The following is a 115,343-nucleotide window of genomic DNA, read 5'->3' on the forward strand; positions in this document are numbered from 1 at the left end:
GGCAGATCATCATCGCGCCGCAATTCGGACTCCTGCCCCCACGGACTTGGCTCAACCTTAGAGGGTGCTTTCGGTTCCCCGGCCGCAATGGTTCGTGATCGCATGGTGTCGGCGTTATCGCATTTGCCCCCCGGCAACAGCATGTCAAAGGCCATGATTTGAGGCGGCCGGTATTTCACGAAATTGCGGTTCCGCCGGGAAAAAGTTCCCTCGCGAAAAGTTTAGAAGCCGCTGATGCGGTCTGGTTGTCGTGGGGTAACATTTGATCGTCGCGAGGTAACGAGGCCAACCTCCGACGCGATGCAGTTCCATACAGAGATTCGCGCAACGCGGCGAGCACGCCTATGTCGTTTTCTGCGAAGCCGCTGCTAACCTCGACGACTTGCCCATGCCCCGTTGCATCGCATTACGGATGTAACGCGATTTCGCGAAGGTGAAATCGTTCTGCAGCGCCACAACGTCATCGTGGTCATCGCTTCACAAAAGGAGGTTTCAATGACGAAGCGACACCTAATGACGATGGCGGCGATCCTGACCGTGTTGGGCTCGGTCACGACGATCAGGTCATTCATCCCGGCGACCTCCGCCACGCCGGCGCAAGCCGCCGCGAGTCCCGCTCGCCCTGCCACGCAGCCGGCGACAATGGAGATCGTTCCCGCCCCGGTCATCGATCCGAAGTCGGAGGTCTTCATCGGTACCGGTGATGAAAGTGCCGGTTCCTGGGTCAAGCCGTAATCCCGGCGGCGGCGACTAAAGCGCGTCGCGATCTTTCAGATTCGCTCCGTGCGCTTTAGGTTTTTGATTTTGCGCATGTCTTTGTCCCGAAACCGGTTCCCACTTTCGGGAGACATGCTTTAGGGCAAGGCCCGCTTGGCTCCGATACTCCTACCGCCCCCTGGCCAGGCTGCCCAGGATGCCGCGCACGATGGCGCGGCCGACGGACGAGCCGACCGAGCGCACCACCGACTTGATCGCGGCCTCGGCCACCGTCTGGCGATTGGAAGACCGCCTGCCGCTCGTCCCCAAAACATCGTCGAAGCCCGGAATGGTCCAGCGCGAGCCGCCGCTGTTCTGCTGCTGCGCCTGCGCCTCGGCCTCCTGCGCCTCCTTGGTCTTCTTCTGCAGCATCTCGAAGGCCGATTCGCGATCGACCGCCTGGTCGTATTGGCCGGCGACGGGGCTCTCGGCGATGATCTTGCGGCGCTCGTCCGGGGTGATCGGGCCGAGCCGCGAGGATGGCGGCCGGATCAAGGTGCGCTGGACCATGGCCGGCACGCCCTTGTCCTCAAGCATCGAGACCAGCGCCTCGCCGGTGGCAAGCTGGGTGATCGCGGTGGCGCAGTCGAAATCGGGATTGGGCCGGAAGGTCTCGGCAGCCGTGCGCACCGCCTGCTGCTCGCGCGGCGTATAGGCGCGCAGCGCGTGCTGGACGCGGTTGCCGAGCTGGGCCAGAACCTTTTCAGGGATATCCAGCGGGTTCTGGGTGACGAAATAGACGCCGACGCCCTTGGAACGGATCAGCCGCACCACCTGCTCGACGCGGTCGATCAGCACCTTCGGCGCGTCCTCAAACAACAGATGCGCCTCGTCGAAGAAGAAGACCAGCTTCGGCCGTTCGAGATCGCCGACCTCGGGCAATTCCTCGAACAGCTCCGACATCAGCCAGAGCAGGAAAGTGGCGTAGAGCCTGGGGTTCATCATCAGCTTGTCGGCGGCAAGCACGCTGACAGCGCCGCGGCCGTCGCGGGTGGTGCGCATGATGTCGGCGATGCGCAGCGCCGGCTCGCCGAAGAAGTTCGCGGCGCCTTGGCTCTCCAGCACCAGGAGCGTGCGCTGGATGGCGCCGACGGACGGTTTGGTGACATTGCCATAGCGCGCGCTGAGCTGGTCGGCGCGATCGGCCATGTTGGCGAGCAGCGCCTGCAGATCCTTGAGATCGAGCAGCAGCAGGCCCTCTTCGTCGGCGATGCGGAAGGCGATGTTCATCACACCTTCCTGCGCTTCCGTGAGGTTCATCAGCCGCGACATGAGCAGCGGCCCCATTTCCGAGATGGTGGCGCGGATCGGGTGGCCCTGCTCGCCGAACAGGTCCCAGAAGATGACCGGGAATTCCTGGAACTGGTAAGGATCGAGCTTCACCTGCCCGGCGCGCTTGACCAGGAAATCCTTGGCCTCGCCCATCATGGCGATACCGGAGAGATCACCCTTGATATCGGCGCAGAAGACCGGCACGCCGGCGTTGGAAAAGCCTTCGGCCAGGACCTGCAGGCTGACCGTCTTGCCGGTGCCGGTGGCGCCGGTGATCAATCCGTGGCGATTGCCGTAGCGCAGCAGCAGCTCCTCGGCGCGCTGATAGGAATCGTCGGGCTTGCGGCTGGCGCCGATAAAGATGCTGGTGTCGTCAGCCATATGTCCGGTCTCCGCAATCTGTTCCGCCGAAAAAGCCGAGCCTCATTCGAGGTATAGTAACGCTATCGTCGAGCGACAATGCCATGATCGAATTTGGGCCACCATCGAAATCGAGCTTTCGAAGCTTGCGGATTTTGAGCATGTTTGGCAATCGGTTAGCGGCCGCCGAGGCGACCGCGGCGGATGTCGCATTGTGATATCCGTCCGAGGACCTTAAAGCGCGTCGCGATCTTTCAGATTCGCTCGTGCGCTTTAGGTTTTTGATTTTACGCATGTCTTTTTCCCGAAACCGGTTCCCACTTTCGGGAGACATGCTTTAGACTGGCGGCCGATGCGGCAAGAGACGAGGAGTGCGATGGGCGCCGGCGCCTTGACCAGGGATGTCGACCTTCCGAAACCGGACGCCAAGCGCTGGCTGGCGCTGGCGGAAAAAGCGCTTGCCGGCGGCTCCTTCGAGGAGAAGCTCGTTTCGCACACCGATGACGGCATCCGCATCGAGCCGCTCAGCGAACGCTCGACGACCGCCGAGCCGCTGGTGCGTACCAATCCGAAGTCGCCATGGATCGTCAGCCAGCGCGTCGACGATCCCGACATCGCCCGCGCCAGCGCCCAGGCGCTGGAGGATATAGCGCAGGGGGCGACCGGCCTGTCGCTGGTTTTCGAGGGCGCGCCGAACGCCTTCGGCTACGGTCTTCCGCGCACCGCGGAGGCGCTGGAAACGGTGCTCGACGGCGTGCCGCTCAACCGCGTGCAGGTGCGCATCGACGCGCATCCCTGGAGCCGCGCCGTGGCCGACTGGCTGCTCGCTTTCTTGAGCAAACGCCGCTCTGATCCGACGAAGCTCAACCTTTCCTTCGGCATCGACCCGGCGGCGATCTTCGCCGGAACCGGGCGGCTGCGCACCTCGATCGAGGCGCTGCAGGAATCGATGCCGCAGTCGCTGGCGCATTTCTTCTCGATGGGTGTGCCGGGCGCGCTGCTCGAAGCCGATGGCCGCGTCTTCCACAATGCCGGCGCCACCGAGGCGCAGGAGCTCGGCACGATGATGGCGTCCGCCGTCTCCTATCTCAGGATGTTCGAGAAGGCGCGACAGCCGCTGGTCTATGCCGCGCCCTATATCGGCTTCGCGCTCAGCGTCGACCAGGACCAGTTCCTGTCGATCGCCAAGGTGCGGGCGTTACGCAAACTCTGGGCGCGGATCCAGGAAACCTGCTCGATCCCCGGCTCGACGGCAAACGTCCACGCCGAGACCTCCTATCGCATGATGACGATCGCCGACCCGGAAACCAACATCCTGCGCACCGCGATCGCCGCCTTCGCCGCGGCGACTGGCGGCGCCGATTCCATCTCCATCCTGCCGCACACCATCCCACACGGGCTGCCGGCCGGCTTCGCTCGGCGGGTCGCCCGCAATGCGCAGTTGGTCATGGCGCATGAAAGCCATCTCCATCATGTCGCCGATCCGGCCAGCGGTTCCGGCGCGGTCGAGGCGCTGACCGACGAGCTTTGCGCGGCGGCCTGGGAAGAGTTCCGGCGCATCGAGGCCGAAGGCGGGGTGCTCAACAGCCTGCAGCAGGGCTACATCCAGAACCGGGTGCAGACCGCCGCCGCGAAGCGCAATGCAGCCTACAGGGCAGGCGAACGCGGCATCATCGGCACGACCCTTTACCGCACCACTGGCGAACGCCCGGTCGAGACATTGACGGCCGAGCGCCGGCCGGCGCTGACGGAAGGCGTTGCCGTGTGCGAGCCGCTGTTTCCGGTGCGCATCGACCAGTCGATCGGAGCCGGATCGTGATCCCGGATTTCAGCCAGATCGGCTGGTCGGCGCCGCGCCGCGCGACGGTCGAGCTCAAGGGCCAGCGGATGACGCCGGAAGGCATCGCCGTCAGGCACCTCTACGGCCAAGGCGACCTCAAGGGCCTCGCCAGCCTCGACACCTATCCCGGCCTGCCGCCTTTCGTGCGCGGCCCCTACCTGACCATGTATGTCCAGCAGCCCTGGACGATCCGGCAATATGCCGGCTTCTCGACGGCCGAGGAATCCAACGCCTTCTACCGGCGCAACCTCGCCGCCGGGCAGAAGGGCCTCTCGGTCGCCTTCGACCTCGCCACCCATCGCGGCTATGACAGCGACCATCCGCGCGTCGCCGGCGATGTCGGCATGGCCGGCGTGGCGATCGATTCCATCCTCGATATGCGGCAGCTCTTCGACGGCATTCCGCTCAACGAGATGACCGTGTCGATGACGATGAACGGCGCGGTGCTGCCGATCATGGCGTTGTACATCGTGGCGGCGGAGGAACAGGGCGTCGCCGAGAAGGATCTGGCCGGAACCATTCAGAACGACATTCTGAAGGAGTTCATGGTCCGCAACACCTACATCTATCCGCCGAAGCCATCGATGCGGATCGTGTCGGACATCTTCGCCTACACCTCGCAGCATATGCCGAAGTTCAACTCGATCTCGATCTCCGGCTATCACATGCAGGAAGCCGGCGCGACGGCCGACCTCGAACTCGCCTACACGATCGCCGACGGCATCGAATATGCGCGCGCCGGGGTTGCCGCCGGCCTCGACATCGACCGCTTCGCGCCGCGGCTTTCCTTCTTCTGGGCGATCGGCATGAACTTCTTCATGGAGGTCGCCAAGCTCAGGGCCGCGCGGCTTTTGTGGTCGAGCCTGATGAAGAAGAATTTTGCGCCGAAGGACGAGCGCTCGCTGTCGCTGCGCACCCATTGCCAGACGTCCGGCTGGTCGCTGACTGCGCAGGACCCCTACAACAACATCACCCGCACGATGATCGAGGCGATGGCGGCGACGCAGGGGCATACACAGTCGCTGCACACCAATTCCTTCGACGAGGCGATGGCGCTGCCGACCGACCATTCGGCGCGGATCGCCCGCAACACGCAGCTCATCCTGCAGAAGGAATCCGGCACCACGCGCATGATCGACCCGTGGGGCGGCTCGGCCTATGTCGAGCGCCTGACGCACGATCTGGCGGCCCGCGCGCTCGCCCATATCGAGGAGGTCGAAAACCTCGGCGGCATGGCGGCGGCGATCGAGAAAGGCATTCCGAAGCTGCGCATCGAGGAGGCTGCCGCGCGCACGCAGGCGCGCATCGATTCCGGCGAGCAGGTGCTGGTCGGCGTCAATGCGCATCGCCCGGAAGCCGATATCGAGGTCGATGTGCTGAAGATCGACAATGCCGAGGTGAAGGCCAGGCAGTTGGCGAAGCTGCAGCGGCTGAAGGGCACGCGCGACGTCGCGGCACTCGAGGATGCGCTGGCGGCGCTTACCCGCGCGGCCGAAGGCGACGAGAACCTGCTCGAATTTGCGATCCGCGCCGCGCGCGCCAATGCCACCGTCGGCGAGATCTCGCTGGCGCTGGAGAAGGTGTTCGGCCGCCACGCGGCCACGGTGCAGACCATCTCCGGCGTCTATCGCGACGCGCTTGGCGACAATCCGGCGGTCGACCGGCTCAAGGAAAAGATCGAAGCGTTCGAGAAGAAGTCCGGCGCCAGGCCACGCATCCTGGTCGCCAAGATGGGACAGGACGGCCACGACCGCGGCCAGAAGGTGATCGCCAGCGCCTTTGCCGATCTCGGCTTCGACGTCACCGTAGGGCCGATGTTCCAGACGCCGGACGAGATCGCGAAGCTGGCAGTGCAGCACGATGTCGATATCATCGGCGCGTCGTCGCTGGCGGCCGGGCACCTGACGCTGATCCCCGAGCTCAAGGAAGCGCTGAAGAAGCTCGGCCATGGCGACATGCTGATCGTCGCCGGCGGCGTCATCCCGCCGCAGGACTATGACGCGGTGCTGAAGGCGGGGGCGGCGGAAATCTTCCCGCCGGGGACCGTCATCCCGCAGGCGGCGGACCGGCTGATGGATCGGTTGCTGGCCGATCAGTGAGGGCTTGCTGATTTGGCAGAAAGGTTGTTCTATGGAAATAGATACAACCACAGCGAGATAATGTTCAAGACAACCATCCACAGGCTTGAGGACGGATCGGGGGCCTTGCTGCTGCCACGCGAAATGCTTGACAGCTTGGACCTTCAAGTTGGCGATGAGCTGCAGATCATCGAGACCGACGACGGCCTCATTCTAAGGCCAGTCCGCCACGACAACTACAAGCGGCAAATGAACGCCGCTCGCGATGTCATGGACAAATACGAAGCTGCACTGCGGAAGCTTTCAACGTTGGATAACAGCTAGTTCCTCAACACAGTGATTTTGAAAGATTGCAGGCTTGTCGGGCAAGGCTATCAACCTCCGTTCGGGATAAGTCAGCGCAAACGCTGGCGATGAGCTGAAGGCTCCCGAAACTCGTCATTCTAGGGCGGAGCAAGGAGCGTAGCGACGCGCGCAGACCCTAGAATCCATGCCGTTACCTGGACCGAAGTGTGCAACGGTGCAGAATTCTGGACCGCCGCGGCGCTTCCAAGTCACGGCATGGATCCTCGGGTCTGCGCGCGTCGCTTCGCTCCTTGCTCCGCCCGTGGATGACGATCGCGATAGGCGTCTCGGCCAATCGCCAAGGCATGGGATCTGCCAACGCACACCAGCCAACCGGTCAAAACTTCTGTATTGAGGAACTAATTCTCGACCTTGTCCGAGAGCTTGACGATCTCCCATTCCTTGCCGTTGACGGCAACGACCTCGCCGACCTTCTTGCCGAACAAGGCCACGGCCATCGGCGAGACATGGGAGATACTGCCTTTTGACGGATTCGCCTCGTCCTCGCCGACGATGCGCCAATGCACTTTCTTGCCGTCGTCGCCTTCCAGCGTGACGCCCATGCCAAAGCGGACAACGTCGCTGCCCGGCTCCGGCACGGAAAGCTCGGCGCTCTCGCGCCGCGCGGTCCAGTAGCGCAGGTCGCGCGACACGACCGCAAGGCGCTCGCGATCGCCGCGCCTTTCGGCTTTGGCCATCAGGTCGCGCAGCTCGGCGAGGTTCTCCTCGATGATCGCCAGGCCCCGCTCCGTCACCAGATTGCGGTGCGAACTGATCGGCCGTTCGCCGACTCCGGCGATGGCGTTTTCGCTGTCTTCTTCGCGCGTGAAAGCTCTGCTCATTCAACGACCTTAGGCTTGGTGAGGCTGCTGCACAAGCGATTTGCCTGCGAGCATGCCTTGGCACGATTCCTGCGACGAACCGGGCGAAACGCCAGGACCTGTGCCGATGTTGAACAGACGAACGCTGCTTGCCCAGACCGCAGGCCTCGCCGTTGCCGGGCTCTTTGCCGGCAAGGCATCGGCGAAAATGCTGCCCGGCATCGAGAAGGCCGCGATGCGCGGCTCAATCAACGCCATCGAAATCGGCGTGCAACCCGGCTCGCTGGACGATCAGAGCAAGGCCTTCGCCAAGATGCTCGCTGAAGCCAGCGACCGCGACGCGCCGGTGTTCCTGCCGCCCGGCACCTATCTCGTCTCCAACCTGAAGCTGCCGGCGCGGGTGCGCCTGTCGGGCGTGCCCGGAGCAACCCGCATCGTCTATGGCGGCAACGGCCATCTTATGATGGCCGAGCAGGCCGAACATATCGAGCTCAGCGGACTGGTGCTCGACGGCAGCAACCGCTGGCTGGCCGACTATACGCAAGGATTGCTCGATCTGCGCCGCGTCGCCCATCTCGCCATCGACAATTGCCAGGTCACCGGCAGCGGCAAGAACGGGATGGCGCTGGAGCATGTCGCCGGCCGCGTCGGCCGCTCCGATATTTCGGGCGCGGCGGACGCCGGCATCTATTCGGTCGAGGCCGGCGGACTGGAGATTTCGGGCAACACGGTATCCGACTGCGCCAATGGCGGCATTCTGGTGCATCGCTGGCAGGCTGCGGAGGACGGCACCATCGTCAGCGGCAACCGCGTGCAACGCATCGGCGCGAGGAGCGGCGGCACCGGCCAGAACGGCAACGGCATCAACGCCTTTCGCGCCGGCAATGTCATCATTTCGGGCAACGTCGTCTCGGATTGCGCCTTCACGGCGATCCGCGCCAACAGCTCCAGCAACCTGCAGATCACCGGCAACACCTGCGCGCGCTCCGGCGAGACGGGGATTTACTCGGAATTCTCCTTCGAAGGCGCGATCCTCAGCAACAATCTGGTCGACGGCGCCGCCAACGGCATTTCGATCGTCAATTTCAACGAAGGCGGCCGCATGGCCGTGTGCTCGAACAACATCGTGCGCAACCTGTCGACGGTCGGCCCTTATACCGCCGACCCGCCAGGCTTCGGCGTCGGCATCAGCGCCGAGGCCGACACCACGGTTTCGGGCAATGTGGTCGAGAACGCGCCGCTCTACGGCATGCAGCTCGGCTGGGGACCTTATCTGCGCAATGTCGTGGCGACGGGAAACGTCATCCGCAAGGCAGGCACCGGCATCGTCGTCAGCGTCGTCGAAGGCTCCGGCAGTGCCGTCATCTCTGACAATGTCATCGACGGCGCACAGAACGGCGCCATCATCGGCCAGCGCTGGGCCGACCCGGTGACCGGCGACCTCGCCCGATCTGCCGATACGGGCTACGCGCATCTCACTGTCGAGCGCAACAAGGTCAGCTAGACCACAGCCTCGAAAATGCCTGCCTGGACTTTTGGCGGCGGCCTCGTCTGTCAACAATCACGGATTCGGCGTAGTCGATTGCAATCCTTCCTGCCTCCCTAGCCGCAAATTGGCATCTTAGATTTAGATACACATTGTGTATGCAAATATGCTATGTCGATAGCGGAAGGATTCACCGCATGGCCACGAAAAACCAGGATACCCACGCCAAGCCCGTCAATCTGCGCATCCGCGAGGATGTCCGCATCCTGATCGACCGCGCCGCGAAGATACGCGGCAAGACCCGCTCCGACTTCATGATCGACGCCGCTTATCGTGCAGCCGAAGACACGCTGCTCGACCAAACGCTCGTCAAGGTCGATGCCGAAAGCTATCAGCATTATCTCGATATCCTCGATCGGCCACCGAGCGGCGAGGGATTTGCCCGCCTGATGAATGCGCCTAAGCCTTGGCGGGACTGATGCTATCGGCACCAGCCCTTCTTGCCGATCGTCACGAACTCGACCTTTTTCAAAGCGGGACCGACAGCCTGAATCAATGGCTTCGACGGCGGGCGCGCGCCAATCAAGTCAGCGGGGCGTCCAGAACCTATGTGATTGCAGAAAGCGCGCGCGTTGTCGGTTACTATTGCCTTTCATCGGGCGGACTTGACCTGGCGGATGCGCCCGGTTCGATCCGGCGTAATATGCCCGATCCCGTGCCCATGGCCGTACTTGGCCGCTTGGCTGTCGATGCAAGCTGGCAGGGAAAGGGCCTGGGCGTCGCTTTGTTGCAGGACGCGGTGCTGCGGACCGGTCAAGCGGCAGCCATTCTCGGCATTCGTGGTCTCTTGGTTCACGCCATATCGGACGAAGCCAAAGCGTTTTATGAGCGGTATGGCTTCCAGGCTTCTCCAAAAAATCCGATGACTTTGGTGCTGTCGCTGAAGATGGCTCAGAAGGGGTAACTGTCCTGGCTCGCCCGGGAAGCAGCATATGCGTGTCGCATTGTCCGCGCTAGCTGAGCGCCGCCGTCGGCCGCAGTGTGCCGACCTTGGCGCCGATACGGCTTTCGACCGGCGGATGGGCGAGTTGGGTAAGCTTCGCCGCGAGCGCTTCGTCGCTGCGCAGCAGTTTTGCCAGCACCGCCGCGATCATCGTCTCGGCTCCTCTGCCGGCGCCGTCATCGCATTTCAGCGCGATGCCGAGGGCGAGCTCGGGCAATGCCGCGCAATAGACGCCTTCGGCACCCGTCTTGACGAAGATGCGACCGGGAGCGGCATGCATGAGCGCGAGATCCGCCTTACCGGTGCCGGCCACCAGGAACGGCTCGGCCATGCAGGCCGAGAGCAGCCGCTTCGCGGACTTGGCGCGTTCGGGCGAAAAGCCCCTGCCCGTCGCCATCCGGGCAAAGCCGAGCGCGAAGTTCTTCAGCGGCACGGCATAGGTGGGGATCGAGCAACCATCCGTGCCGCAATGGTCGACATCGTGCGCGGCGCCGGTGACGGATTGCATGACGTCGCGCACCATGTCCTGCAGCGCATGGCCAGCCTTGACGTAGCCGCGATGCTCGATGCCCGAGTGAACGCAGGTGCAGAGGAATCCAGAATGCTTGCCGGAACAATTGTTGTGCAGTGCGTTCGGCGTGCCGCCGCCACGCGCCAGCGCAATAGTCGCATCGTGGCTGGATGGCCAGTGCGCGCCGCATTCGAGCGCGGACTTGTCCAAGCCGGCTTTCGCCAGCATCGCTGCCGCCAGTTCGACATGCGCCGGCTCGCCCGAATGCGAGGCGCAGGCGAGCGCCAGTTCACGGTCACCGAGGCCATAGGCATCGGCAGCACCCGATTCGACCAGCGGCAGCGCCTGGATCGCCTTCACCGCCGAGCGTGGAAACACCGGTCGGGTCGTGTCGCCGATCTCCCAGACGGGCTTGCCGTCGGCATCGAAGACAGAAACCGCGCCGCGATGGGCGCTTTCAACCACCGCGCCACGCAGAACTTCTACCAAAACCGGATTGGACATGCTGCCTCCCGCATGCACGCGCCCAAGGGGGCGCGGCGCTTTAATGCGGGCCGCTTCTACCTGATCCGGTCGAGGATGGAAACGTAGTTCGCGACCGCGGCGCCGCCCATGTTGAAGATGCCGCCGAGTTTTGCGCCCGGTACCTGGATGCCGCCGGCTTCGCCGGTCAGCTGCATGGCGGTCAGCACATGCATCGAGACACCGGTGGCGCCGATCGGATGGCCCTTGGCCTTCAATCCGCCGGAAGGGTTGACCGGCAGGCGGCCGTCCTTCGCGGTCGTGCCATCAAGCGCAAGCTTCGCACCCTCGCCGGGCTTGGCCAGGCCCATCGCCTCATATTCGATGAGCTCGGCAATGGTGAAGCAGTCATGCGTCTCGACGAAGGAGAGGTCGTCGAGGGTGACGCCGGCCTTCTTCAGCGCCTGCTCCCAGGCCCGCTCGCAGCCCTCGAAGGCAAGGATGTCGCGCTTCGACATCGGCAGGAAATCCTGGACGTGCTCGTTGGCGCGGAAGGTGACCGCACGGCGCATCCTCAGCGCCGTCGCCGTGTCGGTGAGCACGAGCGCCGCCGCGCCATCCGAAACAAGCGAGCAGTCAGTGCGCTTCAGCGGACCGGCGACGAAGGGGTTCTTCTCGCTCTCCTGGCGGCAGAACTCGTAGCCGAAATCCTTACGCATCTGGGCATAAGGATTGTCGACGCCGTTTTTGTGGTTCTTGGCGGCGATCATGGCGAGCGCATCGGACTGGTCGCCATAACGCTGGAAATAGGCCTGCGCGATCTTGCCGAAGACGCCGGCAAAGCCGGCCGGCGTATCGCCCTCCTCAGGCAGGTAGGAGGCCTTGAGCAGGTTCTTGCCGATCTCTGGACCGGGCGTGGTCGTCATCTGCTCGGCGCCGACTACCAGCACGATGCGGGCGGCGTTGGCATCGATGGCGCGGATGCCTTGCCTCACCGCGGCCGAACCGGTGGCGCAGGCGTTCTCGACGCGCGTCGCCGGCTTGAAGCGCAGCCGGTCATCGGCCTGCAGAACAAGGCTTGCGGTGAAATCCTGTGGCGAGAAGCCGGCGTTGAAATGGCCAAGCACGATCTCGTCGACATCGTCCGGACCGATGCCGGCGTGGTCGAGCGCCTCGGCGGCGACCTTGGTGATCAGGCCCTCCAGCGTCTCGCCTTCGAGCTTGCCGAAGCGCGAATGCGCCCAGCCGACGATGCATGCGGTCATAACAGCCTCCATTTGCCGCCGAGCCTAGCGTATGTTGATCTTCAGGTGATGCCGGCCTGCGAATGGCGATTTCCTGCGCTTCCAGTGCTCACGTACTTAAGTACGCTCCGCTCCGGTTCTCGAAAACCGCCATTCTCGGCGCGGCCTGACCTGAACCTCAACACACGCTAGCACGTCTTCGTCGCGGCATGAGATTCAATATTGTTCAACAATGAACCGTTTTCCAGTCCGACGGATGGGCCAGAGCGACACGATCGGTTGATCCCGACGCCGATTTTTTGTTGATTGATCCGTCAATAAAAAATAATCTCACATCGAACCGGATCTCCCAAATGCCGAAGATCGGAATGGAACCGCTGCGCCGCAGGGCGCTCATCGACGCGACGATCTCGGCGATCGGCGAGCGCGGCTCGCTGGATGTCACCATGTCGGAGATCGCCGGGCGCGCCGGCGTGTCGTCGGCGCTCGCGCACCACTATTTCGGCGCCAAGGACGAATTGCTGTTCGCGACGATGCGGCACATCCTTGCCGAGCTCAACGCCGACACGCGGCGAGCGCTGCGCCTCGCCGCCACGCCGCGCCAGCGCGTCTCGGCCGTCGTCGCGGTCAGTTTCTCCGACGACCAGTTCCAGCCCGAAACAATAGCCTCATGGCTCGCCTTCTATGTCGAGGCGCAGCAGTCTTCCGCCTTGCGGCGGCTGCTGCGCGTCTATGCGCGACGGCTCAATTCTAACCTGATGAGCGGGCTGACCGGCATCCTGCCGAGGGCGGAGGCCGACCGCATCGCCGAAGCGACCGCGGCGCTGATCGACGGGCTCTACATCCGGCGCGCGCTGAAGGACGGCGTGCCCAATGCTCAGAGCGCGATCGCGCTCGTCGAAGACTATCTCGAAACCAAGCTCAGCGGACGGAGCCTGCCTTGACGACCCGACGGCCCAATTTCCTGATCGTCATGGTCGATCAGCTCAACGGCACGCTCTTCCCCGACGGCCCTGCGGATTTCCTGCACGTGCCGCATCTGAAGGCGCTCGCCGCTCGCTCGGCGCGCTTTGCCAACAACTACACCGCCTCGCCGCTGTGCGCGCCCGGGCGCGCGTCGTTCATGAGCGGCCAATTGCCGTCACGCACCGGGGTCTATGACAACGCCGCCGAGTTCGCCTCGTCGATCCCGACCTTCGCCCATCATCTGCGCGGCGCCGGCTACTACACCTGCCTGTCCGGCAAGATGCATTTCGTCGGTCCGGACCAGTTGCACGGCTTCGAGGAGCGGCTGACCACCGACATCTACCCCGCAGATTTCGGCTGGACGCCGGATTACCGCAAGCCCGGCGAGCGCATCGACTGGTGGTACCACAATCTGGGTTCGGTCACCGGCGCCGGCGCCGCCGAGACCACCAACCAGATGGAGTATGACGACGAGGTCGTGTTCCTGGCGGCGCAGAAACTCTACCAGCTTTCGCGGGAGCAGGACGACGCGGACCGCCGGCCGTGGTGCCTTACCGTCTCGCTTTCGCACCCTCACGATCCCTATGTCGCGCGCAAGCAGTACTGGGATCTCTACGAAAACTGCCAGGCACTCGATCCTGAGACGCCGTTCATTCCGTATGACGAGCAGGATACGCATTCGCAGCGGCTCTACCACGCCAGCGACTATGCCTCCTTCGAGATCACACCCGAGCAGGTGCGCCGCTCGCGTCGCGGCTACTTCGCCAACATTTCCTATGTCGACGACAAGCTCGGAGAGCTTCTGGACGTCCTCAAGCGCACCCGCATGCTCGACGACACCACCATCCTGTTCTGCTCGGATCACGGCGACATGCTGGGCGAGCGCGGCCTGTGGTTCAAGATGAGCTTCTTCGAGGGTTCGGCGCGCGTGCCGCTGATGATCGCCGGCAAGGGCGTGCCGGCCGGCCTCGTCGAGGCGCCGGTCACCAATCTCGACGTGACGCCGACGCTCTGCGACCTCGCCGGCATCGACATCGCTGCAATCGCGCCGTGGACCGACGGCCAGTCGCTGCTGCCGCTGCTCGGCGGCAAGGCGCGCAACGCGCCGGTGCTGATGGAATATGCCGCCGAAGGCTCCTATGCGCCGCTGGTCGCCATCCGCGACGGCAAATACAAGTTCGTCCATTGCGAGCTCGATGCGCCGCAACTGTTCGATCTAGAGGCCGATCTGCTCGAGCGCGACAACCTCGCCGGCGATCCGGCGAATGCTACGTTGGTTGCCGCGTTCATGGAGAAGGTCCGGGCCCGCTGGGACATGGCCGGTTTCGACGCCGCGGTCCGCGAAAGCCAGGCGCGCCGCTGGGTCGTCTACCCGGCTTTGCGCAACGGGGCCTATTACCCCTGGGATTTCCAGCCGCTGCAGAAGGCCTCGGAGCGCTACATGCGCAATCACATGAACCTCGACAATCTCGAAGAGAGCAAAAGGTATCCGCGAGGCGAATAATGGCAGACGTTCTCGTTCCCACCCTCGACCATCTGAAACAGGCCTATGCCGTGACGTCTGCGGCCACGCAGGTGACGCCGCTGCTGGAGTCGGCGGCACTCGCCAAAGAGACGGGCGCGACGCGCGTCTTCGTCAAGCCGGAATCGCTGCAATGGGCGGGCTCCTTCAAGGTGCGCGGTGCCTATTGGCGGCTGAAGCGGCTGTCGCCCGACGAAGCGAGGACGGGCGTTGTCGCTTATTCCTCCGGCAATTTCGCGCAGGGGCTGGCAGCCGCCGGACAGGCGCTCGGCATTCCAGTCACCATCGTCATGCCGATCGATGCGCCGGCCGCCAAGCGCGATGCCACCGCCGGCTATGGCGCGCGCGTCGTGCTCACCGACCACGGCGACCGCGCCCGTGAGGAAGTGGCCGCCGCCAAGGCGCGCGAGATCGCCGAGACCGAGCATCTCACTTTGCTCCATCCCTTCGACGACCCCGAGATCGTCGCCGGCCAGGCCGGTGCAGGGTTGGAAGCGCTCGACCAGTTGGCGGCGAAGAAGACGCATGCCGACCTCGTGTTCTGCTCTGTCGGCGGCGGCGGGCTGATCGGCGGCGTCGCGCTCGCGTTCCACTATCTGTCGCCGAATACGGAAATCATTGCCGTCGAACCTGAAGGCTTCAACGGCATGGGCTCGTCGCTGGCGCATGGCGCGATCGAAACCATGCCGATCGGACCGAAATCGATCTGCGACGGGTTGATGGCGCGCAAGCCCGGCGATGCGCCCTTCGCGGCTGTGAGCACGGCGGGTGTGCGTGGCATCACCGTCGACGACGCCGCGGTGCGGCGGGCAATGAAGATCGCCTTCGAGCGGATGAAGCTGGTGCTCGAACCGTCCGGCGCGGCGTCGCTGGCGGCACTGCTGGGCGGCAAGGTGGATGTGGCGGGCAAAACCGTCCTCGTGGTGGCAACCGGCGGCAATGTCTCGCTCGCCGATTTCATCTCGCATATGAACGATGGGCGCATATGAACAATGCTTGAAGCGGATTTCGTCATCATCGGCTCCGGCTCGGCCGGCTCGGCCATGGCCTACCGGCTGTCGGAAGACGGCAAGCATTCGGTGATCGTCATCGAGTTCGGCGGCACGGATATCGGACCGCTGATCCAGATGCCGTCGGCGCTGTCGATCCCGCTCAACATGAGCCTTTACGACTGGGGTTTTGCCAGCGAGCCGGAGCCGCATCTCGGCGGACGGGTGCTCGCCACGCCGCGCGGCAAGGTGATCGGCGGCTCGTCCTCGATCAACGGCATGGTCTATGTGCGCGGCCATGCGCGCGACTTCGACCATTGGGCTGAACAGGGCGCTGTCGGCTGGGGTTTTGCAGACGTGCTTCCCTATTTCAAGCGCATGGAGGATTCCGACGGCGGCGAGGACGGCTGGCGGGGCAAGAGCGGCCCTCTGCATGTGCAGCGCGGTACGCGCAAGAACCCGCTCTACGGCGCCTTCATGGAGGCCGGCCGCCAGGCCGGTTTCGAGCTGACCGACGACTATAACGGATCGAAGCAGGAAGGCTTCGGCCCGATGGAGCAGACCATTTTGGGCGGCCGCCGCTGGTCGGCGGCCAACGCCTATCTGAAGCCAGCGCTCAGGCGAAAGAATGTGAGTCTGGTCAAGGGCTTCGCCCGACGTGTGGTGATCGAGAATCAACGCGCCATCGGCGTCGAAATCGAAGCTAACAAACAGATTCAGGTCGTTAAGGCGCGACGTGAGGTGATCGTTGCGGCATCGTCGATCAATTCGCCGAAGATCCTGATGCTGTCCGGCATCGGCCCGGGCGCGCATCTCCAGGAGAACGGCATAAAGGTGATTGCCGACCGGCCGGGCGTGGGCGGCAATCTGCAGGACCATCTGGAGCTCTACATCCAGCAGGAAGCGACCAAGCCGATCACGTTGAATTCGGTGCTCAACCCGTTCTCCAAGGCGATGATCGGTGCGCAATGGCTGTTCTTCAAGACCGGCCTCGGCGCGACCAACCATTTCGAGGCGGCCGCCTTCGTGCGTTCGCAGGCCGGCGTCGACTATCCCGATATCCAGTACCACTTCATCCCGGCTGCGGTGCGCTATGACGGCAAAAAGGCGGCGAAGTCGCATGGCTTCCAGGCGCATGTCGGGCCGATGCGCTCCAAGTCGCGCGGCTCGGTCAGCCTGCGCTCGCCCGACCCGAAGGCCAAGCCGGTGATCCGCTTCAACTACATGTCGCATCCGGACGATTGGAACGAGTTCCGCCACTGCATCCGGCTGACGCGCGAGATTTTTGGCCAGCAGGCTTTCGACGGTTTCCGCGGCAAGGAGATTTCGCCGGGCAGCCACGTACAGACCGACGACGAGCTCGACGCCTTCATCCGCGAGCACGCCGAGAGCGCCTACCATCCCTGCGGCACCTGCAGGATGGGCCGCGCCGACGATCTGACCAGCGTCGTCGATCCGGAATGCCGGGTCATCGGCATCGAGGGCCTGCGCGTCGCCGACTCCTCGATTTTCCCGCGGGTGACCAACGGCAATCTCAACGCGCCGTCGATCATGACCGGCGAGAAGGCGTCCGACCACATTCTTGGCCGCACGCCGCTTGCGCCGTCCAACCAGGAACCCTGGATCAATCCGCGCTGGCAGGTGGCCGACAGATAGCGCATGATCCGGGCGGATCGCTCCGCCCTCGAAGAGAACTGGAGAACCGCCATGCGCGCCCAGCCAACGGCATCGCATTATGTCAACGGCCGCTACATCGAGGACGAAGGCGGCGCGCCCTTGCCGGTGATCTATCCTGCGACCGGTGAGACCATCGCCACGCTGCATTCGGCGACGCCGAATGTGCTGGAGCTCGCGATCGAAGCCGCTCGCGCGGCGCAGCCGGCCTGGGCACGGCTGAAGCCGGTCGAGCGCGGCCGCATCCTGCGCCGCGCCGCCGATATTCTTCGCGCGCGCAATGCCGACCTCGCCCGCATCGAGACGCTCGATACCGGCAAGGCGATCCAGGAGACGCTGGTGGCGGATGCCCCATCGGCCGCCGATTGCCTGGAATATTTCGCCGGCGCGGTGGCAGCCTTCAATGGCGAGATGATCGATCTCGGCGGGTCCTTCGCCTATACGCGGCGCGAACCGCTTGGTGTGTGCGTCGGCATCGGCGCCTGGAACTATCCGATCCAGATCGCCGGCTGGAAATCGGCGCCGGCTTTAGCCATGGGCAACGCCATGGTGTTCAAGCCTTCGGAGAACACGCCGCTTTCGGCGCTGGCGCTGGCGGAGATCTACAGCGAGGCGGGCCTGCCCGACGGGCTGTTCAACGTGGTGCAGGGTTACGGCGACGTCGGCGCCGGCCTTGTCGGCCATGATGTCGTGGCCAAGGTCTCGGTCACCGGTTCGGTGCCGACCGGCCGCAAGGTGCTGTCGCTTGCCGGCTCCAAGATGAAGCACGCGACGATGGAGCTCGGCGGCAAGTCGCCGCTGATCGTGTTCGACGACGCAGACCTCGAAAACGCCATCGGCGGCGCCATGCTCGGCAATTTCTACTCGACCGGCCAGATCTGCTCCAACGGCACGCGCGTCTTCGTTCAAGAAGGCCTGCATGACCGTTTCGTCGAGCGGCTGGTCGAGCGGACGAAGAAAATCCGCATCGGCGATCCGCTCGATCCGGAAACGCAGATGGGGCCGCTGGTCAACAAGGCGCAGCAGGACAAGGTCGTTTCCTATATCGCGGCCGGCAAGCAGGAAGGGGCGACGCTCGCCAGCGGCGGCAACGTGCCCTCGCTGCAAGGCTTCGAGGGCGGCTTCTTCATCGAGCCGACGGTGTTCACCGGCGTGACCGACGGTATGCGCATCGCACGCGAGGAGATTTTCGGGCCGGTGATGAGCGTCTTGAAATTCGACAGCGAAGACGAGGTGATCGAGCGCGCCAACGATACAGAATTCGGCCTGGCCGCAGGCGTGTTCACACGCGACCTGCCGCGCGCGCATCGGGTCATCGCCGAGCTGCAGGCCGGCACCTGCTGGGTCAACGCCTACAATCTAACGCCGGTGGAAATGCCCTTCGGCGGCGTCAAGCAGTCCGGCATCGGCCGCGAGAATTCGCTGGCGGCGTTGGGGCACTATTCGCAGCTGAAGGCGGTCTATGTCGAGACGGGGGACGTGGCGAGCCCGTATTGAGGGCGCAAAGCTGGAGGGTGAAAAGATGACCCAACTGGAAGAACGCAAGGAACCGCGACGGGCAAAAGTTGGCGCGCTGCGCGAGGAAATCCGCAAGGGCGTGGAGAGCGGCGCCAGCATTCCAGCGTCGGAAGTCCTTGACCGACTCGAAGCCAAATATCGCCGGCCGATGCGACAGCTGATCTCCCCCCTTGCGGGGGAGATCGGCGGTATCAACGACCTCACCCCTCCCCCACCGTCCCGTCCAGATACTGCGTCAGCGCATAGACCAGATGGTAGAAGATGCTGGCGGGCACGTCGGTTGCCAGCGAGCGGCCGCGCTCGTCAATGCGGTCAATCCAGAGGCCAAGCGGCGCCGGGTCGATGTGCCAGCGGAACAGCCGGCCGACGCGCGCCTCGATCTCGGGCTTGAGGTCGGGCCCGCCCGAACCGTCGAGCGCGATCGCCGCCTTCACCGCTTCAGCCTGCGGCCAGCTGCGCGAGACCAGGTCGAGCGGCAGGCCCTGGCGCGAGACGGCGCCGTAGGAAAGGCCCGTGGCGCGGTTGAGGCCATTGGCGACGGCGGAGGCATATAGTTTGCGGGCAAAGCCATTGAGGTCGGTCTGGCCGCTGCGGGCGGCAAAATCGATGAGCAGGGAGGCCCATTCGAAATGATGGCCGGGCTCGGTCCAGGTGCCCTTCTCACCCGCCACCGGCTTCCAGCTATCGTCGAAATATTCGCCCAGCGTCCAGCTGTCGGCGTCGAAGAAGTGGCTGCGGAAGAGATCGATGATGCGCGAAGCGCGGCGCAGATAGGCGCGCTCGCCGGTCGCCTGATGCCAGGCGAGGAACGCCTCGAGCAGGTGCATGTGCGGGTTGGAGCGCCGCTCGCCCGCGCCGTCGGACGTTTCGAGGAAGCCGGTCATGCGGCTGTCCTCGAGATGGGCATCGAGGAACGCAAAGGTTTCCTCCCCTAGCCGCAAAGCATCGGGATGGCCGGATATATGGGCGTGCGCCAGCGCCAGCAGCACGCAGGAATGATCGTAGGCGTCCTCCACAGAATCGGCGACGGAGCCATCGACATTGAGCGTGCGCACCCAGCCGCCTCTGTCGGTGCGGCCCCGGCCCGCCATGAAGTCGATGCCATGCGCGATCAGCCGGTCGGCCGGGCCGGTCCAGCCACGCTCCTTGGCGACCGCGAAGGCATAGACCTGGCGGGCCTGCGTGCGCATGCGCTTGGGCTTCATCAGCGGTGAGGCGTCGAAGCCCAGCGCCTCGTGAAAGCCGCCATAATGCTCGTCAACGCCTGATGTCGACCACAGCGGCAGCGTCTCGTCGAACAGCCAATGATGCACCCGCCGCCGCCAGGCGCCGCTCTCGATCACCCGGTCAGGCGCCGGCGTGAACCTGGTCTCCAGGCGGCCGGATTTCTCCAGCTGCTCGACGATCTTCTTGACGTGCTGGCTGTGGCTGACTGGCGCGACGAAAGTGGCGTCGGCGGTGGAGACGATCGCCACATCCTTCATGCCGATCGCCGAAAGCAGACGGCCGTCACCGCGGATATAAGAGTTCTCGCAATCGATGGCGACGACATCGCCGAGGATGACGTTGCCCTGCCTGTCGGAGGGGCCGACATCGAGCAGCGATTGCCAAGAGCCGAGATCGTTCCAGCGGAAGCCGGCCGGCACCATGGCGATGTCGTTGGCGCGCTCCATGATGGCGTAGTCGATCGAGGTCGAGGGGATGGCCGAATAGAGCTCCAGCGGCATATAGAGGCCGGAGAGATCGCTGGTCGCCGCGTGATAGGCGGCTTCCGTCGCTTGCCAGATCTTCGGCTCGAAGGCGGCGAAGGCGTCGCGCATGGCGCCGGCGCGAAACAGGAAGATGCCGGTGTTCCAGTAGAAACTGCCGGCGTCGAAATAGGTCTGTGCAGTGGCGGGATCGGGCTTCTCGACAAAGCGCGAGACGTCGAACACACCGTCCCGCTCGGCCGCGACCTCGATATAGCCATAGCCGGTCTCGGGCTGTGTCGGCTTGATGCCAAACACCACCAGGCGTCCGGCGCTGGCCGCGGCAGCGCCCGCCTCGATGCTCTGCCAGAACTGGCGCGCGGTGGCGATCTCGTGATCGGAGGGCACCACGAGCACCAGCTCGTCGCCATATTCGGAGAGCGTGCACAGGCTGGCCAGAGCGACCGCGGCCGCCGTGTTGCGCCCGGTCGGCTCGAACAGCGGGCCGCCGCCAGCGAGATCGAGGCCGGCAAGATCGGCATGAACGCGTTCGGCATGGCGCTCGGAAGCGATCAGGAAGATCGGTGTCTCACCCTCCGGCCTGGATGCCAGCCGGCGCAACGTCTTGGCCAGCATCGAGCCGTCGCCGGAAAAATCGTGGAACTGTTTGGGATTGTCCTCGCGCGATAGCGGCCAGAGCCGCGAGCCGACGCCGCCGCTCATGACGAAACTGACGATGCGCTGGCTCATTCGGGCCTCGCTCAAGGGTTGGAACTCAATTGGGTAGCACACATGCCTTAAGCGGTGTTTGCCCGGTTCGAAATCTGCCCTGCCGCCAAATCGATGAAGGCCTTGACCAGGGGCGAAAGATGCCGGCTGCTCGGATAGAGGACATGGAGGCCGCCGGCAGGCGTCGTGTAGCCCTGAAGAACGCGTCGCAGCCGCCCCTCATCGATGAACGCCTCGGCCATGCCGTGAGGCAATTGGGCGATGCCGAATCCAGCGAGCGTGGCCGCAACGACAGACTGCATTTCATTGGCGGCAAAACGCCCGGCAACCGTGACCGTTTCATGGCCGTTTGGACCATCAAGCACCCAGTTGATGCCGGCAGCCGACGAGCCTGCGATGACGCAATCGTGCCCGGCGAGATCGGCCGGCCGCTCCGGCGCTCCTCGGCGCGCTATATACTCCGGGCTGGCGCAGAACAGCCTGTGGGTTGAGCCGAGCTTGCGGGCGATCAGTGTCGAATCCTGAAGCACCCCGGTGCGGAAGGCGAGATCGATTCCGTCCTCGACCAGATTGAGCCTGTCATCGGTCAGCCGAAGCTCGACCTTGGTTTTCGGGTACATCGCCAGAAAATCGACAACGGCCCCATTGAGGAAGTAGGCCCCGAAGCCAACGGGCGCTGAAATGCGGATCGTGCCCGAGGGTTCCGCGCGTGCTTCCGAGAGGCGCGAATTTGCTTCTTCAAGCGCGCGCAGAGCCAGGCTGCTTTGCTCGTAATATTGACGGCCGGCGTCCGTCAGGCTGAGGCTGCGTGTCGTTCGCTGCAGCAGGCGAACCCCGACCTCGCGCTCGAGCGCGGCAATGCGGCGGCTGACAGTTGTCTTGGGCATGGCGAGGAGCCGCGCTGCGGCAGTGAAACTGCCGGCTTCCACGACGCGTGCGAACACAGCGATGTCGTTAAGATCAAGCATTATATCTCAAATTGGGACAAAGTTTTCCAATTATAGGTCATTATGCATCAATCGAGGAGTCCCTAACTTTGCTCCACCAAACCAAAGGAGCAGAAGCAATGACCAGCAAGTTGAACGTTCTGGTGACGGGCGCCACCGGCCAGCAAGGCGGTGCCGTCGTGCGCGCACTGCTTTCGAAGGGGCATCGGGTCAAGGCGCTGACGCGTCGGCCCGACAGTGATGGCGCGCGGCAATTGGCGTCGACGGGCGCCGAGGTCGTGGCCGGCGATCTCTCCGACGCGGCCGCAATCGCGAAGGCCTCAAGCGGTATCGACACCATGTTCCTGATGGGCAACAGCTACGAAGCCGGCTTCGAGGAGGAAACGCGCCAGGGAATCATTGCGGCCGATGCGGCGAAGGCTGCCGGCGTCGGGCACCTCATCTATTCGTCGGTTGCCGATGCCGACAAGAGGACCGGCATCCCGCATTTCGACAGCAAATATCGCGTCGAGCAACATATCGAGCGGCTTGGCATCCCCTACACGATCAGCGCCCCGGTCGCCTTCATGGAGAATATCGTCGCGCCCTGGTCGATCGGCGCGCTCAGCCAAGGCACGCAGGCCTTCGCGATGCCCCCGAAGCGCGTGCTTCAGTTGATTGCGCTTTCGGACATCGGCGCTTTCGTCGCCGCGCTCGTCGAGCGGCGCGAGCGCGTGTTCGGCAAGCGCCTCGATTTCGCCGGCGACGAATTGACCGGCGAAGAGCAAGCGAAAATCCTGTCGAAGGCCATCGGCCGCCCGATCAGCTATCAGGAAATCCCGATCGCCGTGGCCCGCCAGCAGAGCGAGGATGCGGCGCTCATGTTCGAGTGGTTCGACCGTGTCGGCTACGATGTCGACATAGCCGCCTTGCACAGGGAATTCCCGGAGGTACGCTGGCACAGCTTTGCCGACTGGGCGAGCGAATTCGATTGGAGCACCCTCGGCCGGACCTCCCACTGAGGGTTGCGGCTCGAACTCGATCCGGCGCCTTCCGAGGCGCCCTGGCTAAAGCCGAAAAAATGCGACACTAGTGCAGCCATTGGCGCTTGCAGGATCGGAAAGTGGCGGCTATAAGCCCGCCGTCTGGTCACGGAGTGTAGCGCAGTCTGGTAGCGCACATCGTTCGGGACGATGGGGTCGCAGGTTCAAATCCTGCCACTCCGACCAGAAAAAACAATGGGTTAGCAACACCGTACTTCGCTACCCCACAGATATCCCCACAGAAATAGACAAGCAGTCAGGCGCCCGGTCTGCGGACAGGACCCAAACGGTATGAGTGGGACAACCACTGCCGCCGGGGAAACTTAAGACCAAAGCCGGCCCCCGACATTTCCCGATTGAGGCCCTGCAGCCCAACCAGTTCGACGGCCAGACCTATCTTGCGGTTCGCAAGCTCCTGGATTTCGAAGGTCAGATGGAAAAAACAGCCAAGCCGATCAGCACGATCGATCCGGCGTTCGCGACAAGGCCCGCCGATTTTGGCGGGCGTTTTTCTGCTCCTGCCTTCTTCGGCCACGCAACAATCGGGGGAATCGTCCGATGGCATCACACACGCGGTCACCGCGACCAACTGCCCCGCCGGCCCCTAAACCAGCTGCTGAAACAAAACGGCAGCCACGACGTTTTTTCGCCTGGCGTAGGCGCGTAAGTGGCCAGCGCCTTTGCGGCGGTTGCCTACCCGCCAGCCCCTAAGCCTGAGGCAGAACCGGATCGGAAGGGTGCTAGTGGTGCGCGACCTCTTCTTCAGCGTCGCGGCGTGGAAGTGGCGCAGGCGCGATTTTTCTCGCAAAATATGTCGAACCCTCTTTATGGCTCTATCGCCTTGAGGCGCTGGACGAAGAATACGGCGGCCGCGTGAAAGCTTGTTGCTGATGTCCTTCTCCTCGGCCCCGATTGCGGCCAGCTATCAGCCAGATCGGCATAGCTCAGGTTCTGCAGCTTCAGCTTGGTCTTGAGAAGCCGCTGGCCAGCCGTTCCCCCCGTCCTCCCTCTTCCGAATATTTTCCGCCAAAAATCTCGTTCGACCCACTGTGTTATTCGACTTCGTATTCAACTCAAAAAGTATATCTTTTCCAAATAAAATCCAGCTCTACCTATTGAGTTATTCTGGTAAGTATCTATGTTATTAGGTATATTTCTACTGAACAAGGCACCTATTCGCTTTCACTAAAATCCTAATTGGAACTCACGGCAAGAGGAAACGATGTCGAGGACGTCGAAAGGGGCACGCCTTGTCTGGCGCGATGAAAGTAGAAAGCAGGACGGAGCCTTGCGAAGCCGGGCGGGCTGGTTCATCCGCGATGGCGCAACCTTCATCAGCGCTTGCGGTAGCACTGGCGACCGCGAACGCGCTGACAAACGGCTCGCTCAATACATCATCGAAAAGTACCGGCCGGTCCGCGGGCGCGGCCGTGATCCGGCCACCGTCCCGATAGCTGACGCCGTCAGCGTCTACCTGGCAGACGTCGCGTGCGGCCACGCCAAGCCGAAAGAAACCGCTTCTCGTATGGCCGCGGTGCTGAACTGGTTCGGCGACATGATGATTGGCGACGTCGACGGTAAGATCTGCCGTGACTATGGCAAAGCGCACGGCGATGGTGCCGCCGCCAGGCGGCAGCTGGAGGACTTGCGAGCAGCGCTGAACCACTATCATCGAGAAGGCTATGTGACCTTGTCGCCGCCGATCTTGCTGCCACCGAAGTCCGCGCCTAGGGACCGCTGGCTTACACGTGATGAGGCCGCAGCATTGCTTCGCGCTGCTTGGCGCATGCGCCAGTCCTGGAAAGGGCAGCCCAGCGACCGTCGCACGGGACGCCACGTCGCGCGCTTCATCCTGGTTGCTCTATATACCGGCACTCGTTCGGCCGCGATCTGCGGCGCCGCCATCCGACCGACCGACGGAGCGGGCCATGTCGATCTCGAACGCGGCATTTTCTATCGTCGTGCAGTTGGTCGCCTCGAGACGAAGAAACGCCAGCCGCCGATGCGCCTGCCCGATCGCTTGCTTGCCCATCTGCGGCGATGGGCGCTCACGCCGCTGGAGATCAAGACCAGGAGACGCGGCAAAAGCGCAAGCATCGGCCGCATGATCGCCCACGACTACGTCGTGGAGTGGAACGGCAAGCCCGTCCAATCGATCAAGAAGGCTTTCCGCTCGGTGGTCGAGGCGGCCGGGCTCGGCTGGTATGACGATTTGGCAACACCTGAAGGTGGCAATCGGCGCGTGTTCCGCACCGACATCACGCCGCATGTCTTCCGCCACACAGCTGCGACCTGGCTGATGCAACAGGGTTCCGATCCCTGGGCGGCCGCCGGCTTTCTCGGGATGACGGTCGAGATGCTGATTGAGACCTATGGCCACCATCACCCCGATTTTCAGGCAGATGCCATCCGGGCGATCGTCTCCAAGTCTCGCTCGCGAAACCTGCCTAAAAACGTCGTGAGAATGGCGGCATGGACAGAAGGCGAACGCTCCCGCCACTCGCCACAGAAACCTCCACGGTCAAGTTGGAAACAAAGCTGAACAGAAGCCGCCAGGCATGACAAGAAATGCCGGGCTTTGCCGGCTGCCCCCATCGGGACGATGGGGGTCGCAGGTTGAAGTCCTGCTTCTGTGTTCTCGCCGGGGACACATCGCTTATTGCGCGTCGGCGGCCTCGCGGATCTCCAAGTTGAACGGCTCATAGGAGCCGCCGGTTAGTTCCCTGCCGTCCTTGCTCTCAATCATGAAATTGCCATCGCTCTTGGTCGGGCCGACGAAGGAGCTGCTGCCATGAGCGGAACCTTCACGAAGCAAACTTGAGGCTCCGACGGAGCTGAGTCGATGGAACGGAAGCCTCTCGTGCGAATTCTCGATTCAAAACCTTCCGATCCACGCAAAAAGATACCGGCCAACGCGAGATCGGAATGAGCATCAATGCCTGGCACTGATAGCCACTATAGACTAAGCAGCTTGGCTCGATCACTACACTGACTTCGCGTCAATGCGAGAAAGCCTATCGTGCAGCTCCACTTCTGGCCGATTGCCCAGTGCTTCGTCCTGCTGACCCTCACCGCCTTGCCTGATCCATCGTCCTGCGACAATCGCCTTAGATTAGACAATGTTCCAAGTGCGGCTGGGCTCGTTGGCGAAAAGCTTCAGAGGGTGCATGAAACTGTTTCTTACGGCCTCCTCTGGAGGAGATGCGATCTGCGGCGACTCACACATTCGGCGCAATCAGTTTCAATGACGGAAAGTACGTCCGGTAGCGCCTCACATCGCGCGTCAGCAGCGGCAGCTGGGCGACAGCCGCATGCGCACCAATGAAGAAGTCAGGTAGCACGCCGGTCCTTGATCCACCGGCCCGCCGATAGTGTGTAAAGACCTTTCCCGCCAGAAACAGGGCGGCCCGCGGCATGGAAGTCATTTCGAGCCCAGCCCCATCGACAAACGCCTCGAGATGCTCGATGCGTTCATAGCGAACAGCAAGCTCAGCATAAACCGCGTCATTGATGAGCAAGGGGCCATCAAGGCTCGCTGCTTCAAGCTGATAAAGTGACCAATCCGCCCACTTCGGATCATCGGTGACAAGATCGAGGAGGACGTTGGTATCGACAAGCGTCACGATTCGCCACGAGTGAGCGCCATGATCGCGTCGGTATCGAGCCCCTTGCCGGCATGGCCACGCAATCTGGCGAAGCGGCTCGCGGGCTGCTTCTTGTCGGCGCGCGCAAGCACCACGCTGCCATCGGCAGCGCGACGGAAATCGACCTTGCTCCCGGGAACGATGCCGAGAAGATCACGAACCGGCTTCGGGATGGTCACCTGTCCCTTGGCTGTGACGGTGGTGGTCATGTCTGCTCCTTGGTAATACCGTACTCCAAATAGGTATTACATGAAAGGTCAATTTTCAACCCCGTTAGTCCAGCGGATCGGCTATGCACGCGTTCTACTGACGAACGGGCGACCGCAACACAGGAGACGGAACTGCGTTCGGCCGGCTGCGAGACAATTATCCAGAAGCACGGCTCCGACTTGCCCTCTCCAAGCTGCTCCGCAAGATAGGCGCCGCCGACACGCTCGTCGTCGCGCAACTTGATCGTCTGGCGCGATCCGTCAGCCATATAGTCGAGGTCATCGAGAATTTGGGGGCCAAGAATGCGCATTTCCGCTCGTTGCGGGATCCGACGTCGAATGGCAGGTTGCCGTGTACCTGGCCGATCCGGCCCTGCTCGGAAAATCCCAGCCGCGGAAGTGATCGGGACATGGCTACCTAACAGCTTGCGCTTTGTGAGTGTGCTGGACCCGGAATCGTATTCGCCATCTTTCTGGCAAGGCCAATCAGCCGCAAAACGGCACGTTTCGGATTCGTTTCAAGCCAGAAAGCTTTGATTGAACAGAGACCGTTACGGCCATCAATAGGTTTCCATACCGTTGCATCAAAGGCGACATTTCGCGCGAAGCTCTCACCGGCTAGCGTAACGCCTTGACCTAGTTGCACATTGAAGATGACACTCGCTTGGCCACCTTGGCACATGTTGACAGTTGGGCGGCACCCGTCGGTAACGATGCCTTCCAGGGTAGGCAAATCCAGCAGCGGTCCGCTGGTTCCGACCGGCGCGAGCAGTTGCATCCCAGCAAGATCTGCCCACGTGACCACTCGCTTTTCGGCAAGGGAATGACCAGCGGGTACGAGAACAAAGATACGCTCCTGCCAGAACATCTCGGCGCGGCAAGAGGTGACTTCGCCGAACCCAGGCGCAAAGATGATGTCGAAGCGCCGACGGCATACGGCTGTCAGGCATTGTTCACGCAAAATATCCTCAATGGCCAAACTGACATTTGGATATGATTTGCGGAAGCGATCGATGAGGCGCTTCAGGAATTGTCCACCGCCCACAGCGCACAGGCCAATCCTGAGTGTCTTTGCGTCCCGACTGTTGCGGGCGTCCCGAAAAACTGCCTGCAAACCTTCGTAATGTATCCGAGCGACGTCGGTCCAGGCTCGGCCTGCCTCGGTCAAACGGACGCCGCGAACGTCGCGCTCGAACAGTTGCATCTCCAAAAGCTGTTCGAGTTTAACGACGCTGCGACTTACGCTGGATTCACGGACTCTCAGCGCCGTTGCAGCCTGCCGCAGACTGCCGCAATCCGCTGCCGCCAAGGCGCAGGCCAGCAACCGAAGGGCGTTGCCGTTTTTGTCATGAGGGCGCTCTGCGGATGTCGTCACGATCATATCTGTCTCGGCGAAACGTGTTCGGGGTGCTCCGCACGCATCGCGACAATGAGTGTGCATTTGCCGCATTGCTCAGTCGGTCTGGAGGGGCACCGCTTGAGCATCACTTTTGTTGCAAGGTGGGAGCATAATCTGTGTTGGCCTGATATAAGCTGGCCTCGTAAACATACTCATTTGGAATGGCAGGGGCTGCCATCTGCGAAATGTACAGGTTGAGATTTTCTCTATTATTGCTCGCAGCAAGACTGCAGAAATTTCCGCTATTCCACGTCATCACGCAGTGGTTGAAGTGCGTGCCCGTTGCGTGGAACATCTCTTCCAGCGTCACCTCGTTGTTGAACATCGTCTTGAGAACATCGGTCTTCTTTTTCTCGATCTCCTCTCGTGGAAAATATCGAGCCTTGAAACCGAAATCCTTCTGCCATTCCCGGCGCGCGTAGTCGTTTTCGTCAACGGCCCGGAATTTTTCGACGAAAACGAAGATGCCTCCTTCCTTAAGGTGCTGCGTGACAAACTCAATCTGCTTTGCTCTGTTCGGCGAGTACATAAGCACATCCTCGCCATTTCGGGTCAAACCGTCTGTCGGAACAATCTCAACGTTTCAGTCGATGGCACTGAAGTCGGCACAGCACTTGTGCGCGATCGAAGCGGGCGTGACCTGCCGAGCTGGCAGGGCTGCCAACGCATCCCGCCAGGCGCTGTCTTCCTGATGAACCGTCAGGTCCGAGACAGCCTCGACGGTCGCTACTTCGGCTTCGTGACCACCGATCACATCATTGGCCGCGCGGTTCCGCTGTGGACCGACGAGCAAAGCGACGGTCGCTTTCAATGGCGTTCGCCAAGGCGGTGAGCGCCCCCGGGCAGCCTCTTGGTGCCGCCTTTCTTCACCACGGACCATCAGCCACAGGAGATTGGGCGTGCCACAGATTGGAGAATTCACGCGCAATGAAGCCGGGTATTCGGGGCACACGCGCACGCTCAGCCTTGACCTCGACGTTACGATCGTCGCGGCCGAAGTGCGCGATGCGGGAAACGCGCCCGACTATCTGGTACATGCTGGCGTCGTGGACGGCCCGACGATTGGCGCCGGCTGGAAACGCTCCGGCGAAAAGGCGGGCGAGTTCGTGTCGCTGCAAATAAACGACCCGACCTTCGCGCAACCGATCCGCTGCAATCTGTTCCAGAACGGTGAAGACAAGACGTCCTGGTCCTTGCAGTGGTCGCGTCCGCGCGACCACGCCGAGAAGGACTGACCGATGTCGGCGCGCCGTCGGTCGAAGAACCAATCGGGGTCGCCAGCCACGCCTCGCCCCGCTCCATGGTCGGCTCTGGCATTGGTCTGCGGCCTTTCAATCACATGCTTTGTGCCTGCGGTCGTACTGGCGCAGAGCCCGACAGTCGTGACGCCGTCGGCGCGCAATCATTACGAAGCCCACATCGCGGAAGCGGCGAGGCGCTTCCGGCTTCCGCCCGCCTGGATCCGCGCCGTCCTTGGCGCCGAGAGTGCCGGCGACCTGCGTGCCACGTCGCGCAAGGGCGCCATGGGCCTTATGCAGATCATGCCCGAGACCTGGTCCGATCTGCGCGCCCGCTATCGCCTTGGCGGCGATCCTTACGATCCGCGCGACAACATCATTGCCGGCTCGGCCTATATTCGCGAGCTGCTTGATCGCTACGGATCGCCCGCCTGGATTGCCGCCTACAATGCGGGCCCTGGACGCTACGAAGCATCGTTGCAAGGGCGGCGGCTGCCAGCGGAGACGCGCGCCTATGTCGCCACCGTTGCGGCGGCCATTGGCAACGACGGCACAACGAAAGCCATCAGCCCGGCAACTTTGTCGCCGTTTGGCTGGAAGCACACGGCGCTCTTTGCCGCGTGGCCGAACGGCAGCCCGGCCTACCATATGATGCAACCGGGGCGTTCACCAGGTGACGTCTCAATGTCTAAGACAAAGGACGGACCGCTTAGGGCAGCACCGCCGCCAACTGGCCTGTTCGTGCCCAAAGCGAGTGCGAGGTCCACCCCATGAGACGTCCGGGCACCGTTTGCATCATTTCGTACTCAAGCGTGCCGTGGCGAGCGGAGCGGGCAGGCACAGGCGCCACGACCGAGGGATGGCAGGATAAAAGGGCGCACATTGCGCCGTGGTCGAACGGCAGCGTTTGTCTGGCATTCGGGGCCACTGCGCACATTGTGGCCGCTCGGCGCAATTTGCGCCAATGGCCCAAACCCTTGTGTTTGGGCACTCCTGGCCACATTGCGGGACAGCGCCATGGCCGATGAGCGCGAGTTTCGCATTCGCCCCGGGCGCATTCGCTCGACTAGAGCCCAGCAGGCACGGCCCTTCATCGCCCAGGCGCTGGCCGCGGCAAGAAAAGCCGGCGGTGGCATCTCGCGCTCGGGACGAGTCATACCCGGCAACCGCTCCCGCTTTGGCCACGGTCAGCGCGCCAGCATCCAGGCCAATCGCCTGATCACCTCGCGATCGCGCGGCGCAGTCGTCAAGGCGCGCGTTGTCCGTCGTTGCGTACGCGCAACGCCACTTGCCAGGCATCTCAGCTATCTGCATCGCGAAGGCGTGACCCGAGACGGGGAGAAGGCAAGGTTGTTCGGACCGCAGGCGCAGAATTCCGATGGCGCGGCCTTCGCCACGCGCGCCGAGGACGATCGGCACCATTTCCGCTTCATCGTCTCGCCGGACGACGCCCTCGATATGATGGACCTCAAATCCTTCACCTGCGATCTGATCCGGCAGATGGAAAAGGACCTCGACACGCGCCTCGATTGGATCGCGGCCGATCACTGGAACACCGAGCATCCACATGTTCATCTGATCGTGCGCGGCGTTCGGGACGACGGCCAGGACCTGGTCATCGCACGCAATTACATCAAGGAAGGGATGCGCGATCGGGCGCGCGATCTGATTACCCAAGAGTTGGGGCTGCGTACCGATCTCGACATCCGCCGCTCGCTCGAAAGCCAGATTGCGGCGGAGCGCTGGACACAACTCGATCGCCAGTTGGTTCGCGATGCCCGCGACACCGGCGTCATAGATCTCGCCCCATCTGCGCATAAGCGGCCGGATGAGTATGACACGCTGAAGCTCGGCCGTTTGCGCAGGCTCGAAGCGTTTGGTCTTGCCGATCAGGTTGCGCCAAGCCAGTGGGTGATTGACGAGAAGGCCGAAACAACGCTGCGTGAACTCGGTGAGCGTGGCGACATTATCAAGCGGTTGCACCACGCGCTCACCGAGCGCGGCATCGAGCGCAGCCCAGCAAGCTACGTGCTCGCCGCCGAAAGCCTCGACACACCCGTTGTCGGCCGACTGGTCGATCGCGGGCTCGATAACGCGTTGAGTGGCACTGCATATGCCGTGGTCGACGGCATCGACGGACGCACACACCACATCAAACTTGGCGACCTGGAGGCAGCAGGCGACAGCCCGCCGGGCTCGATTGTCGAACTATACAAGTTCGATGACGCAAGAGGCCAACGTCGTGTTGTGCTCGCCGTCTGCTCCGATCTTGGTGTGGATGAGCAGGTCATGGCATTGGGGGCGACCTGGCTCGATCGGCAGAATATCGCGCGAGAGCCAGTCTCTTTGTCCGACGGCGGCTTCGGCGCCGTAGCACGCGAGGCCATGAGGGCCCGCTCTGATCACCTGGTCGAACAGGGACTCGCCGAGCGGCAAGGCAGGCGGGTCGTATTCACCAGCAATCTGATCGATACGCTGCGCCGCCGGGAACTTGACGTGCTTGGTGGGAAGCTCGCGGCCGAGACCGGACTGCCATTCAGCCACGCCGCCAGCGGCGACTTTGCTGCCGGAATGTACCGTCGGCGGATCACGCTCGCCTCAGGCCGCTTCGCGATGCTCGACGACAGCCTCAGCTTTCAGCTCGTGCCGTGGACGCCCTCGCTCGAAAGGCAACTCGGCCGGCATGTCTGCGGTGTCGTTCGCGATGACGGAAGCGTCGACTGGAGTTTTGCCCGCAAGCGTGGGCTCGGTCTCTGACAAAGAAGAAGAAGGAGCTTTTATGTCCGCCACGAAAATCCTCTGGGGACAGATCCTCACCATCGTCTTGATCATTCTGGTGACGACCTGGTCGGCGACACAATGGACCGCATGGAGGTTGGGCTTCCAGGCCCAACTTGGCCCGCCCTGGTTCGATCTCGCAGGCCTGCCCGTCTACTACCCACCCGCCCTGTTCTGGTGGTGGTATTTTTATGATGCCTACGCGCCTACCATTTTCGTGGAGGGCGGACTGATCGCCATGTCCGGTGGCTTCCTCTCGATCATTGTTGCAATCGGCATGTCGGTGTGGCGCGCACGCGAAGCCAAGAATGTCGTGACCTACGGTTCAGCGCGATGGGCCCATTGGACAGAGGTAAAGGCCGCCGGGCTGCTCGGCACCGACGGCGTGGTGCTAGGCCACTATGAGCGCCGTTACCTCCGCCACGACGGTCCGGAACACGTGTTGTGCTTTGCCCCGACCCGATCCGGCAAGGGCGTCGGCCTGGTGGTGCCTTCGCTGCTGACCTGGCCGGGCTCAGCGATTGTCCACGACATCAAAGGCGAGAATTGGCAAATCACCGCCGGGTTCCGTGCTCTGCACGGTCGTGTCCTGCTTTTCGACCCCACCAATTCAAAATCGTCGGCCTACAATCCTTTATTGGAGGTGCGCCGTGGTGAATGGGAGGTCCGCGACGTGCAGAACATCGCCGACATCCTCGTCGATCCGGAAGGCAGCCTGGAAAAACGAAACCATTGGGAAAAGACCAGTCACGCACTGCTGGTCGGCGCGATCCTCCACGTCCTCTATGCCGAGAAGGACAAGACGCTCGCCGGCGTCGCCGCCTTCCTTTCGGACCCGAGGCGCCCGATCGAGTCCACGCTGGCGGCAATGATGAAGACCGCCCATTTGAGAGAAGCAGGCCCGCACCCGGTCATAGCCAGCGCGGCGCGCGAACTGCTCAACAAATCTGACAATGAGCGGTCAGGCGTGCTCTCCACGGCGATGTCCTTCCTCGGCCTCTATCGTGACCCCGTCGTCGCCGAGGTAACGAGCCGCTGCGATTGGCGGATCAGCGACATCGTCGGCGGCATCAAACCAGCGACACTCTACTTGGTCGTGCCGCCTTCGGACATCAATCGGACCAAACCACTCATTCGCCTTATCCTCAACCAGATTGGACGTCGCCTGACCGAGGAGCTTCATGCGAACAGCAATCGGCATCGGCTTTTGCTCATGCTCGACGAGTTTCCCGCGCTCGGCCGCCTCGACTTCTTCGAAACCGCCTTGGCTTTCATGGCCGGCTATGGGCTGAAGAGCTTCCTGATCGCGCAGTCGCTTAACCAGATCGAGAAGGCCTACGGCCCGAGCAACTCCATCCTCGACAATTGTCATGTGCGCGTGAGCTTCGCAACGAATGATGAAAGGACCGCCAAACGTGTGTCTGACGCGCTCGGCACTGCAACCGAGATGCGGGCGATGAAGAACTATGCCGGCCACCGGCTTTCGCCCTGGCTCGGACATTTGATGGTGTCGCGGCAAGAGACAGCCCGCCAGTTGATGACACCTGGCGAGATCATGCAGCTTCCGCCGAGCGACGAGATCGTCATGGTGGCGGGCACACCACCGATCAGGGCGAAGAAGGCACGCTACTACGAGGATGCCCGCTTCCGCGATCGCGTCCTGCCGCCGCCCGAGCTGACCCGATCCGAGAAGGCTCGACCTTGCGATTGGAGCAGCCTACCGATCCTGAAACGGCCTGAGGTCGATGAAGCTCCCGGCACGCACGACGGGCAAGTTCCGATCGGGTCCGAACGGCGCCAACAACCCGAACTGGAGCGTGGGCAGCCGATCGAGAAAGCCGCTCCGATCGAAAAGGAGTTCGAACTCGACGCGGCCGGCGACGACGCTGACGACGATGCGGTCCACAATCGTCGCCAGGCACGCCTCATGCAGGGAGTCGCCAGGCAGGTTTCTCTCGATCCCAATGATGGCATGGGGGTCTAGGCGCCATGGCCGATCGCAAGAAGAAAGTGCAGATCTCCGTCTATCTGGATGCGGCCATCATGAAGATGCTTGCGGACTTTGCGGCGCGGCGGGACCAATCCCAATCCATGATCGCGGAGGCGGCGATCGCGTCGTTCCTGTCGCCGGATGCCGAGGAACGCCGTGAGGCTGCTATCGCCAAACGCCTCGATTCAGTTGATCGCCGCCTCACCCGGCAGGAGCGCGATATCGGCATCGGGATCGAAACCCTGGCGGTGTTCGTGCGGTTCTGGCTCGCGACCACGCCAGCTTTGCCGGAACCTGCGGCACAGGCGGCTCGCGCCATGGCGGCCAAACGCTATGAGGATTTCGTTGCGGCCTTGGGCAGGCGTTTGGCCAAGGGACCGAAACTGCGGCAGGAGATATCGGAGGATATCGATCCAATCAACGGGGAGAAAATGCCGCCCCCAGCCGGCGTGTAGGCCCTTGTTCGCGCCGGCAGCTCATCGGGTTCATAGCCGCCATGCACCACTACGACCCGAAAAAACAATGGGTTAGGTCAATCGGCCACCCATCCCAACCCGATACACCCGAGTCATGACGCGGCGTCTGCCAGCGCTTTTGCCCCGGTTACTTTCAGCCCTCCATCTCCCTCCCGATATTCGCCTGAAGCCATGCGCGCAGGCCGGCCATCCGATCCTAGTCGCCGCATTTCGTGCCTTCAGGTTCTGCCATTGCTCTCGACAGTGACACGGTCATCCTTGACGGCACGCATATCCGCACTTCAAGCAGGGGTATGCAGATCGCCCTTGCGGCAGGACTCGATCGAAGGCCGGATCAGCGATCAACGCCGGCAGTATAACTGCGATCCATTTTTCTAGCTTTGAGGTGTGCAAAACATGCCTTCCACATGACGTTGGTCACCGCCGACCGTGACCTGCCACGATAGAAAGCCATGTGCGCTCCTGTCGCGACTACCATCGACAGAGGTCCGCACATCGCTCTCAGGTCGGGCCGCCGCTCTTGCCGCGGCCACGAGCCTTGTGTGCTTGGCTGCGATCTTCAATCGCACCAAAGGTCAGCGGACGATCCGCATTTTTGCAGACGAGAGCGCAGCCTGGAATTCGTTCTCGAAAATTCTCCAGACCGGCGGGCTACGTTCGAAGGGAAAGTGCCATGCAGGATTTGGCTAGAAACATCGATGCCGACGTCGTTATCGAAATCGGGCGCATACTCGATGATGCGCCCGAGGAGGCGGGATTTCGGTATCCGAGACGATCGCCGAACGCCGCCGGCATGCTTCGACCAATATGACCGACGAAGAGCTCGAGACGCTGATCGTGCGGATGAGCGGCCCGCGCGGCCGCGCCGTGATCTTCGATGGAGAGGCAGACAGGGCCACGGCGTCCAGTCCCGCCCGGAAGATCCGCCTGAGAGTTTTTGGTGGAAGCGTCTGCGACGTTGCCTGCGTCTTCGGATTGAATCGATACTGTAAGATCCAGGACGGCTGCCCAGTTGCATCATATCAAAACCGCGCCATCTCGCGCTTGGCGTCTCGGTCTCTTAGGAAGATAGGATGCTTGTCTTCCCGTCTCCCGCATTAACCATTCAGCACCGAATGGCGAGCCTGAATGGCTGCTGCCGGCCATTGTGCTCGACAGCGCGCTCTTACTTTGACCTAATGGCATCCTGCCCCAGTTCGACGGAATCCAAGCCATCGGAGCGGCCAGGTAGGAGAATGAAGTTCACGCCAACTGCCATTTTGCCGGTAATCGCGACGCTGCTTTTCGCCGCGGGCTGCTCATCGACGGCCGCATCTCTCGATCCGGCGAAATACGACAGGATGAGCTGCGCCGAGCTCAACAGCGCGCTCGGCGACACCGCCACCGATATCTCACGGACTGCCATCAGCCGCGGCAAGGTCGCCAACACCAGCGTGCCGAGCTGGCTGCTCGGCGGCGAGCGCGTCAAGAGCGTGGTGGCCAATCGCGATACGGCCAGGATCAAGCGGCTGCAGCAACAGCAGCAGGCGATCGTTACGGCGAGGAAGAGCCACTGCCCGTCCTCGCAGTGAAGCAGCGGTGCCTCACGCGCTTATCCTAAATCTGGTCGAGTCGATGGCCGCGTTCATCAGCGTCTGCGTGTAGGCTTCGCGCGGATTGCCGAATATTTCCTCGGTCGGGCCCTCCTCGACGATCTTTCCCTGCTTCATGACGATGATGTAGTCGGCCATAGCGCGCACCACCGCGAGATCATGGCTGATGAAGAGGTAGGACAGTTCATAGTCGGCCTGCAGCTTGCGCAACAGCTCGACGATCTGCTTCTGCACGGAGCGGTCAAGCGCCGAGGTCGGCTCGTCGAGCACCACCACTTTCGGCTTCAGGATCATGGCGCGGGCAATCGCGATGCGCTGGCGCTGGCCGCCGGAGAATTCATGCGGGTAGCGGTTGCGCGCATTGGGATCGAGGCCGACCTCGCGTAGCGCTTCGACGGCGCGATGGTCGCGCTGCTTGCCCGTCAGCGACGGTTCGTGCACCAAAAGTCCTTCGGTGATGACCTGGCCGACGGTCATGCGCGGCGACAGCGAGCCGAACGGATCCTGGAAGACGAGCTGCAATTCGCGCCTGAGCGGCCGCATCGCCTGGCGGTCCGCCTCGGAGATGTCCCGGTCGCCGAAGCGGATCACACCGTCGCTGGGCAAGAGCCTCAGCAGCGCGCGGCCAAGCGTCGACTTGCCGGAGCCCGACTCGCCGACGATGCCGATGGTCTGGTTGCGCTTCAGCCGGATCGAGATCTTGTCCACGGCGCGCAGCATCAGCGGCTCGCCGCCAAGGAAGCCGCCGCCGATCTTGAAGACGACTTGGACATTGCGGCCTTCGAGCAGCACGGGCGAGTTGGCTGGCGGCGCCCCCTTGGTGCCGGTCGGCTCGGCCGCGAGCAGCATCTTGGTATAGGCGTGCTGCGGGTTGGCAAAGAGCGCCTCGGCATCGCCCTCCTCCACCACCTCGCCCTGGCGCATGACATAGACGCGGTCGGCGAAGCGGCGCACGATGCCGAGATCGTGGGTGATGAAAACGATTGCCATGCCGAGCTTGCGCTGCAGCTCGGCCAGCAGCATCAGGATCTGCGCCTGGATGGTGACGTCGAGCGCGGTCGTCGGCTCGTCGGCGATCAGGATATCGGGATCGTTGGCCAGAGCCATGGCGATCATGACGCGCTGGCGCTGGCCGCCCGACATTTCGTGCGGATAGGATTTCATCCGCCGCTCGGGATCGGGGATGTGCACCAGCCTTAAGAGCTTCAGCGCTTCCTCACGCGCGGCCTGCGCGTTCAGGCCGCGATGCCGGCGGATCGGCTCGATCAGCTGGTTGCCGATCGTGTAGAGCGGATCGAGCGAGGTCATCGGCTCCTGGAAGATCATGCTGATCTTGCGCCCGCGCACCTTGTTGAGCTCGCTCTTGGTCATCTCCAAAAGATTGCGGCCGCGATAGTCGACCTGGCCGGTCGCCTCGCCATTGGAGGAGAGCAGGCTCATCGCCGCCATCATCGTCTGGCTCTTGCCGGACCCGGATTCGCCGACGACGGCGACGGTCTCGCCGGCATTGACCTTGATGTTGATGCCCTTGACCGCCTCGACGGTGCCGTCGAGGGTCTGGAAGCGGACGCGCAGGTCCTTGACGCTGAGGATCGTTTCGGAAGCGGTCATTTCAGCGATCCCCATCTTTATCGATCTTTCGGGTCGAGCGCGTCGCGCAGACCGTCGCCGACGAAGTTCAGCGCGAACAGCGTCGAGACGAGGAAGAAGGCCGGGAACAACAGCAGCCAGTTGGCATAGCCGATGTTCTTGGCGCCGACCGAGATCAGCACGCCCCAGCTGGTCATCGGCTCCTGCACGCCAAGGCCGAGGAAAGAAAGAAAGCTCTCCAGGATGATCACTTGCGGCACCAGCAGCGTCATGTAGATGACCACCGGCCCGAGCAGGTTGGGGATGACGTGGCGCACGAGGATGCCGCGCTGGCCGACACCCATCGCTTCCGCCGCCTGGACATATTCCTGACGCCGGATCGACAGCGCCTGGCCTCGCACGATGCGCGCCATGTCGAGCCACAGCACCGCGCCGACGGCCAAAAACATCAGCACGAAGTTGCGGCCGAAGAACACCACCAGCATGATGACGAAGAAGATGAAAGGCAACGAATAAAGCACGTCGACGATGCGCATCATCACCTCGTCGACCCGGCCGCCGGCAAAGCCGGACGTCGCGCCGTAGATCACCCCGATGACGCCGGCGACGACACCGGCAAGCAGGCCAATGGCGAGCGAGATGCGCCCGGCCATCAGCGTGCGCGAGAGCAGGTCGCGCCCGGTGTTGTCGGTGCCGAACAGGAAATATTGCTGCTTGATGGCGGAGCTCATCGTCACTTCGAGCCCGTCGGGCGACTTGCTCTCGATCCTGGTGTCGTCGAAGGCGTCGGAGCGGTCGAGATAGCGGATGTAGCGGTCGTCGATCGGCTTCTTGGACGTGACGGTCACGATCACGCGGCTGCCGTCCTGATGCCATTCCTTGATGTCGACGCGCATGCGCCTGATCGCGTCGGTCAGCGCGGTCTGGACCATGTCGGGCTTGGGGTATGCCGAGAAGCTCGGCGGCTTGCGCACATAGTCGCCGTAGATGGTGGTGTATTCATGCTGCACGACCATCGGGCCGAACACGCTGATGACGGCAATGAATGCCAGGTAATAGAGGCTGAACATGGCGGCGCGGTTGCGCTTCAGCCGCGCCCAGGCATTGCCCCAGAGCGAGCGGCCGACGATCGGCTCCGGAACGGCTACTGCAAGGTCAGTCATAGCGCACCCTCGGATCAACAACCGCGTAGAGGAGATCGACGATCAGGTTGAAGACGATGGTGAAGACCGCGATCACCACCACGGTGCCCATGACCAGCGTGTAGTCGCGGTTGAGGGCTGCATCGACGAAATAGCGGCCGACGCCCGGAATGGAGAAGATGGTCTCGACGATGACCGAGCCGGTGAGCAGCGCCGCAGCCGCCGGACCGGTGAAGGAGACGATCGGCAGGACGGCGCCGCGCAGCGCATGCTTGACCACCACCGACCAGTCAGACAGGCCGAGCGCGCGGGCGGTGCGGATATGGTGCGAGCGCAGGCTTTCGATCATCGAGCCGCGCATGAGGCGGGCGACGATGGCGATCTGCGGCAAGGCGAGCGTCAGCACCGGCCCGACCTTGTTGATGAAGGCGCCGTCGCCCCAGCCGCCGATCGGCAACAGCTTCCAGGATAGCCCAAAGACGAGCTGGATCACCGGCGCGATGACGAAGGTCGGGATGGTGCTGCCGGCGGTGGCCAAAGCAATCACCGAATAGTCGGCTATTTTGTTCTGGTTGAGCGCCGCGATCGTGCCGAGGATCGAGCCCAGCAGCAGTGCCAGCACCAGCGCCGACGAACCGATCTGCACGGAGATCGGCAGGCCCTTGGCGAAGAGTTCCGTAACGGTGAAGTCAGGCAAATTGTAGCTCGGGCCGAAATTGCCGCGCAAAAGGTTGCCCAGATAGTGGACATATTGCAGCCAGAGCGGATCGTTGAGGCCGAACTGGGCTTCCAGATTGGCCCTTATCTCCGGACTCAGGCCCCGCTCCTGGTTGAACGGGCCGCCCGGCGCAACACGGATCAGAAAGAACGCCACCGTCACGATGACGAACAGCGTCGGAATGGCGGTCAACAGCCGCCGGAAGACATAACGCAGCATCGGCGCCCCGCTTCAGCCAGGGCGACAGCTCTCCGGTCGAGACCGTGGCGCGCTGGCATCTCTGATCTTCGCACCGGGTAGCCTGAAAATCCAACCCGACTTTCGGCCCGGCACGACGACAGACCGCGGCCGCCGCTCCCAAAAAGAGAGCGGCGGCACGGCCAAGGTTACTTGTCAGTCCTTGGAGATGAAGCGGGACGGATGGATGTCCATCACATTGTCGTCGAAGCCATGCAGCTTCGTCGAAACGATGTCGTGGTAGCTGTAGTAGAGAAGCGGGATCTCGCCGACGTCGTCGACGAGGATGCGCTCGGCCTCGGCGAGGTCCTTCATGCGCTCCTCAGGCTTGCCGGCGGCGGCTGCTGCCTTGTCCATCGCGGCCTCATAGGCCGGGCTGTTGTAGTTCGAGTAGTTGTTGCCGCTTGCCTTGCGCGAGATGCCGAGGAAGGTCTCCGGATCCTTGTAGTCGGCGATCCAGGCGGCGCGGGCAACGTCGTAATTACCCTTCTGCTCGAGGAAGCTGTAGTGGGTCTTGGTGTCGGTGTTGAGCAGCGTCACCTCGACGCCGAGCGGCTTAAGCTGTTCCTGGATGGCGACCGCCGTGTTCTTGTGGTTCTCCGACGTGTTGTAGCGGATCTCCATCTTCAACGGATGCTCGGGTGTATAGCCGAGTTTCTCGAGGATCTTCTTGGCCGCGTCCTCGCGGTCGATCTGGGGCATGTCGGCGTATTTGGCCACTGCCGGCGTGTAGCCCTCGATGCCCGGAGGCACCATCGAATAGCCGGGCAGCATCGAGTTCTGCCAGACCTTCTCGGCGAGGAAGTCGCGATCGATCGCCATCGAGATGGCATTGCGCAGCTCGACATTGTCCCACGGCGCCTTGTCGGTCTTGATCGCAAAATAATATGTGCCGAGATATGGCCCGACACGGACCTGGTCACCGAATTTGGTTTTGAGATCGGCGAGCTGTTCGGTCGGCAGGTCACCATAACTGTCGAGTTCGCCGGCCTCGAAGCGCTTCATAGCCGACGAGCGATCCTCGGTCGGGATGTAGTTGACCACGTCGAGCTTGACGCTCCCGGCGTCCCAGAATTTCGGATTCTTGACCAGCTTGAGATGGTCGTTGGGCACCCATTCGGCCAGCGTATAGGCGCCGTTGGAAACCAGCTTGCCGGGCTTGATCCAGTCGGCGCCGAGCTTGTCCATGGAGGCCTTGTTGACCGGATAGGTCGCCTGATGGGTCAACATCTCCAGGAAGTAAGGCGTTGGCCCCTTGAGCGTGACTTCAAGGGTATTTGCGTCAATCGCCTTGACGCCCAAATCCTCCGGCTTGCCCTTCTTGGTGTTGACTTCCTCGGCGTTCTTTACGGGATAGAGCATGGAAGCGTATTCGGCAGCGGTGGCCGGATCTTCCAGCCTACGGAACGAATAGACGAAGTCGTCCGCCGTCACCGGGCTGCCATCCGACCAGAGGCCGTCCTTGCGCAGCTTGAAGGTGTAGACAGTGCCGTCGTCGGACACCGTCCAACTTTCGGCGGCGCCCGGAATGAGGTTCGTCTTCTGGTCGTGCATGACGAGGCCCTGGAACAGGTCGCGTATGATATCGGCTTCGTAGACCGTCGACGTCTTGTGCGGATCGACCGTCTCCGCCTCGGCGGCGGCTCCGCGGTTGTAGACGGTCTCGGCGAAGGCCGGCGTGTAGAAGGTGCCGGCGGCCAAGGCCATGGTGGTGGCGAACACGGTCGCCTTCAGCAGATTTTTCAGCATGAAGTTTCTCCCTTTGGACGCGGCCCCTCAACCACGCCTTGAGTGTTGACGCCCCGGAACCGTCCAACGGGCTCCTTTTGAGCGTGCTGCCAGTCCCTTCCGGCAGCTTGGTGGCGGGAGACTAGACAGAGCGAAATCTTATTTCAACTGCCCGCTGCTTGACGTTGAGTGAGCATCACTCTGCTAAAACAGCGAACTCTAATATTTAATCGCTCCATTCAACTTGGTGCACCTTTCGGTTGTTCCAGTCGTTTTCAGTTTTTGCAGGCAGGTCTTGGCATTCTCCGGACCATGCTGAAGAACCGAAAATTCCTTGCTCCTTGGTCTCGTTTCCGGGCTGACGCCGCAGGCACGTCAGCGGTCGAATTTGCCATGCTGGCGCCGATCTTCATCCTGCTTCTGCTCGGAATGGTTGCATACGGAATCTACTTCGGCGCCAGCCATTCGGTCCAGCAGATCGCAGCCGACGCGGCCCGAACGGCGATTGCCGGCCTCAACCAGACGGAGCGCCAGGCGCTGGTCACCGATTTCATTACCCACGACGTCTCGGGCTATGCCTTTGTCGACCCGAAGAAGCTGACGGTCGACGCCAAGGACAGTGCCGTCGACGGCAGCCAGTTCGTCGTCTCGGTCAGCTATGATGCGCGCAACCTGCCGATCTGGAGCCTGTTCCGGACGCTGCCGTTGCCGGGCACCACGATCCAGCGTCAGTCGACGATCCGGGTCGGAGGCATATGATGCGCAATTCCGCGGGGGGACTGATGGGCGCGACCCGACGGCTGATTGCCGACCGGCGCGCCAATTTCGCGGTCATGACCGCGCTCTGCACGCCGGTGACACTGGCGTTGACCGCGTTCGCGGTCGATGAGGGATCGCTCTACAACGAACGCCGCGCCGCGCAGTCGATCGTCGACCTCGCCGCGATCACCGCCGCCGGCCACATCAACAATGCCGAGCAAGCGGTGCTGACGACGCTGAAGGACAACGGAATCACATCGGTCGCCGTGCAGCAAGAAGGCACGACTGTTGCGCCAACCGCCAGCAAAGCCGTCGTGCAGGTCGTGCCCGGGCGCTATTCCGGGGTCAGTTCGATCGCGGCAGGCAGCCGTTTCGAGGCAGGCAAGCTGCCCTACAACGCTGTCCAGGTGTCACTGAAGAAGCAGGGAACGCTCTATTTCGCCGCCTCGGTGATGGCGCCGCCGGTGATCGGCACGACGGCCACCGCCAGCGCCCAGCCCGAAGCGGCGTTCTCGGTCGGGTCGCGCCTTGCCAGTGTCAATGGCGGCGTTCTCAACGCGCTGCTCGGCGGACTTCTCGGCGGCAATATCTCGCTCAGCGTGATGGACTATAATTCGCTGATCGCGGCCGATGTCGACGTGCTCTCCTTCACAGATGCGTTGGCGACGCAACTGCATCTGACCGGCGTGACCTATTCGGACGTGCTGGCCTCGAAGGCAACGGTCGGCCAGATCGCCACCGCCATGGCCAACGTGCCCGGGCTCGACCACACCGCCAAGCTCGCGCTGCAGACCATGGCCTCGAGCGCCACCAACTCGGTCAAGATCCCGCTCAGCCAGCTCATCGACCTCGGCTCAGTCGGCAAACTCGGCCTCGGACAGAAGCCCGCCGGGCTTTCGGTCGGCGCCAGCGCCATGAGCATGCTGACCGCGGCGGCCGCCCTTGCCAACGGCACGAACCAGGTCGCGGTCGATCTCGGCGCCACCATACCGGGGCTGACATCGACGACGCTTTCAATCGCCATCGGCGAGCCGCCGCAAGCTTCGCCCTGGCTGGCCGTGGGAGAATTGGGCACCGTGGTTCGCACCGCGCAGACGCGCATCAAGCTCAATGCCAGCGTCACCGTCGGCACTCCCAATCTCGGCGGCGGCATCAATCTGCTTGCAGTCAACCTGCCGCTCAATGTCGAGGTCGCCTATGCCGAAGCCAAGCTGACCGACATCAGCTGTCCGACCGGCCCATCCAGCATCAAGGTTACCATCGCCGCGCAACCCGGCGTCGTCGCCGCGCATCTTGCCAACAGCAACGCCAGCGGCTTCGCGGATTTCACCAAGCCGCAATCCTTCAGCGACGCCGAGATCGCCGATGTCAGCATCAAGCTGCTCCTGATCAACCTCAACCTGTTGCAGATCAAAGGATCGTCGGCCTTTTCGGTTACCAACACGGCGCCGACCAACCTCACCTTCAGCGCCACCGAAATCGCCAGCAAGGCAACCAAGACGGTGTCGACGAAGAACCTGACGCAGTCGCTCAGCACCTCGCTGGTGAACAACCTGTCGCTGACATTCAACGCGCTCGGCCTCGGTCTCGACGTGACCTCGCTGCTCGGCACGGTGAAGCCGGCGGTGACGACACTGCTCAACGGCGTGACCGCGCCGGTCGACGACCTCGTCTACAATGTGCTTGCGACGCTTGGGGTGCATGTCGGCGAGGCCGATGTGCGGGTGACCGGCGCGACCTGCGGACGCTCGGTTCTCGTCCAATAGCAGACCGTCAGCCAATTCTCCCGACGAAGCAACCCACAGGCGGCAGTGCCAGCGCAATCTCTTCGAGAACACCGCCAAAAACGCCGGCAACGTCAGCGGCGAGAGCGGTTATCTCGACGTCCCAGATCTCCGCCGGCAGCGTCCAGCTTGCCGGCTCGCCGGCGAAATTGAAAACGCAGAGCAGTCTCTCGTCGCCCTGCTCGCGGACAAAGGCCAGCACGTCGCCCTCCACATCGAGAAACCGGATCGAGCCGCCGATCAGCGCCGGATGGCGCTTGCGCAAGGCCAGGATCGACCGATAGACGGCCAGCACCGAACCGCCTTCGCCATTCTGCACATCGACAGCGCGGTCGCGATGCGCCTGCGGCACTGGCAGCCAAGGCTTACTGGTGGAGAAGCCGCCATTTTCGGCGCTTGCTTCCCAGACCATCGGCGTGCGGCAGCCGTCCCTGCCCTTCACGCCAGGCCAGAAGCGGATGCCAAGCGGATCGCGCAGATCCTCATAGGCTAGCTCGGCTTCCTCCAGTCCAAGCTCTTCGCCCTGGTAGAGGCAGATCGAGCCGCGCAGGCAGGAAAGCAGCGCGATCGAGAATTTCGCCACCGTGTCCGGATTCTCGCCGGGCCGCGTCCAGCGGCTGACATGGCGCACGACATCGTGGTTGGAGAAGGCCCAGCAGACCCAGCCGTCGGCAACCGCGTTTTCGAAAGCCTCGACGCAGCCGCGCACATGGGCGGCCGAGAATTGCGGGCCGAGCAGGTCGAAGGTGTAGCACATCTGCAGCTTGTCGCCGCCGGACGTGTAGGCGGCGAGCGTCTGCAGCGAGCGCTCCTCGTCGCCCACCTCGCCGACCGCGGCGCGATCCGGATACTCGTCGAGCAGCGCGCGGAAACGCTTCAGGAAGTCGAGATTTTCCGGCCGCGTCTTGTCGAAGAGGTGCTCCTGGAAGGCATAGGTGGTGGTGGCGCCATTGGTGCCGGCGACGCTCGCGGCCAAAGGCGGATTGTCGCGCAGCCAGCGGTCGTGGACATAGTAGTTGACCGTATCCAGCCGGAAGCCGTCGACGCCGCGCTCCAGCCAGAAGCGAACGGTGTCGAGGACCGCGTCCTGCACCTGCGCTGTATGGAAATTGAGATCGGGCTGCGCGGCCAGGAAATTGTGCATGTAGTACTGCCGGCGGGTGGCGTCCCATTCCCAGGCGGGGCCGCCAAACAGCGATTGCCAGTTGTTGGGCGCGCTACCGTCCGGCTTCGCGTCGGCCCAGACATACCAATCGGCCTTGGGGTTGTCGCGGCTGGCGCGGCTTTCGACGAACCATTCATGCTTGTCGGACGAATGCGAGATCACCTGGTCGATGATGAGCTTCAGGCCGAGCCTGTGCGCCTCGGCGACCAGCGCGTCGAAATCCTCCAACGTGCCAAAAATCGGATCGACGTCCCGATAGTCCGACACGTCATAGCCCATGTCGGCCATCGGCGATTTGAAGAAGGGCGAAAGCCAGACGGCGTCAACGCCGAGCGAAGCGATATGGGCGAGACGCGCGGTGATGCCCTTGAGATCGCCGCTGCCGTCGCCGGTGGTGTCCTGGAAGGAGCGCGGATAGATCTGGTAGATCACGCAGCCGCGCCACCATTCCGAATTGCCGTCAGCCATCACGAACCCTTTCCGGCGCGGTCGCGCGCCGCTCGATCATGAGATTCACGCTGCGGCCAGGCAGCGGCCGCATAAGGTCGACCGCTTGCGTCTCTATAGCCGAGAGCCACACGAAGCCTTCCCGCGCCGGCAAGGTGAAGACGCATTGGCGACGGTCGCCATTGACCATGACGGCAAGGCGACCGCCCCTGCTGTCGCCGAGCAGCATGACGAGGCGATGTCGCCGGGGATCGTTCCAGTCGGCGTCGCCAAGCGGCGCGCCGGTCTCGGTCAGCCAGAGGACATCGGGGATTTCCGATTCGGCGGCAGGCTCGCCGGTCAGGAAATGGGTGTCTGACAAGATCGGGTAGGCACGGCGCAGTGCCGAGAGCGATGAGACGTATTGCTCCAGCGCCTCGTCGCGGCGGGCCCAGTCGAGCCAGGTGATGGCGTTGTCCTGCGCATAGGCGTTGTTGTTACCCTTTTGCGCGCGGCCGAACTCATCGCCGGCGGTCACCATGATCGTGCCGCGCGAGGCAAAGAGCGTCGCAAGCAGCGCGCATTGATCGTCGAAGCGAGCCTTGGTGATCGCCGCGTCATCCGTCTCGCCCTCGACGCCATTGTTCCACGACAGATTGTCATTGTGGCCGTCGCGATTTTGCTCGCCATTGGCCGTGTTGTGCTTGCGCTCGTACGCGACGAGATCAGCCAGCGTCATGCCGTCATGCGCGGCAATGAAGTTGACCGCGCGGCTCACCGGCTGTCCGGCCCTGCCGAACACATCGGAGGAACCGGCAAGCCGTGTTGCGAGTGCGCCCACCACGCCGGCATCCCCGCGCCAGAAGCGCCTGACATCGTCACGGTAGCGGTCGTTCCATTCGAGATAAGGCGGCCGAAAATTGCCGAGCTGATAGCCATTCGGACCGATATCCCATGGCTCGGCGATCAGCACGCGGTCGGAGAGCACGGGATCGCGGGCGATGACCTGGAGCAGCGGTGCGTCGGGCTCGAACGCGCCGTCGACGCGGCCGAGCACCGGCGCCAGATCGAAGCGGAAACCGTCGACGCCAGCGAAGCGGGCGAAATGGCGGAGCGTGTCGAGCACCATTTCCCGCACGACCGGATGATCGCAGGCGACCGTGTTGCCGGTGCCGGTGTCATTGACCAGCCGGCCGTCCGGCAGGTGCCGGTAATAGGCTTGCGTGTCGAGGCCGCGCAGCGACAGCGTCGGCCCGAGCCGATCGCTCTCGCCGGTATGGTTGAAGACGAGGTCGAGGATGGTGCCGATGCCCGCCTCGCGCAGCGCCGCGACGGCGCCGCGCAATTCCATAAGGCCGCCGGGCGCCAGCCGCGGATCGAGCGCCATGAACGTGATGGGGTTGTAGCCCCAGGCGTTGCTCAGCCCCAGCGGCGGTAGATGCCGCTCGTCAATCGAAGCGGTGATCGGCATGAGCTCGACGGCGGAGACGCCGAGACGCTTCAGGTGCTCGATGACGGCCGGATGGGCGAGTGCCGCGATGGTACCGCGCTGCGCCTCCGGGATGTCCGGATGCAGTTTGGTGAAGGAGCGAACGTTGAGCTCGTAGATGAGGCCGCCGGGCCGGAACAGCGGCGGTTTGACTGCCAGGGGTTTAGGCAGCGGACGCGCTATCGCCTTCGGCATCAACGGGGCAGTGTCGGCGCCTTCGTTGCGTTTGGCTGCAAGCCGCCAGTGGAATTGGTAAGGCCGGTCGATCTCGACCGCGTAGGGGTCGGTGAGGAGCTTGTCCGGGTCGAACCAGAGGCTGCGCTCCGGCGCGTAGTCGCCGTCGGCGCGAAAACCGTAGCGCGTGCCGTCGGCAAGACCGGAGACGAAGAGGGCATGCACGCCCTCGCCTTCCGGTTTCAGTTCCAACCGGTCGAGCTCGCGCGCGCCGTTGCCGTCGAAGATCGAGACCCACAGGCGTCTCGCCGACGACGACCAGACGGCAAAGCGGATGCCGTCGGGGGTGACGGTAGCGCCGAGCTGGCTCACGGGCACCTCCCACCCCTCCCTTCTCCCCTTGCCGGAAAAGCCGGATTGGCGTGCAGCGCCGAGACGGATGAGGGGTTTTGGAAGGAACGAGGCATTAGCGAGTTGAACGCAGGTCTGCGCAATTCGGTAGCAACCGCCGCCAACACAATGCGAGGACGACAGAAAACAGCATTACCGGTCCATCTCAAAGAGCGAGTTGTTGCTCGGCCCATGCGGCGAACTCTTCTAGGCGCTCCAATGCCTTTTCGGCATCATTTCGAGTCTTGGCCCTTGATCCGTACTGGACCTCGTCCTTCTGCTCCAGAAGTGCACGCAGACTCGTCTCCTGCTTGGCAGGGAGGGCCTTGCCCAGAGCCGCCCGCAAGAGCTTGACGACGGCCTGGTGGTCGTCCTGGTTGATTTCGCCGCGGAGCTTGGCCGTCAAGGCATCGGAATAGGCTATCGCACAGTTGATAACCGTCGACATGGAAGGGTTTCCGATGTCACCTGGATCAGCAACGAGGTTGCTGTTTCGTGCATCTTTAAGGAACCCGCGGGCGATCAGGAGTCTGCTAGTGACATAAGCGGCGTCTTTCTTTTTGGTGGATCTGACCCTAGCCATGCAACGCCTCTTGCAACGACACTGCGTCTTCGGGGCGGCTTCCAGCAAGGACGATCGCGTCCTGCTTGATGTTTTCCCACCACGGATCCTTGTCCCTCGCGAGGCGTCGGACATCATCGAAGTCGAGGCCGACGACGTTGGGGAGGAAGACCAGCCTCTCCGCCGGATCCCTGAGCGCTTGCCGGAGACCTTCCACCGCTTCGGCAAGATCATCCGCTCGGGCAATGAGGCCGATGTCGAGGTCGCTGTCTGGACCGTCATCCCCGCGCGCCGCGCTGCCATAGACGAAAAGGCTGAAGACGGGTCTTTGCGCCGCATTTTGGCGCACAGCGTCCAGGATCGCCGTAAAACGGTTGCTCTCGGCTTTGAAGAGGGCGGCCAACGTAGGGGCGAGATAGTGGCTGTCATCAAAGCGGTACAGCCTCGAATGCCCCGATCCCGATGCGACTACAATCCCCAGGGTTTCGAGCGCGACAAGTCCGAGCCGTACGCTTTCCCGAGATAGCCGGCTCCTGCGAACGATCTCCGAGGCCGCAAGCAGGCCACCATGCTCCACCAGCGTGCGGAGAACCCTAAGGTTCGAGTCGACGCCGAGCATGGCAGTAAGTGGCCTTCGTATCGCGCTTTCCCGTTCCGAACGAGCCAAGAGCCCGCCTCCATATCCGGTCAATTGCCTTGATATCTAGCTAATTTACTTGATATTCGGGCAAATTGACGTTGTCAATGATAGCGCATCCTTCGACGTGCACGGGGTAGCGGTTGCTATTAAATTGCGCAGGTCTGTGCCAAGCTGGAGCACCCTTATCTGACCGAACTTCGCTCGGCCGCCTTCTCCCACAAGGGGAGAGGGGGAGCCCTTCCCTCCACACTCAAGTAATCACGCTCGGCTTGTCGCGGCCGGTGTGGCTCTTGATGCCGGCGATGTCGTCGGCGGCGGCGATCAGGTCGGCGAGCGCTTCCTGTGTGTCGAGATCGTGCCTCGCCTTGTCCGGCTCGTAGCGTTCGATATAGACGCGCAGCGTGGCGCCGGACGTGCCGGTACCGGAGAGCCGGAAGACCACGCGCGAACCGCCCTCGAACAGGATCCGGATGCCCTGGTTCTTGCTCACCGAACCGTCGACCGGGTCGTGATAAGCAAAATCGTCGGCGTTGGCGATCTTCAGGCCGCGCAGGGTGGTGCCGGGCAGCGATCCGAGCTTGGCGCGCAACTCGTCGACCAGCGCGTTGGCGCGGTCGGTCTCGACCTCCTCGTAGTCGTGGCGCGAATAGTAGTTGCGGCCGTAGGTTTGCCAGTGCTTGGTGACGATGTCCTTGCAGCTCTCGCCGCGCACGGCGAGGATGTTGAGCCACAAAAGCACGGCCCACAGCCCGTCCTTCTCGCGCACGTGGTTGGAGCCGGTGCCGGCGCTTTCCTCGCCGCAGATCGTCGCCATGCCGGCGTCGAGCAGGTTGCCGAAGAACTTCCAGCCGGTCGGCGTCTCGTAGATGCCGATGCCGAGCTTCTCGGCGACGCGGTCGGCCGCGCCGCTGGTCGGCATCGACCGGGCGATGCCCTTCAGGCCTTCCTTGTAACCGGGCGCCAGATGCGCATTGGCGGCAAGCATCGCCACCGAATCCGAAGGCGTGACGAAAATGCCTTTGCCGATGATCAGGTTGCGGTCGCCGTCGCCGTCTGAGGCGGCGCCGAAATCCGGCGCGTCAGGGCCCATCATCTCGTCATAGAGATGTTTTGCATGCACCAGGTTCGGATCGGGATGATGGCCGCCGAAATCGGGCAGCGGCTTGAAGTTGCGGCAGGTGCCGTTGGGGGCGCCGAGCCGGCGCTCGAGGATTTCCTTGGCATAGGGACCGGTCACCGCATGCATGGCGTCGAAGCGCATGCGGAAGCCGTATTTGAAGTTGGCGCGGATGGCGTCGAAGTCGAACAGGCTTTCCATCAGCTCGGCATAGTCCTTGACCGGATCGATGATCTCCACCGTCATGCCGCCGGCCTTGACGGTGGCGATCGTGTCGATGTCGATCGCGCCGATATCGGCGATCTTGAAGCTCGATATCGTCTTGGTCTTCTCGAAGATCGCGTCGGTGATCTTCTCCGGCGCCGGGCCGCCATTGCCGGCATTGTACTTGATGCCGAAATCCTCGTGCGGGCCGCCCGGATTGTGGCTGGCCGACAGGATGATGCCGCCAAAAGTCTTGTATTTGCGGATGATGTTGGAGGCGGCCGGCGTCGACAGAATGCCACCTTGGCCTACCATCACCTTGCCGAAGCCGTTGGCGGCGGCCATGGCGATGGCCTTCTGGATGACCTCGCGGTTGTAGAAGCGGCCGTCGCCGCCGATCACCAGCGTCTTGCCTTCAAAACCTTCCAGCGCGTCGAAGATCGACTGGATGAAATTTTCCGCATAGTGCTCCTGCTGGAAGACGGGCACTTTCTTGCGCAGGCCGGACGTGCCGGGCTTCTGGTCGGTATAGGGTTTGGTGGGGACGGTCTTGATCATGCCTCAGGCAGCCCTTTTCGAAAGCAGCAAGCGATAGAGTTCGACGTATTTCTCGGCGCTCTTGTCCCAGGAGACATCGGCCTTCATGCCCTGGCGCTGGATCGAGGCCCAGGTCGCGGGCCTGGCATGCGCCTCGACCAGCCGGCGAATGGCATGCAGCAGCGCGCCGCCATTGTTCGGCGCAAACTGGAAGCCGGTGGCGACGCCGGCTGAAAGCGCCGCCTCGTTGGCGTCGATGATGGTGTCGGCGAGGCCGCCGGTGCGAGCGACCACCGGCACGCAGCCATAGCGCAGGCCGTAGAGCTGCGTCAGCCCGCAAGGCTCGAAGCGCGACGGGATGACGATGGCGTCGCAGCCGCCCTGCATGATGTGGGAAAGCGCTTCGTCATAGCCGATGACGACGCCGACGCGGCCGCGGTGCCGGGCGGCGGCGGCAAGCAGTGAGCCTTCGAGGCCGGCATCGCCCGAACCCAGGATCGCCAGCCGCGCGCCGCGCTGAACGATGCCGTCGACGACCGAGGCCAAAATGTCCATGCCCTTCTGCCAGGTCAGCCGGCTGACGACGCAGACGATCGGGCTGTCGTCATTCTCTAAATTGAAGCGATCCTCGACGGCCTTGCGATTAAGGCCCCGCGCCTGCAGCGTCTCGGCAGAATAGTTGGCCACCAGATGCTTGTCGGTCGCCGGGTTCCAGATGTCGACGTCGATGCCGTTGACGATGCCGTGGAGGTCGGTGGCGCGCATGTTGATCAGGCCGTCGAGGCCCATGCCGAATTCCGGCGAACGGATCTCCTGCGCATAGGTCGGGCTCACCGTGGTGATCGCCCAGGCGGCCTGCAGGCCGGCCTTGAGAAAACCGACGCCGCCATAATATTCGACGCCGTCGAGCTGCATCGCCACGCCCGGCAGGCCGAGCTCGCCAAAGATGCCGGCGCCGAACTGTCCCTGGAAGGCAAGGTTGTGCACGGTGATCAGCGACGGCACGCCGACCGCCTTGCCGTAGCGCATGTAGGCGAGCGTCATTGCCGACTGCCAGTCATGGGCATGCACGATGTCGGGCTGGTAGCCGGAGATCGCGCCGCCGGCGATGTCGCCGCCGACCTGGCCGAGCGCCGCGAAGCGCCGCCAGTTGTCCGGCCAGTCGGAACCGGAGGCAGTACCGTAAGGCCCGCCCTGGCGGTCGAAGAGATGCGGCGCGTCGAGCACGAAGAGATCGAGCCCGCCGACCTTTACGGCGTGGACGGAAGCCTTGCCGCCCTGCAGCAGCGGACACTGGTAGACGGCCTTCTTTTTCTTGAAAGCCTCCATCACCACAGGATAGCCGGGAATAAGCGTACGCATCGCCACGCCCTTGCCGGCGAGCCCGATCGGCAGCGCGCCCGTCACGTCGGCAAGCCCGCCGGTCTTGATCAGCGGGAAGATTTCGGGCGTGACCGACAGAACCTGCATGCGCTCTACATTCCGAACTTAAAGTGACAGCTTGTTGATCAATCTTGTCAGGTTGACAGCTTGTTGCTCGACCTTATCAGGTCGACAACTTGCTGATCAGGTTGACAGCTTGTTGATCATGTCCTGGGTGATCAGGCAGATGCCCTTTTCCGAAACGCGGAAGCGCTTGGCGTCGAGCGCCGGATCCTCGCCCACCACCAGTCCTTCGGGGATATGGACGCCGTGGTCGATGACGACGCGGTTGAGGCGCGCGTTGCGGCCGACCTGGACGTCGGGCAGCATCACCACTTCCTCGAGCTTCGAATAGGAATTGATGCGCGCGCCGGTGAAGATCAGGCTGCGGCGCAGCGATGCGCCGGAGACGATGCAGTCGCCCGACACCAGCGAGGAGATCGCCTCGCCGCGGCGACCATCCTCGTCATGCACGAACTTGGCCGGCGGCTTCAATTCGGCATAGGTCCAGATCGGCCAGTCGCGGTCATAGAGATCGAGCTCTGGCGTGACGTCGGTGAGGTCGATATTGGCTTCCCAATAGGCGTCCACCGTACCGACATCGCGCCAGTAGGGCTCGGCCTCATGCGAGGAGCGTACGCAGGATTTGGCGAAACGGTGCGCGATCGCCTTACCATGCTCAACGATGTAAGGGATGATGTCCTTGCCGAAGTCGCGGCTGGAACCGGGCTCGGCCGCGTCTCGGCGCAACTGCTCCATCAAGAACTTCGTCTTGAAGACGTAGATGCCCATCGAGGCGAGCGCAAACTCCGGCTTGTCGGGGATGCCGGGAGGATCGGCGGGCTTTTCGACGAAGGCGATGATGTTGTCCTTGCCATCGACATGCATGACGCCGAAGCCGGTCGCCTCCATGCGCGGCACTTCGAGACAGCCGACGGTCACGTCGGCATTGGCGTCAACGTGCTGGCGCAGCATCAGCTCGTAGTCCATCTTGTAGATGTGGTCGCCGGCCAGGATGACCATATATTCGGGCCCGTAGGCCTCGATGATGTCGATGTTCTGGTAGACCGCGTCCGCCGTGCCCTCATACCACTGCGTTTCCGACACGCGCTGCGAGGCGGGAAGGATGTCGAAGCTCTCGTTTCGTTCGGGCCGAAGGAAGTTCCAGCCGCGCTGCAGGTGACGGATCAACGAGTGTGCCTTGTACTGGGTGGCGACGCCGAGACGGCGTATGCCGGAGTTCAACGCGTTGGACAGCGCAAAATCGATGATGCGCGTCTTGCCGCCGAAATAGACCGCGGGCTTGGCGCGCCGGTCGGTCAGCTCCTTGAGGCGGCTGCCGCGGCCGCCCGCCAGCACATAGGCCATGGCATCGCGCGCCAGCGGCTGGGTTCTCTTGATCTCTGCCATTGTTTGCCTCCCTCCTAAGCTGTCCGGAACTTTGCTTCGGCAAGATGAGATATCATCTGCTTCAGTCCGCGACGAATTCCAGCATGATCGTCGACAGCGGCGGCAACAACACCATCGCCGACGTGCCGCCCCCTTCCTCGCTGGCTGCGACCATGCCGCCATTGCCCATGCCGGAGCCGCCATAATCGGCGGCGTCAGTGTTGATGATCTCGCGCCACTCGCCCGCCTTCGGCAGCGGCACACGATAGTTCTCGCGCGGCACCGGAGTGAAATTGGAGATGACGGCGATCGGATTGCCGTCCGGCGCGCTGCGCAGCCAGGCAAAGACCGAGTTGTCGCGATCGTCGACGATCAGCCAGGAGAAGCCTTCCGGCTCGCAGTCGCGCGCATGCAGCGCCGGGCGCGACCGGTAGAGGTAGTTCAGGTCCCGCACCACCTGCCAGACGCCGCGATGCGGTGCGAAGTCCAGCAGGTTCCAGTCGAGCGCGCGTTCCTCGCTCCACTCGCGGCGCTGGGCGAATTCCTGGCCCATGAACAGAAGCTTCTTGCCGGGATATCCCCACATGAAGGCGTAATAGGCGCGCAGCGTCGCGAACTTCTGCCAGTCGTCGCCGGCCATCTTGTGAAGCAGCGTGCCCTTGCCGTGCACGACCTCGTCATGGGAGAGCGGCAACACGAAATTCTCGGAGAAGGCGTAGACCAGGCCGAAGGTGATGTCGTTGTGGTGGTGCTTGCGATAGATCGGCTCCTTGGAGAAATACTCCAGCGTGTCGTGCATGAAGCCCATGTTCCACTTGAAGCCGAAGCCGAGCCCGCCTTCATGCACCGGCCGCGAGACCTTCGGCCATGAGGTCGATTCTTCCGCGATCGTCATCACGCCGGGATGGTGACCGTAGAGCTCCTTGTTCATCTTCTGCAGGAAGCTGACGGCCTGCAGGTTCTCGCGTCCGCCTTTCTCGTTGGGGATCCATTCGCCCGCCTTGCGCGAATAGTCGAGGTAGAGCATCGAAGCGACCGCATCGACGCGCAGACCGTCGACATGGTATTTTTCGGCCCAGAACAGCGCATTGTTGACGAGGAACGACACCACCTCGCGGCGGCCGAAATTGTAGATCGCGGTGTTCCAGTCGGGATGGAAGCCCTGGCGCGGATCGGCATGCTCGTAGAGCGCGGTGCCGTCGAATTGCACCAGCCCATGCTCGTCGACCGGAAAATGCGCAGGCACCCAGTCGAGGATGATGCCGACGCCTGCGCGATGGGCGCCATCGACGAAGCGGGCGAAGCCGTCAGGATCGCCGAAGCGGGCGGTCGGCGCATAGAGGCCGGTCGTCTGGTAGCCCCAGGACGGGTCGTAGGGGTGCTCGGAGATCGGCAGGAACTCGATATGGGTGAAGCCGGTGTCGACCACATAAGGGATGAGCCGCGCGGCGAGCTCGTCCCAGGTGAGGAACGTGCCGTCGTCGCGGCGCTGCCACGAGCCGGCATGGACCTCGTAGATCGAGATCGCCTCGCGCCTGGGGTCGGCCTTCTGCCAGAAGCCGCGATGCGCCTCGTCGCCCCATTGATGCGCCATCGGCGGCGCCGTCACCGAAGCGGTCGCCGGGCGCAGCTCGGATTCGAAGGCGAAGGGGTCGGCCTTGAGCGGCAGCCGCACACCGTCGGGGCCGATGATCTCGAACTTGTAGGGCTGGCCGGCGCCGAGGTCGGGAATGAACAGCTCCCAGATGCCGGTATCCTTGCGGTCGCGCATGGTGTGCCGGCGGCCGTCCCAGTCGTTGAAGGCGCCAACCACCGAGACGCGCCGGGCATTGGGCGCCCAGACGGCGAAATGCACGCCGGTCGCGCCCTCATGCTCGATGATATGGGCGCCGAGCTTGTCGAAGAGCCTTAGATGCGAGCCCTCGGCCATGTAGTAGTCGTCCATCGGCCCCAGCACCGGGCCGAAGGAATAGGGATCGGTCAGCCACCAATCGCCGCCGGCATTTCTGGCGTGATAGCGTAGCGGCTGGCGCTTGCGGATCGAGAGCCTGCCTTCGAAGAAGCCGGCATCATCGCTGCGGATGAGGTCCCCGACCTCCCTGCCGGTCAGCGTGTAGGCGGTGACGAATTCGGCATTGGGCACGAAGCAGCGGGCGACGAAGCCTTTGCCGGCTTCATGCAGGCCCAGGACGGCAAAGGGATCGCCATGCGTTCCGGCGACAATCGCCGCGACATCGCCGGCTGGCGCCGGTCCGTCCGGCCCGCTTGTCGCAGCGGTCGCGCGCGGCTTCCTCATCAGGCGGTCGCCCTCCCCGGGCACCAGTCTTTGTTTTGGTGCATGTCGTTGTCCCAAAACCGCTTCGCACTTTTGGGCGGCATGCACCGATCGTTGTTTTGGTGCATGCCGTGATCCCAAAACCGCTATGCACTTTTGGGCGGCATGCACCGATCTTTGTTTTGGTGCATGCCGTGATCCCAAAACCGCTATGCACTTTTGGGCGGCATGCACCGGGGGCGCATCGTTCGTGGCCTCATGCAATCACATCAGGCAGGCACGTTCCAGATTTCTTTCGCATATTGGCGGATGGTGCGATCGGACGAGAACCAGCCAACGCGGGCGACGTTGCGGATGGCGCGTGCGTACCAGTCGGGGCTGTTGCGCCACACGGCATCGACCTCGCGCTGACAGGCGGCGTAGCAATCGAAATCGGCCGCCACCATGAACCAGTCGCTCTGATAGAGGCCGTTCATGAGATCGCGATAGCGGTCGGGATCGTCGGGCGAAAAGACGCCGGACGAGATCGCGGCTACCGCCTGGGCCAGCTCCGGCGAGGCCTCGATCACGCCGCGCGGATTGTAGCCATTGTTGCGCCGGTCTGCGACCTCGGCGGTGGTGAGGCCGAAGATGAAGATGTTGTCGTCGCCGACATGCTCCTTGATCTCGACATTGGCGCCGTCGAGCGTGCCGATGGTCAGGGCGCCGTTCAGCGCGAACTTCATGTTGCCGGTGCCGGAGGCCTCCATGCCGGCGGTCGAGATCTGCTCGGAAAGATCGGCGGCCGGCATCATCAGCTCGGCCAGGCTGACATTGTAGTTCGGCACGAACACCACCTTCAGCAGGCCACGCACCGCCGGATCGCGGTTGATGACCCTGGCGACGTCGTTGGCCAGTTTGATGATCAGCTTGGCGTTGTGGTAGCTGGGCGCCGCCTTGCCGCCGAAGAATTTTACCCGTGGCATCCAGTCCCGCTCGGGATGCGAGCGGATCTGGTCGTAAAACGAGATCGCCTCCAGGATGTTGAGCAGCTGGCGCTTGTATTCGTGGATGCGCTTGACCTGGATGTCGAACAGCGCCGACGGGTCGAGCTTGATGCCGAGCCGGTCGGCGACGAGGTTCGCAAGCCTCGCCTTGTTCTGCCTCTTCACGGCGGCAAACTTCTCTCGGAAAACGGCATCGTCGGCGAGAGGATCGAGATCCTTGATCGCCTCGATGTCGTCCATGAAGCGGCCGCCGATCGCCTCGCGGGCGAGCGCGGTCAGGCCGGGATTGCACTGGATCAGCCAGCGCCGCGGCGTGATGCCGTTGGTCTTGTTGTTGATGCGGTCCGGATAGAGCTTGTGGAGATCGGCGAACACCGTCTCCTTCATCAGCTCGGTGTGGAGCGCCGAGACGCCGTTGATCGAATGCGAGCCGACGAAGGCCAGATTGCCCATGCGCACGCGACGGTCGCCATTTTCCTGGATTAGTGAGATGCGAGCGATCTGCTCGCCGGAGAACTGGTTGGTCGCGCGGGCCTCGAGCAGTACCTGCGCGTTGATGGCGTAGACGATCTGCATGTGGCGCGGCAGCAGCCGCTCGAACAGCGGCACCGGCCAGCTTTCCAGCGCCTCGGGAAGAAGCGTGTGGTTGGTGTAGGCGAAGGTGCGCGTGGTGATGTCCCAGGCGAGGTCGAAATCCATGCCGTGGACGTCCATCAAGAGCCGCATCAGCTCCGGCACGGCGACCGCGGGGTGGGTGTCGTTCAAATGGATCGCTGCCTTGTCGGGCAGCGACTTGAGGTCGCCATACTGGCTGAGATGGCGCTGGACGATGTCCTGCAGCGAGGCGGTCGAGAAGAAATATTCCTGCCTCAGCCTCAGCTCCTGCCCGGCCATGTGCGAATCGGCAGGATAAAGCACGCGCGACAGCGCGTCGGCCTTGTTGCTTTCGGCGAGCGCGCCGATGTGGTCGCCGGCATTGAACTTGTCGAGCAGGATCGGGTCGATCGGCATGCCGGACCAGAGCCGCAGCGTGTTGACGCGCCTGGCGCGCCAGCCGGCCACAGGCGTATCATAGGCGACGGCCAGCACGTGCTCGGTCGGCTTCCAGACATGGCGTTCGAGCCGGCCGTCCTTGGAGGTGATCGATTCCACCGAGCCGCCGAAGCCGACCTCGAAGGAACGTTCGCGCCGCTCGAACTCCCACGGATTGCCGTGGTCGAGCCAGGTTTCCGGCAGCTCGACCTGCCAGCCGTCATGGATCTCCTGGCGGAACATGCCGTTGGCATAGCGGATGCCGTAACCATGGGCAGGAATATCGACCGTCGCCATGCTTTCCATGAAGCAGGCTGCGAGCCGGCCGAGGCCGCCATTGCCAAGGGCTGCGTCCGGCTCGAGGCCGGCAATCAGGTCGAGGTCCACGCCGAGCGAGGCCAGCGCCTCGCGCATGTTCTCCATCAGGCCGAGATTGGAGAAGGCGTCGCGCATCAGGCGCCCGATCAGGAATTCGAGCGACAAATAATAGACGCGCTTTTCCTGCTGGTCGTAGGCTTCCTTGGTCGCCTGGATCCAGTTATCGACGACGCGGTCGCGCACAACCTTGATCGAGGCGGTCAGCCAGTCATAGGGCGTGGCGACCGTGGTGTCCTTGCCGACCCGGTATTTGAGCGACATCAAGACTTCTTCGGCGAGCGTCTTGGGATCGGGATTGTCGAGAGCGGGGGCTTCGATGGTCATGGCGGATGTCATATCGCCTCTCGTTCGGTTGGCCTGATCATACCGGCTTTCACCGTTTCTCCTACCCCACTATGCCGCGCTGCAGCATATACTAAATCGATTTAGGCCGTGATGTCCATGAGGGGCTCCTTCGGCTGTTTACCGTAGTGGGTGGAGATCAGGCCGCCAGCGCATCCTCCGGCGGCTTCTTGGCGCCGGTCATGAGGGCGACGGCATCCGACATGGAAATCTGCTTGGGATCGACGACGCAAAGGCGCCGCCCAAGCCGGTGGATGTGGATGCGATCGGCAACCTCGAAGACATGCGGCATGTTGTGGGAGATGAGCACGATCGGCAGGCCGCGCTTCTTGACGTCGAGGATCAGCTCCAGCACGCGGCGGCTTTCCTTGACGCCGAGCGCTGCAGTCGGCTCGTCCATGATCACCACCTTCGAGCCGAAGGCTGCGGCGCGCGCCACCGCGACGCCCTGGCGCTGGCCGCCCGAGAGCGTTTCCACCGCCTGGCTGATGTTCTGGATGGTCATCAGGCCAAGCTCGGTCAGCTTGTCTCGCGCGCGCTTTTCCATCGCCGGACGGTCGAGCATGCGGAACCAGCTGCCGAGCGGGCCGGGCTTGCGGATCTCGCGGCCGAGGAACATGTTGTCGGCGATCGACAGCGCCGGTGACAGCGCCAGGTTCTGATAAACGGTCTCGATGCCGGCTTCGCGGGCCTCGATGGGCGATTTGAACTGGACCTGCTTGCCGTCCAGCTCGATCACCCCCTCGTCGGCATGCACAGCGCCGGAGATCGCCTTGATCAGCGTCGACTTGCCGGCGCCGTTATCGCCGATCACCGCCAGGATTTCGCCTGGATAGAGATCGAAGTCGCAGTTGTTGAGCGCGGTCACGCGGCCATAGCGCTTGGTGAGACCGCGCGCGGTGAGGACAGCCTGCTCAGTCATGGTTACACCGAAACCTTTCTGATCCACTGGTCGATCGCCACGGCGCCGATGATCAGGACGCCGGTGAGCAGCACTTTCCACTGCGGATCGGCACCCAGCATGTTGAGGCCCATCGAGACGACGCCGACGATCATGGCGCCGAACAGCGTGCCGAGGATCGATCCGCGGCCGCCGAAGAGCGAGATACCGCCGATCACCGTCGCGGTGATCGCCTGCAGATTGTAGTCGGTGACCGCGGCGGACGGCGAGATCGAGCCGTTGCGGCCGATCGAGACCCAGGCCGCGAAGGCGGCGATCAGGCCGGCAAGCGTATAGACGGCCATAAGCACCTTCTTGGTCTGGATGCCGGAGAGCTTCGCCGCTTCCGGATCGTCGCCAACGGCGTAGACATGGCGGCCCCAGGCCGTGTGGTTGAGCACGTACCAGAGCAGCAGCACCAGCAGGACCATGGCAATGACACCAGCCGTCAGCACGGCCGAGCCGACCCTGAAGCTCAGCGCGAAGAAGTGCAGTAACGGCGCCTGGGCATCGACGTCAGCGTCGCGGATCGTCTCGTTGGCGGAATAAATGAAGTTCGTCGCCATGACGATATTCCAGGTGCCGAGCGTGACGATGAAGGGCGGCAGCTTCATGTAAGCGACCAGCAGACCGTTGAGCAGGCCGCAGGCGCCGCCAGCGGCAAGCCCTACGACCACCGCAAGAAGGGTCGGCATTCCGTAAGTGAGGGCACAGTTGCCCATGATCACGGCTGAAATCACCATGATCACGCCGACCGAGAGATCGATGCCGGCGGTCAGGATGACCAGCGTCTGGGCGGCGCCCAGAATACCGACGATGGCGATCTGCTGCAGGATCAGCGTCAAGGTGTAGGACGAGAAGAAACGTCCGCCGATGGCAATGCCGAAGATGATGACCGACAGCACCAGCACGATCAGCGGCACCGCCGCCGGCGTGGAATGCAGGAAGTGCTGGGCGCGCTTGACGAACGACTTGCCGTGCTCCTCGAAGGCGGCGACATTTGTGTCGCTGCCTGAGAGTACTTTCTCGAATTCCTGAATCTGAGACATGTCTCCTCCCGTCTGTGCGGGGCCTGCTCACTGCCCCACACGCCGTCCACGCTATCCGGTCTGTCGCCAGGATTGTCAGCGCTTACGAAAGCGCATCGTCCACCCGATGCGGCCGGGGATCAAGCCCCCGGCCGCAAGGTTTGTTGCCGGTCAGGCCAGCATCAGCCCCAGCACTTGGCGAGGCCTTCCTTGGTGTCGATCGACTTCACACCGTTGGCCGGCTTGTCGGTCACGAGGTTGACGCCGGTGTCGAAGAAGTTCTTGCCTTCGGTCGGCTTCGGCTTGGTGCCGTCCTTGGCGAAAGCGGCGATCGCCTCGATGCCGAGTGCCGCCATCTGCAGCGGATATTGCTGCGAGGTCGCGCCGATCACGCCTTCGGTCACCGACTTCACGCCGGGGCAGCCGCCATCGACCGAGACGATCAGCACCTGCTTTTCGAGGCCGACGGCCTTGAGTGCCTGGTAGGCGCCGACGGCGGCGGGCTCGTTGATGGTGTGGATGACGTTGATGGTGTTGTCCTTCTGCAGGAGGTTCTCCATCGCCTTGCGGCCGCCTTCCTCGTTGCCGTTGGTGACGTCATGACCAACGATGCGCGGATCGTCCTCGTCGCCGATCTTGTTCGGGTCCTTCACGTCGATGCCGTAGCCCATCATGAAGCCCTGGTCGCGCAGCACGTCCACCGTCGGCTGCGACGGCGTCAAGTCGAGGAAGCCGATCTTGGCGTCCTTGGCCTTGTCGCCGAGCGTGGCGGCCGCCCAGGCGCCGATCAGCTTGCCGGCTTCGAGATTGTCGGTGGCGAAAGTGGCGTCGGCAGCGTCGATCGGATCGAGCGGCGTATCCAGCGCAATCACCAGCAGGCCGGCGTCGCGGGCCTTCTTCACCGTCGGCACGATGCCTTTGGTGTCGGAGGCGGTGATCAGTATGCCCTTGGCGCCGTCAGCGATGCAGCTTTCGATAGCCGCGACCTGGCTCTCGCTGTCGCCATCGATCTTGCCGGCATAGGTCTTGAGGTCGACGCCGAGTTCTTTTGCCTTGGCGGTCGCGCCCTCCTTCATCTTGACGAAGAAGGGATTGGTGTCGGTCTTGGTGATCAGGCAGGCGCCGACGCCGGCGGCCGACGCGGACGAAGCGAATGCGAGCAGGCCCAGCCCGGCCGCCGCGAACACGGTGGACTTCAGCAGCGATTTCTTGGTCACGATTTCCTCCCAATGGAACCATTCCGGACGCCGGCCAACCCGGCGCCTCAAGCGCATCCAACCATTCTCCCAGCGTGGACGCCACCTCAAAAGACACCAGTCCAGCGCGTCTGTCAATAATTAAATCACTCTTATTTATTATTGACAGGCTTGCGTCGTTCACCCATTCTGAACGAAAAGCAGTGTGGGGAAACCGACGGGAGGAACAGGGTGGAGACCGGCATTGCGAGGCACGGTTCGCCCGAGGCTCTGGAGAGCCGCCTGCATCGCGGCACCAACCAGAGCGGTATGCGCGACCACAATGAACGGCTCGTGCTGTCGCTGGTGCGCCAGCATGGCAGCCTTGCCAAATCCGACATTGCGCGCATGACAGGGCTGTCGGCGCAGACGGTGTCGGTCATCATGCGCGAGCTCGAAGACGACAAGCTGCTCGTCCGCCAGGCGCCGCTGCGCGGCAAGATCGGCCAGCCGTCGATCCCGATGGCGCTCAACCCGGAAGGCGCCTTCTTCATCGGCCTCAAGATCGGCCGCCGCAGCGCCGAGCTGGTGCTGATCGACTTCCTCGGCAATGTGCGCGCGATGCTGCAGAATTCCTACCGCTATCCGGCGCCGCGCGAGACTGTCGAGTTCGTCACCGCGGGGATCGGAAAGATGCGCGGCGAACTGACGCCGGCGCAGGACAAGCGCATCGCCGGGCTCGGCATCGCCATGCCGTTCGAGCTCTGGAGCTGGGCCGACACCGCCGGCGCGCCGCGCGAGATCATGGACGAATGGCGCCACCGCGATATCCGTGCCGACATCCAGGCGCAGTGCGAATTTCCGGTCTATCTGCAGAACGACGCCACTTCCGCTTGCGGGGCGGAGCTCGTCTTCGGCCAGGCGGGCGCCGCGCGCGACTTCGTCTATTTCTACATCGGCGCCTTTGCCGGCGGCGGCATCGTGCTCAACGGCCGCCTGTTCGGCGGGCCGACCGGAAACGCAGGCGCGCTGGGCTCGATGCCGGTGCCCGGGCCGGACGGCAAGCCGACGCAGCTGATCGACGTCGCCTCGATCGCGATGCTGGAAAAGGCGCTCAGCGCCAAGGGCATCGACGGCTCATATCTTTGGACCTCGCCGCAGGAATGGGGCGAGATCGGCACGGAGCTCGATGATTGGATCGCCAGCGCTTCGCAGGCGCTGGCCTATGCGATCGTCGCTGCCTCCTCGGTCATCGATTTCGAAGCGGCGGTGATCGACGGCTGGATGCCGCTCGAGGTGCGGCGGCGGCTTGTCGATGCGGTCACGGATGCGATTGCCGGCATCGACGCCGAAGGGTTGAAACTGCCCGTCGTACGCGAAGGAACGGTCGGCATCCATGCGCGGGCGCTGGGTGGCGCCAGCCTGCCGCTTTCCGAGCGCTTCCTGATCGGACCGACCACGATTTCCAGGAGCGCCTGACCATGCTGATCGGCATCCCGCCGCTGCTCGGCCCGCAGCTTCTGGCGACGCTGCGAGCCATGGGCCATGGTGACGAGATCGCCATCGTCGACGGCAATTATCCCGCCGAGGAACAGGCGCGCAGGCTGATCCGCGCCGACGGCCATCACGTCATTCCGGTGCTCGATGCCGTTTTGAGCGTGCTTCCGGTGGACGAGACGGCGCCGGAGGCTTTGTTTCGCGCTTCGGTCAAAGGCGATCCGGTGCTCGCCGATCCCGTGCATCGCGAGATGGAAGCGGTCTGCGCGAGGCGCGCGCCGCGCCACAAGGTGATTGCGCTGGCCGGCGCCGACTTCTATGCACGGGTCAAGGCCGCGCACGCGATCGTCGCGACCAGCGAACCCAGGCTCTATGCCAACATCATCATCCGCAAAGGCGTGATCCAGCCGCCGGAGACCGACAAGAAATGATCCTTTGCTGTGGCGAAGCCCTGATCGACATGCTGCCGCGCACGACGACGGAAGGCGAAGCGGCCTTCGCGCCTTATGTCGGCGGCGCGGTGTTCAACAGCGCGATCGCGCTTGGGCGGCTCGGCGCCCCGGCGGGCTTCTTCTGCGGCCTTTCCTCCGACCTGTTCGGCGGCCAGCTCCGCGAGGCGCTCGGCGCAAGCAAGGTGAGCTCGACCTATGCCCACACCTCGCCAAAGCCCACGACGCTCGCCTTCGTGCGGCTCACCAACGGCCAGGCGACCTACACCTTCTATGACGAGAACACCGCCGGGCGGATGCTGACCATCGAGGACCTGCCGAAGCTGGGCGCCGAGATCGAGGCGATGCTGTTCGGCGCCATCAGCCTGATTTCGGAACCTGCGGGATCCGCCTATGAGGAGTTCATGCGGCGCGAGCACAAGAGCCGGGTGATGATGCTCGACCCCAACATCCGGCCGAACTTCATCCCGGACAAGGCCAAGCATCTCAGACGCATCCGCGAGATGATGGCGATGGCCGACATCGTCAAGCTCTCGGACGAAGACCTCAACTGGTTCGACGAAGCAGGCTCGCATGAGGACGTCGTGCGCAACTGGCTGGACCGCGGCCCCAAGCTGATCGTCGTCACCCATGGCAGCGAAGGCGCGGTCGGCTACAGCCGGGAACACAAGGTCACGGTCGTGCCGCAGAAGGTGAAGGTGGTCGACACGGTCGGCGCCGGCGACACCTTCAATGCCGGCATCCTCGCCTCGCTGCACGAGCAGGGCCTGCTCACCAAGGCGGCGATCGGCAGCCTGCCGGAGGACGCGATCCGCAAGGCGCTGGAGCTTGGCGCCAAGGCGGCCGCGGTGACCGTGTCGCGGGCCGGCGCCAACCCGCCCTGGCGGCAGGAAATAGCCTGATCGGCTGTCGACAAGGCCCTTCCCGACCGATCACTTTATGTTTCCAAGGACCGGAACAGCGCGATAGAGGGCTCCGAGAATGCACCCGGAAGCCGGGATTTTCCTGCTTCCTCGGGCAATAGGCCGGCAAAAGACGGTAACAGGCTGCGACACTTGCGCAATTCGCCTCGGCCATGGCCGGCTTTTTCAGCCGTGCCAAGTCTGGTACCAGCGGGCCGGTTATTGATAGCAGCGACGTGCGCCCATCCGGAAAAGCACGCTCCAGCACTTTTGAAGCCATTGAGGCCGACATGCAGTTCATCGATCTTGGCGCGCAGCGCGAACGAATCCGCGACCGGTTGAAGTCCGCGATCGACCGAGTGGTCGAAGACGGGCGTTACATCCTCGGGCCCCAGGTCACCGAATTCGAGAACAAGCTCGCGGCCTACGTCGGCGTCAAGCATGTGGTGGCCTGCGCCAACGGCACCGATGCGCTGCTTCTGCCGCTGTTTGCCGCCGGCATCGGCCCGGGCGACGCCGTGTTCGTGCCGAGCTTCACCTTTGCCGCGACGGCCGAAGTGGTGGCGCTCGCCAAGGCCGAGCCGGTGTTCGTCGACGTCGATCCCGACACCTACAACATCGACGTCGCCGGCCTCGAGGCGGCGATCGAGATGATCAAGAAGGAAGGCCGCTTGACGCCGAAGGCGATCATCCCGGTCGACCTATTCGGGCTTTCCGCCGACTACGAGGCGATCATGGCGATCGCCAAGCGCGAAAACCTGCTGGTGATCGAGGACGCGGCCCAGTCGATGGGCGGCTCCGCCGACGGCAAAATGTGCGGCGCCTTCGGCCATGTCGGCTCGACGAGCTTTTACCCGGCGAAGCCCCTCGGCTGCTATGGCGACGGCGGCGCGATGTTCACCAATGACGCTGCGCTGGCCGACAAGCTCAGATCCTTCGCCTTCCACGGCAAGGGAGAGACGCAATACGACAACGTCCGCGTCGGCATCAATTCGCGCCTCGACACGCTGCAGGCGGCGATCCTGATCGAGAAGCTCGCCATCCTCGAGGAAGAGATGGTGGCCCGGCAAGCAGTCGCCGACCGCTATGCCAAGGGGCTTGGCGACATCGTCAAGGCATCGCGCAACCTCGGCCACGGCCGCTCGGCCTGGGCGCAATACGCCATCGAGACGCCGAAGCGCGACGGGCTGAAGGCCCATCTCGGCGAAAAGGGCATCCCGTCGGTCATCTACTATGTGAAGCCGCTGCACGAACAGGTCGCCTACAAGGACTATCCGCGCGCGCCGACCGGCCTTGCCGTCTCGGAAGCGCTGCCGAAGCAGATCCTCTGCTTGCCGATGCACGCTTATCTGAGCGAAGCCGACCAGGACAAGATCATCGAGACGATCCGCAACTATATCGGCTCGAACTCCGCGCACGTCGCGGCGGCTTGATGATCTCCCCCCTTGAGGGGGAGATGGCCGGCAGGCCAGAGGGGGTCGCCGCGCGTGAAGCGCCGACTTCGTTTTCAGCGCGACGGCTGCACGAATGGCGTCGTGCCAGTTGAGGCGACCCCCTCTGTCGCCTTCGGCGACATCTCCCCCTCAAGGGGGGAGATTAAACAGCAACGCCCTTCCCTGTCGCAATGAAATGCGGGTTGGCGAAATCGGTGTCGCTGGCCTGGTTGCGCTTGCCGTAGACGAGCGGCTCGCCGTCCAGCGTGCGCGTCATGCCGCCGGCGGCGCGCAGCACCGCATCGCCGGCCGCGGTGTCCCATTCCATGGTGCGGCCGAAACGCGGATAGACATCGGCCTCGGCGGCGGCGAGCAGGCAGAATTTCAGCGACGAGCCTATGGAGACGATCTCGGCGGCGCCGAGATCGCGGATGAAGGCGTCGGTCTCAGGCGTGTTGTGCGAGCGGCTGGCTACGACCGCAAGCGGCGTGCCCCCTGCCCGCACGGCAATCGGCCGTCGGCCGACGATGCGATAGTCGCCATCCACTTCGATCGCTTCCGCCTTGCCCGGCCGGCCGGAGAAAAAACGCCCGGTGCAAGGCGCGAAGACGACGCCGACTTCCGGCACGCCATGGCGCACGAGCGCGATGTTGACGGTGAAATCGGTGCGGCGGTTGACGAATTCCTTGGTGCCGTCGAGCGGATCAACCAGGAAGAAGGCGCCGTCGAGGTCGGGCGTGGCAATGCCCGCCGCAACCTCCTCCTCGGCCACGCAAGGGATGTCCGGATAAGCGGAGCGAAGGCCGGCGAGGATGATCTTCTCGCTTTCGCGATCGGCTTCGGTCACGGGCGAAGAGTCGGACTTCTTGTCGACCGCGCAGCCCTCGTGGAAGACGCGCATGACCTCGCGCCCGGCGTCTAACGCCAAGCGCTCGAAGACCCCGAGCATGGCCTCGTCGTCAGATGCCGCCGCCACTGTCATACTGCTCTTCGGCAATGTCGCGCTCGTTCAGCCAGTGTTCCAGGGCTTCCGCCATCTCCTGCGGGCTCTTGCCGAGAGTCTCGAGGTGGATCTCGGGATTCTCCGGCGCCTCATAGGGGGAATCGACGCCGGTGAAATTCTTGATCTCGCCGCTCAATGCGCGCGCGTAAAGGCCCTTCGGGTCACGGCGGGCGCATTCCTCGAACGGCGTGTCGACGAACACTTCGACGAATTCGCCCTCGCCCATCAGCTCACGCGCCATGCGCCGCTCGGCGCTGAAGGGCGAGATGAAGGAGACGATGACGATCAGGCCGGCATCGGCCATCAGCTTCGCCACCTCGGCAACGCGGCGGATGTTTTCGACGCGATCGGCGTCGGTGAAGCCGAGATCGCGGTTGAGGCCGTGGCGGACATTGTCGCCGTCGAGAATATAGGTGTGACGGCCGGACGCGAACAGCTTCTTCTCGAAGAGATTTGCGATGGTCGACTTGCCCGAGCCGGACAGGCCGGTGAACCAGAACACGGCCGAGCGCTGGTTCTTCAGGTCGCTGCGGCCGCGCTTGCCGACATCGAGCGACTGCCAGTGGATGTTTTCGGCACGGCGCAGCGAATGCAGGATCATACCGGCGCCGACGGTGGCATTGCTGATGCGATCGATCAGGATGAAGGCGCCGGCGGTGCGGTTCTCAGCGAAGGGATCGAAGGCGATCGGCGCCCGCGTCGAGAGGTTGCATACGCCGACCTCGTTGAGGTCGAGAGACTTCGCCGCCTCATGCGCGAAATCGTTGACGTTGACCCGGTACTTCAGTTCGGTGACGGTGGCGCTGACCTGGTCGGTTTCGGTTCGCAGGATATAGGAACGGCCCGGCAGCAGCGCCTGTTCGTCGAACCAGACGACGTTGGCTGTGAACTGGTCGGCGACCTGCGGACGTGCGGCCGGCGACACCAGCATGTTGCCGCGCGACACTTCGACCTCGTCCTCGAGGACGAGCGTGACGGCCTGGCCGGCGACGGCCTGCTCGAGGTCGCCGCCATGCGCGACGATGCGCTTGACGCGCGAGGCCCTGCCCGACTTGGCGACCACGACCTCGTCGCCTTGCGAAACCGTGCCCGAGGCGATGGTGCCGGCAAAGCCGCGGAAATCGAGGTTCGGACGGTTCACATACTGGACGGGGAAGCGGAACGGCAGCTCGACGGCGGCCTCATCGACCGACACCGTTTCCAGATGCTCGATCAGTGATGGGCCGGAATACCAGGGCGTGCGCTCCGAGCCGGTGGTTACGTTGTCGCCATAGCGCGCCGACATCGGGATCGGCACGACGCTCTCGAAGCCCAGTCCCTTCGCGAACGCGCCGTAGTCCGCCACGATGTCGTCGAAGACGGTCTTGTCGAAGCCGACAAGGTCGATCTTGTTGACGGCAAGCACGATGTGGCGGATGCCGAGCAGCGAGGCAATGATCGAATGGCGCCTGGTCTGGCGCAAAACGCCCTGGCGCGCGTCGATCAGCACGATGGCGAGATCGGCGGTCGACGCACCCGTCGCCATGTTGCGCGTGTACTGCTCGTGGCCGGGCGTGTCGGCGACGATGAACTTGCGCTTCGGCGTGGCGAAGAAGCGGTAGGCGACGTCGATGGTGATGCCCTGCTCGCGCTCGGCCTCCAGCCCGTCGACCAAAAGCGCGAAGTCGACGTCTTCGCCGGTGGTGCCGTGCTTGCGCGAATCGCGCTCCAGCGCGGCGAGCTGGTCCTCGAATATCTGCTTGGTGTCGGAAAGCAGCCGGCCGATCAGCGTCGACTTGCCGTCGTCGACCGAGCCACAGGTGAGGAAGCGCAGCAGCGACTTCTTTTCCTGCGCGGTCATGTAGTCGCGGATCGAGTCGGTCGGGGCGAGGCTCTTGGCCAGGATGTGACGCATGCTCAGAAATACCCCTCGCGCTTCTTTTTTTCCATGGAGCCGGCCTCGTCGCGGTCGATGAGGCGGCCCTGGCGCTCGGATGTGCGGGCGGTCAGCATCTCGCCGACAATGGCTTCCAGCGTATCGGCATCCGATTCGATGGCACCCGTCAGCGGATAGCAGCCCAGCGTGCGGAAGCGCACGAGACGGTTCTCGACCGTCTCGCCGGGACGCAGTTGCATGCGATCGTCATCCTTCATGATGAGCATGCCGTCGCGTTCGACAACCGGCCGTTCCTTGGCGAAATAGAGCGGCACGATCGGGATATTTTCCTGCAAAATATACTGCCAGATGTCGAGCTCGGTCCAGTTGGACAGCGGAAAGACGCGGATCGACTCGCCCGGCGCGATGCGGGTGTTGAAGATCTTCCACATCTCCGGCCGCTGGTTCTTCGGGTCCCAGGCATGCTGCGCGTTGCGGAAGGAAAAGATACGCTCCTTGGCGCGCGACTTCTCCTCGTCACGGCGGGCGCCGCCGAAGGCCGCGTCGAAGCCGTATTTGTCGAGCGCCTGGCGCAGCGCCACCGTCTTCATCACATGGGTGTGGGTGTTGGAGCCGTGATCGAACGGATTGATGTTGTCGCGTACGCCGTCCTCGTTGACATGGACGAGCAGGTCGAAGCCCAGCTTCTGCGCCATCTGGTCGCGAAAGGCGATCATCTCGCGGAACTTCCAGGTCGTGTCGACATGCAGGAAGGGAAATGGCGGCTTGGCCGGATAGAAGGCCTTCATGGCCAGATGCATCAGCACCGAGGAATCCTTGCCGACCGAATAGAGCATCACCGGCTTGGAGAACGAGGCCGCAACCTCACGGAAGATGTGGATGGATTCGGCCTCAAGCCGCTGCAGATGGGTGAGCGCGATGTTCATGGACTGTTGAGCGTTCTTTCGTGCCGGCCAGAACCTTGCTGCAGGCGATTGGCGCGGTTTCCCTCAAACAGCCCGTCAAGCCCTGGACATTCTGGCGGGCGTTCTAGCAGATCGCCATTATCCATAACAATGCAAGACGCGCGCCGGGCACTGCGGTTCGGGAATGAATTTTCCAAGTAAGCCAGATTAGACGGAAAATCCTCCCAGGCAAGCTGAGCAATAGAGAGGCACCGAACAAACCTGTTGCCTCGATCGGCTAGATTGACTTTCCAACGGCTTTCGACCACGTCGGCGATTTTTGACTGAACATCCTTCGGCCGCCCTATCGGAGATCGGCGCCAGACGCTATACCGGCGCGGGAAACGGGGCGAGGCGCGACAGAACGGGGTCGAGGGCAACTGCCACCGCCGCGGGTCTGCGCACAACCTGGAAGATTGCGAAGCAAGGCATTGAACCCGTTTACATCGCTCCGGCGCCACCTCGCGCCGAAACAGATCAACATCTACTTCTCGATCATCTGCTTCTTCTCGCCGCCTGTGCTGGGATCGGTGGTGAGCTTCGTCTTCAACGGCGGCGGGCTGTGGTCCGTTTTCCTGCTCGCCTTCGGGCGGCGGCGATTCAACATCGACGGGCCGATGCTCGCCATGACGGTGGCGATCTATGCCTATTGCGTGGCCATGGTCCTCGCTTCGATCGTCAACGGTGCGCTCGGGGCGGATTTGAAATATTTCCTGGCGCTGATCACCTTGCTGTTCTTCCCGTTTTCCTATTCGACCTGGAGCATCACTGACAAGCTCACCCTTGCGCGCATAGCCGTGCTTGCAAGTGCCGCGGCATGTTGCGGCGCGCTGGCGATCGCCGTCGTTCAGTATCACTGGGTCGGCATGCGGGCCGAGGGCGGCGCCGGAAATGCGATCGTGTTCGCGACGGTCACCTGTCTTGCCGCCATGATGTGCCTTGCCGGCGCGCTCTCGGGGATCGTGAAGGGCTGGAAGGCGCTCGCCGGTGCGGCGCTCGCTGGGGTGGCGGCGATCCTCCTTTCCGGATCGCGCATCATCTGGGTTGCCCTGCCGATCGCCGCCATCGCCGTCCTGCTGATCAACCGCCGCCGCTTCGCCGGCGCCAATCTGACGCGTTTGGCTTTGATCGCAGGTGCGGCCTGCCTGCTCGTCGCGGCCATCGGCTTCCCCGTCATCATGGAACGCGCCGACTTCCTGTTCAGCGACTTGGACGCATTGACGACCAAGGGCGATCACTCGACTGCGATCGGCCTGCGCGTGGCGATGTGGGAGATCGGGGTCGGCGCTTTCCGTGAGATGCCGATCTTCGGCCATGGCATCTCGGCTAGCCGGGCACTGATGAAACAAGGCTTTCACGACCAATTCGGCATGACCGCAGGGTATAATCACTATCACGACGGCTTCCTGACCGCGGCGGTGCAGGCCGGTTTGTTGGGGGCGCTGGCGCTTGCTGCGATATTCGTGGTCGCGGCCCGGAACGCGGCAAGGGCGCTGCGCCTTAGCGCCGAACCGGTGGAACGGTTCGGCGCAACGATGATCATCGTCACGGTCATCACCTATCTCATCGGCGGACTGACCGGCATCCTGGTCGGCCAGGACCTTCTCGATTCGACGCTGATGGTGTTCCTGGTTTCCGGAACCTATCTGGCTTGCGGGCGAACGGTGCCGCCGATCGTCGAGGGCGCCGGCGCAATGGCGCCGAACACCAGCCACCATTCATGAAGGTTCTGGTCACCGGCGCGACAGGCTTCATCGGGCGCAAGGTCGTCGGCCGGTTGCAAGAGGCCGGATTCGACGTACGGGTCGCCTCGCGCCGGCCGGAAAGGCTGGCAGCCGCAGACGATGCCGTTCTGCTGCCTGGCGTCAACGCGCCGGACGAGGCCTTCCTGGCGCTGATGCGTGACGTGACGCATGTCGTTCACTGCGCGGCGCTCAACAACGATCGCGGTGCCAGCGAGGCCGACTACCGGGCTGCCAATGCGGCGTTGACCGGGCGGCTGGCCAAGGCTGCGGCCATTGGTACCGGCGGGCGCTTCATCTATCTTTCCTCGATCCGGGCCGTGGCCGGTCCCGGCTTCAGCGGCACGATCAATGAGGCGACGCCCCCCGCCCCGCAATGCGCCTATGGCCGCTCCAAGCGCGAAGGCGAGATCAGGATGCTGGAAGCCTTTAGACTAGCCGGACGTGCTGGAGCAACGGCGCTGCGGCTGCCGCCGGCCTATGGCGAAGGCATGAAGGGAAACTTGCGAGGGCTGATGCGGCTTGCAGCCACTCCCTTTCCATTGCCCACAGCTGCTTTCACGGCAGTTCGTTCGCTGATATCGCATGACGCGGTGGCCGGTGCCGTGGTGCATCTTTTGACCCGTCCTATGCCGCCGCGTCCGACCTATGTCTTAGGCGATGCTTCCCCAGTCGCGATATTCGAAATCATCAGGGCGTTCCGCCGTGGGTTCGGCATTCCGTCGCGCTTTCTATCCCTGCCGGCTCGACCGTTCAGGCTGGTGGCGACACTGCTTGGCAGACAAGCTTCGTACGAAGCCTCTGTTGCGACACAGATCTGTGACCCGTCACTGCTGATTTCGGAAGGCTGGGCGCCGGAGGCCGACACGTTCGACCGGCTTCGCGACGTGGCGCGACAGGCCGCTCAGGCCCGGTAAAATGTGCCAATAAGGATTTTGAGGTCGAGGCCGATGGAGGCAGCCTTGAGGTAGGCGGCATCGGTCTCGGCGCAGAGACTTGGGTCGGACATGTCGATGCCCTTGATCTGCGCGAGCCCGGTGATGCCCGGAAGCGCCGGCAGCACGCCCAGCCGCTGCCGGTGCCCGATCAGTTCCGTCTGCGTCGGCAGGCACGGACGGGGCCCGACAAGGCTCATCTCGCCTTTCAGCACGTTCCAGAGTTGCGGCAGCTCGTCGATCTTGGTCCGGCGCAGCACCTTGCCGACAGCAGTGACCGAACTGGCCGGCGCCTCATGCGTGGGCAAGGAGGGGGTATCGCGATGCATCGTGCGCAGCTTGTGGCAGGCAAAGACAGCGCCCCCGCGTCCGACGCGTGGCTGCGAAAAGATGGCCGGCCCCGGCGACGTCGCCCGGATCGCCAGCATGGCGACGAGCACGATCGGCGACGTCACCGCCAGCATCACGGCCGCAATAATGAGATCGAAAGCCCGCTTTGCCGTCACGGCTTAGATCCGGCGCCGACGTAGCGGACTTGGGGCAACATGTGTCAGCCGATCTGTCCGACCGTTTTCGGCGCTGTCTGCTCGGGCGCGCCGACGGCGCTTTGCTCCGCCCGGTAGAGCCCCGCCAGGATCGCAAGCGCGGCGGCCTTGTCCCGATCGTTCATCGCGGCCACCAGCGCCGGCAGCGCGGCCTCGATTCTCGGCCATTCCACGATGTCGGTCCTGAGGCCGAAGAGCTTAGCGATGTCGAGCTTGACGACCTCTTCGTTCTCGCCATGCAGCGTCTCGTGCAGCTTTTCGCCGGGTCTGATGCCGGTGAAGCGGATCGGGATGTCGGTGTAGGGGCTTTTGCCGGCCATGCGGATCATGGTTTCGGCGACTTCGAGGATCGGCACGGGCTTGCCCATGTCGAGCATGTAGATGGCGTAGTCGCCGCTGCCCTGGCGCTGCTCGGCGTCGGCGGCCGACATGATGACGAGGTCGACGGCCTCGGCCACCGTCATGAAATAGCGGGTCATGCGCCGATCGGTGATGGTGACCGGCCCGCCGGCCTCGATCTGCGCCTGGAAGACGGTCGCCACCGAGCCATTGGAGCCGAAGACATTGCCGAACCGCACGGCGATGAATTTGGTGCCGGGACGATGCACACCCACGTGATGGGCGTGATGCGCGTCGGCCTGGTGCCCGTTCAGTCCGCCGGCATGGATAAGCGACGGCGCGGCCTGAGTTTCATGCAGCGAGGAGACGATCTGCTCGGCCGCCCGCTTGGTGACGCCGAGCACCGAAGTCGGGTCGACGGCCTTGTCGCTGGAAATCAGCAGGAATTGCGGCACTCCGCATTCGGCGGCGACCTCGGCGCAGGCGAGCGTGCCGAAGACATTCGTCTCGATCGCCGCTTCCCAGTTCTCTTCCAGCAGCGGCACGTGCTTCAACGCCGCGGCGTGAAAGATGATCGCGGGTTTAAACTCGCCGACGAGGCGCATCATGTGCGGCCGGTCGGTGACGTCGACGATGCGGCTGGTCAACCGGTCGCGGTCTTTTTCGTCGATCAGCTGATCGAGCTGGAAAATGCCGAACTCGGAATTGTCGGCCACCAGCACCGCTTCGGCGCCGAGCTCCAGCGCGCGCTTGACCAGGACGCGGCCGATGGAGCCGGCGCCGCCGGTGACCAGCACGCGCTTGCCGTCGACAAAGGCGCCGATGCGCGTCGTGTCGGTGGCGACCGCCGAACGGCGCATGATGGTTTCCATCTCGACGGCATCGAGAACCAGCTTGCCGCCCTGCCCCAGTTCCGAAAGGCCGGAAAACTGGACGACGGCGATGCCACTGTGGCGGGCGACGCGCACCAGCTCGGCATAATCCTCGATCTCGCGCTCGATGCCTTTGCCGAAGATCAAGAGGTCGAGGTTTTCCGTGCCGTTGACATATTCCTCCAGCACCTCGACCAGCCGCGGCCGGAGCGCCACGACCGGAACGCCCTGGATCTGGGTGCCGAGCGGCGCGTCGCTCTCGGTCGCCATGATGCCGGCGATGGCGTATTCGGCCGGCACGGCCGTGCGGGTGAAGCGGACGATCACGTCCGCCTCGCTCAGCCGGCCGATGAACAGCGCCTGCTTGATTGGCGCGTCGCCGGGGGCTCGGCGCAGGATGCGCCAGCTCGCGCCGTCGCGAAGGAAGCGATAGTAAAGCCGGGGCGCCGAAATGATGGTGAAGGAGACCAGGAAAAAGACGATGAACTGGCGCTCGTTGAGGCCGGAGACCGGCTGGAAGAAGGAGCGGAAGGCAACCGCGGCCAAATAGAGGACCACCGTCAGGCTGCCGCAGCCCTTCAGGATGTTGAAGAAATCGGGCGTGGAAGCAAAACGCCAGACCGTGCTGTAAAGGCCGCTATAGCGAAACAGCACATGGGCGGCGAGCACGATGAGCGCCCAGCAGGCAAGCCCGCCGGAGGAGAACGCGTCGAAGGAAAGCCGCGACTGCGAGAGGGTGAGGCTAAGCGCCACCGAGACCAGGACCATGACAAGGTCCTGGACCATGATGATGGCGCGCCGCATCTTCGGTCGGATTCCCGATACGGCTTCTGCGTAGGCGGTCATTGGGTAGTACTGAACTCCAGGCGTAGGGGTACAATTACCAGAACGGCTCCGGACCGGCCAGCGTCCGCCGCCACTCCAGATTGCAAATCCCCAACCCCGTCACCCGGTTACCGCATTAGCGCGGAGTTGGGGGGACCGCCAGAGGTTTTTTGGGGGCACCGGTGCGCCAAGCGTCGCGACTCGATCGACAGCAGAAAGCGCAACGGTCCGATTTCTCCCCGAAGTCGGAAAGGCCACGCCGGGCCTTCTTGTTCAGCCGTTGCGACCCTCGAGCTGACGGTAGAGCTCGGCATAGGATTTCCCCATCCTTTCGGCAGTGAACAGGCGCACATACCGATCGCGCGCGGCCCGTCCCCAATTCGCCGCCTCGGCCGGCTGGTCGATCAGCCGGTTGATCGCTTCGGCAAGGAGTACCGGATCCGACGGAGGGACCACGAGCCCGGTCTGGCCGGCTTTGTTGACGTAGCTTGTGCCCGTTCCGATCTCGCAAGAAATCATCGGCTTGCCGCACATCGCCGCCTCGACCAGCGAAAGCCCATAGGCCTCCGACCTTTGGTTCGAGGGAAAAACCAGGCCGCGGCAATTGTGCAGCAGCGCCATCTTGCGCGGCTCGGCCACCTCGCCGAGAAAAATCACATTGTCGAGGCCCAGTGTCTCGGCCTGTTGCCTGAGTTCCCGCTCGACCGGCCCGTCGCCGGCAATGACGATCTTGCACCGCGCCCGCGAGGCTGCCTGGATCAGAACATCCAGCCCCTTGTAGTAACGCAGCACCCCGACGAACAGCACGAACGGCTCCGCGACCGTCGACCGGCACCAATTGTCGTCGGCCTCGCCCGGCGGCGGATAGGCGCCCTCGTCGATGCCGATGGGAATGACCTTCGATTTGGCCCTGAATGACCTGAGAACCGGGCTCGACTCCAGATAGTTCGGCGACGTCGCCACGATCGCATCGACATCCCCCAGGAAGCGCATCATCAAAGGCCGGTAGAAAGGCAGGATGAGCTTTTGTTTGACGATGTCGGAATGATAGGTGACGACAGCCGGCTTGCCGTGACGGGACTGGAAATGCACCATGTCCATGACCGGCCACGGAAAGTGGTAGTGGACAAGGTCGGCTTGTAGGGCGAGCGCGCCGAACTTGCGAAAGACCTCGCGCGAAAACCCGGTCGACGCCAGCTCGAAATCCAGCCTGGCTTTGCGGGCCATGTGGCCGTCCAGGCGTTTGGTGTTTTCGTCCGGAGCCGGGCTCAGCGACAGCACTTCGGTCTCGACGCCATAAGCAGCCGTGCTTTGGGCGATGGCATGGATCGTGCGCTCCACCCCGCCGAAGCTATCCGGCCAATATGTCTTGAAGAAATGCAGGACTTTCAAGCGTCGGTCTTTCGTCTTTGCCGGATGGCCTGCTCGAAGAGCAGTAGCATGCCCTTCATGTCAGCGCTTCCTCGTGGCCATGGCCGATTCGAATACTGCCACCAGTTCTGAGGCGCTTCTTCTCCAGCTGAATCGCTGCGCATTAAGCGGCGCTTTCTCAGCCAGCCGCGAACGCAATGTGTTGTCGAGTGCCAACCGTCCCATGGCGGCGGAGATATCCTGAATGTTGGTCGGGTCGATAAGAACGGCAGCCTCGCCAGCCACCTCAGGCATGGACGAGACATTCGACGTCACGACGGGCACCCCAGCCGCATTTGCTTCGATAATTGGAAATCCAAAACCTTCGTATAGCGACGGCATGGCAAGAAACTTTGCTCGGCGATAGAGGACAGCAAGGTCGCTGTCCGTGACATATCCCGTAAGTCGCACATCCGATTCGATTTCGAGACGCGCCATGCGCTCACGCAGGTCGCCGAGACGCCACCCTTGACCTCCCGCTATGACGAGCAGCAGGTTTTTCCTTACGGCGTCTGGAAGCAGCGCATATGCTTCCAGGAGATTTGACAAGTTTTTGCGGGGTTCGAGTGTGCCGACAAAAAGAGCGTAATCGCGGTCGATATCGTTGTCCGCAAGCACGCTGTTAGTCCCGTCATCCTCGAGGTTCGTCAGCCCAGGATACACCACATGGAGTTTCTTGGAGGCGTTTGGGTACAGCCCTCGAACAGCGTCGGCCGTGGCGCGCGAGACTGCGACGATCTTATCCGATGAAACTATTGCGGGCCGCATGAGGAAGCGATCGCCAAGCCAGCCCCGCAAACGCATTGTCGATGCCGCATGATGCCATACGAGATCGTGAATGGTCACAACGTGGGGAATATTCGGGTCCAAACCAAAGGGCAATCTGTGGGCAGGCCCCCAAAAGACGTCGATTTTGTCGCGGGCTGCCTCTCGCGGCAGCGTGGTCTGAGCCCAGATCAAGCGCCTGAGATCACCTGAGTGGTTGGATATGCGGAACCTTGCGCCTGATAGGTGTGACAGATCCGACACGGGCTTCTCGGGGAGGTAAAGGAAGATTTCGTTCCCGGATTCGGCCAGCCCACGGCACATCTCCAGCACATATCTGCCGATACCTGTGAGATTGCGGACGAGGTTGCGGGCGTCAATGCCGATCTTCATGAACCGGGCCGTCTTTTCTTCTGCTCGAGCATGACCGGGAAGCGGCTGCGTGTTTAGCGTGCTCGACGAGCAGGGGTGCCCGTGTACACGCCAGGCACGTCAATGTCGCGGACGACCGTTGCGCCGGCACCGACAATGACGTTGGCGCATATGCTGATGCCATCGATGACCGTGGCGCCGGCGCCCACCATGACCTCCCTACCAATCCGGCAGCGTCCGGCGATGGTCGCATTTACAGATACATGTGAAAAATCACCAACGACGCATTCGTGGTCGACAACCGCGCCGCTGTTGATGATGGCACCCCGGCCGATTTTTGTAAGCGGCCCCAAATGGACTTGGTGAGCGATAAGCGAGCCTTGCCCGATCTCACATTGAGTCCCGACAGACGCAGTCGGCGCGATAAGCGTCGCAAGGGGGAGGAGCGCGGTTTCGCATTGCGCGCGTCGCCGTGCATTGTGGCCCGAGCCTGGAAACATGAGCCAGCCGGTGCCCGCAAAATCGCGAGGAAGAACGCTGATGGCAGGGAATCCGGCGAATTCCTCACCCTCCTTCGCCTGCTCATCAACAAAAGTCAGATCGTCAAATCCTGACGATAGGGCTATGTCTCCAACGCTGCGCGCGTGGCCGCCGAACCCGAAGATGAAAAGGCCCTTGGTCATGGTGACGGTGTTATGCCCTCGCTGATTGGACCTTGCTCCTAGGTCAAAACCCAACCAGCTGGTAGCCCCAAATTGATCGAGTTGGCCCAATCGGACAGACATTCACCAGTGCGACCCGGCGTCCTTGATTTGATTCATAATCCGTCATAGGTCCACCACCAAACATGTGACGTGCTAGATCGCGCCCGGAGAAATTTATGTCAACACGCCCCAGGCGAGCAATGTGGCTGATGAACCATGGCACTCTCAGGAAGTTTGAGGTTCCCCTCCTTGAATCTCTTGGCTACGAGGTATTCCTGCCGAAGGTCTTCCCCTATGATGAAGGGAACCTAAGCGCGTCGATCGACTACAGCCGGGACGCGGGGCTTTCTATCCCATCGGAAGACCTGGAGATTCTCAACCGACACGACTTCTATTCCGGACTTTCGCCTGAAGTGGCAGAAATCGCCAATCGTCATTTTGATATCGCATTCTTCGGCTTCTTCCCCACCCAACTTGCAGCTCTTGTAAGGCAATTTAAAAACGTCTGCGTAATGAGACCGTTCGGGCTTGCAAACGGGGTCACTTATACGGATGTGACAGTCGCGAGTCTAAAATACTTCTTCCTCGACGAATTGCAAAAGAACAAGTCGCGCTTCTGGTTCGGGCAGGCTTACGACCATCTCGCGGAGATCGAGACTGGAGTGTATCTTGAGAAGGCAATCACGCTTCCTCTCGGGCTCGACGATGCGCGCGTTACTGACGAGTGGACCGGCGAAGATGCTAAGGTACTGTTCGTCTGCCCCCGCATTGGGTCATCTCCATACTTCAATTACATCTACCGAAATTTTCTGAGAACGTTTGGCGAATATCCTTACGTCATCGGAGGCGCGCAGCCGATCGATGTTCCCGACCCGAACGTCACCGGGATGCTACCTCGGGACGACTATGATCGGATGATGCGCCGTACCCGGGTAATGTTTTATCACAGCCAAGAGATGCGGCATCTCCATTATCATCCGCTTGAGGCGGTGCGGCTCGGCATGCCTTTAGTATTTATGGCCGGCGGAATGCTCGACTTGCTTGGCGGAGCAAAGTTGCCAGGTCGCTGTAAAACAGAAGCGGAAGCGAAGAAGAAAATCAAGGCCATCCTCGATGGCGATAAAAAGCTCATAGCCGCCATCAAAGCTGAGCAGGGTGTCTTGTTGCACTCGATGTCCAGAGAGTTTTGCGAGGCTGGCTGGCGAAAGGAATTTCCCAGGATTGAAGCTAGTGTGGAACGTTGCCGCGTACAGGCTGTGGCTAACAACAACAGAAGAAAAAAGGTTGCCGTCATTCTGCCGGCCGCATACCGCGGCGGCACCCTCAACATGGTCAAGCTCCTTGCAAAGATGCTAAGGCGCGGGAGTATCGAACATGGCTCACCAGTAGACGTTGTCTTTGGTTATCCCGATAACCCAATTTATTCTGAGGCGGATTGGCGAGATTTATACGCCGAAGATATCGAAACCCGCCCCTTTAAGACCGTAGAGATCGATGGAACTGACCTGAGTGAGATCCAAGCGTGTTTAGGATATGAGTCGAAATCTCAAAGCAACAGGTTCACCCTTCACAAAGATGGAACCTACGACTTCCTTGACTGCGATTTTTGGCTCTTGGGCTCAGATCGGTATGTCCATCCCATCGCACCTCTCCGCCCCTATTGTGTCTTTGCGCATGACTATCTTCAGCGCTATTATACGCCGTTGATGGGAAATGACTATGAACGCGGCTTCATTGAAACCGCCAGAAATGGGATCGCGGTATTAGCGAACACCCCACACACCATCGAAGACATCGTGCATTATGTTGGGAAACCGAGAGCGGAAACAATTCTCGTCCCGCATGTAGCCGAATTAGATCAGCTTGACGAGGAATCCAAAAAAATTAAAAAGGGGCCATATTTTATTTGGACTACAAATCTCGGACCCCATAAGAATCATCTAAAGACCCTGAAGGCGCTTAATCAATACTACGCGAGCTATGACGGCAAGCTTGATTGCCACGTGACAGGTGTTGGGTCTGACCAGCTTGACCCGGATACAAAAGTTGATGACAGCAAGTTGCCGGACCACGTCAAAGATGCTCGTGCCTTCATCCGCAGAAATCCGCACCTTGCGAGGCGATTGAACGTCCTTGGCGATGTGTCGAGCTCGGAATACGCAACACAGATGAGAGGCGCCAAATTCCTTCTGCACAACGTCATAATGGATAACGGCACGTTGTGCGCAGTTGAAGCGGCCTATGTCGGAACCCCTACCCTTAGTAGCGATTATCCGCCCATGCGTTACATTTCCGAACGATACTCTCTGAACGCCGAATTCTTTGAATCGTCCGATCCTATCGCCTTAGCAAAGAAACTCAAAGAGATGGAGAAGATTTGGCTGTCGAAGCAAGCCACTCTCCCTTCCGTTGAGCATTTGAAGCAGTTTGGCTGGAGAGATGTCTCCTACGATTTCTTCGGTTCTATCAAAGGAATATTGGGTGCTGGATGAAAATAGGCATCTTCATTGCATATCCCCCAAGAAGCGAGCTCTCCAACCAAGGACTTGGGCGGCTTTTGAGGTCGATCGTAGCTGGCATAAATGAGAGTGAAAGCGGACAGGTAGTTCTACTTTGTCCATCGTGGCTGCAGGAGGATGTTCGAAATCTCTTTCACGGCTTTCCAAATGATCGCCTGCAAGTTGTCAGCAAGTCAAAGATTCCACTTGTCGTTAGATTTTGGGAGAAGTTCCTAGCAAAGAACCGAAAAAAGCCGAGAAAAATCGGTTGGTTAGCAAAGTTCAGGGCAACTCTCTCTCGATTTCTGGCTAAAACACTAATGGTGATAGGCCGAAGCCTCCTCTGGATGTTGTCCTCCGACAACGATCTTTGGTTTCTTGCTTGTTCCGTTGTCCTCTTAGCCATTGCAGCGACCCTTGCTCCTTTCGCGCTCTTGGCGATTGTTGGTCTCATGGTGGCTTACGCGACCGTAAGGTCGGGTATCGCCTCTCGCGCGCAGCAGCGGCTTTCAACTTTTCGATCGAGGGCCCGGCGGGTTATCGAGCGCGGGTTCGGATCTTTATTGCAGCGAAAATTACCCCCGTTTGGCCAAATCGTGCTGCGTGAAGTCACGCGACGCGAATCCCTTTATCTCGTGAGAAGGGCAAATTCCATGACGGACGTTGACGTTTGGTATAGCCCGACGGTCTTCTGGCCCGAGTTCAACGCGATACGCGCGTTGAGGGTTCAAGCGTTTCCAGACATGCTTATCTCTCAGTTTCCGACAGCTTTCGCGTCGACCATTAAAGATGCGCCTTACATTTACAAACGGGCGAAGGAGGCGATCGCGGGCGGAAGCTACTTCACTGCTTACAGCACTCTTGCAGCGGAAAGAGATTTGTCCAATCAGTTTTCTGTTTCTCTGGACAAAATTTCGGTAATTCCTCACGCCGCCATGGATTTATCTTCACACATAAATATGAAGGGAACTCTCGATGATCATTATGCGCGCGTGCAGTTTGCGAAAAATCTTATAGACGGATACCGCTTAACTTCATGGACAAACAACGAATACCTTTCGAGCATCAATCTCAGAGACGTTAGCTTTATACTATATGCGTCGCAATTTAGGCCGAACAAAAACATCTTAAATCTTATTAAGGGCTACGAAATCGCGCTTCGGAAAAGATTCATCTACTCGAAACTCATCCTAACCGGGAATGTATCGCATGCGCCCGATGTGGAAGCGTACGTTAGGGAACATCGCCTTCAATACGATGTCCTGTTCGCTTATGATGTTCCTGACCAAGTCCTAGCAGCACTGTACGCTAGAGCCAGCCTGGTAGTGAATCCTACTCTCTATGAAGGCGGTTTTCCTTTCACCTTCAGCGAGGGAATGTCGGTTGGGACCCCAAGCATCATGAGTCGAATTCCTCAGGTGACAGAGTTCGTAAACTCGGATCTTGCAGACGCGATGCTTTTTAACCCTCTAGCTCCAGAGGACATTGCGGCGAAGATCGCTTGGGGTTTGAAAAATAGGGAGCGGCTTCTAGAGCTTCAGACGCCCCTCTACAACGAAATGCGCAATCGCTCCTGGGCCGACGTTGGGCGGGATCACGTGAACCTTTTCCGGAAGATAATCGCGGCAACTTGATCGGAAATCGAACTTGCGGGTATTTGCGCATTCCGGATACTACCTGACGCGGTCGGACGGCCAACGCAACGAAATCCGTTCAGGCAACTTCAAGTAGGTCTTAGAAGTAAAGGCTTCATGCCTTGGGTTCAAGCAACGAGCCCATTTACTGTCTTATATTTCGAGATCGCTCTGGGCATATCGCCGTCAAAAATGATCTCTCCATGATGAAACACAATCCCCCTTGCGCATATGGACCGCAGTGTCGCGAAATCATGCGAAGCGAGCACCAGAATCTCCGCCTGCTCGACGAGATCGAGAATGCGCTTGCGGGCTTTTCCCATGAAATTCGCGTCACCGGCGCCGATCACCTCATCGAGAAGAAGAATGTCGCCGCCAACGGCTGTGGAAATCGCGAAGGCGAGGCGCACCTGCATACCGGCCGAATAGGTCTTGATCGGATAATCGATGAATTCCCCGATGTCGGCAAAAGCGACCACTTCTTCCTCTATCGAACGCATGAATTTGGGCGAGAGGCCGAGGAGCAGTCCGCGATACAGGATGTTCTCTCGGCCGGTAGCATCGGGCTCGAAACCCAAACTCAGGTCGAACAAAGAGCGGACAGTTCCCTCGACTACACGTTTACCGGAAGAAATCGGGTACAACCCCGCCACCATCTTTAGGAATGTGCTTTTCCCCGCACCATTGTGCCCCAAAAGCCCAACACGTTCGCCAGGGCCGATGTCGAGGCTGACATCCTTCAACGCATGGATGTCGACGATCTTCTTTCCTCCCCCTTTCAACGTTGCCAGCGACGCCAGCATGGATTTCAGGGAGCGCTCGCTGAAGCCCACTGATGCATAATGGAGGTTTACCGATTTGAGGCTGATCCGATTTGTCATAGATAGAAGATCACCCTCCTTTCGGCCGACCTGCCCACGAGTGCTGCTATCACCGTGAGCGCGGCGATCGTCCCGAAGCACCACAGGTAATTGGCAGCGACGGGCCATTCGCCATGCAAGAGTGGAGCGCGGACGATCTGGAGCAGGTGATAGATCGGGTTGTAGTCCAGGAGGACATGCAGGTTGCCCCTACGGAACACCGAAGTCTCGAAATAGATCGGCGAGACGAACCAAACGGCTTGCAATATCAGGCCAAGCGCATGCGGCAGATCGCGAAAACGGGCAGAAAAATATGCCATTATCGTCGCCCACGGCCAGACGATCAGCCCGATGATCGGGAATATCGTAAGCGCGGCAAGCCATGACCAGCCGAAATTTTGCGGCATGACGACAAGCACCCAACCGACGAGGCTGATACTAGCCATAGCAAGCACGACAAGCCCTGAAATGACGTTGCGAAGCGTATATATAGCCAGAGGGTGCTTTGTTTGCTTGATATAAGCATCGGCCTGCACGAAAGCCAGAGCACCTCCACTCACATTGAAAACAATGTACTCCCAAATGATTACACCAGAGAGAATATACGGTGCATATTCAGATATTGGTGTTTCGAATATGCTGCTGAAAACAATGGAAATAAGGATCGTTAGGCCAAGCGGCTGGATGATCGACCACAGGACGCCGAAGAAAGACCTCCTCCAGCGTCCGCGCAGGTCCGACATCGCCAGATGTATCCAAAAATAGCGAGCGGCCCAGATGCCTTTAAGATAGTCGTTCACAGACCACTTCCTTGACGCAAAATCACCGCGATCGATTTTCGAAATAACCGGTGATCGAAGAGCATATGCGGTCCAACTGTTCTTCCGTCAGTCCCGGATAGCTCGGCAGATTGATGCCACGCTTGCTCACGCTGTCGCCATTCGGAAAAACCTGATCAGAATGGCAGTGCGGCATGTGGCTGGCCAAGGGGAAAAAAGGACGCGTCTCGATTTCGTTGTCCGCAAGATGTGCGCGCAATCGATCCCGATCCTCCGTTCGGTCAACGACAATCGAACACATCCAGTGCGAGTGAATGACGTCCCCGATGGGGTCGTGGGTCCTCAATGGAAGCCCGGACAATCGGGTCCGGTATACCTCTGCAATCTGCTGCTTGCGCTTGATGATCTCTTCAGCGACCTCGAGCTGGGCGAGCCCGATCGCCGCCTGGATATTGGTCATCCGGTAATTGTAGGCGAGCATGTCATGCCAGTATTCGCGGTTTGGGGAAACGCCTTGGCTTTTCAGGCGCCGGCATTTGTCCATCACATCAGCCGATCGCGCCAGAACCATTCCGCCCTCGCCGGTTGTGATCGTCTTGTTTCCGAAGAAACTGAAGGTGGCAACATCACCAAAGGTGCCGACATGCTGGCCCTTCCAGCGGGTTCCGAAGCCTTCCGCGCAATCCTCGACGAGCAACAGATCGTGATCGCGGCAAAGGGTCGAGATCGCATCCATATCGCAAGGATGGCCATATAGATGCACCGCCATGACCGCGCGGGTTTTTGGAGTGATGGCGTTTCGTATTGCCTGCGGATCCACTTGCAGTGTGTCTTGCAGCGAGTCGACGTAGACCGGCGTCGCGCCGGTCTGCAAAATGGTATTGACCGAGGCTATGTAGGTGAAACTCGGAACGATGACCTCGTCGCCGGCACCGATGCCCAGCGCGTCCAACGCAAGATGAAGCGCGACAGTGCCGTTCGCAACGCTTGTCGCATGGCTGGCACCGACATACTGCGCAAAAGCGTTTTCAAATCGCGAAATGAATGCGCCGCGCGAGGAAATCCAACCCGTCGTCAAACACTCATTGACATACGCCGATACGTTTCCGCCGAGCAATGGCTCATATACTGGAATGCGCGACATGTTTTTATTCTGGGCGAACAAAGGATTGATAACCATGTTCCCCAAGCAACTGCTCTCGTTGCGCGCCTTTGAAGTCTTCATTGATCATTTCCTTGACCAGCTCAATGAACTTGATCTTAGGTTCCCAGCCGAGCTTCTGCCTGGCTTTGCTGGCGTCACCAAGAAGTGTTTCAACTTCCGCCGGGCGGAAATAGCGAGGGTCAACAGCTACGACACATTTACCGCTTTTGGTGTCATATCCTTTTTCGTCGACACCTTTTCCTTCCCATCGGATATCGATGTCCAGTTCCGCCGCCGCAAGGGTTACAAATTCGCGTACTGAGTGTTGCTCACCGGTTGCGATGACATAGTCTTCCGGCGTCTGCTGCTGCAGCATCAGCCATTGCATCTCAACGTAGTCTTTCGCATGGCCCCAATCGCGCAGCGAGTCGAGATTGCCCAAGTAAAGCCGCTCTTGCATGCCCAGCTTGATACGTGCAATGGCCCGCGTAATCTTACGCGTAACAAATGTCTCACCACGCATCGGAGACTCGTGGTTGAACAAAATCCCGTTGCACGCATAGATGCCATATGCCTCTCGATAGTTGACCGTAATCCAATAGGCATACAATTTGGCCACTGCGTATGGAGAGCGTGGATAGAATGGAGTGGTTTCCTTTTGAGGCGTCTCTTGCACAAGCCCATAAAGTTCAGACGTCGAGGCCTGGTAGAAGCGGCTCTTTTTCTCCAGGCCAAGGATGCGAATGGCTTCCAAAATCCTCAAAGCGCCCAAAGCGTCGGAATTTGCCGTGTATTCGGGCTCCTCAAAAGAAACGGCAACATGGCTTTGTGCGGCCAGATTATATATCTCATCCGGCTTCACAAGTTGAATAACCCTCATCAGGCTCGATGAATCAGTCAGGTCGCCGTGGTGCAACGTCAAGTCCACACCCTTTTCGTGAGGGTCATGATATAAATGGTCAATACGATCCGTATTAAAAAGCGAGGTACGACGTCTTATGCCATGCACAGAATAGCCTTTTTTAAGCAGAATCTCCGCCAGATATGCGCCATCTTGCCCGGTGATGCCGGTTATCAGTGCTGTCTTTGTCATCAATGCTCTCAGTAGGTTCCGATAATTTTTCCCCGAAGCCCTGCGACTCTAGTTGCCCACCACAGCAAGGTCTGCGTCTACCATCTCTCGGATCATCTCTTCCAGTGAGATCGTGGCTTCCCATCCCAGCTTTGCCTTGGCCTTGGCCGGATTTCCCAGCAGCACCTCGACTTCCGCCGGCCTGAACAGATCGGGATCGATCACAAGGTGGTCGTCCATCTTCAGCCCGACATGCTCGAAGGCGATCCGGCACATGTCACGCACGGTCGTCGTCCTGCCGGTGGCGACGACATAGTCGTCCGGCTGGTCCTGCTGCAGCATCAGCCACATGGCGCGGACATAGTCCTTCGAATGGCCCCAGTCGCGCTTGGCGTCGATGTTGCCGAGCCGCAATTCCCTGGCCATGCCCTTCTTGATGCGCGCGACCGCGTCGGTGACCTTGCGGGTCACGAACTCGATGCCGCGAAGCGGCGATTCGTGATTGAACAGGATGCCGCTCGAGGCATGCAGGCCGAAGCTCTCGCGATAATTGACGGTGATCCAGTGGCCATAGAGCTTCGCGACCGCGTAAGGGGAGCGTGGATGGAAGGGCGTGGCCTCCGACTGCATCGGCTCCTGGATAAGACCGTACATTTCCGACGACGAGGCCTGATAGAAACGCGCCTCGGGAATTTCGAGGCGCAGCGCCTCGAGCACGTTGGTCACACCCATGCCGGTGACGTTGCCGGTCAGAATCGGCTGCTGCCATGAGGATGCGACAAAAGATTGTGCGGCAAGGTTGTAGACTTCGTCCGGCTTTATGTCGCGCATGATGCGCGAAAGGCCGGACAGGTCCGTCAGATTTCCGTCGACGATCCGGACGTCCTTGTCGATACCCAGCCATTTCAGGCGCGTGGTGTTGACGTCGGCTGTGCTGGATCGCCGCGCAAGCCCGTGGACCTCGTAACCCTTGGCGAGCAGGAGCTCCGCCAGATAGGCGCCGTCCTGCCCGGTGATGCCGGTTATCAATGCTGCCTTTGTCATCAATGCTTTCGATATATCTGATGATTGCCCGTCTTGCCGGCCAATGAATCGTCAGGCGCGTCCATAAACATCGTCGAAACGCACGATGTCGTCCTCGCCCAGATACTCCCCGCTTTGCACCTCGATCATGACGAGCGGCAGGATACCCGGGTTTTCCAGGCGATGCTTGTGGCCGCAGGGGATATAGGTGGACTGGTTGGTCGTGAGCAGGATCTCGCGCTCGCCGTTGACGACCTTCGCCGTCCCGCTCACCACAACCCAGTGTTCGGAGCGGTGATGATGCGCCTGTAGGCTGAGGCGGGCGTTCGGCTTGACCTCGATCCGCTTGATCTTGAAGCGATGCCCCTCCTCCAGGACGGTGTAGGTGCCCCACGGGCGGTGCACGGTGCGATGCAGCGTCGCGGTCTCGTGCCCGTCCGCCTTGAGGCGATTGTAGAGGTCCTTCACTTCCTGCGCCTTGTCCTTGTGCGCGACCAGAAGCGCGTCCGGCGTGTCGACGATCAAAAGGTCCGAGACGCCGACGAGGCCGACAAGCCGATCCTCGCTATGCACGTAGCAGTTCGCGGCGTCGTGCAGGATTGCCTCGCCGGTGGCCCGGTTGCCCCTGTCGTCGGCCGAAACGAGCTCCGACAGCACGGACCATGAGCCGATGTCCGACCAATCGAAGCCGCAGGGGACGAAACCGACGTTCCCTGCCTTCTCCATCACCGCATAGTCGATGGAAACAGCGGGAACAGCCGCGAAGCTGTCCCTGTCCACCTCAACGGTAAGCCGGTCCCTCGCATCGCTTGCCCTGCCTTTCTCGAGTGCCGCGCGCGCACTGGACAAGACATCCGGGCACAGGTCCTGCATGGCTTCGAGCATCGAGCGGGCGGCAAAACAGAACATGCCCGAATTCCAGAAGAAACGGCCGCTGGCGATGAATTGGGCGGCTGTCGCCGCATTCGGCTTTTCCACGAACCGGAGCACCCTATCCCCCTCGGCCTCGACATAGCCAAAGCCTGTTTCAGGGCGGTCGGGCTTCACGCCGAACGTGACGATCCGGCCCGAAGCCGCAAGCGCCGCCGCTTTCGCCACGCTGGCGCGGAAGCCGGCCTGATCCAATATCAGGTGATCCGCGGGAAGCACGACGAGAATGGCGTCCGGGTTCTCACGGGCGACATGCAATGCCGCGAGCGCAACCGCGGCCGCGGTGTCGCGGCCGAACGGCTCCAGCAGGAATGTTTTCTTCACGCCTGGCGCGGCCACCTCCGCATATTCATCCGCCGTGAGAAACAACAGATCACGGTTGGTGACCGTCACGACATGATCGACGCCTTCGAGTTCCACGGCGCGGGCGAAGGTCTTGCGGATGAGCGTCCCACCCTCCGGCAGCGGGATAAAGGGTTTTGGATGCAGCGCGCGGGAAATCGGCCAGAGCCGGGAACCGACACCGCCGCTTATGATGACAGGAACGATGTTGATCAACCTTCAACTTTCCAAGATTTGAGCTCGGCCGAGGGCGAGGCCCCAACCCAGCAATTCGTCCGCGCGGGATTGCGCTTCTGCTTCGACGTAGCACCGCAATTCGGGAGCATTGCCCGACGCGCGGAAGTGCACAACTTCTGCGTTGCGGGCGGTGATACGCACACCGTCACGGTTGTCAATATTGCCGACGCCGCCGAGAACCGCGAAGATCTTGTCGGCGTAGGCCGCGTCAGTTGCCAGCTTGCCGAGAAAGGACGCGCTGTTCTCGCTCGGCACGCCTTCGAGCCGGCCGCTTGCGCCGGCAAGAAAGCGAAAGTCGGCCGCGATCCGCGCGAGCGGGCGGCCGGTCGTCGCAATCGCTGAAAGCACGCACAGAATTGGCAATAGCGAGTCCCGCGTTCGCAAGGCCGGAAGGCTGCGCCCGTCCTTCTCGACAGTCGAACCCAGGAGAACGCCGCCATTCGCCTCGAACCCGACGACACATCTTGCGCCCTCGGCGAGAGCTGTGCCGATACCTTCAATGACGTAGGGCGACCCTACGCGCGTGCGAAGAACCCTTGCGAAATGCCCGCAATGTTCCAGGGCCGAATTGGACGTGACCGGTGTGACGACGCAGTCGGCGCCCAGGACATTTGCAGTGATTGCGCCGACCAGATCGCCGCGCACGAAAATGCCGTCGTTGTCCGCCACGAGCGGTCTGTCGCTGTCGCCATCCGTTGACACGATCGCGTCGAACCGCTCTGCCGCGGCCCAGTCCTTGAGTAGCGCCACATCCTCCGGCCTGAGCGCTTCGGTGTCGACCGGAATGAAATGGTCGGCCCTGCCCAGAGGTATCGTTTCGGCCCCAAGCCCGCGAAGAATGTCGACAATGATGTCTCTCGCCACGGACGAATGCTGGTAGACGCCGACGCGCAGCCCAGAAAGGCTGCCCTTCTCAAAGAAGCCAAGAAACCGTTCGGCGTAGCGGCGCGACGGCTCGGCGCCCAACCGCGCGGGTTCAACCGGCGAGCGTGGGGGGACCGTATCCTTCATGCCCGCGTGGATTTGGACAATGTCGCCCTCATCGCGCTTGTCGATCTCGCCGTCCGCCCGGTAGAATTTGAGCCCGTTTCTGTCTTCGGGAATGTGACTGCCGGTGACCATGATTGCCGGCGCATTCTCGCTGTTGGCGTAAAGCGCGAGCGCGGGCGTAGGCAACGCTCCGCAGTCGACCGGCACCAGCCCGGCCCCGCCTACCGCCGCATGAACAAGCTGCGCGATCTCGGGGCTGGAGGCGCGAAGATCACGCCCGACATAGACCTTCGAGCCTTCCTTCAACGAGCCCCGATCCTGGAGCATGCGAACGAAAGCGGCTGTGTAGATAAATGCCGGCGGGCCCCGAAGCTCGCTGACGAGACCGCGCAGTCCACTGGTGCCGAACTTCAAAGTCACGCTTGGCCATCCTTTCCGGAGAAAGTCGGCCCGGCGCAAGTCAGGCAAACCGACATCACTTTACACAGCCTGCGGCAGCGTGGCGCGTGCGTGGAGCATCGAACAACGCGTCCCTACAGAGCAAAGCCACTTAAGCGGCTGGCTGAGTATTTCGTTAGATTTCTCTAATACTACTGGACAAAGGAGCGTTCCCCTGTCTCCAGCAAGGATAGTTCCTTTCAAGAAGGTCTCCTTGAGTTGCCGAACCCCCCGGCCCGCAAGCTGCCCGTGCTTAGGTTTCGCGAACTGGCTTGTCAATCTCCGGCTGAGGCAGCGCACAGCCGTCCCGCTGGTTTCGGCCAGATGGCGGGCACCGATGCGTCAACACCGTCCAAACAAAAAGCCGGCGGGTGAGCGCCGGCTTTTTTGCTGATTCCGTTCGAACGGATTTTTCAGGGCCGCTTCGGCAGCAGTGCCCAGACGGCCGGCACCAGGCTGGCGGCCAAAGCCACCTTGATCAGATCGCCGGCGATGAATGGCGCGACACCGAACTGCCAAGACTTTGCCGGTCCGATGAGGACCGCAAGCCAGGCAAAGCCCATCGCCATCATGACGATCTCGGCGGCCAGCATGGCGCCGAAGAGCTTCACCGGATGACGGTCCCAGCCGCGGTCGGCGGCCCAGCCGGCGATCGCCGCCATCACCACGAAGCCGGCGAGATAGCCGCCGGTGGAGCCCAGCATATAGGCGATGCCGAGACCCTTCTCCGGCGTCCCCTGGAAGACCGGCAGGCCGAGCGCGCCTTCGGCGAGGTAGAGGATGAGGGTCGCGACGGCGAGGCGCATGCCGAAGGCCGAGGCGATCAGCAGGACGGCAAGCGTCTGCAGCGAGATGTCGACCGGGCCGAGCACCACTTTCGTCTTCGCCGACAGCGTGAGGAGCAGAGTTCCGACAAGCGCTAGAAAGAGCTGCGTGGCGAGCCGGGCCGCGCCCTGGTCGGACAGAGCGAGAGAAACGAGCGGACGCATCGTGGTTGCAGTTGCCATGGTCTTCCCCGTTGTGGCTGATTTGCTGGCTTTGAAGCGCGTCGCGGAGAAACGAATTCAGGCGACGCGCTTCAAAATTTTATCTTGATGCATGTCGTTCTCCCAAAACCGCTGCGCACTTTTGGGCGACATGCATTGATTTCCCTATATTGGCTTCCGGAGGACGCGGCAATCATTTTGCCGCACGAGCAGCAGGACCCGGCATGGCACTTGAATTCGACACACGCTTCGATCCCGCCTATGGCCAGTCCGTCACGGTGGCGCCCGACGTTCTGCGCATCACCGCCAGAAATCCAAGCCCGTTCACCTTCCACGGCACCAACAGCTATCTCGTCGGCCGCGACACGCTTGCCGTGATCGATCCGGGGCCGGATGATGATGCGCATCTCGAAACGCTGCTCACGGCGATCGGCGGCAGGCCAGTCAGCCATATCTTCGTCAGCCATACCCATCGCGACCATTCGCCGCTCGCGGCGCGGCTGAAAGAGCGCACCGGCGCCACCGTGCTCGCCGAAGGTCCGCACCGGCCGGCGCGGCCACTGCGCATCGGCGAGGTCAACCCGCTCGACGCCAGCGCCGACCTCGGCTTCGCGCCCGATGTCGCGCTGGCGGACGGCAGCCTTATCCATGGCGACGGCTGGACGATCCGAACGGTGCTGACGCCAGGCCATACCGCCAACCACGCGGCCTTTGCGCTCGAAGGGACCGGCGTCCTGTTTTCGGCCGACCATGTCATGGCCTGGGCAACCTCCATCGTCGCGCCGCCGGATGGCGCGATGGCCGACTACATGAAATCGCTCGACAGGCTGGTCGAGCGCGACGACCGTTTGCTGTTGCCCGGCCATGGCGGGCCGGTCACCGCGCCGCGAAAGTTCATGCGCGGCCTGAAGACGCATCGCAAGATGCGCGAGCGGGCGATCCTGGAGCGCATCCGCAGCGGCGACCACAGGATTCAAGATATGGTCGCGGCGATCTATCGCGACACCGATCCGCGGCTGCATGGCGCCGCCGGCCTCTCGGTGCTTGCCCATCTCGAGGACCTGGTGGCCCGCGGCCTCGTCGCCACCGAAGGCGATCCGGCGATCGACGGCATCTTCAGCCCGGCCGGTTAATCACTCGGCCGGCGCCGCGCCGACCTGGCCGGCGACCTCCTGGTCGAGCTCACCGAGGAAATCGGTGATGCGGGCGGCATTGTCGCCGAGGTCGTAGCGGCCGTAGCGCGAAGCCGAGCGCATGTCGACGATGACCTGCTCGCCGTCGTCGGCGACGCGGATGGCGACGTCGGCCGGCAGCCCGAGCACAAAGCCCCGGGCGACCGCGTTGATCGTCGCCTGGTTCTGCCCGCTGATGTCGGGATAGGGCGCGGTCAGCTGCCAGTCGCGCCGGTCGAGCACGGTCTCGACCGCATCGACCACGGTTTCGATGGGCAGGTTATAGCTGCGCCCGGTGACCAGCGGATAGGCTTCCGCCTGCAAGGCCTGCTCGCCGGGGGTCGGCGGCGACAGCGCGTTCATGTCGCCCGTCCGGTCACCGGCGTCGAGCACCGGCGGGTCGTCGAGGTCTGTCGAGATGTCGCGCAGCGGCGGATAGATCGTCGCCCAGTAGGCGGCGATGCCGAAAGGGGCAAGCACCAGCAGCGCCAGCAGCGCGCCGATGCTGAGATCGCGGCCGCCGCGATCGCCGAAATTCCACAGTTTCGACAGGGCAAGCCCGGCGAGCAGCAGCGCAAGTGCTGCAAGCAGCGCGACGAGCGCCAGCACCCACAGGAAAGGCGGCGTGTCGACAAGGTCGAGCCGGTAGCCGGCAAGGACGGTCAGCAAAAGGACGAGCGAGAATGCCCCGATCCGCCGCGACCAGCCGGCCGCGCTCGACGTCTGCCGTTCAGGAATTGTAGCCATCATCTGCCGCATCACCCCAACCCGCGCCGAGAGTTAGCGCAGTTCAGCGTTCGGTGGAATCGCCGATTGAATATATTCCTCAATCCGTCGGCAGCCGATACTCCCTGAATTGATGGCGCAAGATGGTCTTCTGGATCTTGCCGGTGGCCGTGTGGGGAATTTCGCCGACGAAGGCGACATCGTCGGGCATCCACCATTTGGCCACCTTGCCGCTCATGAAGGCGAGGATGTCGCTCTTGCTCGGCTGCTTGCCCGGCTTGCGCACGACGACCAGCAAAGGCCGCTCGCCCCATTTGGAATGCGGCACGCCGATGGCCGCCGCCTCCGCCACATCGGGATGGCCGACGGCGAGGTTCTCGAGATCGATGGTGGAAATCCATTCGCCGCCCGACTTGATGACATCCTTGGCGCGATCGGTGATCTGCATATAGCCGCTGGCGTCGATATGGGCGACATCGCCGGTGTCGAACCAGCCGTCGGCGTCGAACTGCTCGGCGCCGACGCCGCCGTAATAGGCACGCGCGATTGCCGGGCCGCGCACCTTGAGGCGCCCGAAGGTCTTGCCGTCCCAGGGCAGCGCATTGTCATCGTCGTCGGTCACCTTCATTTCGACCCCGAAGGGAGGATGGCCCTGCTTGCCCTGGATATCGAGCCGGGCATCGCCCGTCAGCCCTTCATATTCCGGCTTCATGGTGCACAGCGTGCCGAGCGGCGACATTTCGGTCATGCCCCAGGCATGCACGACCTGAACCTCGTATTTGTCCTGGAATTTTGCAGTGATGGCGCGCGGGCAGGACGAGCCGCCTATGACGACCTTGTTGAGATAAGGCAATTTCTTGCCGGTCTCCTCGAGATATTGCAGCAGCATCATCCACACCGTCGGCACCGCCGCGCTGAAGGTGACCTTTTCGGTGTCGAGCAGTTCATAGATCGAGGCGCCGTCCATCTTGCAGCCGGGCATGACGAGCTTGGCGCCGATCATCGGCGCGGTCTGGCCGAGACCCCAGGCATTGGCATGAAACATCGGCACCACGGGCAGGACGACGTCGCGCGTCGAAACACCCATGGCATCGGGCATGGCGGCGATCATGGCGTGCAGCACGTTCGAGCGGTGGCTGTAGAGGACGCCTTTCGGGTCACCGGTCGTACCGGAGGTGTAGCACATGCCGGCGGCGGTGTTCTCGTCGAAGCTCTTCCAGGCGAAGGCGCCGTCGGCCTCGGCCAGCCATTCCTCATAGGCGACAGCATTCGGCACGGAGGTTTGCGGCATATGCGCACGATCGGTCAGCACGATCACTTGTCTGAGCGACTTGATCCCGTGGGCGATTTTTTCCAGCAGCGGCACGAATGTCAGGTCCACGAAGATCGCCCTGTCCTCGGCGTCGTTCATGATCCAGGCGATCTGCTCGGGAAAGAGCCGCGGATTGAGCGTGTGGTAGATCGCGCCGATGCCCATGATGCCGTACCAGGCCTCGATATGGCGGGCAGTGTTCCAGGCAAGCGTGGCGATGCGGTCGCCGAGCCCGAAGCCGTCACGCTCCAGCCGCTGCGCCACCTTGAGCGCCCGATGACGGATGCCGGCAAAGGTCGTGCGCACGATCGGGCCCTCGATCGAGCGCGATACGATCTCGCGCCCACCATGCTGGCGTTCGGCGTGATCGATCAGCTTGTGGCAGAGCAGCGGCCATTCCTGCATCAGTCCGAGCATCTCGGCTCCTCCCCTTTCGCGCTTTCGCGTCATTGTTTCACGCATTGTGGAATGATCCGGCGGATTGTCCAGCCACCATAACTCCAAGGCGGTGTTTGGATCGAACGAACCGTGAAACCCGCCATAATCCGGCCATCGTCGGCGTTAAGTTTCATTAATGGGCTGGGTGAGATTGGCGGATGGAGAGGTTCGCATGGACGCGCAGCTCGACGACAAAGCCCTCGAAAGCACCCTTGCCGAAAGTCTGGACGATCTGACGCCGGACTCCAAAACCGTTTCCGACGACGAGTTTGCCGAAGTCGTCGGCGGCGCGTTGGAGGCTGTCGGCGGAACGCTGTTGTTCAGAATGTGCGTCGAGAATGAAGGCGAGGCCCAGCATGTCGCGGCCGCATGCGTCGGCGACGGCGGCAACCGCCAGTTCCTGCTGCTGACGCTGCCGACCACAGGCGGCGCGCTGAAGGTCGAGACAGCGGCCAGAAGCACCAATCCGGTCGCCGGCATCGCCGCTGCCTATGCGGGCCTCATGGACGCGTTCAAGGCCGCTGCCTGACCGCCAGCATCGGTTGGAACATTATTTCGCCCGGGGCGCGATTTCGCGCCATGGCTCGGTCTTGCGCGAGGCACTCATCCGCCACACCTTATGGTGGAGCAAGGAGAACCGTCATGGACAAGCGCGCCAACCCCGCCCCCGGCTTTCAACGCAATCCAGACAAGGTGATGACGATCGAACCTTACCGCGGCGCCGTCACAGTGCGCGCCGGCGATGTCGTCGTCGCCAGGTCGACCCGCGCCAGGCTGTTGTCGGAACCACCCTACCCGGCGGTTTTCTACATTCCCTTCGACGACATCGATTTCACCAAGCTCGCCAGGACCGATCATTCGACGCATTGTCCCTACAAGGGCGATGCGAGCTACTGGAGTGTCCTGACGGCCGGCGAAAGCGGCAAGGACGCGATGTGGGCCTATGAGCAGCCGTTTGACGAAACGCTCGAGATCCGCGATCACGGCGCGTTCTACACGAGCAAGGTCACGGTCGAAGCTAAGCCGGAGTGAGCGACAGCGGCGAAAAACCATCGCAGATGTCCGAGGTTAGCTGAGGCCTCCCAAGCGTCGTCATCCCAGGGCGAAGCAGGAGCGAAGCTCCGTCGCGGAGACCCTGGGATCCATTCCGTGACCTCTCGCGAAGAGTAAAGGCGGCATAAGACAGAGTGCGTTCGGCACCGCTGCAATGCTCGTATGTAACGGCATGGATCCTTGGGTCTGCGCTGCGTCGCTTCGCTCCTTGCTTCGCCCAAGGATGACGATCTGATAGGCGTCTTTGGCCAATCTTCGGAGGTTTGCGACCTGCCGAACGCACTGCAACTCCTGGCCTTCCGTGCCGAGGATCAATCCGTGGTGCCATCGTTACCGACGTCTTCGGCATCGTCCAGGCGAACGAAGGTCATGCCCTTCTGCTTCAGGGCAAGCAGGCCCTGGACGACGCCCTCACCCGCCGCATGGGTCGGCTGGTTGATGTGAGCGATGATGACGTCGCCATCCTTGGCGGCGGCGATGCGCCGGGCGGTTTCCTTGGCGCCGAGCAGCGAGCCGCCGTCGCCGTTGACGGAAAAGCCGGCGATCTTGAAGCCCAACTTGCGGATCATGGCGATCGCCGACGGGCTGTATTCGGCGGTGGCGCCGCGAAACCATTTCGGCGCCGGGCCGCCGGCGCTGGCGAGCGCTGCGGCGCCGGACTCGACCTCGGCCTGGACGGCATCGGGGCTGCCGGCGCTGCTGATGCCGTAGATCTTGCGCGGCGTGTCGACCGCCGGAATATGGCGGCCGCCGTGATTTTCGAGTTCGAACAGGTTCGGATGCGCGCGCAGGATCTCGACAGCGGCGGCGTTGCGCTTCAGCCAGATGCCGGTGACGAAGATGGTCGCGGGGATGCTATTCTCGACCAGCGCCGAAAGAATGCGCGTATCGGTCTTGCCGCCACAGGCGTCCAGCGTGAGCGCTACGCGCCCGCCGCCCCGTTGCAGCTTCAGATGCAATGTCGGCTCGACCAGCGCCGCGGCATTGCCAACCGAGACCAGCGCGAACGACAAAGCGAGCGCGCAAAGTGATTTCCGAAACAAATACGTCATTATTTCCAAGCCCCGCATGTCGAGCCACTCAGCCGCAAGCTGGCGTCAACAAGACCCGCATCTAGGCGAAAATCGGGACGGCTCGCACCCGAAAAGCAACCACGCGACAATTTGCGTAGACTGGTTGTTTTTCGGGGTCATGCGCTAGTGCCCCTTCAAGGAGGCGGGCAGAGCCGCCTCCTTGAGCCGTTCCGACTCGGGGCTCATCTCCATCGTAAGGCAGTCCAGCAGGGTTCGGCGTTCGCGGAATCCTGGCTGACTGCGAGACCAGGTTATCCAATAGCACCCCTTCGTACGAAGGACCTTGTCCGTCAGGCGGACAAGGCGGCCGGCATCGAGTGACGTTCGGCAAAGCGCGAGCGATCCTAAGAGAACACCGCAGCCGAGCTCTGCCGCACGCAACGCCTGCGCGAAGGTATCGAAGCGCAATCGCGCAGGCGGCGGTGGCAGTTCGTCCATTTCGGTCGACCAGTCTCTCCATCCGATTCTCGGCCCGAAGGTAGCAATTCGCGGCAACTTCTCCCAATCCCCCAATGCTTCCCTCAATGAGGCAGGGGCTGCTACAGGCGAGAGTTCCTCGAAAAAGAGGCGCCGCGCCTCGTGGCCGGGCCAATCGCCCTCACCGAAGATGATCTCGAAATCGGCCTCCGTTCGCGGGTGATCGGGCAGTTGTTGAATGGTCTCAAACGAAACCTGCAGATCCGGAAACCCCCGCACGATCTGCAAGAGGCGAGGAACGATCCAAAGCTCGATGACCGAAGCGGTGGCTACGATGGTTATCTTGCGTCGAGGCGATGCGAAGAGGTTAGCGGTGCTGTGCACGAGCTGATCGAGAGCCGCCTGTACCTGCGGCAGCCACGTTTCGCCCTCGAGTGAAAGAGCGACTCCTCTCGCTTGCCGATCGAAAAGATGCGCACCCAGTCGTAGCTCCAGATTCCGAATACGCTGGCTGACCGCAGCCTGAGTAAGCCCGAGCTCCCTTGCCGCAGCGGTAAAGCTGCTCAACCGAGCCGCGGCTTCGAAGGCCCGTATCCATTCGAGCGGTGGAAGGGCGTCTCGTTGGATAGCCATAACGAATTCGCGGTCTTCCCACGCATATTGATTGATTGTCATTATAGCCAAAAGCGTATGGAATGTTGCTACGGGTTGATGGACGATCCATCACAATCGGGCGAAAGCTACCAATTGCCGCGTGTCTTCAATGCTTGACCACGAACATTGCGTTCGGGGGCAGCTGGAGATTCGCATGTCCGGGCACGCAGGATAGCGGTGAAACGCGTCAACTTGTCGAAGCAGGAGAGTTCAATACAGTTCGAGGGGAGAAGAAGGTACCTCATCCTCGTGGCGTCATGTATCGCGACGACCACGATCGCCGGAGCCGACCAACTCGTGCCCTATGGGGGCTGAAAGCGTCGATATCGGCCGCTTTCATGGGATCGTCTCCTATGCGCAGAAAGCGCGTGATTACAGGGTCACAGCCTGCACCAACGCGCCCCTCACGCCGATGAAGGACACTACTGGCGTTGAGTAGTAAGGGAGGATCAGGGAATGACAGCCGATCTGAGGTTCCAGGTAATCCACCGTAGCGTGGCGGAACTCGTCGCGAATGAGGGTGAAGTGGCAGGAAGGCTTGAGCGAGCGCAGCAATTGTCTGCCGGGCACCCCGATACCCTTGCCGCCATTGAGCGCCTCCGGCCGATGGTGCAGAGGCACCGCGATCAGCTTGCCACCTACCTCAAGGAGACCGGTGGGGCCGAACCGAGCGGCGAGATGACGAGCCCTCTGTCCACAGCGCGGGAGGCCACCGCACTTTCCGAGGTATTGCGGGACCTATGCCTGGCGTTCCACCATTGCGCACTCAGCTATGGGATGCTGTACGAGGTGGCGCTACGGCTCTATGAGCCGCGTCTCAGAGAAATCGCGCCGAAGCATCTGAAGGCGCATGCCGACGCTGCACTATCCACGGCGCGGCTGTTGCCAGGGGTTGTGGCTTCGCAGCTCGCCCAGGACGGGCTTCTTTGTGCATGTATCTGCCCCATGTGCAGCATCGGTGCCTGCGGCTGCGTGGCATTGGGCACCCAAACGCTGACCACCGCGTGGCGGGATGCAGTCCCGACCGAGTCGGAGGCGCCCGCTTACGCCCTCCCAAATCCCAGGCCGGAAAGCCAGCTGGCGCTGGCCGGGGTGCAAGGGGGAGAGCTGGTCCTCGCGGTTGATGGCCAACAGGTGCACGACTACTGGGACGTTCAGCTTGCGATCCGCAAGCATTCGCTCGGGGACGAGATGGGTCTGCTGATCCAGCGCGGTTCGGAAACTCCTCGCGAGTTCAAGTGTCAGCATGTAAGCGAGTACCCGAAGACGTGAGAGGGGCCCCGAACATCGTCTCGTAGCGAGGCAGTGGAGCTGATCGCTGGCCCGCGTTTGCTCGCCGCGGCAGTTCCTCCGCGCCGGACGAGGTGTGGCCGATGACGAGCTCCGTGTTTTGAGCGTTCAAGGGCTGCGCTTTAGGGTCCTGAACTCGGTTGCCCGATGTCGGCAATTCGCACTTAGCGGGCATGCTCACTATGTCCGCTCCAATGAGAGATTTCAGGTACTAAGCGGACATGCTGAATTTATGAGTACGCGGCCTACCTCTGCCGTTGTTCCATCCGACCACTGATGGAAACGTCGGTCTTCCTATGTTTCGGGACGTTCCTCTAAGCAATTGCAATCGCCGAATCGGGTCAGGGGCGTGAGTTCGGCCAAGGGTGAGCGCAACTTCCGCCTTGGGGACGGAAGAGGTATTCCGCATCGGGTACCAAGCGTTAGATTTTCACCATTAGACCGCCTGCTCCAGCGCCATCTCGGTCCGCGCCAGAAGTTCCCGCACCGCGTCGACCACGCAATCCACGTCCAGGCGCCAGACACAGCATGCCTTGCTCGGATCGATGCGCCGGCACAGCTCGCCGCCGACGCAATCGCAAGGCATCGGCGGGCGCAACGAGATGCTGGGAACGCCGACAGGTCCCCACTGAGCCGGATCGGTCAGGCCGAACAGGCCGACGACGGGGGTACCGGCCGCCGCCGCCATATGCATTGGGCCGCTCTCATTGCCGACGAACAGCCTCGCCTCCTTGAACAGCGCCAGCAGCGTTTCGAGCGGGAGCGCGCCGACCAGATCGACGACCGACGTTTTCGCGGCCGTCATGATCTTGTCCGCCGCCTCGTTTTCGTCGGGACCGCCGACCAAAACGACGTCCAGGCCGGTTTCCGTCGATATCCGGTCGATCGCGGCGGCAAATCGCTCGGGCTGCCAGCGGCGCCCGGGGAAGCTTGCTCCGGCATGGACCGCCACGAAGCCATGGGGCCGCAGACGATATTTGCCCAGCAAAGCGCGGACCCGCGTCGTTTCGAGGGGCAGCGGGCGGATGGCCGGCGCCTTGACCCGCAGGTCCACGCCAAGCGCCTCGAGCGGCGACAGATAACGGTAGAGATAATGCCGCTCGCCGAAGGCGTAGGGCCTCATCCTGACATTGGCAGGCTGGCGTTCATACCAGCGCATGCGCCGTTCCGTCGGGTGGTAACCCAGCCGGACCGGAGCATCGACCAGGCCGGAAAGAATCCGCGAGGTTTTCGAGTCGGTTATGTCGATGGTCATGTCGAAGCGGTATTGCCGCAAATCGCGCACCATCCGGAACAGCTCGCGTCCGCGCTGCAGCGGCATGCCACGCATCATGGCACGGCGGAAGGTGACGACTTCGGCCGCGATGCCGTGCGCCGTGAGGAAGCCGGCGAAGCGCGCCTCACAGAGGAAGACGATGCTGACGCCTGGATATTCCAGCTGCAGGTTCTTGGCCAATGCCGAGGCGAGCACGATGTCGCCGACGAATTTGGTCTGCAGGATCAGGATCGACCGGAAAGAGGTGGGGGAAATCTGCAGCATCTGTTTCTGGCACCAAGGAATTCGGAACCAGAAACTGCCGGGCAACGATGTCGGGATTGGGAACCGTCACGCGCACGTTCGCGTGAGTTTCCATACAAAATCGTAAGGTGTCGGCGCGCCGCTCAGGCGCGCTTTGCCTTGTCCTTTGCGGTCGCCACGGCCGCCTGTGCGGCGGCCAGCCGCGCGATCGGCACCCGGTAGGGCGAGCACGACACATAGTCGAGGCCGACCTCCTCGCAAAAACGGATCGATGCCGGGTCGCCGCCATGTTCACCGCAGATGCCGAGCTTGATCCCGGGCCGCGTCGCCTTGCCCTTTTCCGCCGCGATCCGCACCAGCTCGCCGACGCCGTCGACATCGAGCGAAACGAACGGATCCTGCTCGATGATGCCCTTTTTCCGGTAGATTTCCAGGAAGGAGGCGGCGTCGTCGCGCGAGATGCCGAAGGTCGTCTGCGTCAGATCGTTGGTGCCGAAGGAAAAGAATTCGGCTGCTTCGGCAATGACATGGGCGCGGATGGCCGCGCGGGGAAGCTCAATCATCGTACCTGTGAGATAGTCGATCTTCGTGCCGGTTTCCTGCATGACGCTTTGCGCGACCGCATCGATGCGCGCCTTGACGTATTGCAGCTCCTTCACCAGGCCGACCAGCGGTACCATGATTTCGGGCACGACAAGCGCGCCGGCTTTGCGGCCGGCTTCGACCGCCGCCTCGAAAATGGCGCGCGCCTGCATCTCGGCGATCTCCGGATAGGAGACGGCGAGCCGGCAGCCGCGATGGCCGAGCATCGGGTTGAACTCATGCAGCGCCTCGGTGCGCTGCCTGAGCTTGTCGGCCGACACGTTCATGGCGGAGGCGACCTCGGCGAGCTCGGCTTCGGTCTTGGGCAGGAACTCGTGCAGCGGCGGGTCGAGCAGGCGGATCGTCACCGGCAAGCCGGCCATGATCTCGAACAGCTCGAGGAAATCGGAGCGCTGCATCGGCAGGAGCTTGTCGAGCGCTGAGCGCCTGTCCTTCTCGGTGTCGGCCAGGATCATCTCGCGCATGGCGACGATGCGGTCGCCCTCGAAGAACATGTGCTCGGTGCGGCAAAGCCCGATGCCTTCGGCGCCGAACGAGCGCGCCATGCGCGCGTCGAGCGGCGTTTCGGCATTGGTGCGCACCTTCATGCGGCGGGCGGCGTCGGCCCACTCCATGATGGCGGCGAAATCGCCGGAAAGCTCGGGCTGGAGCATGGCGACCGCGCCCTTCAGCACCTGGCCGTTGCCGCCGTCGATGGTGATGATGTCGCCCTTGCGGAAGGTCTGGCCCATCGAGATCAGCGTGCCGGCCTTGTAGTCGACGCGCAGCGAGCCGGCGCCCGAAACGCAGGGCTTGCCCATGCCGCGCGCCACGACCGCGGCGTGGCTGGTCATGCCGCCGCGGGTGGTGAGGATGCCTTCGGCGGCATGCATGCCGTGGATGTCCTCCGGGCTGGTCTCGATGCGCACCAGGATCGCCTTACGGCCTTGCGCCTTGGCGTCCTCGGCGTCACTCGAGGAGAAGACGATCTCGCCGGTGGCGGCTCCGGGAGAGGCAGGCAGGCCCATGCCTATGACATCGCGCGCGGCCTTCGGATCGATGGTCGGGTGCAGGAGCTGGTCGAGCGAGGCGGGATCGATGCGGGCGACCGCCTCCTCTTTCGTGATCAGCCCGTCCTTGGCCATCTCGACGGCGATCTTCAGCGCCGCCTTGGCGGTGCGCTTGCCGGAGCGGGTCTGCAGCATCCACAATTTGCCGCGTTCGATGGTGAATTCGAGGTCCTGCATGTCGCGGTAGTGCTTTTCCAGCCGGTCGGAGATGTCGACGAAAGCCTGGAAGGCGTCCGGCATCAGCTTCTGCAGCGACGGCTTGTCGGAGCCGGCGTTAATGCGCGCCGCCTCGGTGATGTTCTGCGGCGTGCGGATGCCGGCCACCACGTCCTCGCCCTGCGCATTGACGAGGAATTCGCCGTAAAGCTGCTTCTCGCCGGTCGAGGGATTACGGGTGAAGGCGACGCCGGTGGCGGAGGTATCGCCCATATTGCCGAACACCATGGCCTGGACATTGACTGCGGTGCCCCAGCTTTCCGGGATGTCGTGCAGGCGCCGGTAAGTGATGGCGCGGTTGTTCATCCAGCTCGAAAACACAGCGCCGATCGCGCCCCAAAGCTGCTCGCGCGGCTCCTGCGGGAACGGCTTGCCGAGCTCCTCCTCGACCTTGGCCTTGTAGAGCCCGATCACGTCCTGCCATTCTGCGGCCGAAAGTTCGGTGTCGAGCTCATGGCCGAGGCTCGCCTTCCGGTCCTCGAGGATTTCCTCGAATACCTCGTGGTCGAGGCCCATGACCACGTCGGAATACATCTGGATGAAGCGGCGGTAGCTGTCATAGGCAAAGCGCGCATCGCCGGAATCGGCCGCCAGCGCCTCGACGGTCTCGTCGTTGAGGCCGAGATTGAGCACGGTGTCCATCATGCCGGGCATCGAAGCGCGGGCGCCGGAGCGCACGGAGACCAGGAGCAGCTTGGACGGGTCGCCGAATCGGCGCCCGGTGATCTTGCCGATATGGTCGAGCGCCGACAGGACATCCGTCTCGAGTGCTGCCGGATAGGTGCGGCCGTTGGCGTAATAGGCGTTGCAGACATCGGTAGTGATGGTGAAGCCCGGCGGCACCGGCAGGCCGAGGCTGCACATCTCGGCCAGGTTGGCGCCTTTGCCGCCGAGAAGGTTGCGGTCGCCGGCACGGCCTTCGGCGGCGCCGTCGCCGAAGGTGTAAACCCACTTGGTCATGCTCGCCCTCCAGGTCCTTGGAAGATAGACAACACCCGGACCAAGGCCCGGTTCCCCGCCCTTCCGATCCGAGCGATAGGATGCTGCAGTGCGAAAGGCAAGGTGTCGGCAAAGCAACCGCCGCCGCTACAATCGATTAAGCAAAAGCTGCGTCAAAAAGACTTGCCGGTATCGGCGCCGCGATATAGAACATAACAAGAACAAAGTGGAGTAGCGCAATGAAACTCAACGGAAAACTCGACTATCTGGAACTGCCGGCCACCGGCGGGACGCTGGACAGCGTCAAATCCTTCTACAGCGCGGCGTTTTCCTGGTCGTTCACCGACTACGGACCGACCTACTCCGCCTTTGCCGAAGGGCTCGACGGCGGCTTCCAGGCCGACGCCGGCGAGGCGCCGGCCAAACCGCTGCCCGTGCTCTATTCCGAAAATCTCGAGGAGACGCTCAACGCGGTCGAGAATGCCGGCGGCGCGATCGTCAAGCCGATCTTCTCCTTTCCCGGCGGCAGGCGGTTCCATTTCACCGACCCAGCCGGCAACGAGCTCGCCGTCTGGGGCGAGTAACCCGCGATCCGGTCGCTGCTGGGTTTCATATTGCCCTTTGGATTCTGCGAAAACGCGGCAATTCGGGGAACGTCAGGCGTGCGGCAAGATTACCTTGGATGCTGGCGGTCCAACCATTGAGCTTTCCAGCGGCTCGTCCTATAAGGCCGCGCGCAGCGGGCACGGCCCGCCTGCTGGGGCGTCGCCAAGTGGTAAGGCATCGGTTTTTGGTACCGACATTCCCAGGTTCGAATCCTGGCGCCCCAGCCAAACAGGATACCCTACGGATAGTTTGGTTCCACGCGCATGCTATCACTGCGCGGGTTCGCGTCGGTCTCAACTATCATTTCTAATCCGCCAATCGGCTACACCCCGCCCGCTGTGGATAGTAACCGCTTATTCACCATGATCAGGCAACCTGGTTGAAGGCGCTTCCACCGCGCCTAACTTGCGATTGCGTCATTGATGACGCATCCCGCCTAACACCGGCGGCCGACGTTTTCATGTACCCCAACCCCTGCCCCCAAAAACAGTATGCGTCGGCCGCCGGCCCAGACGCCCCTATTCACCCCGCCAGACCGCCCTCCCATCGGATCCCGACTGCCAAGCCTCATCTTCGCCAAGGTCCCGAAATACCGGACACCGGGGCTTCGATAGGGAGTGTTTAGTGATGATCCGAATTCTTGTCGCGGCCGGCGCCCTTACGCTAGTCGGATCTCTTGCTGCCCCGGCAAACGCGCAAGAGACGTTCCATGGCTACGATTGCACGGATGACTGCTCGGGACACGAGGCCGGCTACGATTGGGCGGCTAGGAACGACATCACTGACGAGCGGGACTGCGATGGGGATAGCCGATCTTTCAACGAAGGCTGTCAAGCTTACGTTGAAGAGCAAGCCGATGACGCAAGTCGGAACAGCCAGTCGGGCGATGAAAATGACGACGAGGACAGCGACCAATAAGAAGGGTCGTGAGCACTGGCGCTGATAGTTCCGCGGCAGCTTGTGGATCTCCAGCCGCACCTCGATCGACAGCTTGCGCAGAATAGCGCCCTCTCGACCGGTGCTAAACAGCGCACCTCGTCCGCAGCGCCGGATCAGTGCCGCGGACTTTACCTGCGCCCTGCCGGCGGGGTAGCTTCTTCACGGTAATAGCGCCGGGCTCCGGCCGGGCCGCAAGCTGATAGCGCGCCCGATAAATCCGTCCGCCGGACTCCATCATCAGGCATAGTCCCTAAGCGATCGCCGACGGGGGAGGAACGCAAATGTCCGAGGATGCGGCACTGAGAAAAGTGGACGCCGAATATGCGATTGAATACCTTCAGGAACATCCGAAGGCTGGGCTTTGCTGCGAGGATCGGCGCTGGTGGATTACGCCGAACGCCAACGAGACCGATCAGCAGGTCCTGCTTCTTGATGTGATCGAGGGTGAGCGGCTCATAGATGATCCTCGCCTTCGACTGTTGTCCGGGATCGCTCATGCGGGCCGGTCGCTCTGGGTCGTTCGGAGGATGACTTAACCATCTGCCATCCGCTAACGCCCTGGGGACCAGACTGTGCGTAGACAACGCGGCTGCACGTGGACTCGCCGTCTCCATCCGTGAACGTGCCGCTTCACCGAAGCTATTTGGCCGGTCTTCCCGATCGATCCTGCGATCCGGTATCACAAGCCTTCGAAGCATCACCATGGCGCTGAACCCACGACGCGTCCGTACCGCTCGGGCCGGTTATTGGCAGGTGACGAATGTAAGGAACTTTTCTAACCGGGGCACTTTTGGCATAGGACGGCGCCAGTTCGCTGAGAGACGGCCCTTCGGGCCTGCTCACGACGCCTGCGACCTGCCACCGTCGCCAATGTGATTGCCCGGCTTGTAGAAACGCAAAAAACCGCCCCGGTTAGACCGGGACGGCTATTGATTTATGATAAAATTGGTTGCGGGGACTGGATTCGGGGCCGTGACTCCGCGGTTGAAAACTCCCCTCAGCACACGAACGCAGCGCTATGTTGACGGTGTCCCTCGACCGTCTCGCCCCACACAGCCAGCGCCGATCAAGCTTGCACCGTGTCGGATTCAGAAATTCCAATCTCCTTCACAAACGCGAGCAATTCGGCCGGAGGTGCGAGACAGAAATTTCGAAAAGCTGACAGGAGCCCCAGGCAGATTAGATGACCTCCGGGGTTGGCCGCTCGCCCCCGCCCATACGAAGCGGTATGCGGCGCGGTGCTGGTTCCGCTCCATCGTATCAGTTTCGCAGGTCGGGCAGATGGAGATGGCATCGGCTCACCGGCACGTGTAGCCGCCGTCGATGGGCAGGTGGATGCCGGTGATCATCGAGGCAGCATCGCTGAGCAGGAAGACGATCGGGCCGGCGACCTCGTCCTCGGTCGCCCAGCGCCCGAGCGGCATCTGCTTCAGGAACGGCTCGGCGACATGCGGCTGGCTCCAGTGGCCGGATGAGATCGGCGTCATGACCACGGTCGGGTTCACGCTGTTGACGCGGATGTTGTATTTGCCCAGCTCCAGCGCCGAGCAGCGGGTGATGTTTTCGAGCGCCGCCTTGGACGAGCCGTAGGAAATATGGCCTTCGAGCGCGACCAATGCCGCCTGGCTGGAGACGTTGACGATCGCCCCACCCTTTCCGATCGCCACCATCTGGCGCGTGGCGTATTTGGTGACCAAAAGCGCGCCGCGCGCATTAATGGTGATGACCTTGTCGAAGATGGCGATGTCGGTGTCCATCGGCGTCGCGATCTCGCCGCCGAAGCCGCCGCAATTTACCACGCCCCAAAGATCGAGGCCTTCGAGCGCGTCGCGGATCTCGTCCTCGGAAGCAAGGTCGAAGGTGACTGTCCGGCAGCCGGTTTCCTTGGCGATTGCGTCCAGCGCCTCCTGCGACCGTCCAGCCGCGATCACATTGGCATTGGCTCGCACCAGATGCCGGACGGTGGCGCCGCCAATGCCACCGCTGCCGCCCGTCACCAGAATGCTGCGTCCGTGAAAATCCGTCATGGTTCCCTCTTGTGATGTCTTTAAGGTCGTGTCAGGCGGGCTCGGTGGCTGCCACCGAATCGGAAATTCTTTGGCCGCCCTTGTCGAAGAGATGGCAGACACCGGGCGGCAACGAGATCGCGATCCGGTCGCCTGCGCGCGCCACGCGGCCACCGCTGTCGCGGATGACCAGGCTTTCCTCGCCGTCGCGCACATGAATGAAAGTGTCGCTGCCCAGAAGCTCGACCACGCTGGCTTTCAGGACGACCGCATCGGCCTCACCTTCGGCCGCAAGCACGATGTGTTCCGGCCGGATGCCTACGGTCACTTCGGCGCCCGCTCGGGTTGGCTTCGAAACGGACATCCGGAGCGAAAACCCCAGGTCCAGCCTGACCGTTGCCTGTTTGCCCTCAACCGAGGCGACGCGGCCCTTCAAAAAATTCATTGCCGGCGAGCCGATGAAGCCGGCAACGAACAGGTTCGCCGGCCGGTGGTAGAGGTCGAGCGGCGCGCCGACCTGCTCGATGCGGCCACCATTCATGACGACGATGCGATCGGCCAGTGTCATCGCTTCGACCTGGTCATGCGTGACATAGACCATGGTGGAGGCGAGCTCCGCCTTCAGCCGCGCGATCTCGACGCGCATGCCGACGCGAAGTGCTGCATCGAGATTGGAGAGCGGCTCGTCGAGCAGGAACAACTTCGGCTTGCGCGTCATGGCGCGGCCGATGGCGACGCGCTGACGCTGGCCGCCGGAGAGCTCGCGCGGCTTGCGCTTGAGATAGGAGCCGAGCCGCAGTTTCTCGGCGGCGCGGCCGACGCGCTCGGCAATCTCGACGACGGGCGTGCGGGCGATCTTGAGGCCGAAGCCGATGTTGCGGCCGACATCCATGTGCGGATAAAGCGCGTAGGACTGGAACACCATTGCCACGCCCCGCTCCGGCGGCTCCGCGTCGCTCATGTCGACGCCGTCGACCAGGATGCGGCCGGAGCTGATCGGCTCCAGCCCAGCGATGATCCGAAGCAGCGTGGACTTGCCGCAGCCCGACGGCCCGACCAGGACGCAGAACTCGCCATCCTCGATGGTCAGCGACAGTTCGGGGATGACGGTGGTGTGGCCGAAGGCCTTGGTGATCCTATCGATCGAGAGCGTCGCCATCGGTCTAACCTTTCACCGCGCCGGCCAGCAGGCCGCGCACGAAGGCGCGCTGCACCAGCACATAAAGCAAGATCAAGGGGAGCGCGATCAGCGTCAGGATCGCAAAGAGCGCGCCGGGATTGGCCATATAGAGGCCGGAATACTGCATCGGCACGATGGTGAGCGTCTTCATCTCGCTCTTGGTGAGCACGATGAGGGCGAGGAAGAACTCGTTCCACGTCACGATGAACTGCCAGATGGTGACGAAGACCAGCGCCGGCCGCACTAGCGGCAGGGCTACGTGCCAATAGATTTGCCAAGGATTGCAGCCGTCCACGCGTGCCGCCTCGAACAGCTCGCGAGGCGCGTCCTCCATGAAGGCTTTCAGGATGACCATGGCGAACGGCACGCCGAGCGCGGCATAGGGCAGGATGAGGCCGATATAGGTGTTCACCCAGCCGAAGGTCTTCAGCAGGATGGCCAAAGGCAGGACCATCGAGGCGAGCGGCACCATCAGGGTGGTGAGCAGGGTCGTATAGAGGAACATCGAACCCTTCAGCCGCAGGATCGCGCAGGCGAAGGCAAAGAGCGAGGAGACGGTGACCACGATTGCCACCGTCGCTACGGTGATGATCAGGCTGTTCAAGAAAATGCCGCCCAGCGGATTGTCGCGGATGACGGTGATGAAGTTGTCGAAGGTCACCGGCCAGGTGAACAACGCGGCGTCGAAGGCCTGCGCCGGCGTGCGCAGCCCGATCGACAGCATATAGATCTGCGGAATCATCCAGAAGCCGAGCACGACGAAGAGCACCGCATGGATGACAACGCCGCGGATGCGGTTGCGGGCGAGCGGCGCCATCATGGCTGTTCCTTTCCGGCAGGCGACAGCCTGGCGCCGAGCAAGGCGATCTGGACCAGCGACAGCACGAGCGCGATGACCAGCACGATGACGGAAAGCGCCGCGCCGCTGGCGGTGTCGCCGAGCACGAAGCTCTGCTTGAAGATGAAGGTGCCGAAGACCTCGCTCGCCCGGTTCGGGCCGCCGCCGGTCATCAGATGCACGATCGGGAAGGTCTGCAGCGTGCCGATGACGCCGAGCAAAAGCAGCGACTTCGTCGCCGGCGAAAGCATCGGCACGATGACATGCACGGCAAGCCGCCAACCTCGTGCGCCATCGATGCGGGCGGCATCGAGCACTTCGCTCGGCAGGTTGGCGATGCCGGCGATGTACATCAGCATCGAGAAGCCGGTCCACTGCCAGATGTTGACGACGATCAGCGCGTAGATCGCGGTCTTCGGGTCGCCGATCGGCGACGTCATCATGACGATGCCGACATGCTTCAGATATTCCTGGGCGATGCCGTAATAGGGCGCATAGATCTGCACCCACACCAGGCTGATGACCGAGACCGAGGTCACCACCGGCAGGAAGAACATGGTGCGGAAGAAGCCGCGCAAGGTATGCGTGTGGCGCTCGATGAAATAGGCGAGCAACCCGCCGATCAGCATCTGCACGGGAATGGTGATGACGCCCCACAGCACCATGTTGCGCACCACGATCCAGAAGGTCGGGTCGCTGAGGATGATCGTGTAGTTGGCGAAGCCGGCAAAGACCGTCCCGCCATCCGCCTTGCCGGAATAGAAGCTCTGCCCGGCGACCCACAGGATCGGATAAGCGATGAAGACCGTGAAGAGCAGGGTCGCCGGCAGGGCGAAGAGATAGAGCGTCGAAGCTCTCGATGCCGATCGCCGTTTCGCCGCCGCGACGGCGGTTCCGGCTCGCATGGCCTCTGCGCTCATGATGCTCGCCATCTTACCTGAAAAAAGACCGGCACTGAAAAAAGAGCCGGGCGCGTTTCCACGCCCGGCAGTTGGTCGTGGGTTATTTTGCCGCGAGAGCTTTCTCGGTCGCCGCCTGGACGACGGCCAAGGCCGCTTCCGGCTCGGTGCTGCCGGCGGCGACGCCGGCCAACGCATTGTCCAGTGCCTCGGCCACGGCGGGCGAAGCGAAGCGCTGGTTCTCGGCCTTCGGGAGATCGGCCATAAACCGGGCCGACATCTCCTTCACATGGTCGGTGATGTCGCCCTTCGGCGCATTGCCATCGAAGGCCGGCAGGTCGTTGAGGTCGTTGAGCGCTTCTTGCAGGCCGACGCCGTTGGTGAGCTCGGCAAGGAAGGTCCAGGCTCCCGGGTTCTTGCTGCCGTTCTTGGTCAGGCCGTAGCCGATGTCGATACCGCCGACCGGCGGGCTCGCGGAATTGCCGTCCTTGACCGGGGGCAGGTAGAAGAAATCGAAGCCTTCCATGTTCTGAACATATTCCGACAGCGGCGGCGGGAACTTGCTTTCCTGCATCCACCAGGAGCCTAGCGCCATCATGCCGACCTTGCCCTGCGCGAAGAGCTGTGCGCCGGTCGGATAGGCATGGGCTCCCAGCGCGCCTTGCTGGAAGATGCCGTCGTCGAAGAGGCCTTTCCAGGCCTTCATCGCCGCGACCAGCTCAGGCGCCGTCCACGGCTTCTCGCCTGCCTGCGCCTTGTCGACGATGCCGGGCGAGAACTGGTTGGCGAGCATCAGGAAGACGTTCTCGTTCTGCCAGCCGTCCGCGGCGCCCTGGAACATCGGGATGTAGCCGCCATCCGTCAGGGCCTTGGCGGCCGCCTTGAGGTCGGCATAGGTCTTCGGCGGGGAAAGGTTGAGCTTCTCGAAGATCTTGCGGTTGTACCAGATGCACAGCACCTGCGATTCCTGCGGGATGATGTAATAGTTCTCATCGCCCTTGGGATTGCCCATCAGCATCTGCTTGCGATTGACGGGGAAGACCTTGTCGGCCCATTTGTCGCCCCACTGCTTGGCGGCGCGGTCGTTCACCGCTTCCAGATTTTCACGATATTGCTGGGTGAGCGAGCCGGGCTGCAGGCCGATCACGTCGGGCAGGCTGCCCGAGGCCGCGGCGGCCTTGAGCGCAGTGATGTATTCAGGCGAATAATTGTAATAGGTGTATTTGACCTTGATGTCGGGGTGGGCCTTCTCGAAGGCCGCGATCGATTTTTCCATCGTGCTCTGGACGAACCAGGACCAAACGGTCACCTCTTTCTGCTCGGCATTGGCGGAAGCGGAATAAAGCGCGGCGGCGAGGATCGTCGTCGCAAGAAACAGCATTTTCCTCATCATATTCCTCCCTTTTTCAGTTCCCAGGATGATGCGCGCCGCGGGCCTCCACCCCGCGGACACCATGACCCGTCGCCAGGTCATTCAAGCGCGACGGCTTTGCCGTCGTCGTAAGCGCGACGGCTTTGCCGTCGTCGTAAGCGCGACGGCTTTGCCGTCGTCGTAAGCGCGACGGCTTTGCCGTCGTCGTAAGCGCGACGGCCTTGCCGTCGCGCACTGATCTCAGGCCGCTTTGGCGGCCGCTTCGGTCAGCACCTCTTCGGTGATCGCACGATCATCGGCGAGCGGCCGGTTCGGCGTCAGCCCGAGCTTCTGCAACTCGCCGTGATAGGCGCGCACGGCCTCTTCCGGCCCGAGCGTGCCGTCGGCCACGGCGCGCATCAGGACGATGAGCTGCAACGGCGCCTCGGCGAGGTTGATCTTGCGGCCGAACAGCGCGAGGCGGGCGCCGTAACGCTCCGACTGCGCGACCAGCTCGAAAGTGTCTCGCGTCGTGCCGGCACCGCCGCCGAGCACGCCGACGATCAGCTCGCTGTCGAAGCTGGCAAGCTCTTCCAGCGCCTTCGGCCCGTTATAGGCCGTCTTCAGGAACAGCGGACGCTCGGCTTTCGGTACGCTCGCCAGCGACTTGATGATGTTGTCGTTGACGAATTCGCCGATCTGGTCGCGGCTGAAGCCGAGGTCGATGCTCGGATTGAAGACCTCGTAGAAATATTTGAAGCCGACGCGGGCCGCCTCGGCACGGAAGTCGGCAAAGGCGTTCAAGGTGCGGACGTCGAGCTCGACATCGTTGCTGTAGGAAACCGAATAGAGGGCGAGATCGGTGCCATGCGCGGGATAATTGGCGATGGCGCGCGCCAAATTGGTGTCACGGAAGGGCACCGATGCCGTCTGCACATAGGTGCCGTGGCGCACGGCGCCCCAGCACATCGTCTCCAGATTGCCGCGGATGGCGGGCTTCACCTCGCTGCCGAAAAAGCCGCCGCGCTCGTCGAGAAGCTCGAGATTGGACTGCGACACCAGCATGATGTCGACCACGTCCTGTTTGATGATCTCCTCGATTTGGGTGATGAATTCCTGGCGGGTGCGGCGGCGCGGCGGCTTGGCCGAATAATCGAAGCCGGTAGCGGTCACGCCCGCGCCGACATCGCTGTCCTTGGCATCGGCAATGACGAAATCGGCCCGCGTGTAACGGCCGGCACGAATGTTCGCCAGCTTCCTGTCCAGTCTCGTGACCATGATCTTCCTCGGTGAAATCTGCTGCGCGCCGGCGCGATGTCGCGATCCAAGCGTGCCGCACTATGGCGAAAGTTCTCATAATCTGTCAATAGCTTTCTAACTCTCTCTAACTTTGCGAAGTGCTCGCTTTGGCAACACGGCACTTCCGACGCAGAGGCTCGCGGAAAGGAAAATTCGCATAAGTACTTGAATCTGCTATATCTTGTTGCAGGAACCGGATTTAGACAGCATTATCAACCGAAGTTTGAGCCGCCAGTTCGGTACTATGAGATGCTTCCAACCGAAGCACAGTTGAGGTGGTCGGGCAAAAAACGCGTTGACGATTTGGAAGATAATGATAGCAATTGACAATGCCGGCCGAGGAGGGCTGCCGGTTGAGGAGGAAAGGCACGGCATGAGCGATGTTGCCACCGGATCGTTCGCGGAACGCTATGCGGCCCTGACCGATCCGCGGTCAGGCCCGCTTGGTGCCGACGCGTTGTCGTCGGCGGGACTTTTCCTGTGCGGCATCAGCGCATGCGTCGACGCGCTGGTCGAGATGAGCGACATCCAGCCGTTGCTGGAGGCGCCGGCCGACACGCAGGCGGCGCGGCTTGCGGCGCTGCTGCTTGCGCGCGCCGAGCGCGGCGTGGGCGGCGAGGTGCGCTTCGACTGGCCAGAAGGCCCGGCATGGCTGCGCGAGCGTCTGCGGCCGCGCTATGCGCTGGGCGGAACCGGGCCACAGGCGGCCTGGGTGCTCGGGCAGCTCGGTGTGCGCTCGCTGGTGGCGCTGGAAGATCGCCATGGCCTGATGCTGCGGCAAATCCCGTCGGGCGTTCTTCTGGCGCAAGGCGGGACACTCAAAACCGTGGACGAAGTGCCGGCTACCGGGCCGCATATCCCCGAAATCTTCATCTTCGAATTCACCGCCGGTCGGGCGATCGGTCCGGTGGTCCCGGCGCGCTCCTCACGGGTCATAATCCGTTTCGGCGATCGCGGCATACAGCATGATGCCGACTTCGAAAGCCTGTCGCGGCAACTGGCGCCATCGGCCGCGGCCGGGCTGCTTTCCGGCCTCAACGACGAGGCGACAGAGAATGTCGGCGCCGCCAGCCGGCATGTGTTCGCGTTGAGCCGCGACTGGAAGGACGCCGGCCTGCGCACCATCCATTTCGAGCTGGCGGGCTATGCCTCGCAACAGGCGGTCGAGGAGCTTCTGTCCAATGCGCGCGGCGCAATCACGTCGCTCGGCATGAGCCATTCCGAATTGCTTGCCATGAGCCCGGCCGCCCATCGTCCGATGGACGCGCTTATCGCGCTTGGCGACCGGCTCGGCCTCGAGCGCGTCTGCGTGCATGCTGACACATGGGCGGCTGCCGTGACGCTCAACGACCCGCAGGAAGAGGAACTGGCGCTGATGGCGGGCTGCGCGATCGCCAGCGCCAGGGCCGCAAACGGCGCGCCCGCGCGGGACATATCGATCTCGCCGGCGGCCGCGTTCCATCCGCTTCCGTTCGAGGCGCCCGCGTGCAAGGGACGCTGGACCTTCGTCGCCTGCGCGTCGCCCTATCTGGACAAGCCGGCGACGACACTCGGCCTCGGCGACAGCTTCACCGCCGGCTGCCTGCTGATCCTGGGACGCACCCGTCACGCCAATGCCGGCCAAAACCTCCAACACGCCTGAAGGACAATTTTGATGTTTCTCGAACGCTTCCGCCTCGACGGCAAGACGGCTTTCATCACCGGCGGCGGCCGCGGCATCGGCTTGTCGACGGCCGAGGCGCTGGCCGAGGCCGGCGCAAAAGTCATCATATCGGACCTCAATCCAAAGGTGCTGGCTGCCGGGCGCGAGGAACTCAAGCAGAAGGGCTACGCGGTCGAGGCGGTTGAACTCGACGTCACCGATTCAACGGCGGTCGCCGCTGCCGCGAAGGTGGCCAATGAGCGCCATGGCGCGGTCGACATACTGATCGCCAATGCCGGTATCGCCTGGCCCGATACGGGCGGCGAGGAGATGAGCGACGAGGTGTGGCTGAAGGTGGTCGATGTCGACCTCAACGGCGCCTACTGGT

At 62.4% G+C, this 115,343-nt stretch carries 97 protein-coding genes, 2 tRNA genes and 1 pseudogene (2 of these 100 only partly in view); 43 read left to right on the forward strand and 57 right to left on the reverse strand.

Annotation, left to right across the window (positions count from 1 at the left end):
- Positions 1-179: the start of an AraC family transcriptional regulator gene (locus ABID26_RS02940; RefSeq protein WP_292298124.1), read on the reverse strand. 400 nt of this gene lie to the left of the window's left edge; 179 of the gene's 579 nt are visible here — the first part of the coding sequence; its start codon is at positions 177-179; its stop codon lies off the left edge, out of view.
- Between the two features lie 316 nt (positions 180-495).
- On the opposite strand from ABID26_RS02940, the gene ABID26_RS02945 reads away from it, so the two are divergent.
- Entirely contained in the window at positions 496-735 is a 240-nt protein-coding gene (locus ABID26_RS02945; protein ID WP_126101314.1) for a hypothetical protein, read from the forward strand.
- A gap of 150 nt (positions 736-885) precedes the next feature.
- Here ABID26_RS02945 and ABID26_RS02950 read toward each other — a convergent pair whose 3' ends face one another.
- Both ABID26_RS02950 and ABID26_RS02955 read right to left on the reverse strand, forming a co-directional pair.
- Positions 886-2,409, reverse strand: a complete 1,524-nt coding sequence (locus ABID26_RS02950; RefSeq protein ID WP_292298123.1) for a helicase HerA-like C-terminal domain-containing protein — start codon at positions 2,407-2,409, stop codon at positions 886-888.
- Entirely contained in the window at positions 2,402-2,683 is a 282-nt protein-coding gene (locus tag ABID26_RS02955) for a hypothetical protein (RefSeq protein ID WP_354413707.1), read from the reverse strand. Before ABID26_RS02955 ends, ABID26_RS02950 begins: the two co-directional genes overlap by 8 nt.
- Positions 2,684-2,764: 81 nt before the next feature.
- On the opposite strand from ABID26_RS02955, the gene ABID26_RS02960 reads away from it, so the two are divergent.
- From ABID26_RS02960 to ABID26_RS02970, 3 genes are read left to right on the forward strand one after another with little or no spacing between them, the layout of a single operon-like run.
- On the forward strand, positions 2,765-4,207 hold the full coding sequence (locus ABID26_RS02960; RefSeq protein WP_292298122.1) for a methylmalonyl-CoA mutase subunit beta: 1,443 nt from the start codon (positions 2,765-2,767) through the stop codon (positions 4,205-4,207).
- Positions 4,204-6,327 carry a methylmalonyl-CoA mutase gene (gene scpA, locus ABID26_RS02965; RefSeq protein ID WP_292298121.1) on the forward strand — a complete coding sequence of 708 codons (2,124 nt, stop codon included), beginning with the start codon at positions 4,204-4,206 and terminating at the stop codon, positions 6,325-6,327. The genes ABID26_RS02960 and scpA overlap by 4 nt, the downstream gene beginning before the upstream one ends.
- 60 nt (positions 6,328-6,387) lie before the next feature.
- Entirely contained in the window at positions 6,388-6,630 is a 243-nt protein-coding gene (locus ABID26_RS02970; RefSeq protein WP_354413711.1) for an AbrB/MazE/SpoVT family DNA-binding domain-containing protein, read from the forward strand.
- A 380-nt stretch (positions 6,631-7,010) separates the two neighbouring features.
- Here the strand turns inward: ABID26_RS02970 and greA are convergent, their stop codons facing one another.
- The gene (greA, locus tag ABID26_RS02975; protein WP_126101318.1) at positions 7,011-7,493 is read right to left on the reverse strand and encodes a transcription elongation factor GreA; all 483 of its coding nucleotides are present in this window, start codon (positions 7,491-7,493) and stop codon (positions 7,011-7,013) included.
- A gap of 106 nt (positions 7,494-7,599) precedes the next feature.
- On the opposite strand from greA, the gene ABID26_RS02980 reads away from it, so the two are divergent.
- From ABID26_RS02980 to ABID26_RS02990, 3 genes are all read left to right on the forward strand, one after another.
- Complete coding sequence (locus tag ABID26_RS02980) at positions 7,600-8,976, forward strand: TIGR03808 family TAT-translocated repetitive protein (protein WP_292298119.1); 1,377 nt, start codon at positions 7,600-7,602, stop codon at positions 8,974-8,976.
- 179 nt (positions 8,977-9,155) lie between these two features.
- Complete coding sequence (locus ABID26_RS02985) at positions 9,156-9,437, forward strand: type II toxin-antitoxin system TacA family antitoxin (RefSeq protein WP_126101320.1); 282 nt, start codon at positions 9,156-9,158, stop codon at positions 9,435-9,437.
- The gene (locus ABID26_RS02990; RefSeq protein ID WP_292298118.1) at positions 9,437-9,922 is read left to right on the forward strand and encodes a GNAT family N-acetyltransferase; all 486 of its coding nucleotides are present in this window, start codon (positions 9,437-9,439) and stop codon (positions 9,920-9,922) included. The genes ABID26_RS02985 and ABID26_RS02990 overlap by 1 nt, the downstream gene beginning before the upstream one ends.
- Before the next feature lie 49 nt (positions 9,923-9,971).
- On the opposite strand, the gene ABID26_RS02995 is transcribed toward ABID26_RS02990, so the two are convergent.
- Positions 9,972-10,976, reverse strand: a complete 1,005-nt coding sequence (locus ABID26_RS02995) for an asparaginase (RefSeq protein ID WP_292298117.1) — start codon at positions 10,974-10,976, stop codon at positions 9,972-9,974.
- A gap of 56 nt (positions 10,977-11,032) precedes the next feature.
- Entirely contained in the window at positions 11,033-12,199 is a 1,167-nt protein-coding gene (locus ABID26_RS03000; RefSeq protein WP_292298116.1) for an acetyl-CoA acetyltransferase, read from the reverse strand.
- Positions 12,200-12,531: 332 nt separating this feature from the next.
- On the opposite strand from ABID26_RS03000, the gene betI reads away from it, so the two are divergent.
- The 5 genes from betI to betB are packed head-to-tail and all read left to right on the forward strand — an operon-like array spanning position 12,532 to position 18,826.
- Entirely contained in the window at positions 12,532-13,122 is a 591-nt protein-coding gene (betI, locus tag ABID26_RS03005; protein ID WP_292298115.1) for a transcriptional regulator BetI, read from the forward strand.
- A complete protein-coding gene (betC, locus tag ABID26_RS03010) occupies positions 13,119-14,648 on the forward strand; it encodes a choline-sulfatase (protein WP_292298114.1) in 1,530 nt (509 codons plus the stop codon). The genes betI and betC overlap by 4 nt, the downstream gene beginning before the upstream one ends.
- On the forward strand, positions 14,648-15,655 hold the full coding sequence (locus ABID26_RS03015; protein ID WP_292298113.1) for a threonine/serine dehydratase: 1,008 nt from the start codon (positions 14,648-14,650) through the stop codon (positions 15,653-15,655). Before betC ends, ABID26_RS03015 begins: the two co-directional genes overlap by 1 nt.
- A gap of 3 nt (positions 15,656-15,658) precedes the next feature.
- Positions 15,659-17,311, forward strand: coding sequence for a choline dehydrogenase (gene betA, locus ABID26_RS03020; RefSeq protein WP_126101326.1), 1,653 nt, complete (start codon positions 15,659-15,661; stop codon positions 17,309-17,311).
- A 51-nt stretch (positions 17,312-17,362) separates the two neighbouring features.
- Positions 17,363-18,826, forward strand: coding sequence for a betaine-aldehyde dehydrogenase (gene betB, locus ABID26_RS03025; RefSeq protein ID WP_292298112.1), 1,464 nt, complete (start codon positions 17,363-17,365; stop codon positions 18,824-18,826).
- A 221-nt stretch (positions 18,827-19,047) separates the two neighbouring features.
- On the opposite strand, the gene ABID26_RS03030 is transcribed toward betB, so the two are convergent.
- Both ABID26_RS03030 and ABID26_RS03035 read right to left on the reverse strand, forming a co-directional pair.
- Positions 19,048-21,285 carry an AGE family epimerase/isomerase gene (locus ABID26_RS03030; RefSeq protein ID WP_292343267.1) on the reverse strand — a complete coding sequence of 746 codons (2,238 nt, stop codon included), beginning with the start codon at positions 21,283-21,285 and terminating at the stop codon, positions 19,048-19,050.
- Positions 21,286-21,332: 47 nt separating this feature from the next.
- Positions 21,333-22,232 (reverse strand): LysR family transcriptional regulator, encoded by a 900-nt coding sequence (locus ABID26_RS03035; RefSeq protein ID WP_292298110.1) that lies wholly within the window; start codon positions 22,230-22,232, stop codon positions 21,333-21,335.
- Positions 22,233-22,330: 98 nt separating this feature from the next.
- Between ABID26_RS03035 and ABID26_RS03040 the strand changes: the two genes are divergently transcribed.
- The 4 genes from ABID26_RS03040 to ABID26_RS03055 all read left to right on the forward strand — a co-directional run bounded on the left by ABID26_RS03040 (position 22,331) and on the right by ABID26_RS03055 (position 25,775).
- Entirely contained in the window at positions 22,331-23,212 is an 882-nt protein-coding gene (locus tag ABID26_RS03040) for an NmrA/HSCARG family protein (RefSeq protein WP_126101330.1), read from the forward strand.
- Positions 23,213-23,342: 130 nt separating this feature from the next.
- Positions 23,343-23,419, forward strand: a tRNA-Pro gene (locus tag ABID26_RS03045).
- Positions 23,420-23,528: 109 nt separating this feature from the next.
- Positions 23,529-23,900, forward strand: a complete 372-nt coding sequence (locus ABID26_RS03050) for a hypothetical protein (protein ID WP_292369538.1) — start codon at positions 23,529-23,531, stop codon at positions 23,898-23,900.
- Positions 23,901-24,455: 555 nt separating this feature from the next.
- Complete coding sequence (locus ABID26_RS03055) at positions 24,456-25,775, forward strand: tyrosine-type recombinase/integrase (protein WP_292339331.1); 1,320 nt, start codon at positions 24,456-24,458, stop codon at positions 25,773-25,775.
- Between the two features lie 114 nt (positions 25,776-25,889).
- Here ABID26_RS03055 and ABID26_RS03060 read toward each other — a convergent pair whose 3' ends face one another.
- From ABID26_RS03060 to ABID26_RS03070, 3 genes are all read right to left on the reverse strand, one after another.
- Complete coding sequence (locus ABID26_RS03060; protein WP_189521305.1) at positions 25,890-26,048, reverse strand: hypothetical protein; 159 nt, start codon at positions 26,046-26,048, stop codon at positions 25,890-25,892.
- 403 nt (positions 26,049-26,451) lie between these two features.
- A complete protein-coding gene (locus ABID26_RS03065) occupies positions 26,452-26,856 on the reverse strand; it encodes a type II toxin-antitoxin system VapC family toxin (RefSeq protein WP_128257527.1) in 405 nt (134 codons plus the stop codon).
- The gene (locus tag ABID26_RS03070; protein WP_292298106.1) at positions 26,853-27,086 is read right to left on the reverse strand and encodes an AbrB/MazE/SpoVT family DNA-binding domain-containing protein; all 234 of its coding nucleotides are present in this window, start codon (positions 27,084-27,086) and stop codon (positions 26,853-26,855) included. The genes ABID26_RS03065 and ABID26_RS03070 overlap by 4 nt, the downstream gene beginning before the upstream one ends.
- A gap of 40 nt (positions 27,087-27,126) precedes the next feature.
- Between ABID26_RS03070 and ABID26_RS03075 the strand changes: the two are divergent.
- Positions 27,127-27,418 (forward strand): annotated as a pseudogene (locus ABID26_RS03075) (recombinase family protein); the annotation flags it as partial.
- 86 nt (positions 27,419-27,504) lie between these two features.
- Here ABID26_RS03075 and ABID26_RS03080 read toward each other — a convergent pair.
- Positions 27,505-28,467 carry a LysR family transcriptional regulator gene (locus ABID26_RS03080; RefSeq protein WP_354413722.1) on the reverse strand — a complete coding sequence of 321 codons (963 nt, stop codon included), beginning with the start codon at positions 28,465-28,467 and terminating at the stop codon, positions 27,505-27,507.
- Between the two features lie 103 nt (positions 28,468-28,570).
- Positions 28,571-29,014: a hypothetical protein gene (locus ABID26_RS03085; protein WP_354414252.1), complete on the reverse strand. Its 444-nt coding sequence runs from the start codon at positions 29,012-29,014 to the stop codon at positions 28,571-28,573.
- Here ABID26_RS03085 and ABID26_RS03090 point away from each other — a divergent pair.
- From ABID26_RS03090 to ABID26_RS03120, 7 genes are all read left to right on the forward strand, one after another.
- Positions 28,967-29,317 carry a S26 family signal peptidase gene (locus ABID26_RS03090; RefSeq protein ID WP_354414224.1) on the forward strand — a complete coding sequence of 117 codons (351 nt, stop codon included), beginning with the start codon at positions 28,967-28,969 and terminating at the stop codon, positions 29,315-29,317. The two genes, ABID26_RS03085 and ABID26_RS03090, sit on opposite strands and share 48 nt — an antisense overlap.
- 67 nt (positions 29,318-29,384) lie before the next feature.
- Positions 29,385-29,720, forward strand: coding sequence for a DUF736 domain-containing protein (locus ABID26_RS03095; RefSeq protein ID WP_126101369.1), 336 nt, complete (start codon positions 29,385-29,387; stop codon positions 29,718-29,720).
- Between the two features lie 111 nt (positions 29,721-29,831).
- A complete protein-coding gene (locus ABID26_RS03100; RefSeq protein ID WP_245460047.1) occupies positions 29,832-30,497 on the forward strand; it encodes a lytic transglycosylase domain-containing protein in 666 nt (221 codons plus the stop codon).
- Between the two features lie 243 nt (positions 30,498-30,740).
- Positions 30,741-32,480, forward strand: coding sequence for a relaxase/mobilization nuclease domain-containing protein (locus ABID26_RS03105; protein ID WP_354413725.1), 1,740 nt, complete (start codon positions 30,741-30,743; stop codon positions 32,478-32,480).
- A 22-nt stretch (positions 32,481-32,502) separates the two neighbouring features.
- Positions 32,503-34,485: a conjugal transfer protein TraG gene (locus ABID26_RS03110; RefSeq protein WP_292371750.1), complete on the forward strand. Its 1,983-nt coding sequence runs from the start codon at positions 32,503-32,505 to the stop codon at positions 34,483-34,485.
- A 5-nt stretch (positions 34,486-34,490) separates the two neighbouring features.
- Complete coding sequence (locus ABID26_RS03115) at positions 34,491-34,946, forward strand: CopG family transcriptional regulator (RefSeq protein WP_292371624.1); 456 nt, start codon at positions 34,491-34,493, stop codon at positions 34,944-34,946.
- A gap of 1,256 nt (positions 34,947-36,202) precedes the next feature.
- Positions 36,203-36,538, forward strand: a complete 336-nt coding sequence (locus ABID26_RS03120; RefSeq protein ID WP_292371626.1) for a hypothetical protein — start codon at positions 36,203-36,205, stop codon at positions 36,536-36,538.
- Between the two features lie 12 nt (positions 36,539-36,550).
- Here ABID26_RS03120 and ABID26_RS03125 read toward each other — a convergent pair whose 3' ends face one another.
- The 4 genes from ABID26_RS03125 to ABID26_RS03140 form a co-directional block, all read right to left on the reverse strand.
- Positions 36,551-38,170, reverse strand: a complete 1,620-nt coding sequence (locus tag ABID26_RS03125) for an ABC transporter ATP-binding protein (RefSeq protein WP_292371628.1) — start codon at positions 38,168-38,170, stop codon at positions 36,551-36,553.
- Positions 38,171-38,187: 17 nt separating this feature from the next.
- Positions 38,188-39,312: an ABC transporter permease gene (locus ABID26_RS03130; protein WP_292371630.1), complete on the reverse strand. Its 1,125-nt coding sequence runs from the start codon at positions 39,310-39,312 to the stop codon at positions 38,188-38,190.
- Positions 39,305-40,228: an ABC transporter permease subunit gene (locus tag ABID26_RS03135; protein ID WP_292371632.1), complete on the reverse strand. Its 924-nt coding sequence runs from the start codon at positions 40,226-40,228 to the stop codon at positions 39,305-39,307. The genes ABID26_RS03130 and ABID26_RS03135 overlap by 8 nt, the downstream gene beginning before the upstream one ends.
- 174 nt (positions 40,229-40,402) lie before the next feature.
- Positions 40,403-41,995, reverse strand: a complete 1,593-nt coding sequence (locus ABID26_RS03140) for a peptide ABC transporter substrate-binding protein (RefSeq protein WP_292371634.1) — start codon at positions 41,993-41,995, stop codon at positions 40,403-40,405.
- 372 nt (positions 41,996-42,367) lie between these two features.
- Here ABID26_RS03140 and ABID26_RS03145 point away from each other — a divergent pair, with 372 nt between their 5' ends.
- Together ABID26_RS03145 and ABID26_RS03150 are read left to right on the forward strand one after the other, a co-directional pair.
- Positions 42,368-42,733 carry a TadE/TadG family type IV pilus assembly protein gene (locus ABID26_RS03145; RefSeq protein ID WP_245460048.1) on the forward strand — a complete coding sequence of 122 codons (366 nt, stop codon included), beginning with the start codon at positions 42,368-42,370 and terminating at the stop codon, positions 42,731-42,733.
- Positions 42,730-44,499 carry a pilus assembly protein TadG-related protein gene (locus ABID26_RS03150; RefSeq protein ID WP_292371636.1) on the forward strand — a complete coding sequence of 590 codons (1,770 nt, stop codon included), beginning with the start codon at positions 42,730-42,732 and terminating at the stop codon, positions 44,497-44,499. Before ABID26_RS03145 ends, ABID26_RS03150 begins: the two co-directional genes overlap by 4 nt.
- A gap of 7 nt (positions 44,500-44,506) precedes the next feature.
- On the opposite strand, the gene bglA is transcribed toward ABID26_RS03150, so the two are convergent.
- The 12 genes from bglA to ABID26_RS03210 form a co-directional block, all read right to left on the reverse strand.
- Positions 44,507-46,150 carry a beta-galactosidase BglA gene (gene bglA / locus ABID26_RS03155; protein ID WP_354413729.1) on the reverse strand — a complete coding sequence of 548 codons (1,644 nt, stop codon included), beginning with the start codon at positions 46,148-46,150 and terminating at the stop codon, positions 44,507-44,509.
- A complete protein-coding gene (glgX, locus tag ABID26_RS03160) occupies positions 46,143-48,143 on the reverse strand; it encodes a glycogen debranching protein GlgX (RefSeq protein ID WP_354413730.1) in 2,001 nt (666 codons plus the stop codon). Before glgX ends, bglA begins: the two co-directional genes overlap by 8 nt.
- A 184-nt stretch (positions 48,144-48,327) precedes the next feature.
- A complete protein-coding gene (locus ABID26_RS03165) occupies positions 48,328-48,744 on the reverse strand; it encodes a hypothetical protein (protein ID WP_126101382.1) in 417 nt (138 codons plus the stop codon).
- On the reverse strand, positions 48,737-49,342 hold the full coding sequence (locus tag ABID26_RS03170) for a nucleotidyltransferase domain-containing protein (protein ID WP_354413732.1): 606 nt from the start codon (positions 49,340-49,342) through the stop codon (positions 48,737-48,739). The genes ABID26_RS03165 and ABID26_RS03170 overlap by 8 nt, the downstream gene beginning before the upstream one ends.
- 271 nt (positions 49,343-49,613) lie before the next feature.
- Complete coding sequence (locus tag ABID26_RS03175; protein ID WP_354413734.1) at positions 49,614-51,242, reverse strand: alpha-D-glucose phosphate-specific phosphoglucomutase; 1,629 nt, start codon at positions 51,240-51,242, stop codon at positions 49,614-49,616.
- 3 nt (positions 51,243-51,245) lie between these two features.
- On the reverse strand, positions 51,246-52,691 hold the full coding sequence (glgA, locus tag ABID26_RS03180; protein ID WP_354413737.1) for a glycogen synthase GlgA: 1,446 nt from the start codon (positions 52,689-52,691) through the stop codon (positions 51,246-51,248).
- Positions 52,692-52,787: 96 nt separating this feature from the next.
- On the reverse strand, positions 52,788-54,053 hold the full coding sequence (gene glgC / locus ABID26_RS03185) for a glucose-1-phosphate adenylyltransferase (protein ID WP_126101386.1): 1,266 nt from the start codon (positions 54,051-54,053) through the stop codon (positions 52,788-52,790).
- A 61-nt stretch (positions 54,054-54,114) separates the two neighbouring features.
- A complete protein-coding gene (gene glgB / locus ABID26_RS03190) occupies positions 54,115-56,328 on the reverse strand; it encodes a 1,4-alpha-glucan branching protein GlgB (protein WP_354413740.1) in 2,214 nt (737 codons plus the stop codon).
- Positions 56,329-56,576: 248 nt separating this feature from the next.
- The gene (locus tag ABID26_RS03195) at positions 56,577-59,039 is read right to left on the reverse strand and encodes a glycogen/starch/alpha-glucan phosphorylase (RefSeq protein WP_354413743.1); all 2,463 of its coding nucleotides are present in this window, start codon (positions 59,037-59,039) and stop codon (positions 56,577-56,579) included.
- A gap of 145 nt (positions 59,040-59,184) precedes the next feature.
- Positions 59,185-59,967, reverse strand: a complete 783-nt coding sequence (locus tag ABID26_RS03200; protein ID WP_126101388.1) for an ATP-binding cassette domain-containing protein — start codon at positions 59,965-59,967, stop codon at positions 59,185-59,187.
- Positions 59,968-59,969: 2 nt separating this feature from the next.
- Positions 59,970-61,034 (reverse strand): ABC transporter permease, encoded by a 1,065-nt coding sequence (locus ABID26_RS03205; protein WP_292339339.1) that lies wholly within the window; start codon positions 61,032-61,034, stop codon positions 59,970-59,972.
- Between the two features lie 161 nt (positions 61,035-61,195).
- Complete coding sequence (locus tag ABID26_RS03210) at positions 61,196-62,200, reverse strand: sugar ABC transporter substrate-binding protein (protein WP_435528544.1); 1,005 nt, start codon at positions 62,198-62,200, stop codon at positions 61,196-61,198.
- A 240-nt stretch (positions 62,201-62,440) separates the two neighbouring features.
- Between ABID26_RS03210 and ABID26_RS03215 the strand changes: the two genes are divergently transcribed.
- The 4 genes from ABID26_RS03215 to ABID26_RS03230 all read left to right on the forward strand — a co-directional run bounded on the left by ABID26_RS03215 (position 62,441) and on the right by ABID26_RS03230 (position 66,469).
- Positions 62,441-63,667, forward strand: coding sequence for an ROK family transcriptional regulator (locus ABID26_RS03215; RefSeq protein WP_292339340.1), 1,227 nt, complete (start codon positions 62,441-62,443; stop codon positions 63,665-63,667).
- Between the two features lie 2 nt (positions 63,668-63,669).
- Positions 63,670-64,116, forward strand: a complete 447-nt coding sequence (locus tag ABID26_RS03220; protein WP_292366908.1) for an RbsD/FucU family protein — start codon at positions 63,670-63,672, stop codon at positions 64,114-64,116.
- Positions 64,113-65,036 (forward strand): carbohydrate kinase family protein, encoded by a 924-nt coding sequence (locus ABID26_RS03225; protein WP_292339341.1) that lies wholly within the window; start codon positions 64,113-64,115, stop codon positions 65,034-65,036. Before ABID26_RS03220 ends, ABID26_RS03225 begins: the two co-directional genes overlap by 4 nt.
- Before the next feature lie 290 nt (positions 65,037-65,326).
- Positions 65,327-66,469, forward strand: a complete 1,143-nt coding sequence (locus ABID26_RS03230) for a DegT/DnrJ/EryC1/StrS family aminotransferase (RefSeq protein ID WP_354413748.1) — start codon at positions 65,327-65,329, stop codon at positions 66,467-66,469.
- Positions 66,470-66,632: 163 nt separating this feature from the next.
- On the opposite strand, the gene cysQ is transcribed toward ABID26_RS03230, so the two are convergent.
- From cysQ to cysD, 3 genes are read right to left on the reverse strand one after another with little or no spacing between them, the layout of a single operon-like run.
- The gene (cysQ, locus tag ABID26_RS03235; RefSeq protein ID WP_354414226.1) at positions 66,633-67,418 is read right to left on the reverse strand and encodes a 3'(2'),5'-bisphosphate nucleotidase CysQ; all 786 of its coding nucleotides are present in this window, start codon (positions 67,416-67,418) and stop codon (positions 66,633-66,635) included.
- A 10-nt stretch (positions 67,419-67,428) separates the two neighbouring features.
- Complete coding sequence (gene cysN / locus ABID26_RS03240; RefSeq protein ID WP_354413751.1) at positions 67,429-69,366, reverse strand: sulfate adenylyltransferase subunit CysN; 1,938 nt, start codon at positions 69,364-69,366, stop codon at positions 67,429-67,431.
- A 2-nt stretch (positions 69,367-69,368) separates the two neighbouring features.
- Positions 69,369-70,274 (reverse strand): sulfate adenylyltransferase subunit CysD, encoded by a 906-nt coding sequence (gene cysD, locus ABID26_RS03245; RefSeq protein ID WP_126101397.1) that lies wholly within the window; start codon positions 70,272-70,274, stop codon positions 69,369-69,371.
- Between the two features lie 449 nt (positions 70,275-70,723).
- Between cysD and ABID26_RS03250 the strand changes: the two genes are divergently transcribed.
- Entirely contained in the window at positions 70,724-72,016 is a 1,293-nt protein-coding gene (locus ABID26_RS03250) for an O-antigen ligase family protein (RefSeq protein WP_354413754.1), read from the forward strand.
- Complete coding sequence (locus ABID26_RS03255; protein ID WP_354413757.1) at positions 72,013-72,951, forward strand: NAD-dependent epimerase/dehydratase family protein; 939 nt, start codon at positions 72,013-72,015, stop codon at positions 72,949-72,951. Before ABID26_RS03250 ends, ABID26_RS03255 begins: the two co-directional genes overlap by 4 nt.
- On the opposite strand, the gene ABID26_RS03260 is transcribed toward ABID26_RS03255, so the two are convergent.
- The 5 genes from ABID26_RS03260 to ABID26_RS03280 all read right to left on the reverse strand — a co-directional run bounded on the left by ABID26_RS03260 (position 72,939) and on the right by ABID26_RS03280 (position 78,780).
- Positions 72,939-73,433, reverse strand: a complete 495-nt coding sequence (locus ABID26_RS03260) for a sugar transferase (RefSeq protein WP_354414228.1) — start codon at positions 73,431-73,433, stop codon at positions 72,939-72,941. The two genes, ABID26_RS03255 and ABID26_RS03260, sit on opposite strands and share 13 nt — an antisense overlap.
- 86 nt (positions 73,434-73,519) lie before the next feature.
- On the reverse strand, positions 73,520-75,571 hold the full coding sequence (locus ABID26_RS03265) for a UDP-N-acetylglucosamine 4,6-dehydratase (RefSeq protein ID WP_354413760.1): 2,052 nt from the start codon (positions 75,569-75,571) through the stop codon (positions 73,520-73,522).
- A 252-nt stretch (positions 75,572-75,823) separates the two neighbouring features.
- Positions 75,824-76,942 carry a glycosyltransferase gene (locus ABID26_RS03270; protein ID WP_354413763.1) on the reverse strand — a complete coding sequence of 373 codons (1,119 nt, stop codon included), beginning with the start codon at positions 76,940-76,942 and terminating at the stop codon, positions 75,824-75,826.
- A 60-nt stretch (positions 76,943-77,002) separates the two neighbouring features.
- Positions 77,003-78,118, reverse strand: a complete 1,116-nt coding sequence (locus ABID26_RS03275) for a glycosyltransferase family 4 protein (protein ID WP_354413766.1) — start codon at positions 78,116-78,118, stop codon at positions 77,003-77,005.
- 53 nt (positions 78,119-78,171) lie between these two features.
- Complete coding sequence (locus tag ABID26_RS03280) at positions 78,172-78,780, reverse strand: acetyltransferase (RefSeq protein ID WP_354413769.1); 609 nt, start codon at positions 78,778-78,780, stop codon at positions 78,172-78,174.
- 197 nt (positions 78,781-78,977) lie between these two features.
- On the opposite strand from ABID26_RS03280, the gene ABID26_RS03285 reads away from it, so the two are divergent.
- On the forward strand, positions 78,978-81,293 hold the full coding sequence (locus ABID26_RS03285; protein ID WP_354413772.1) for a glycosyltransferase: 2,316 nt from the start codon (positions 78,978-78,980) through the stop codon (positions 81,291-81,293).
- Positions 81,290-82,933: a glycosyltransferase gene (locus ABID26_RS03290; RefSeq protein WP_354413775.1), complete on the forward strand. Its 1,644-nt coding sequence runs from the start codon at positions 81,290-81,292 to the stop codon at positions 82,931-82,933. The genes ABID26_RS03285 and ABID26_RS03290 overlap by 4 nt, the downstream gene beginning before the upstream one ends.
- Before the next feature lie 128 nt (positions 82,934-83,061).
- On the opposite strand, the gene ABID26_RS03295 is transcribed toward ABID26_RS03290, so the two are convergent.
- The 8 genes from ABID26_RS03295 to ABID26_RS03330 form a co-directional block, all read right to left on the reverse strand.
- On the reverse strand, positions 83,062-83,814 hold the full coding sequence (locus ABID26_RS03295) for an ABC transporter ATP-binding protein (protein WP_354413777.1): 753 nt from the start codon (positions 83,812-83,814) through the stop codon (positions 83,062-83,064).
- Positions 83,811-84,536, reverse strand: coding sequence for an ABC transporter permease (locus ABID26_RS03300; RefSeq protein ID WP_435528545.1), 726 nt, complete (start codon positions 84,534-84,536; stop codon positions 83,811-83,813). Before ABID26_RS03300 ends, ABID26_RS03295 begins: the two co-directional genes overlap by 4 nt.
- 79 nt (positions 84,537-84,615) lie before the next feature.
- Positions 84,616-85,716 (reverse strand): DegT/DnrJ/EryC1/StrS family aminotransferase, encoded by a 1,101-nt coding sequence (locus ABID26_RS03305; RefSeq protein WP_354414231.1) that lies wholly within the window; start codon positions 85,714-85,716, stop codon positions 84,616-84,618.
- Positions 85,717-85,720: 4 nt separating this feature from the next.
- The gene (gmd, locus tag ABID26_RS03310) at positions 85,721-86,809 is read right to left on the reverse strand and encodes a GDP-mannose 4,6-dehydratase (RefSeq protein ID WP_354413782.1); all 1,089 of its coding nucleotides are present in this window, start codon (positions 86,807-86,809) and stop codon (positions 85,721-85,723) included.
- A gap of 48 nt (positions 86,810-86,857) precedes the next feature.
- Positions 86,858-87,832: a GDP-mannose 4,6-dehydratase gene (gene gmd / locus ABID26_RS03315; RefSeq protein WP_354413784.1), complete on the reverse strand. Its 975-nt coding sequence runs from the start codon at positions 87,830-87,832 to the stop codon at positions 86,858-86,860.
- A gap of 51 nt (positions 87,833-87,883) precedes the next feature.
- Positions 87,884-89,296, reverse strand: coding sequence for a mannose-1-phosphate guanylyltransferase/mannose-6-phosphate isomerase (locus ABID26_RS03320; RefSeq protein ID WP_354414233.1), 1,413 nt, complete (start codon positions 89,294-89,296; stop codon positions 87,884-87,886).
- 6 nt (positions 89,297-89,302) lie between these two features.
- Complete coding sequence (locus ABID26_RS03325) at positions 89,303-90,730, reverse strand: phosphomannomutase (protein WP_354413787.1); 1,428 nt, start codon at positions 90,728-90,730, stop codon at positions 89,303-89,305.
- 431 nt (positions 90,731-91,161) lie between these two features.
- Positions 91,162-91,755, reverse strand: a complete 594-nt coding sequence (locus ABID26_RS03330) for a biotin transporter BioY (protein WP_354413789.1) — start codon at positions 91,753-91,755, stop codon at positions 91,162-91,164.
- A 203-nt stretch (positions 91,756-91,958) separates the two neighbouring features.
- On the opposite strand from ABID26_RS03330, the gene ABID26_RS03335 reads away from it, so the two are divergent.
- Positions 91,959-92,867 carry an MBL fold metallo-hydrolase gene (locus ABID26_RS03335; protein ID WP_354413792.1) on the forward strand — a complete coding sequence of 303 codons (909 nt, stop codon included), beginning with the start codon at positions 91,959-91,961 and terminating at the stop codon, positions 92,865-92,867.
- Here ABID26_RS03335 and ABID26_RS03340 read toward each other — a convergent pair whose 3' ends face one another.
- On the reverse strand, positions 92,868-93,653 hold the full coding sequence (locus tag ABID26_RS03340) for a DUF1499 domain-containing protein (protein ID WP_292371761.1): 786 nt from the start codon (positions 93,651-93,653) through the stop codon (positions 92,868-92,870).
- A gap of 79 nt (positions 93,654-93,732) precedes the next feature.
- Positions 93,733-95,361: a fatty-acid--CoA ligase gene (locus ABID26_RS03345; RefSeq protein WP_354413795.1), complete on the reverse strand. Its 1,629-nt coding sequence runs from the start codon at positions 95,359-95,361 to the stop codon at positions 93,733-93,735.
- A gap of 193 nt (positions 95,362-95,554) precedes the next feature.
- Between ABID26_RS03345 and ABID26_RS03350 the strand changes: the two genes are divergently transcribed.
- Together ABID26_RS03350 and ABID26_RS03355 are read left to right on the forward strand one after the other, a co-directional pair.
- Positions 95,555-95,911 (forward strand): hypothetical protein, encoded by a 357-nt coding sequence (locus tag ABID26_RS03350; protein ID WP_126101420.1) that lies wholly within the window; start codon positions 95,555-95,557, stop codon positions 95,909-95,911.
- A 113-nt stretch (positions 95,912-96,024) separates the two neighbouring features.
- Positions 96,025-96,414, forward strand: a complete 390-nt coding sequence (locus ABID26_RS03355; protein WP_354413798.1) for a DUF427 domain-containing protein — start codon at positions 96,025-96,027, stop codon at positions 96,412-96,414.
- A 332-nt stretch (positions 96,415-96,746) separates the two neighbouring features.
- Here ABID26_RS03355 and ABID26_RS03360 read toward each other — a convergent pair whose 3' ends face one another.
- Together ABID26_RS03360 and ABID26_RS03365 are read right to left on the reverse strand one after the other, a co-directional pair.
- Positions 96,747-97,487: a polysaccharide deacetylase family protein gene (locus ABID26_RS03360; RefSeq protein ID WP_292366871.1), complete on the reverse strand. Its 741-nt coding sequence runs from the start codon at positions 97,485-97,487 to the stop codon at positions 96,747-96,749.
- A 144-nt stretch (positions 97,488-97,631) separates the two neighbouring features.
- Positions 97,632-98,600, reverse strand: a complete 969-nt coding sequence (locus tag ABID26_RS03365) for a LysR family transcriptional regulator (RefSeq protein ID WP_354413801.1) — start codon at positions 98,598-98,600, stop codon at positions 97,632-97,634.
- A gap of 435 nt (positions 98,601-99,035) precedes the next feature.
- Here ABID26_RS03365 and ABID26_RS03370 point away from each other — a divergent pair, with 435 nt between their 5' ends.
- A complete protein-coding gene (locus ABID26_RS03370) occupies positions 99,036-99,851 on the forward strand; it encodes a hypothetical protein (RefSeq protein WP_354413803.1) in 816 nt (271 codons plus the stop codon).
- A 454-nt stretch (positions 99,852-100,305) separates the two neighbouring features.
- Here ABID26_RS03370 and ABID26_RS03375 read toward each other — a convergent pair whose 3' ends face one another.
- Entirely contained in the window at positions 100,306-101,409 is a 1,104-nt protein-coding gene (locus ABID26_RS03375; protein ID WP_354413805.1) for a glycosyltransferase family 9 protein, read from the reverse strand.
- Positions 101,410-101,531: 122 nt separating this feature from the next.
- The gene (gene ppdK, locus ABID26_RS03380; RefSeq protein WP_354413807.1) at positions 101,532-104,216 is read right to left on the reverse strand and encodes a pyruvate, phosphate dikinase; all 2,685 of its coding nucleotides are present in this window, start codon (positions 104,214-104,216) and stop codon (positions 101,532-101,534) included.
- A 218-nt stretch (positions 104,217-104,434) separates the two neighbouring features.
- On the opposite strand from ppdK, the gene ABID26_RS03385 reads away from it, so the two are divergent.
- The 3 genes from ABID26_RS03385 to ABID26_RS03395 all read left to right on the forward strand — a co-directional run bounded on the left by ABID26_RS03385 (position 104,435) and on the right by ABID26_RS03395 (position 106,276).
- Complete coding sequence (locus ABID26_RS03385; RefSeq protein WP_126101425.1) at positions 104,435-104,779, forward strand: VOC family protein; 345 nt, start codon at positions 104,435-104,437, stop codon at positions 104,777-104,779.
- Positions 104,780-104,953: 174 nt separating this feature from the next.
- Positions 104,954-105,028, forward strand: a tRNA-Gln gene (locus ABID26_RS03390).
- A 993-nt stretch (positions 105,029-106,021) separates the two neighbouring features.
- Positions 106,022-106,276, forward strand: coding sequence for a hypothetical protein (locus ABID26_RS03395; protein WP_292371704.1), 255 nt, complete (start codon positions 106,022-106,024; stop codon positions 106,274-106,276).
- A 762-nt stretch (positions 106,277-107,038) separates the two neighbouring features.
- Here the strand turns inward: ABID26_RS03395 and ABID26_RS03400 are convergent.
- From ABID26_RS03400 to ABID26_RS03425, 6 genes are all read right to left on the reverse strand, one after another.
- Positions 107,039-107,767: an SDR family oxidoreductase gene (locus ABID26_RS03400; protein WP_292371706.1), complete on the reverse strand. Its 729-nt coding sequence runs from the start codon at positions 107,765-107,767 to the stop codon at positions 107,039-107,041.
- Between the two features lie 31 nt (positions 107,768-107,798).
- Entirely contained in the window at positions 107,799-108,905 is a 1,107-nt protein-coding gene (locus tag ABID26_RS03405; RefSeq protein WP_354413809.1) for an ABC transporter ATP-binding protein, read from the reverse strand.
- A 4-nt stretch (positions 108,906-108,909) separates the two neighbouring features.
- Positions 108,910-109,746, reverse strand: coding sequence for a carbohydrate ABC transporter permease (locus ABID26_RS03410; RefSeq protein WP_354413811.1), 837 nt, complete (start codon positions 109,744-109,746; stop codon positions 108,910-108,912).
- Complete coding sequence (locus ABID26_RS03415; protein WP_292371711.1) at positions 109,743-110,684, reverse strand: carbohydrate ABC transporter permease; 942 nt, start codon at positions 110,682-110,684, stop codon at positions 109,743-109,745. The genes ABID26_RS03410 and ABID26_RS03415 overlap by 4 nt, the downstream gene beginning before the upstream one ends.
- A gap of 82 nt (positions 110,685-110,766) precedes the next feature.
- Entirely contained in the window at positions 110,767-112,053 is a 1,287-nt protein-coding gene (locus tag ABID26_RS03420; RefSeq protein ID WP_354413815.1) for an ABC transporter substrate-binding protein, read from the reverse strand.
- 222 nt (positions 112,054-112,275) lie between these two features.
- Positions 112,276-113,292 (reverse strand): hypothetical protein, encoded by a 1,017-nt coding sequence (locus tag ABID26_RS03425; RefSeq protein WP_354413817.1) that lies wholly within the window; start codon positions 113,290-113,292, stop codon positions 112,276-112,278.
- Positions 113,293-113,686: 394 nt separating this feature from the next.
- On the opposite strand from ABID26_RS03425, the gene ABID26_RS03430 reads away from it, so the two are divergent.
- Entirely contained in the window at positions 113,687-114,955 is a 1,269-nt protein-coding gene (locus ABID26_RS03430) for an ADP-dependent glucokinase/phosphofructokinase (RefSeq protein ID WP_354413819.1), read from the forward strand.
- A gap of 12 nt (positions 114,956-114,967) precedes the next feature.
- Positions 114,968-115,343 carry the 5' end (the start) of an SDR family NAD(P)-dependent oxidoreductase gene (locus ABID26_RS03435; RefSeq protein WP_292371719.1) on the forward strand. 398 nt of this gene lie beyond the right edge of the window, so the window shows 376 of its 774 coding nt (coding positions 1-376); it begins with the start codon at positions 114,968-114,970; its stop codon lies beyond the right edge, outside the window.

This window comes from Mesorhizobium shonense (assembly GCF_040545255.1).
Classification (GTDB): domain Bacteria; phylum Pseudomonadota; class Alphaproteobacteria; order Rhizobiales; family Rhizobiaceae; genus Mesorhizobium; species Mesorhizobium shonense.

Bases quoted from the DNA above. Each gene is read 5' to 3' on its own strand.
- ABID26_RS03370 (WP_354413803.1), top strand. From the start codon at position 99,036: ATGACAGCCGATCTGAGGTTCCAGGTAATCCACCGTAGCGTGGCGGAA.
- ABID26_RS03340 (WP_292371761.1), bottom strand. From the start codon at position 93,653: ATGGCTACAATTCCTGAACGGCAGACGTCGAGCGCGGCCGGCTGGTCG.
- ABID26_RS03365 (WP_354413801.1), bottom strand. From the start codon at position 98,600: ATGACAATCAATCAATATGCGTGGGAAGACCGCGAATTCGTTATGGCT.
- ABID26_RS03145 (WP_245460048.1), top strand. From the start codon at position 42,368: ATGCTGGCGCCGATCTTCATCCTGCTTCTGCTCGGAATGGTTGCATAC.
- ABID26_RS03120 (WP_292371626.1), top strand. From the start codon at position 36,203: ATGAAGTTCACGCCAACTGCCATTTTGCCGGTAATCGCGACGCTGCTT.
- gmd (WP_354413784.1), bottom strand. From the start codon at position 87,832: ATGACAAAGGCAGCATTGATAACCGGCATCACCGGGCAGGACGGCGCC.
- ABID26_RS03085 (WP_354414252.1), bottom strand. From the start codon at position 29,014: ATGTACTCGCCGAACAGAGCAAAGCAGATTGAGTTTGTCACGCAGCAC.
- ABID26_RS03135 (WP_292371632.1), bottom strand. From the start codon at position 40,228: ATGCTGCGTTATGTCTTCCGGCGGCTGTTGACCGCCATTCCGACGCTG.
- ABID26_RS03205 (WP_292339339.1), bottom strand. From the start codon at position 61,034: ATGTCTCAGATTCAGGAATTCGAGAAAGTACTCTCAGGCAGCGACACA.
- ABID26_RS03225 (WP_292339341.1), top strand. From the start codon at position 64,113: ATGATCCTTTGCTGTGGCGAAGCCCTGATCGACATGCTGCCGCGCACG.
- ABID26_RS03150 (WP_292371636.1), top strand. From the start codon at position 42,730: ATGATGCGCAATTCCGCGGGGGGACTGATGGGCGCGACCCGACGGCTG.
- ABID26_RS03105 (WP_354413725.1), top strand. From the start codon at position 30,741: ATGGCCGATGAGCGCGAGTTTCGCATTCGCCCCGGGCGCATTCGCTCG.
- ABID26_RS03195 (WP_354413743.1), bottom strand. From the start codon at position 59,039: ATGACATCCGCCATGACCATCGAAGCCCCCGCTCTCGACAATCCCGAT.
- ABID26_RS03410 (WP_354413811.1), bottom strand. From the start codon at position 109,746: ATGATGGCGCCGCTCGCCCGCAACCGCATCCGCGGCGTTGTCATCCAT.
- cysQ (WP_354414226.1), bottom strand. From the start codon at position 67,418: ATGCTCGGGGTCTTCGAGCGCTTGGCGTTAGACGCCGGGCGCGAGGTC.
- ABID26_RS02985 (WP_126101320.1), top strand. From the start codon at position 9,156: ATGGCCACGAAAAACCAGGATACCCACGCCAAGCCCGTCAATCTGCGC.
- ABID26_RS03200 (WP_126101388.1), bottom strand. From the start codon at position 59,967: ATGACTGAGCAGGCTGTCCTCACCGCGCGCGGTCTCACCAAGCGCTAT.
- betI (WP_292298115.1), top strand. From the start codon at position 12,532: ATGCCGAAGATCGGAATGGAACCGCTGCGCCGCAGGGCGCTCATCGAC.
- glgC (WP_126101386.1), bottom strand. From the start codon at position 54,053: ATGGCAGAGATCAAGAGAACCCAGCCGCTGGCGCGCGATGCCATGGCC.
- ABID26_RS03375 (WP_354413805.1), bottom strand. From the start codon at position 101,409: ATGCTGCAGATTTCCCCCACCTCTTTCCGGTCGATCCTGATCCTGCAG.
- ABID26_RS03040 (WP_126101330.1), top strand. From the start codon at position 22,331: ATGACCAGCAAGTTGAACGTTCTGGTGACGGGCGCCACCGGCCAGCAA.
- ABID26_RS03070 (WP_292298106.1), bottom strand. From the start codon at position 27,086: ATGACCACCACCGTCACAGCCAAGGGACAGGTGACCATCCCGAAGCCG.
- ABID26_RS03305 (WP_354414231.1), bottom strand. From the start codon at position 85,716: ATGTCGCGCATTCCAGTATATGAGCCATTGCTCGGCGGAAACGTATCG.
- ABID26_RS03080 (WP_354413722.1), bottom strand. From the start codon at position 28,467: ATGATCGTGACGACATCCGCAGAGCGCCCTCATGACAAAAACGGCAAC.
- ABID26_RS03055 (WP_292339331.1), top strand. From the start codon at position 24,456: ATGTCGAGGACGTCGAAAGGGGCACGCCTTGTCTGGCGCGATGAAAGT.
- ABID26_RS03355 (WP_354413798.1), top strand. From the start codon at position 96,025: ATGGACAAGCGCGCCAACCCCGCCCCCGGCTTTCAACGCAATCCAGAC.
- ABID26_RS03405 (WP_354413809.1), bottom strand. From the start codon at position 108,905: ATGGCGACGCTCTCGATCGATAGGATCACCAAGGCCTTCGGCCACACC.
- ABID26_RS03175 (WP_354413734.1), bottom strand. From the start codon at position 51,242: ATGATCAAGACCGTCCCCACCAAACCCTATACCGACCAGAAGCCCGGC.
- ABID26_RS03335 (WP_354413792.1), top strand. From the start codon at position 91,959: ATGGCACTTGAATTCGACACACGCTTCGATCCCGCCTATGGCCAGTCC.
- ABID26_RS03030 (WP_292343267.1), bottom strand. From the start codon at position 21,285: ATGAGCCAGCGCATCGTCAGTTTCGTCATGAGCGGCGGCGTCGGCTCG.
- ABID26_RS03000 (WP_292298116.1), bottom strand. From the start codon at position 12,199: ATGACCGCATGCATCGTCGGCTGGGCGCATTCGCGCTTCGGCAAGCTC.
- ABID26_RS03115 (WP_292371624.1), top strand. From the start codon at position 34,491: ATGGCCGATCGCAAGAAGAAAGTGCAGATCTCCGTCTATCTGGATGCG.
- ABID26_RS03360 (WP_292366871.1), bottom strand. From the start codon at position 97,487: ATGACGTATTTGTTTCGGAAATCACTTTGCGCGCTCGCTTTGTCGTTC.
- ABID26_RS03140 (WP_292371634.1), bottom strand. From the start codon at position 41,995: ATGCTGAAAAATCTGCTGAAGGCGACCGTGTTCGCCACCACCATGGCC.
- ABID26_RS03290 (WP_354413775.1), top strand. From the start codon at position 81,290: ATGAAAATAGGCATCTTCATTGCATATCCCCCAAGAAGCGAGCTCTCC.
- ABID26_RS02950 (WP_292298123.1), bottom strand. From the start codon at position 2,409: ATGGCTGACGACACCAGCATCTTTATCGGCGCCAGCCGCAAGCCCGAC.
- ABID26_RS03260 (WP_354414228.1), bottom strand. From the start codon at position 73,433: ATGCTGGCGGTGACGTCGCCGATCGTGCTCGTCGCCATGCTGGCGATC.
- ABID26_RS02960 (WP_292298122.1), top strand. From the start codon at position 2,765: ATGGGCGCCGGCGCCTTGACCAGGGATGTCGACCTTCCGAAACCGGAC.
- ABID26_RS02970 (WP_354413711.1), top strand. From the start codon at position 6,388: ATGTTCAAGACAACCATCCACAGGCTTGAGGACGGATCGGGGGCCTTG.
- ABID26_RS03345 (WP_354413795.1), bottom strand. From the start codon at position 95,361: ATGCTCGGACTGATGCAGGAATGGCCGCTGCTCTGCCACAAGCTGATC.
- ABID26_RS03280 (WP_354413769.1), bottom strand. From the start codon at position 78,780: ATGACCAAGGGCCTTTTCATCTTCGGGTTCGGCGGCCACGCGCGCAGC.
- ABID26_RS03125 (WP_292371628.1), bottom strand. From the start codon at position 38,170: ATGACCGCTTCCGAAACGATCCTCAGCGTCAAGGACCTGCGCGTCCGC.
- ABID26_RS03385 (WP_126101425.1), top strand. From the start codon at position 104,435: ATGAAACTCAACGGAAAACTCGACTATCTGGAACTGCCGGCCACCGGC.
- ABID26_RS03300 (WP_435528545.1), bottom strand. From the start codon at position 84,536: ATGTCGGACCTGCGCGGACGCTGGAGGAGGTCTTTCTTCGGCGTCCTG.
- ABID26_RS02995 (WP_292298117.1), bottom strand. From the start codon at position 10,976: ATGTCCAATCCGGTTTTGGTAGAAGTTCTGCGTGGCGCGGTGGTTGAA.
- ABID26_RS03165 (WP_126101382.1), bottom strand. From the start codon at position 48,744: ATGGCTAGGGTCAGATCCACCAAAAAGAAAGACGCCGCTTATGTCACT.
- ABID26_RS03285 (WP_354413772.1), top strand. From the start codon at position 78,978: ATGTCAACACGCCCCAGGCGAGCAATGTGGCTGATGAACCATGGCACT.
- ABID26_RS03295 (WP_354413777.1), bottom strand. From the start codon at position 83,814: ATGACAAATCGGATCAGCCTCAAATCGGTAAACCTCCATTATGCATCA.
- ABID26_RS03350 (WP_126101420.1), top strand. From the start codon at position 95,555: ATGGACGCGCAGCTCGACGACAAAGCCCTCGAAAGCACCCTTGCCGAA.
- ABID26_RS02980 (WP_292298119.1), top strand. From the start codon at position 7,600: ATGTTGAACAGACGAACGCTGCTTGCCCAGACCGCAGGCCTCGCCGTT.
- cysN (WP_354413751.1), bottom strand. From the start codon at position 69,366: ATGCGTCACATCCTGGCCAAGAGCCTCGCCCCGACCGACTCGATCCGC.
- ABID26_RS03425 (WP_354413817.1), bottom strand. From the start codon at position 113,292: ATGGTCACGAGACTGGACAGGAAGCTGGCGAACATTCGTGCCGGCCGT.
- ABID26_RS02955 (WP_354413707.1), bottom strand. From the start codon at position 2,683: ATGCGTAAAATCAAAAACCTAAAGCGCACGAGCGAATCTGAAAGATCG.
- ABID26_RS03130 (WP_292371630.1), bottom strand. From the start codon at position 39,312: ATGACTGACCTTGCAGTAGCCGTTCCGGAGCCGATCGTCGGCCGCTCG.
- ABID26_RS02990 (WP_292298118.1), top strand. From the start codon at position 9,437: ATGCTATCGGCACCAGCCCTTCTTGCCGATCGTCACGAACTCGACCTT.
- ABID26_RS03330 (WP_354413789.1), bottom strand. From the start codon at position 91,755: ATGGCAACTGCAACCACGATGCGTCCGCTCGTTTCTCTCGCTCTGTCC.
- bglA (WP_354413729.1), bottom strand. From the start codon at position 46,150: ATGGCTGACGGCAATTCGGAATGGTGGCGCGGCTGCGTGATCTACCAG.
- betB (WP_292298112.1), top strand. From the start codon at position 17,363: ATGCGCGCCCAGCCAACGGCATCGCATTATGTCAACGGCCGCTACATC.
- ABID26_RS03170 (WP_354413732.1), bottom strand. From the start codon at position 49,342: ATGCTCGGCGTCGACTCGAACCTTAGGGTTCTCCGCACGCTGGTGGAG.
- ABID26_RS03420 (WP_354413815.1), bottom strand. From the start codon at position 112,053: ATGAGGAAAATGCTGTTTCTTGCGACGACGATCCTCGCCGCCGCGCTT.
- ABID26_RS03015 (WP_292298113.1), top strand. From the start codon at position 14,648: ATGGCAGACGTTCTCGTTCCCACCCTCGACCATCTGAAACAGGCCTAT.
- ABID26_RS03395 (WP_292371704.1), top strand. From the start codon at position 106,022: ATGTCCGAGGATGCGGCACTGAGAAAAGTGGACGCCGAATATGCGATT.
- ABID26_RS03415 (WP_292371711.1), bottom strand. From the start codon at position 110,684: ATGAGCGCAGAGGCCATGCGAGCCGGAACCGCCGTCGCGGCGGCGAAA.
- gmd (WP_354413782.1), bottom strand. From the start codon at position 86,809: ATGACAAAGACAGCACTGATAACCGGCATCACCGGGCAAGATGGCGCA.
- betA (WP_126101326.1), top strand. From the start codon at position 15,659: ATGCTTGAAGCGGATTTCGTCATCATCGGCTCCGGCTCGGCCGGCTCG.
- ABID26_RS03230 (WP_354413748.1), top strand. From the start codon at position 65,327: ATGCAGTTCATCGATCTTGGCGCGCAGCGCGAACGAATCCGCGACCGG.
- ABID26_RS03035 (WP_292298110.1), bottom strand. From the start codon at position 22,232: ATGCTTGATCTTAACGACATCGCTGTGTTCGCACGCGTCGTGGAAGCC.
- ABID26_RS03430 (WP_354413819.1), top strand. From the start codon at position 113,687: ATGAGCGATGTTGCCACCGGATCGTTCGCGGAACGCTATGCGGCCCTG.
- ppdK (WP_354413807.1), bottom strand. From the start codon at position 104,216: ATGACCAAGTGGGTTTACACCTTCGGCGACGGCGCCGCCGAAGGCCGT.
- ABID26_RS03275 (WP_354413766.1), bottom strand. From the start codon at position 78,118: ATGAAGATCGGCATTGACGCCCGCAACCTCGTCCGCAATCTCACAGGT.
- glgA (WP_354413737.1), bottom strand. From the start codon at position 52,691: ATGCAGGTTCTGTCGGTCACGCCCGAAATCTTCCCGCTGATCAAGACC.
- greA (WP_126101318.1), bottom strand. From the start codon at position 7,493: ATGAGCAGAGCTTTCACGCGCGAAGAAGACAGCGAAAACGCCATCGCC.
- ABID26_RS03220 (WP_292366908.1), top strand. From the start codon at position 63,670: ATGCTGATCGGCATCCCGCCGCTGCTCGGCCCGCAGCTTCTGGCGACG.
- ABID26_RS03255 (WP_354413757.1), top strand. From the start codon at position 72,013: ATGAAGGTTCTGGTCACCGGCGCGACAGGCTTCATCGGGCGCAAGGTC.
- ABID26_RS03400 (WP_292371706.1), bottom strand. From the start codon at position 107,767: ATGACGGATTTTCACGGACGCAGCATTCTGGTGACGGGCGGCAGCGGT.
- ABID26_RS03265 (WP_354413760.1), bottom strand. From the start codon at position 75,571: ATGACCGCCTACGCAGAAGCCGTATCGGGAATCCGACCGAAGATGCGG.
- glgB (WP_354413740.1), bottom strand. From the start codon at position 56,328: ATGAGGAAGCCGCGCGCGACCGCTGCGACAAGCGGGCCGGACGGACCG.
- ABID26_RS03110 (WP_292371750.1), top strand. From the start codon at position 32,503: ATGTCCGCCACGAAAATCCTCTGGGGACAGATCCTCACCATCGTCTTG.
- cysD (WP_126101397.1), bottom strand. From the start codon at position 70,274: ATGAACATCGCGCTCACCCATCTGCAGCGGCTTGAGGCCGAATCCATC.
- ABID26_RS02945 (WP_126101314.1), top strand. From the start codon at position 496: ATGACGAAGCGACACCTAATGACGATGGCGGCGATCCTGACCGTGTTG.